The organism is Rhizobium sp. S163 (assembly GCF_030380805.1).
Classification (GTDB): domain Bacteria; phylum Pseudomonadota; class Alphaproteobacteria; order Rhizobiales; family Rhizobiaceae; genus Rhizobium.
Window position 1 is genome coordinate 1112431 of the sequence record NZ_JAUDSA010000018.1, and the last position, 96351, is coordinate 1208781.

The 96351-nt window shown below is 62.9% G+C and carries 98 protein-coding genes, 1 tRNA gene and 2 pseudogenes (1 of these 101 only partly in view); 63 read left to right on the forward strand and 38 right to left on the reverse strand.

All coding sequences use genetic code 11. From position 1 onward, the window contains the following. The 3 genes from QTL96_RS21150 to QTL96_RS21160 form a co-directional block, all read left to right on the forward strand. Positions 1 to 672 carry the 3' portion of a peptidoglycan-binding protein gene (locus tag QTL96_RS21150; protein ID WP_289729058.1) on the forward strand. The gene continues 411 nt to the left of window position 1, outside the view, so only the last 672 of its 1083 coding nucleotides appear in the window; the start codon falls outside the window, past its left edge; it ends in the stop codon at positions 670 to 672. A gap of 72 nt (positions 673 to 744) precedes the next feature. Then, entirely contained in the window at positions 745 to 1155 is a 411-nt protein-coding gene (locus QTL96_RS21155) for a hypothetical protein (protein ID WP_289729059.1), read from the forward strand. A 49-nt stretch (positions 1156 to 1204) separates the two neighbouring features. Then, positions 1205 to 1561: a DUF1491 family protein gene (locus tag QTL96_RS21160; protein WP_289729060.1), complete on the forward strand. Its 357-nt coding sequence runs from the start codon at positions 1205 to 1207 to the stop codon at positions 1559 to 1561. Positions 1562 to 1567: 6 nt separating this feature from the next. Here the strand turns inward: QTL96_RS21160 and QTL96_RS21165 are convergent, their stop codons facing one another. Next, positions 1568 to 2977, reverse strand: a complete 1410-nt coding sequence (locus QTL96_RS21165) for a DUF2336 domain-containing protein (protein ID WP_289729061.1) — start codon at positions 2975 to 2977, stop codon at positions 1568 to 1570. A gap of 287 nt (positions 2978 to 3264) precedes the next feature. Further along, positions 3265 to 3471 (reverse strand): hypothetical protein, encoded by a 207-nt coding sequence (locus QTL96_RS21170; RefSeq protein ID WP_112945428.1) that lies wholly within the window; start codon positions 3469 to 3471, stop codon positions 3265 to 3267. A 532-nt stretch (positions 3472 to 4003) separates the two neighbouring features. Here QTL96_RS21170 and QTL96_RS21175 point away from each other — a divergent pair. Further along, positions 4004 to 4192: a hypothetical protein gene (locus QTL96_RS21175; protein WP_289729062.1), complete on the forward strand. Its 189-nt coding sequence runs from the start codon at positions 4004 to 4006 to the stop codon at positions 4190 to 4192. A 4-nt stretch (positions 4193 to 4196) separates the two neighbouring features. Here QTL96_RS21175 and QTL96_RS21180 read toward each other — a convergent pair whose 3' ends face one another. Then, positions 4197 to 4748 carry a membrane protein gene (locus QTL96_RS21180; protein ID WP_018898956.1) on the reverse strand — a complete coding sequence of 184 codons (552 nt, stop codon included), beginning with the start codon at positions 4746 to 4748 and terminating at the stop codon, positions 4197 to 4199. Beyond that, a complete protein-coding gene (locus tag QTL96_RS21185) occupies positions 4741 to 5328 on the reverse strand; it encodes a DUF1214 domain-containing protein (protein ID WP_026283084.1) in 588 nt (195 codons plus the stop codon). Before QTL96_RS21185 ends, QTL96_RS21180 begins: the two co-directional genes overlap by 8 nt. A gap of 141 nt (positions 5329 to 5469) precedes the next feature. Here QTL96_RS21185 and QTL96_RS21190 point away from each other — a divergent pair, with 141 nt between their 5' ends. Both QTL96_RS21190 and QTL96_RS21195 read left to right on the forward strand, forming a co-directional pair. Then, positions 5470 to 5754, forward strand: a complete 285-nt coding sequence (locus tag QTL96_RS21190) for a type II toxin-antitoxin system RelE/ParE family toxin (RefSeq protein ID WP_289729063.1) — start codon at positions 5470 to 5472, stop codon at positions 5752 to 5754. Continuing rightward, positions 5726 to 6046 (forward strand): HigA family addiction module antitoxin, encoded by a 321-nt coding sequence (locus QTL96_RS21195; protein WP_289729064.1) that lies wholly within the window; start codon positions 5726 to 5728, stop codon positions 6044 to 6046. Before QTL96_RS21190 ends, QTL96_RS21195 begins: the two co-directional genes overlap by 29 nt. Positions 6047 to 6050: 4 nt before the next feature. Here the strand turns inward: QTL96_RS21195 and QTL96_RS21200 are convergent, their stop codons facing one another. Then, complete coding sequence (locus QTL96_RS21200) at positions 6051 to 8180, reverse strand: PBP1A family penicillin-binding protein (RefSeq protein WP_047507597.1); 2130 nt, start codon at positions 8178 to 8180, stop codon at positions 6051 to 6053. A gap of 195 nt (positions 8181 to 8375) precedes the next feature. Between QTL96_RS21200 and QTL96_RS21205 the strand changes: the two genes are divergently transcribed. Continuing rightward, entirely contained in the window at positions 8376 to 8882 is a 507-nt protein-coding gene (locus tag QTL96_RS21205) for a YcgN family cysteine cluster protein (RefSeq protein ID WP_289729065.1), read from the forward strand. A 6-nt stretch (positions 8883 to 8888) separates the two neighbouring features. Here the strand turns inward: QTL96_RS21205 and QTL96_RS21210 are convergent, their stop codons facing one another. Both QTL96_RS21210 and QTL96_RS21215 read right to left on the reverse strand, forming a co-directional pair. Further along, positions 8889 to 9233, reverse strand: coding sequence for an MmcQ/YjbR family DNA-binding protein (locus QTL96_RS21210; protein WP_018898950.1), 345 nt, complete (start codon positions 9231 to 9233; stop codon positions 8889 to 8891). A 48-nt stretch (positions 9234 to 9281) separates the two neighbouring features. Next, positions 9282 to 10664 (reverse strand): HD-GYP domain-containing protein, encoded by a 1383-nt coding sequence (locus tag QTL96_RS21215; RefSeq protein ID WP_289729066.1) that lies wholly within the window; start codon positions 10662 to 10664, stop codon positions 9282 to 9284. A 318-nt stretch (positions 10665 to 10982) separates the two neighbouring features. Here QTL96_RS21215 and QTL96_RS21220 point away from each other — a divergent pair, with 318 nt between their 5' ends. Together QTL96_RS21220 and QTL96_RS21225 are read left to right on the forward strand one after the other, a co-directional pair. Beyond that, positions 10983 to 11555, forward strand: a complete 573-nt coding sequence (locus tag QTL96_RS21220; RefSeq protein ID WP_289729067.1) for a hypothetical protein — start codon at positions 10983 to 10985, stop codon at positions 11553 to 11555. A gap of 310 nt (positions 11556 to 11865) precedes the next feature. Beyond that, positions 11866 to 13131 carry a terminase family protein gene (locus QTL96_RS21225; RefSeq protein WP_289729161.1) on the forward strand — a complete coding sequence of 422 codons (1266 nt, stop codon included), beginning with the start codon at positions 11866 to 11868 and terminating at the stop codon, positions 13129 to 13131. Positions 13132 to 13206: 75 nt separating this feature from the next. Here the strand turns inward: QTL96_RS21225 and QTL96_RS21230 are convergent, their stop codons facing one another. Then, a complete protein-coding gene (locus QTL96_RS21230; protein WP_018898946.1) occupies positions 13207 to 13338 on the reverse strand; it encodes a hypothetical protein in 132 nt (43 codons plus the stop codon). Positions 13339 to 13487: 149 nt separating this feature from the next. Between QTL96_RS21230 and QTL96_RS21235 the strand changes: the two genes are divergently transcribed. The 17 genes and pseudogenes from QTL96_RS21235 to QTL96_RS21315 all read left to right on the forward strand — a co-directional run bounded on the left by QTL96_RS21235 (position 13488) and on the right by QTL96_RS21315 (position 22497). After that, positions 13488 to 14174 (forward strand): hypothetical protein, encoded by a 687-nt coding sequence (locus QTL96_RS21235; RefSeq protein ID WP_289729068.1) that lies wholly within the window; start codon positions 13488 to 13490, stop codon positions 14172 to 14174. Between the two features lie 28 nt (positions 14175 to 14202). Beyond that, on the forward strand, positions 14203 to 14511 hold the full coding sequence (locus QTL96_RS21240; RefSeq protein ID WP_289729069.1) for a Dabb family protein: 309 nt from the start codon (positions 14203 to 14205) through the stop codon (positions 14509 to 14511). A gap of 35 nt (positions 14512 to 14546) precedes the next feature. After that, the gene (locus tag QTL96_RS21245) at positions 14547 to 14843 is read left to right on the forward strand and encodes a DUF6516 family protein (RefSeq protein ID WP_289729070.1); all 297 of its coding nucleotides are present in this window, start codon (positions 14547 to 14549) and stop codon (positions 14841 to 14843) included. Beyond that, positions 14830 to 15192, forward strand: a complete 363-nt coding sequence (locus QTL96_RS21250; protein WP_289729071.1) for a hypothetical protein — start codon at positions 14830 to 14832, stop codon at positions 15190 to 15192. Before QTL96_RS21245 ends, QTL96_RS21250 begins: the two co-directional genes overlap by 14 nt. A 131-nt stretch (positions 15193 to 15323) precedes the next feature. Next, positions 15324 to 15725: a hypothetical protein gene (locus tag QTL96_RS21255; protein WP_289729162.1), complete on the forward strand. Its 402-nt coding sequence runs from the start codon at positions 15324 to 15326 to the stop codon at positions 15723 to 15725. Between the two features lie 164 nt (positions 15726 to 15889). Next, positions 15890 to 16282, forward strand: a pseudogene (locus QTL96_RS21260) (phage portal protein); the annotation flags it as partial. Positions 16283 to 16407: 125 nt separating this feature from the next. Continuing rightward, entirely contained in the window at positions 16408 to 16998 is a 591-nt protein-coding gene (locus tag QTL96_RS21265) for an alpha-ketoglutarate-dependent dioxygenase AlkB (RefSeq protein WP_289729072.1), read from the forward strand. A 52-nt stretch (positions 16999 to 17050) separates the two neighbouring features. Further along, positions 17051 to 17329 (forward strand): ribbon-helix-helix domain-containing protein, encoded by a 279-nt coding sequence (locus QTL96_RS21270; RefSeq protein ID WP_018898939.1) that lies wholly within the window; start codon positions 17051 to 17053, stop codon positions 17327 to 17329. Beyond that, positions 17326 to 17637: a type II toxin-antitoxin system RelE/ParE family toxin gene (locus QTL96_RS21275; RefSeq protein WP_047507577.1), complete on the forward strand. Its 312-nt coding sequence runs from the start codon at positions 17326 to 17328 to the stop codon at positions 17635 to 17637. The genes QTL96_RS21270 and QTL96_RS21275 overlap by 4 nt, the downstream gene beginning before the upstream one ends. 151 nt (positions 17638 to 17788) lie before the next feature. Further along, on the forward strand, positions 17789 to 18106 hold the full coding sequence (locus tag QTL96_RS21280) for a DUF6107 family protein (protein WP_289729073.1): 318 nt from the start codon (positions 17789 to 17791) through the stop codon (positions 18104 to 18106). A 32-nt stretch (positions 18107 to 18138) separates the two neighbouring features. Then, positions 18139 to 18753, forward strand: coding sequence for an HK97 family phage prohead protease (locus QTL96_RS21285; protein ID WP_289729074.1), 615 nt, complete (start codon positions 18139 to 18141; stop codon positions 18751 to 18753). A gap of 25 nt (positions 18754 to 18778) precedes the next feature. Continuing rightward, positions 18779 to 20035, forward strand: coding sequence for a phage major capsid protein (locus tag QTL96_RS21290; protein ID WP_289729075.1), 1257 nt, complete (start codon positions 18779 to 18781; stop codon positions 20033 to 20035). A gap of 268 nt (positions 20036 to 20303) precedes the next feature. Then, positions 20304 to 20873 carry a head-tail connector protein gene (locus QTL96_RS21295; protein WP_289729076.1) on the forward strand — a complete coding sequence of 190 codons (570 nt, stop codon included), beginning with the start codon at positions 20304 to 20306 and terminating at the stop codon, positions 20871 to 20873. Then, a complete protein-coding gene (locus QTL96_RS21300) occupies positions 20873 to 21208 on the forward strand; it encodes a phage head closure protein (protein WP_289729077.1) in 336 nt (111 codons plus the stop codon). The genes QTL96_RS21295 and QTL96_RS21300 overlap by 1 nt, the downstream gene beginning before the upstream one ends. Further along, positions 21205 to 21627, forward strand: coding sequence for a DUF3168 domain-containing protein (locus QTL96_RS21305; RefSeq protein ID WP_289729078.1), 423 nt, complete (start codon positions 21205 to 21207; stop codon positions 21625 to 21627). Before QTL96_RS21300 ends, QTL96_RS21305 begins: the two co-directional genes overlap by 4 nt. 84 nt (positions 21628 to 21711) lie before the next feature. Continuing rightward, positions 21712 to 21987 carry a DUF1778 domain-containing protein gene (locus tag QTL96_RS21310; RefSeq protein WP_111561021.1) on the forward strand — a complete coding sequence of 92 codons (276 nt, stop codon included), beginning with the start codon at positions 21712 to 21714 and terminating at the stop codon, positions 21985 to 21987. A 3-nt stretch (positions 21988 to 21990) separates the two neighbouring features. Beyond that, positions 21991 to 22497: a GNAT family N-acetyltransferase gene (locus QTL96_RS21315; protein ID WP_289729079.1), complete on the forward strand. Its 507-nt coding sequence runs from the start codon at positions 21991 to 21993 to the stop codon at positions 22495 to 22497. Here the strand turns inward: QTL96_RS21315 and QTL96_RS21320 are convergent. Continuing rightward, complete coding sequence (locus tag QTL96_RS21320; protein WP_289729080.1) at positions 22485 to 23699, reverse strand: MFS transporter; 1215 nt, start codon at positions 23697 to 23699, stop codon at positions 22485 to 22487. The two genes, QTL96_RS21315 and QTL96_RS21320, sit on opposite strands and share 13 nt — an antisense overlap. Before the next feature lie 129 nt (positions 23700 to 23828). Between QTL96_RS21320 and QTL96_RS21325 the strand changes: the two genes are divergently transcribed. From QTL96_RS21325 to QTL96_RS21425, 21 genes are all read left to right on the forward strand, one after another. Then, on the forward strand, positions 23829 to 24236 hold the full coding sequence (locus QTL96_RS21325) for a phage major tail protein, TP901-1 family (protein WP_112980803.1): 408 nt from the start codon (positions 23829 to 23831) through the stop codon (positions 24234 to 24236). 2 nt (positions 24237 to 24238) lie between these two features. After that, positions 24239 to 24610, forward strand: a complete 372-nt coding sequence (locus QTL96_RS21330; RefSeq protein WP_289729081.1) for a gene transfer agent family protein — start codon at positions 24239 to 24241, stop codon at positions 24608 to 24610. A gap of 11 nt (positions 24611 to 24621) precedes the next feature. After that, complete coding sequence (locus QTL96_RS21335) at positions 24622 to 24867, forward strand: rcc01693 family protein (protein ID WP_289729082.1); 246 nt, start codon at positions 24622 to 24624, stop codon at positions 24865 to 24867. After that, a complete protein-coding gene (locus tag QTL96_RS21340) occupies positions 24857 to 25402 on the forward strand; it encodes a phage tail tape measure protein (protein ID WP_289729083.1) in 546 nt (181 codons plus the stop codon). Before QTL96_RS21335 ends, QTL96_RS21340 begins: the two co-directional genes overlap by 11 nt. Before the next feature lie 7 nt (positions 25403 to 25409). Continuing rightward, complete coding sequence (locus QTL96_RS21345) at positions 25410 to 26048, forward strand: DUF2460 domain-containing protein (protein WP_289729084.1); 639 nt, start codon at positions 25410 to 25412, stop codon at positions 26046 to 26048. Then, entirely contained in the window at positions 26045 to 26935 is an 891-nt protein-coding gene (locus QTL96_RS21350) for a DUF2163 domain-containing protein (protein WP_289729085.1), read from the forward strand. The genes QTL96_RS21345 and QTL96_RS21350 overlap by 4 nt, the downstream gene beginning before the upstream one ends. Further along, on the forward strand, positions 26932 to 27366 hold the full coding sequence (locus QTL96_RS21355) for an NlpC/P60 family protein (protein ID WP_289729086.1): 435 nt from the start codon (positions 26932 to 26934) through the stop codon (positions 27364 to 27366). The genes QTL96_RS21350 and QTL96_RS21355 overlap by 4 nt, the downstream gene beginning before the upstream one ends. Then, complete coding sequence (locus tag QTL96_RS21360; RefSeq protein ID WP_289729087.1) at positions 27367 to 31212, forward strand: glycoside hydrolase/phage tail family protein; 3846 nt, start codon at positions 27367 to 27369, stop codon at positions 31210 to 31212. A 24-nt stretch (positions 31213 to 31236) separates the two neighbouring features. Beyond that, positions 31237 to 31446 (forward strand): hypothetical protein, encoded by a 210-nt coding sequence (locus QTL96_RS21365; RefSeq protein WP_018898877.1) that lies wholly within the window; start codon positions 31237 to 31239, stop codon positions 31444 to 31446. A gap of 196 nt (positions 31447 to 31642) precedes the next feature. Beyond that, complete coding sequence (locus QTL96_RS21370; protein ID WP_289729088.1) at positions 31643 to 31891, forward strand: hypothetical protein; 249 nt, start codon at positions 31643 to 31645, stop codon at positions 31889 to 31891. 53 nt (positions 31892 to 31944) lie between these two features. Continuing rightward, positions 31945 to 32616, forward strand: coding sequence for a response regulator transcription factor (locus QTL96_RS21375; protein WP_018898875.1), 672 nt, complete (start codon positions 31945 to 31947; stop codon positions 32614 to 32616). Continuing rightward, entirely contained in the window at positions 32606 to 34009 is a 1404-nt protein-coding gene (locus QTL96_RS21380; RefSeq protein WP_289729089.1) for a HAMP domain-containing sensor histidine kinase, read from the forward strand. The genes QTL96_RS21375 and QTL96_RS21380 overlap by 11 nt, the downstream gene beginning before the upstream one ends. A 110-nt stretch (positions 34010 to 34119) precedes the next feature. Further along, the gene (locus QTL96_RS21385) at positions 34120 to 34548 is read left to right on the forward strand and encodes a hypothetical protein (RefSeq protein WP_112943716.1); all 429 of its coding nucleotides are present in this window, start codon (positions 34120 to 34122) and stop codon (positions 34546 to 34548) included. A 106-nt stretch (positions 34549 to 34654) separates the two neighbouring features. After that, positions 34655 to 35821 carry a c-type cytochrome biogenesis protein CcmI gene (ccmI, locus tag QTL96_RS21390; RefSeq protein ID WP_289729090.1) on the forward strand — a complete coding sequence of 389 codons (1167 nt, stop codon included), beginning with the start codon at positions 34655 to 34657 and terminating at the stop codon, positions 35819 to 35821. Further along, positions 35818 to 36270: a cytochrome c maturation protein CcmE gene (gene ccmE, locus QTL96_RS21395; RefSeq protein ID WP_018898871.1), complete on the forward strand. Its 453-nt coding sequence runs from the start codon at positions 35818 to 35820 to the stop codon at positions 36268 to 36270. The genes ccmI and ccmE overlap by 4 nt, the downstream gene beginning before the upstream one ends. Next, a complete protein-coding gene (locus QTL96_RS21400) occupies positions 36267 to 38255 on the forward strand; it encodes a heme lyase CcmF/NrfE family subunit (RefSeq protein WP_289729091.1) in 1989 nt (662 codons plus the stop codon). The genes ccmE and QTL96_RS21400 overlap by 4 nt, the downstream gene beginning before the upstream one ends. Then, entirely contained in the window at positions 38252 to 38707 is a 456-nt protein-coding gene (locus QTL96_RS21405; RefSeq protein WP_289729092.1) for a cytochrome c-type biogenesis protein, read from the forward strand. Before QTL96_RS21400 ends, QTL96_RS21405 begins: the two co-directional genes overlap by 4 nt. 141 nt (positions 38708 to 38848) lie before the next feature. Next, positions 38849 to 40411, forward strand: a complete 1563-nt coding sequence (locus tag QTL96_RS21410) for a Do family serine endopeptidase (RefSeq protein WP_113199226.1) — start codon at positions 38849 to 38851, stop codon at positions 40409 to 40411. Between the two features lie 149 nt (positions 40412 to 40560). Continuing rightward, positions 40561 to 41238, forward strand: coding sequence for a response regulator transcription factor (locus QTL96_RS21415; protein ID WP_156144896.1), 678 nt, complete (start codon positions 40561 to 40563; stop codon positions 41236 to 41238). Beyond that, entirely contained in the window at positions 41235 to 42638 is a 1404-nt protein-coding gene (locus tag QTL96_RS21420; RefSeq protein ID WP_289729093.1) for an ATP-binding protein, read from the forward strand. Before QTL96_RS21415 ends, QTL96_RS21420 begins: the two co-directional genes overlap by 4 nt. Positions 42639 to 42760: 122 nt before the next feature. After that, the gene (locus QTL96_RS21425; RefSeq protein ID WP_289729094.1) at positions 42761 to 45715 is read left to right on the forward strand and encodes a bifunctional [glutamine synthetase] adenylyltransferase/[glutamine synthetase]-adenylyl-L-tyrosine phosphorylase; all 2955 of its coding nucleotides are present in this window, start codon (positions 42761 to 42763) and stop codon (positions 45713 to 45715) included. A gap of 52 nt (positions 45716 to 45767) precedes the next feature. Here QTL96_RS21425 and QTL96_RS21430 read toward each other — a convergent pair whose 3' ends face one another. The 3 genes from QTL96_RS21430 to QTL96_RS21440 all read right to left on the reverse strand — a co-directional run bounded on the left by QTL96_RS21430 (position 45768) and on the right by QTL96_RS21440 (position 52186). Further along, positions 45768 to 48089, reverse strand: a complete 2322-nt coding sequence (locus QTL96_RS21430) for a PAS domain-containing sensor histidine kinase (RefSeq protein ID WP_113011108.1) — start codon at positions 48087 to 48089, stop codon at positions 45768 to 45770. Between the two features lie 180 nt (positions 48090 to 48269). Next, positions 48270 to 50918 (reverse strand): aminopeptidase N, encoded by a 2649-nt coding sequence (gene pepN / locus QTL96_RS21435; RefSeq protein WP_289729095.1) that lies wholly within the window; start codon positions 50916 to 50918, stop codon positions 48270 to 48272. 164 nt (positions 50919 to 51082) lie between these two features. Continuing rightward, positions 51083 to 52186, reverse strand: a complete 1104-nt coding sequence (locus QTL96_RS21440) for a methyl-accepting chemotaxis protein (RefSeq protein WP_289729096.1) — start codon at positions 52184 to 52186, stop codon at positions 51083 to 51085. Positions 52187 to 52493: 307 nt separating this feature from the next. On the opposite strand from QTL96_RS21440, the gene QTL96_RS21445 reads away from it, so the two are divergent. Both QTL96_RS21445 and QTL96_RS21450 read left to right on the forward strand, forming a co-directional pair. Continuing rightward, entirely contained in the window at positions 52494 to 53426 is a 933-nt protein-coding gene (locus tag QTL96_RS21445; protein ID WP_289729097.1) for a DMT family transporter, read from the forward strand. A 221-nt stretch (positions 53427 to 53647) separates the two neighbouring features. Then, positions 53648 to 54514, forward strand: coding sequence for a hypothetical protein (locus QTL96_RS21450; protein ID WP_289729098.1), 867 nt, complete (start codon positions 53648 to 53650; stop codon positions 54512 to 54514). Between the two features lie 185 nt (positions 54515 to 54699). On the opposite strand, the gene QTL96_RS21455 is transcribed toward QTL96_RS21450, so the two are convergent. The 6 genes from QTL96_RS21455 to QTL96_RS21480 form a co-directional block, all read right to left on the reverse strand. After that, positions 54700 to 54891 (reverse strand): hypothetical protein, encoded by a 192-nt coding sequence (locus QTL96_RS21455; protein ID WP_113199233.1) that lies wholly within the window; start codon positions 54889 to 54891, stop codon positions 54700 to 54702. 139 nt (positions 54892 to 55030) lie between these two features. After that, positions 55031 to 55912: a uracil-DNA glycosylase gene (locus QTL96_RS21460; protein WP_289729100.1), complete on the reverse strand. Its 882-nt coding sequence runs from the start codon at positions 55910 to 55912 to the stop codon at positions 55031 to 55033. A 59-nt stretch (positions 55913 to 55971) separates the two neighbouring features. Continuing rightward, positions 55972 to 57264: an Hsp70 family protein gene (locus QTL96_RS21465; RefSeq protein WP_289729101.1), complete on the reverse strand. Its 1293-nt coding sequence runs from the start codon at positions 57262 to 57264 to the stop codon at positions 55972 to 55974. Positions 57265 to 57429: 165 nt separating this feature from the next. Then, positions 57430 to 60546 (reverse strand): efflux RND transporter permease subunit, encoded by a 3117-nt coding sequence (locus tag QTL96_RS21470; RefSeq protein WP_112980824.1) that lies wholly within the window; start codon positions 60544 to 60546, stop codon positions 57430 to 57432. Beyond that, entirely contained in the window at positions 60543 to 61811 is a 1269-nt protein-coding gene (locus QTL96_RS21475; protein WP_289729102.1) for an efflux RND transporter periplasmic adaptor subunit, read from the reverse strand. Before QTL96_RS21475 ends, QTL96_RS21470 begins: the two co-directional genes overlap by 4 nt. A 210-nt stretch (positions 61812 to 62021) precedes the next feature. Then, entirely contained in the window at positions 62022 to 62810 is a 789-nt protein-coding gene (locus QTL96_RS21480) for an SDR family oxidoreductase (RefSeq protein ID WP_289729103.1), read from the reverse strand. 253 nt (positions 62811 to 63063) lie between these two features. Between QTL96_RS21480 and QTL96_RS21485 the strand changes: the two genes are divergently transcribed. Beyond that, positions 63064 to 64728: an electron transfer flavoprotein-ubiquinone oxidoreductase gene (locus tag QTL96_RS21485; RefSeq protein ID WP_289729104.1), complete on the forward strand. Its 1665-nt coding sequence runs from the start codon at positions 63064 to 63066 to the stop codon at positions 64726 to 64728. Between the two features lie 10 nt (positions 64729 to 64738). Next, positions 64739 to 65272, forward strand: coding sequence for a GNAT family N-acetyltransferase (locus QTL96_RS21490; protein ID WP_289729105.1), 534 nt, complete (start codon positions 64739 to 64741; stop codon positions 65270 to 65272). Here the strand turns inward: QTL96_RS21490 and QTL96_RS21495 are convergent. Continuing rightward, positions 65263 to 65628 (reverse strand): type II toxin-antitoxin system VapC family toxin, encoded by a 366-nt coding sequence (locus tag QTL96_RS21495; RefSeq protein WP_289729106.1) that lies wholly within the window; start codon positions 65626 to 65628, stop codon positions 65263 to 65265. The genes QTL96_RS21490 and QTL96_RS21495 overlap by 10 nt on opposite strands. After that, on the reverse strand, positions 65625 to 65861 hold the full coding sequence (locus tag QTL96_RS21500; RefSeq protein WP_289729107.1) for a type II toxin-antitoxin system VapB family antitoxin: 237 nt from the start codon (positions 65859 to 65861) through the stop codon (positions 65625 to 65627). The genes QTL96_RS21495 and QTL96_RS21500 overlap by 4 nt, the downstream gene beginning before the upstream one ends. 173 nt (positions 65862 to 66034) lie before the next feature. On the opposite strand from QTL96_RS21500, the gene QTL96_RS21505 reads away from it, so the two are divergent. Beyond that, positions 66035 to 66655 carry a L,D-transpeptidase gene (locus QTL96_RS21505; RefSeq protein ID WP_111561050.1) on the forward strand — a complete coding sequence of 207 codons (621 nt, stop codon included), beginning with the start codon at positions 66035 to 66037 and terminating at the stop codon, positions 66653 to 66655. A gap of 41 nt (positions 66656 to 66696) precedes the next feature. On the opposite strand, the gene mgtE is transcribed toward QTL96_RS21505, so the two are convergent. Together mgtE and QTL96_RS21515 are read right to left on the reverse strand one after the other, a co-directional pair. Further along, a complete protein-coding gene (gene mgtE / locus QTL96_RS21510; RefSeq protein ID WP_289729108.1) occupies positions 66697 to 68073 on the reverse strand; it encodes a magnesium transporter in 1377 nt (458 codons plus the stop codon). A 320-nt stretch (positions 68074 to 68393) separates the two neighbouring features. Beyond that, positions 68394 to 69407 carry a zinc-binding alcohol dehydrogenase family protein gene (locus QTL96_RS21515; RefSeq protein WP_289729109.1) on the reverse strand — a complete coding sequence of 338 codons (1014 nt, stop codon included), beginning with the start codon at positions 69405 to 69407 and terminating at the stop codon, positions 68394 to 68396. Between the two features lie 103 nt (positions 69408 to 69510). Here QTL96_RS21515 and QTL96_RS21520 point away from each other — a divergent pair, with 103 nt between their 5' ends. After that, positions 69511 to 69918: a helix-turn-helix domain-containing protein gene (locus tag QTL96_RS21520; RefSeq protein WP_289729110.1), complete on the forward strand. Its 408-nt coding sequence runs from the start codon at positions 69511 to 69513 to the stop codon at positions 69916 to 69918. On the opposite strand, the gene QTL96_RS21525 is transcribed toward QTL96_RS21520, so the two are convergent. Further along, positions 69889 to 71106 (reverse strand): MFS transporter, encoded by a 1218-nt coding sequence (locus tag QTL96_RS21525; RefSeq protein WP_289729111.1) that lies wholly within the window; start codon positions 71104 to 71106, stop codon positions 69889 to 69891. The two genes, QTL96_RS21520 and QTL96_RS21525, sit on opposite strands and share 30 nt — an antisense overlap. Before the next feature lie 299 nt (positions 71107 to 71405). On the opposite strand from QTL96_RS21525, the gene QTL96_RS21530 reads away from it, so the two are divergent. Beyond that, on the forward strand, positions 71406 to 72350 hold the full coding sequence (locus tag QTL96_RS21530) for a diacylglycerol kinase family protein (protein WP_289729112.1): 945 nt from the start codon (positions 71406 to 71408) through the stop codon (positions 72348 to 72350). Here the strand turns inward: QTL96_RS21530 and QTL96_RS21535 are convergent. After that, the gene (locus tag QTL96_RS21535) at positions 72347 to 73699 is read right to left on the reverse strand and encodes a glutamine synthetase family protein (RefSeq protein WP_289729113.1); all 1353 of its coding nucleotides are present in this window, start codon (positions 73697 to 73699) and stop codon (positions 72347 to 72349) included. The genes QTL96_RS21530 and QTL96_RS21535 overlap by 4 nt on opposite strands. An 83-nt stretch (positions 73700 to 73782) precedes the next feature. Between QTL96_RS21535 and QTL96_RS21540 the strand changes: the two genes are divergently transcribed. Beyond that, entirely contained in the window at positions 73783 to 75150 is a 1368-nt protein-coding gene (locus tag QTL96_RS21540; protein ID WP_289729114.1) for an aspartate aminotransferase family protein, read from the forward strand. Positions 75151 to 75157: 7 nt separating this feature from the next. Here QTL96_RS21540 and QTL96_RS21545 read toward each other — a convergent pair whose 3' ends face one another. Then, positions 75158 to 76654 carry a glycosyltransferase family 39 protein gene (locus QTL96_RS21545; RefSeq protein ID WP_289729115.1) on the reverse strand — a complete coding sequence of 499 codons (1497 nt, stop codon included), beginning with the start codon at positions 76652 to 76654 and terminating at the stop codon, positions 75158 to 75160. Beyond that, on the reverse strand, positions 76647 to 77663 hold the full coding sequence (locus QTL96_RS21550) for a glycosyltransferase family 2 protein (protein WP_289729163.1): 1017 nt from the start codon (positions 77661 to 77663) through the stop codon (positions 76647 to 76649). Before QTL96_RS21550 ends, QTL96_RS21545 begins: the two co-directional genes overlap by 8 nt. A gap of 69 nt (positions 77664 to 77732) precedes the next feature. Here QTL96_RS21550 and QTL96_RS21555 point away from each other — a divergent pair, with 69 nt between their 5' ends. Beyond that, positions 77733 to 78695: a lysylphosphatidylglycerol synthase transmembrane domain-containing protein gene (locus QTL96_RS21555; protein WP_289729116.1), complete on the forward strand. Its 963-nt coding sequence runs from the start codon at positions 77733 to 77735 to the stop codon at positions 78693 to 78695. A gap of 15 nt (positions 78696 to 78710) precedes the next feature. Here QTL96_RS21555 and amn read toward each other — a convergent pair whose 3' ends face one another. The 3 genes from amn to QTL96_RS21570 form a co-directional block, all read right to left on the reverse strand. Next, complete coding sequence (gene amn, locus QTL96_RS21560) at positions 78711 to 80213, reverse strand: AMP nucleosidase (RefSeq protein WP_289729117.1); 1503 nt, start codon at positions 80211 to 80213, stop codon at positions 78711 to 78713. 118 nt (positions 80214 to 80331) lie between these two features. Then, a complete protein-coding gene (locus QTL96_RS21565; protein ID WP_247750131.1) occupies positions 80332 to 80541 on the reverse strand; it encodes a hypothetical protein in 210 nt (69 codons plus the stop codon). Positions 80542 to 80711: 170 nt separating this feature from the next. Then, entirely contained in the window at positions 80712 to 81050 is a 339-nt protein-coding gene (locus QTL96_RS21570; protein WP_113200805.1) for a DUF2147 domain-containing protein, read from the reverse strand. 436 nt (positions 81051 to 81486) lie between these two features. Here QTL96_RS21570 and QTL96_RS21575 point away from each other — a divergent pair, with 436 nt between their 5' ends. Next, positions 81487 to 81753: a sel1 repeat family protein gene (locus QTL96_RS21575; protein ID WP_289729118.1), complete on the forward strand. Its 267-nt coding sequence runs from the start codon at positions 81487 to 81489 to the stop codon at positions 81751 to 81753. A 131-nt stretch (positions 81754 to 81884) separates the two neighbouring features. On the opposite strand, the gene QTL96_RS21580 is transcribed toward QTL96_RS21575, so the two are convergent. The 3 genes from QTL96_RS21580 to QTL96_RS21590 all read right to left on the reverse strand — a co-directional run bounded on the left by QTL96_RS21580 (position 81885) and on the right by QTL96_RS21590 (position 83995). Next, positions 81885 to 82997 (reverse strand): pyridoxal phosphate-dependent aminotransferase, encoded by a 1113-nt coding sequence (locus tag QTL96_RS21580; RefSeq protein ID WP_289729119.1) that lies wholly within the window; start codon positions 82995 to 82997, stop codon positions 81885 to 81887. Positions 82998 to 83088: 91 nt separating this feature from the next. Next, entirely contained in the window at positions 83089 to 83484 is a 396-nt protein-coding gene (locus tag QTL96_RS21585) for a hypothetical protein (protein WP_018898834.1), read from the reverse strand. A 109-nt stretch (positions 83485 to 83593) separates the two neighbouring features. Then, positions 83594 to 83995 (reverse strand): DUF2177 family protein, encoded by a 402-nt coding sequence (locus tag QTL96_RS21590; RefSeq protein ID WP_289729120.1) that lies wholly within the window; start codon positions 83993 to 83995, stop codon positions 83594 to 83596. Positions 83996 to 84176: 181 nt separating this feature from the next. Here QTL96_RS21590 and QTL96_RS21595 point away from each other — a divergent pair, with 181 nt between their 5' ends. Beyond that, positions 84177 to 84620 carry a host attachment family protein gene (locus tag QTL96_RS21595; protein WP_047513517.1) on the forward strand — a complete coding sequence of 148 codons (444 nt, stop codon included), beginning with the start codon at positions 84177 to 84179 and terminating at the stop codon, positions 84618 to 84620. A gap of 59 nt (positions 84621 to 84679) precedes the next feature. Here QTL96_RS21595 and QTL96_RS21600 read toward each other — a convergent pair whose 3' ends face one another. Beyond that, on the reverse strand, positions 84680 to 85012 hold the full coding sequence (locus tag QTL96_RS21600; RefSeq protein WP_026283067.1) for a hypothetical protein: 333 nt from the start codon (positions 85010 to 85012) through the stop codon (positions 84680 to 84682). A 347-nt stretch (positions 85013 to 85359) separates the two neighbouring features. Between QTL96_RS21600 and QTL96_RS21605 the strand changes: the two genes are divergently transcribed. Next, positions 85360 to 85791, forward strand: coding sequence for a glyoxalase superfamily protein (locus QTL96_RS21605; protein ID WP_289729121.1), 432 nt, complete (start codon positions 85360 to 85362; stop codon positions 85789 to 85791). Between the two features lie 65 nt (positions 85792 to 85856). On the opposite strand, the gene iolB is transcribed toward QTL96_RS21605, so the two are convergent. Beyond that, entirely contained in the window at positions 85857 to 86654 is a 798-nt protein-coding gene (gene iolB / locus QTL96_RS21610; protein ID WP_289729122.1) for a 5-deoxy-glucuronate isomerase, read from the reverse strand. On the opposite strand from iolB, the pseudogene QTL96_RS21615 reads away from it, so the two are divergent. Next, positions 86604 to 86810: pseudogene (locus tag QTL96_RS21615) on the forward strand (hypothetical protein); the annotation flags it as partial. The gene iolB and the pseudogene QTL96_RS21615 overlap by 51 nt on opposite strands. Positions 86811 to 86850: 40 nt before the next feature. On the opposite strand, the gene iolE reads toward QTL96_RS21615, so the two are convergent. The 4 genes from iolE to QTL96_RS21635 all read right to left on the reverse strand — a co-directional run bounded on the left by iolE (position 86851) and on the right by QTL96_RS21635 (position 92940). After that, on the reverse strand, positions 86851 to 87771 hold the full coding sequence (gene iolE, locus QTL96_RS21620) for a myo-inosose-2 dehydratase (RefSeq protein ID WP_289729123.1): 921 nt from the start codon (positions 87769 to 87771) through the stop codon (positions 86851 to 86853). A 210-nt stretch (positions 87772 to 87981) separates the two neighbouring features. Next, positions 87982 to 89832 (reverse strand): 3D-(3,5/4)-trihydroxycyclohexane-1,2-dione acylhydrolase (decyclizing), encoded by a 1851-nt coding sequence (gene iolD, locus QTL96_RS21625; protein WP_289729124.1) that lies wholly within the window; start codon positions 89830 to 89832, stop codon positions 87982 to 87984. 199 nt (positions 89833 to 90031) lie between these two features. Beyond that, positions 90032 to 91969, reverse strand: a complete 1938-nt coding sequence (gene iolC, locus QTL96_RS21630; protein ID WP_289729125.1) for a 5-dehydro-2-deoxygluconokinase — start codon at positions 91967 to 91969, stop codon at positions 90032 to 90034. A 95-nt stretch (positions 91970 to 92064) separates the two neighbouring features. After that, positions 92065 to 92940 carry a MurR/RpiR family transcriptional regulator gene (locus QTL96_RS21635; protein WP_289729126.1) on the reverse strand — a complete coding sequence of 292 codons (876 nt, stop codon included), beginning with the start codon at positions 92938 to 92940 and terminating at the stop codon, positions 92065 to 92067. Positions 92941 to 93139: 199 nt separating this feature from the next. Between QTL96_RS21635 and QTL96_RS21640 the strand changes: the two genes are divergently transcribed. From QTL96_RS21640 to QTL96_RS21650, 3 genes are all read left to right on the forward strand, one after another. Further along, positions 93140 to 94255 (forward strand): Gfo/Idh/MocA family oxidoreductase, encoded by a 1116-nt coding sequence (locus tag QTL96_RS21640; protein WP_289729127.1) that lies wholly within the window; start codon positions 93140 to 93142, stop codon positions 94253 to 94255. A 78-nt stretch (positions 94256 to 94333) separates the two neighbouring features. After that, positions 94334 to 95551 (forward strand): FAD-dependent oxidoreductase, encoded by a 1218-nt coding sequence (locus tag QTL96_RS21645; protein WP_289729128.1) that lies wholly within the window; start codon positions 94334 to 94336, stop codon positions 95549 to 95551. 81 nt (positions 95552 to 95632) lie between these two features. After that, a tRNA-Ser gene (locus QTL96_RS21650) sits at positions 95633 to 95722 on the forward strand. The last annotated feature ends 629 nt before the right edge of the window (positions 95723 to 96351 follow it).

Sequence of the window (96351 nt, forward strand, 5' to 3'; positions counted from 1 at the left end):
CAGCTGGTCATGGATATCCAGGCCGAACTCGTCCGCCGTGGCCTCTATAACGGCGCGCCCGACGGTGTCATCGGCCCGCGCACCAGCGCCGCCATCCTGTTCTTCGAGGAAACCGTCGGCATGCCGCAGAGCGGCGACGCCACGCCCGAAGTGCTGGCAGCACTCAGAACCGACGCCATCGGCCCGTCCGCCATCCCCACCGAGCGCCCGCGCGAGGATGTCTCGGCGCAAGCGCTCGCCGAGGACCCCGTGGCCGCCGCGATCCGCAGCGCCGAACACCAGGTGAAGACCGCGCCAACGCCGAAGGTGGCCCCCAAGCCCGCGCCGGTTTCGACCCCGGCAGCCCAGGTGCCGGTCAGGCAGGTCCCGGTCCAGAAGATATCGGCCCCGAAAAACGCGCTGGAGGCCGTTCCGGCCAGGCAAACCTCCGCCGCCCGCGCCGCCGCAACGCCCTCGACCTCGCCGTCATCGACCTTGAACAGCGTCGATCTGGTCCTGAAGATCCAGCAGGGCCTCGCCAACATGGCCTACACCAATGTCGGCGTCGACGGCGTCGTCGGCGAACAAACCCGCGTCGCTATCCGCCATTTCCAGAAGCACTACAACCTGCCTGAAAATGGCGAGCCCAGCGAGGCGGTGCTGAAGAAGCTCAAGGACATCGGCGCGCTCTGAGCGGGCGTTGCACAGCCACAATTATGACGTGAATTGGTACAAGAAAGACACCACTGTCAAAGTGGGGCGTCGATGCATCGTTTCGTCATGTTGGTGGCCGCAGCTATGACCTCCCTCGGTTACTCCACGGTCGTCGCGGCCGGGGCAGAGAGCAAGCCTTACGAGTTCCCGGTGCGCTATGCCGTCGTTATCGACAACGCCGAACCGATCTCGGGCGAGGTGACCTGCAAAAGCAACCAGGATTGCGAACTGCTTGATCACAAGAAGCCGGAGATCAGGCTTGTGCTTCGTGGGCAAAGCCCGGTGCAATATCTATCCGCCGCCTGCTCCCCCAATTGCCTGCTCTGGCCCGAAAACCCAACCATTACCCTGCAAGAGACGCCGCAGTTGATGAAGCTCGATTTGTCCGTAGGCGAGAACCCCAGCCCGAGCGCCGTGGTTTTGACGAGGCACCGGATCGGAACGATCTTCATCGCCTATTGAGCTTGGCCTCCGCGTTGCGGCCGCCCGTCCGCCGGTCTATACCGCCTGCATGAGACTTCGCACCGACATCTTCGTATCCGCGCTGTTGCGCCGTGTCTTCGCCAAGGGCGATTTCGCCGCCGTCGAGAAGAAGGGCGCCGACGAGGCTGGGGCGGTGTTCATCCGCCAGCATTTTCGCGATGGCTCCGAGACACTTTATGGCCCGGCGCCGCAAAGCTTCTTCGACGAGGAAGACAGCGGCGAACGGCTGTTCGAGATAAGGCTTGAGCGCAAGGACGCCGAGGAAATCAGAACGATGCTGGAGCGCGAGCGCAAGTTCGACAACGACCTCTGGATCGTCGAGCTCGAAGCCGATGATGTCGCCGATATCGTGCCGCTCGCCAGGGAGCGCGACGACCGCTTCTAACTCAGATCAGCGTGAGCGTCCGACGAGCCGCATGGCGCGCGCCGGCGGCTGGTGGACGGCGCGGGCATGCGCGGTTTGCTGTGTGACCGGATGGGGCGCTGCCGGCGCCTGTTCCGGCAGATAGGTATAGCTGTCTGCGCGGCGCCATGCCTCGACGCGGTCGCGGCATTCTTCCGGATCGAGCGCATCGAGCACCATCCAGGCGCGGGTGACGCTGTGCTGGGCCTCGGCGAGATGCGGGTAGAGTTTTTCGAGAACGAAGACGGCGTCGGAAAAATCCATGCCGATGCTCGTCAGCGTCGTCGCCATCTGCTGGCCGGACGTGTCAAGCATGATGCGCTCGGCAAGCCAGCGGCTGGCCGACAGCGTGTCGGCAAGGGCGGTCGCGAAGGCAACCGCCTCGCGGCTGCGGGCAAAGCGCACCAAAAGCGCCGACTGCAGCGTCGATAGCGTGCGAAGACCGAGCCGGTCGCTGTCGTCCCGACCGAGATGACGCGCCAGGCCACGCAACGTATCGCGAACCTCTTCCTCGCGCGCGCCGCCGGCGGCGGGCGTTTCGGCGGTTGTCGCCAGGGCAGGGGAATGTGTTGACTGAACGCTCTGCTTTTCCGCTGCCGCAGGCGGCACTTCGGTGGTCTGCTTCGGCTCGACGGGATGGACGGCGATCGTCTCGACCACCACGACCTCGGCGTCGGTTTCGATGGCTATGGTCTGTACTTCGACGGCAACAGGCGTAGCGGCAACAACGGATACTGTCTCGGTGACGACGGACGCCGCATCGGTGGCCACGGACGCCACTTCGGTGACCAAAGGCGCAGCCTCTGGGGCCTCGACCACCACCTTGTTGACCACCGGCGCAACCTCGACAACCACAGGCGCAACAGCCTCGACAGCCACAGCAACCGGTTCGCTGATCTCGACCTTTACGCTCGCGGTCTCCGCGATGGCCTTAACCTGTCCAGCCTCCGGCGCAACGAACGGCATCGCCGCACTGGCGAGGGCTTCCGCGACCTCGGCTCTGTCGATGGCAGGTGCCGGCTCGATCGTCTCCACTTGCCGCTTCGGCGCGGCATGGCGCAGCCCGACCAGGACGTCGATCACCCGCGGCGACAGCGCATCGCGGCTGACGATGGCGCGCATGTGCTCGACGCCCTGCGTGCGGGCAACGGTGATCAGCGTATCGTCGTCGATGGCGGGCGAGGAGATGAGGAAGGGGGCGGAAATGGCGATCGGCTGGCAGCCGATGAACAGCGCGACGGCCTGCGGAATGGCGGCGCATTGCGATAGCGCTGCCACGGCCTGGCGCTTGGCGTCATCGGAGGAGGCGACGAAGAGGGGGGTGAACAATTCGGCGAACTGGCGAAGCTCCGATCGGGTCGGCGGCTGCAATCCCTCGAAACTGCTCACTGTCGCCATGAGAACCACGTCCTTCTTCCGGCTCGCGGAGGGGGCCTCTAGGTCTCGAAACCGGTCACGCACAAAACACACCCTGAACACGCTAGAGGGATGCCGCTGGCCTGGACGCGAAGACGCCTCTACCACATACGGGATATGAACAAATCCTACAGGGACACGGTTAACCGTTGCTGAAGATTTGAGGGGAATCGTCCCGAAATGGTGCTGCGCAACATCACCGGGCGCGGCGTCGGCCGGCCCGGTCTGTGCCCGTTAAACGAGTGATGCGGATGGCTTGTGTGGACGGCTTAGAGCGCCCGGTGTCCGCGCAGGGCGGTGAGCAGCTTGTCGGGATCGTCATAGCCGGACTGGTAGAGATCGAGCGCCGTGGAGGCGGCGACCTGCGCCTTCGAGCTCTTGATGTCGATACGCTTTTCCGCGCACCAGGCATCCAGCGCGTGGCGCAATATATCGAGATCCTCAGGCGAAAATGTCGACCCAATCATCAGAGACATCTGTCTGCCCACCCTGGTTAACCGTCGGACCCAGTCCCCGGATCAAATCCAGGGTCGGCCGCGTTTTGCCCTGCAGCCGATAATGCGACCTTAGCGGCATCTCGGCGAACTGCAATTAATATTTTTGTGAGGCAAATTTGCAACATTGGTGAGGGCGGAGCCCTTGTCTGGCGCTGTATCGCTAACTATATGATTTAAAGCTAAAATTTGCGACCGATGCAAACGGCGGATCTTTGCGATCGGCATGCAACCAAAGGGCGGGCCCCTGCGTTTTAATGGAGACGTCGATCGACAGGGATTCTCCGGCCGAATTTTAATATTCTGTTAACCACCGTCTGTCTCAATCCGGGAAGCAGAACGCGCTCCTTGTAAGGGGCGCCATCATACGCATCACGGTATTGTTCACGATATGCCGTGAGAAAGGCGCGAATGACCCGATGCCGGCAAACCCGGCCAAGGGTGCGCCGGTCCGCGCAGGCGGGCAGGGTGAGATCTGAGCTTCATCCGTCTCGGGCAGTGCAGGGAGACGACAATGGCAATAGTCATCGCATTGGCTGATCGTCTATCTCGGACGCCAGGCCGCAAGGAAAGATCATCAAGCGTGGAAGGATCGACGCTCGAGGCGCAGATCCTGCTTTACACCGGCGTGCGCTACGAACGCCTGACAGACCCCGACAAGCCGGCATCGGTTCGCCGCGCCTCGCGTTCGAAGGGTAAGTAAGGCTCTAGTTGGAGGGCGCGAATTCCTCGCAACCGGCTTCCGACAGGAAGCTCTTGGCTGCCGCGTCGAAGCTCGTCTGCGGCGCCAGCGTTCTCAAAACCGCGTATCCGCCGGACCGCGTCGTTTCGACCAGGATCGTCCTCTGAAGCTCCTGCGGCAGCGACTTGCGCAGTTCGGTGAGCTGGATCGGGCTGCCGATCAATATGTCCACCGCGCCGCCGACCGAGGTCCGGTCGTTCATGCTGAAAATCTCGTTCGACGCATCGTCGAACAGCGCGATCGACCAGAAGGGCACGTTGCCCCTGGCGGTGAACCGCACCGGGTTCTCCTCGATATCGAAGGAACAGACGGCCGTCCGCACGAAGGGATCGTCGTTGGAAAGCCCCGCCGTGTCCTCGGTGCCTCCGAGCAGGTAGAACGTGTCGAGATCGCCTTCGGATGCGACGCGCGTGGCCGCATCCTTGCCGGTGAAATGCGGCAGCGACAGGATGATGACGAGGTGCAGCAGGGCGGCGCCGAAAAGGCCGGCCAGAAGCGCGAACAGGACCCTAAGCATTGCCGCACCCTGTCTTTTCAAGCTTCGGCATCGCCAGATCGATGACGCCGGAACTGCCTGCCGTCGGCGTGTCGAACAACGTCAGCACCAGCTGAAACGTGCCGGCGGCCGGAAGCGCCAGCCAGTTGTTTGGCCTTGCGCGGGTCGAGATGTCGATGGTGAAGCTGCTGTCCGGCTGGCGCAGCACCGTCCACGAGTTGAGCGCACCCGGCAGCCCTGGCTGCAGCGAGGCCGGATTGCCGGAATTATCAGATGTGAACAGCGTCCAGATCCGAGCCGGCGGCGTCTGCCCGGTGATCCGGTAGCTGCACCCCGCCTCCAGCCGATTGCCGGCGTCATCCACCTTGGCGGTAAACATCAGCCCCTCGGCCGACCCATAAAGCAGCCGCCCGGCGCGCGCCCGGTGCGACTTCGCATAAGGATCGGCATTCTCCGTCTGCAACTCCGGAAACGCCTCCCACGCGCCGAGCTTGATGGCGCCGAAGCCGGCGGTCGCATTCAGCGCATAGAGCGAAACGAGTATCCCGCCGCCGAAAGCGATTATCAGCGTCATCGCGATAAAGAGAGGAAATCGAAACACCGGTCGCCCTTGATAGCCAAATCAGTTGAAAGGGTTACCACTGATTCTGGCTGGGCGGAATGGTGGAGGGGGAAAAGGTGGGGTGGTTTGACAGCATGACGCGTGGCGTTATATAACGTATGGCGTCATGATGGATGGCCGATGATCACGAGCTTCGCGAATGCCGAAACCGAAAAGATCTGGAACGGCGTCCGCAGCCGCAAGCTGCCATCGGACATTCAGGCTGTTGCGCTCAGAAAGCTGCGTCTGCTCAATCAGGCGCGATCCGTGGACGACCTGCGCATCCCACCCGGCAACCGGCTGGAAGCCTTGAAAGGAAACCGCCGGGGGCAGCATTCGATCCGCATCAACGACCAGTGGCGCGTATGTTTCATCTGGCATGAGGGAAGGGCAAGCGATGTCGAAATCGTCGACTACCACGACTGAAAGCGATCTTCTCCCCAACCCCCATCCGGGAGAAATCCTGCTGGAGGAGTTCCTCAAGCCACTGGAATTGAGCCAGAACGCACTGGCCCGCGCGCTTCAGGTTCCGCCGCGTCGCATCAACGAGATCGTTCTCGGCAAACGCAGCGTGACCGCCGACACGGACCTGCGTCTGGCGCGCTATTTCGGCCTGTCGGAAGGCTTCTTCCTCGGCCTGCAGGCCGATCATGATCTGATGCAGCGGCGCCGGGAAATCGGCGAAGACCTTCAGGCGATCGCGCCAAGGGCAGCCTAGCCCCTCACTCCGCGCTAGCCACCTTCTGCGCCGCCAGCGGTGCGGCGGTCTTCAACTCCTCGCCGATATCCTTCAGCAACTTCGTCGATTCCACCGAGAGCATCCGTGGCCGGACAAGCGGAGGAGGCGCGCCGGCGGCGGGTTTGGTGGCGGCGATGGTTTTGGGGGGCGGGGGGGCGGTGACGCCGGGGATGGCGCGCAAGGTGATGCCCTGGTGGGCGTAGTCCATCAGGCGCTTGAAGGTCATGGCGGGCAGCGTGCCGCCGGTCATCTTGTTGGTCGAGGTATAGTCGTCGTTGCCGAACCAGACGGCGGTGGTGAAATTGCCGGTGAAACCGATGAACCAGGCGTCTCGATAGGCCTGCGTCGTGCCGGTCTTGCCTGCCGTGAGGATGCCGTTGTCGAGGGCTGCGCGCCTTGCGGTGCCGACATAGGGCACCCGCGACAGCATCTGGTTCATATAGGCGTCGGCCTGCTCGGAGAGCACCCGCTTGGCCGGCGGCTCGTCCTTGTCGAAATCGTAGAGAACGTCGCCGCCGTAGTCGAGGATCTGGGTGATGCCATGGCGCCGCGACTGGTAGCCGCCGGCCGGGAAGACCGCATAGGCGGTCGCCTGGTCCATGACGGTGACCTCGGAGGTACCGATCGGGATCGTCACGTCGTTTCGAACCGGCGATTCCACGCCGAGATTGGTCGCCATGGCCCGGATGGGGGCGATGCCGAACTTCTCCTTGGCGAGGCGGACGGGGATGGTGTTGATCGACTGCGCAACCGCGGTCGCGATGGTGATGCGGCCGGCATAGCGGTTTTCGTAATTGTGCGGGCTCCAGTTGCCCCAGGAGATCGGCGCGTCGACGACGATGCTGTCGGGCGTCATGCCGTTCTCCATGGCCACCGAATAGGTGTAGACCTTGAAGGACGAGCCCGGCTGGCGCAGCGCCTTGGTGGCGCGGTTGAACTGGCTCTCGCCGTAATCGCGCCCGCCCACCATGGCGCGCACGGCGCCGCCGTTTTCGATCATCACCATCGCGCCCTGCTTGGCGTGATAGCTCTCGCCATACTCACGCAGCGACGTTTCCATCGAATCCTCGGCCGCGTGCTGCAGGCCCATGTCGACGGTGGTGCGCACGATCAGCGAATGCTGGTGGAAGCGCGGCGAAAGCCGCATGGTTTCGTCAAAGGCCCAGTCGAGGAAGAAATCGGGCGATTCCACCTGGTTGCGGTCGACGACGGTGGCCGGGCTGCGGCGTGCCGCGATCACCTGGCCCTCGGTCATCATGCCGCTCTGCACGAGATTGGTGAGAACCTCGTTGGCGCGGCCGCGGGCAGCCGGCAGGTTGACGTGCGGGGCGTATTTCGCCGGCGCCTTGAAGAGACCGGCGAGCATGGCGGATTCGGCAAGGTTCACATCGGTGATGTTCTTGCCGAAATAGAATTGCGCCGCCGCCGCCGCCCCAAACGTGCCGCCGCCCATATAGGCGCGGTCGAGATAGGTGGAGAGGATTTCCTTCTTCGACAGATTGGCTTCAAGCCAGAGCGCCAGGAAGGCCTCGGTGATCTTGCGGTCGATCGAGCGCTCGTTGGAGAGGAACAGGTTCTTGGCAAGCTGCTGCGTGAGCGTCGAGCCGCCCTGAACCACGCCGCCGGCCTGCGCGTTGGTGACGATGGCACGGAAGAGGCCGATGACGTCGATGCCGAAGTGGCTGAAAAAGCGGCGGTCTTCGGTCGCCAGCACCGACTTGATCAGGCTGTCGGGCAGCTCGTCGATCGGCACGGAATTCTGGTGGATGACGCCGCGATGGCCGATGACGTTGCCATAGCGGTCGAGAAAGGTGACGGCATAATCGCCGCGATTGCGCCAATCTTCCTTGGTAGCCTCGAATGCAGGCTGGGCGAGGGCAAGCATCAAGACGGCGCCGACCGAACCCCATGTCAGGCCTTCGCCGGCGAGTTCGAACACGACGCGCTTCCAGCCGCGAACACGGAAGCGGCGGAAGAAGATGGTGATGTCTTCCCAGATTTCGGCGGAGCGGAAACCGGCGTTCCAGATGGTGGAATCGATCCAGGAATCGATCTTCAGCAGCAAGTGGCGTTTCTTGCGCGGCTGCTTTTCTGGATTGTCCGGATCCGTCACGTCTTATATTCCCGCCCGATCAGTCAGTTCAACACTGGCTAGCTTGGGCTATCCTGAGGTCGAACTATGGCAAATCTGCCGCTCGCATCCGGGGTAACCGGCGCAGGGTGAATCTTTGGTTGATTTGCCACCGAAGAACAAGAGAAATGGAAAGCACTCACGCGATTTTGCGGGTGCTGTTGCAAGAACGGAATGATGGAAGAGCAACCCTTCTGGAAGCAAAAGACGCTGAACGAGATGACCAATGCCGAGTGGGAAAGCATCTGCGACGGCTGCGGTCTCTGTTGTCTCAACAAGCTCGAGGAGTGGGATAGCGGCGATATCTACTTCACCTCGATCCGCTGCAAGCTGCTCGACAGCGAAAGCTGTCAGTGTTCCAGCTACCCCAACCGCTGGGATTTCGTGCCCGATTGCGTGCAACTGACCAAAGAGAATGTCGACGAGATCCCCTGGCTGCCGCCGACCTGCGGCTACCGTCTGCTGAACGAAGGGCGCGATCTCTACTGGTGGCATCCGCTGGTATCCGGCGACCCGGAGACCGTGCACATCGCCGGCATTTCGGCGCGCGGCCGCACCATCGACGAGACCGGCATCGATGTCGAGAATTACGAGGATTATGTCGTCGACTGGCCGCTGACGGTGGGCGACGATGCGCCGAAGACGCCGGATGAGGTGGGCAATCGCTCAGTGGATTCTGGCTGAATCGACTCATGGGGAAGGGATGACAACGAACTGTCTTTGCAGGGTTTTCGGCGCGGCGTTCTGCCAGGAGCGGCGCACCAGATCCTGCACCAGCGCGTCGCTCGCCAGCTGAAAGAACAGCCGCGTCGAGCCGCGCAATCCCCAGCCGCCGGGAACCGCGATCGTCTCCTTCGGCGAGACCGCCAGCGTCATGTGCTGCTGCTCCGGCGTCAGCCGGACGACGCAATAATCCTGCTCCGGCATGGTCAGGAAAATCCTCGTCCGCACGCGAAAATCGCGTGTGCCGTGATGCGCGCTCTCGACCGCCTCGGGCAGGCTGAGCGCGAAGGATGCAAGCTCTTCGCGGGTCATGATTTATATTTTAGCACAATAGAATATTACGAGGCCAATCAGAAAAACTCACGCAGCCGCGCGGTGGTCTTCGCTTGCGCCGTCAGGCCGCTCCAGATCGGTCCTCGCAAGCGCCCGCTGCAGCGCCTCGATGCAGATGGGATCATGCGCCTGGCCTGCCCCTTCCCACAGGATCGACAGCGCCTTGGAGATCGGCAGGGCGGCGCGATAGGGGCGGTCGGCGGTGAGCGCGTCGAACACGTCGGCGGTCGAGACGATCCTCACTTCCATCGGGATCTCATCGGCCATCAGCCCGCGCGGATAGCCCTTGCCGTCCAGCCGCTCGTGATGGGCACCGCCGATGCGCGCGAGGTCGGAGAAGGCGCCGATATGGGAGAGGATCATCTCCGAGAACTCGGCATGGCGCTTCATCTGGCCCCACTCCTCGTCGTCGAGCTTGCCCGGCTTGTCGAGCACGCTGTTGCTGACGCCGAGCTTGCCGATATCGTGCAGCAAGGCGGCGCGGCGCAACAGCCGGCGGCCCTTCTCGTCGATCCCCATCTCCTCGGCGATCAGATCGGTAAACAGCGCCACGCGGTCGCTATGGCCTGACGTATAGGGGCTCTTGGCGTCGATGACGCGGGCGAAAGCGGCAGCGATATCATCGAGATAATCGTCATCGGCCATGATCGCCTGCTGGCCGGGCTCGCTGTCGAGCACGATCGTCTCCAGCGCTTCTGACCGCAGCGTCCGCCAGAAATCGTCGCGGCCGGCGATGCGGATGAAGGCGGCGGCAAGCGAAGGATCGAACCAGCTGCCGGCACGCTTTTCAATCTCGGCAATGGCGGCCTGCGGCCCGGCGCTCATCTGGAAGATATCGGCCACTTGCGAGATGAGCGCGATGCGCGAATAGAGCGGGATCTCCTCGCCGGAGATGCCGAGCGGCTTGCCGCCGCCGTTCCAGTGTTCGTCGAGGCTGAGGACGCCATTCGCAACGCCTTCCGAGAAGCGCATCTGTCTGGCGATTTCGGCGCCGCGCTGGCAGCGGGTCTGGATCAGGTCGGTGGCGATGCGTCCGCCATTCTGCAGGATGTTGACGATCCCACGAAAGCGCTCGGCAAGGCCGGCCTGCATGCCGGTATGCGAAAGCACGAAGCGCAGCACTTGGCTGAGGCTGCCGTCGACCAGCTTGAAGTCACGCTTGAAGGAAAGATCGTCGGCCATGTAGAGCTCGCAGATCCGCGCCGCATTGCTGCTGCAGCCGAGATCCTTGAGGAGCAGCGTGTAGTAGAGCTCCTGCAGCGCCTCATCCGCCATGCCGATCTCGCGGCCGATATGGGTGCCGATATAGCAGGCGCGGATGCAATGGCCGGGCGGCTGGCCCTCGGTGAGGTCAAGCGCCTTGCTCAACGCCTCGATGATCTCCGCTAGTCGTATCTGGATGGCCTGCATGTCGATCGCCCTTTGCTGCGATCCGTTCTAGCCGTGGCTTTCTTGAGGATTCATTGAAATATCGGGAGAAACGCCAGAAAACCTATATTTATCAATAGATTAGACATAGATAAATTGCAATTCGACGCGGCGTTGCAGGAGAATTTTCCGGATATAGGAAAATAATCCTTGACGGCGTAACGGTGCTTTGATAGGGTTATGGCATAGTCGGAAAGTTGCGGGCGAAAAGCGGCGAGGGGCATGGTCTCCTGGCTGGTTGATCATTGCTGCCGGCACCGCCGCTTGTCCACGCAACGCCTGTTGCCACGGGATTTCCCCATGACCGATATCGACGATTTCGCGCCGGAGCTGTTTGGCCTCTGGCCGGCTCAGCATGCTTATGAAAACGATCCTGCGCAGGCGCTCGACGCGGACAGGGCAAAGGCGGTGGCCGAGGCCTGTATGCTCGAGACCAAGTCCGCAGCATCGCCGGCCGAAGAGCTGCGGGTGCTCTTGAACGAGATGACGGCCGAGATGCGCGATCAGTTTTCGGCCTTTCGTGATCTGCGAAGGGCCGCCGAGCAGGCGGCTTCCAGCGGTGGCGACGATGCCGCCGCCAAGCTTGCCCGCGCCGATTTGAAGGCCGCGACCGATGCCATGTCGCTGATCGTCCGCACGCTGGAGAAGATCGACCAGCTGCAGCGCCAGTTCGCCCGCGACCGCGAGCAGGCGGCCGAAGAAAGCGAAGCGGCGAGGGGGCTCGACCATGTCAAAGCGAAATTCCTCGCACGCATCGAAGAACGAGCCGAAGCCCGCGCCCGACAATTGCTGGCCGAATGGCAGCGCGACGGCGCTCCGCCAATCACGGACGATGGACCAGCGCTTGCCAGCCGCGAAGCCGAACCGGGTTGAGCGGCGCGTCGCGGACGCCAATGCGGGCAAGGTCGCTGGCGCCTTGCTGGACTACAGTCATAAAATGGATGCGATCGTGGCGAAACGGGCTGATGACCGCGCGGTGATCCTGGGTGCAGTTGCGCCTGCAGCCTCGCTGATCGGGGCGATGTCGCAGCGGGATAGCGGGGCGGTGGCAGCGGCTGTTTCCGGTGAGGCGCCGGTGGTTGGCGCTGTGACGAGCGGTGTGCCACGGTGCGCCAACGCCAACGCCGATGCCGAAGCTGGCGCCGGCGTCGATGTCGGCGAGCCCAATCTCTCGCCGGCCGACATGCTTGATCTTCCCGCCGAGGACCTCGCGGAACGGCTCGGGCTCTGGCCCTCGCTCTGCAATCTCTGGGCCTTCACCGGCCGCGACGAACAGCAGCCGCCGCCGGGAGACTGGCGCACATGGCTGATCATGGGCGGGCGCGGCTCGGGCAAGACACGGGCAGGGGCCGAATGGGTGCATGCGATTGCCAGCGCCGGACGCTCCTCCGACCTGCGCATTGCGCTGATCGCCGAAACGCTGGGCGATGCCCGCGAGGTGATGATTGACGGCATCTCGGGGATCATGCGGATCGCCCGCAGCCGCCGTCCTGAGTTCGAGATCTCCCGCCGCCGGCTGGTCTGGCCGAACGGCACGGTGGCGCAGATATTCTCTTCGGAAGATCCCGAAAGCCTGCGCGGTCCGCAGTTTCATTTTGCGTGGAGCGACGAGCTCGCCAAGTGGAAACACGGGCAGGAGACCTGGGACATGCTGCAGTTTGGCCTGCGGCTCGGCTCAGCGCCGCGCCAGCTGGTAACGACGACGCCGCGCCCGGTGCCGCTTTTGAAGGCGCTGATATCGGACCCGACGACGCTGACGACGCGCATCAGCACCCGCGCCAATGCTCAAAACCTGGCGCCCGGCTTCATCGACGCGCTGGCAAACCGCTATGGCGGCACGCGGCTGGGGCGGCAGGAGCTGGAGGGCGAGCTGATCGAGGATCGCGAGGATGCGCTCTGGCGCCGCGATATGTTCGATGCCGTCACGATACGCTTTTCCGGCGATCTCCGCCGCATCGTCGTGGCGGTCGATCCGCCGGCGGCGGCGGGGCCGAATTCTTGCTGCGGCATCGTTGTGGCCGGGCTGGATGCGAGCGGCCGTGCCGTGGTGTTGGCCGATTGCTCGGTGGAGGGCGCAAGCCCGGCGGGATGGGCGGGTGCGGTGGCGAAAGCCTATCGCCGCTTCGCTGCCGACCGCGTGGTGGCCGAGATCAACCAGGGCGGCGATATGGTGACCGCGATGCTGAAAAGCATCGACGAGACGCTGCCGGTAACGACGGTGCGCGCCACGCGCGGCAAATTTCTGCGCGCCGAACCGGTGGCCGCACTTTACGAGCAGGGGCGTGTTGCCCATGCCGGGCGCTTCATGGCGCTGGAAGATCAGATGTGCGATTTCGGCCCGGATGGATTATCCCAGGGCCGCTCGCCGGACCGACTGGATGCTCTGGTCTGGGCGCTGACGGCATTGATGCTTGAGGGTGGCGGGGAGCCGCGTGTGCGGGGTATTTGAAGCCTTGAGGGCGTATTGGCCACTGCCGGACGGGCAGGCCGTAAGGGGGTGTTTGACACCCCCGGGCACTTGCGCTTAACGCTGCTGTTGCTGCGTCGCCGGACGTTGCGCCTGCGGCACGGGGCGAACCTGACGCCACTCGCTTTCGAGTTGGTCCGTCACGTGCTGGGGAATGATCGGCTGATTGCTGTGAACGGGCTGCGTCATGCGGTCCTCCGAAGACGAATTGAATGATGGATCATCACTGCCATGCGCCAAACGGTCTGTAAATCAGGGCCTTAAACGCTTTAAACGATTAAAATAAATTTAATCGATTAAGGACATCGAGTCCTCATCAGCTTTTATGATTACACGCTATGGTTATCCACATCGACAGGCGGTTTTTCTTCGACACGGTGCGCGAGGCGCTGTTCAAGGGCACGCTTTCGGGCCCGCAGGTCGAGGGCATGACGGCTATACTGAATTTCTGGGAAGAGCGGATGGCCGACGCCGATCCTCGCTGGCTGGCCTACATCCTGGCGACCGCCTTTCACGAGACGGCCTACACCATGCAGCCGGTGCGCGAGACGCTGGCGACGACCGATGCGCGCGCCGTCGAGATCCTGGAAAATGCATTCGCCAGCGGCAAGCTCTCCTGGGTGAAGACGCCCTATTGGCGGCCCGACGAGGACGGCAAGAGCTGGCTCGGCCGAGGCCTGGTGCAGCTGACCCACAAGCGCAATTACGAGGCGATGAGCGTTCTCACCGGCATCGATCTCGTCGCCGAGCCAGACCGGGCGATGGAGATGGGGCCGGCAGTATCGATCCTGATCGAGGGCATGGTTCAGGGCAGCTTCTCCAACCACAAGCTCGCCGACCACCTGAACGCGACGAATGACGACTGGATCAACGCCCGCCGCATCGTCAACGGCACCGACCGCGCCGAGAAACTGGCGGGCTACGGCAAGACCTTCCTCGCCGCCATCAGGCCCGAGCGCTCGGCGGGCTGGTTCGCGCGGTTGAAGCAATGGGTCTGCCGTGGTATCGCCCGGCTTATGGGCTGAGCCCGCATCAGACAGACAGGAGTTCCGCGTGATCCGTCACATCGTCTTCTTCACGGCGCCGATCGAAAACCTGCAAAAGGTGCGCGCCGGCTTGTCGATCCTGACGGCCATCCCGCACGCAAGGCTGCTCGAGATCGGCACCAACGTGAAGACCGACCAGCTCGGCACCGAGGTTGATCTTATCGTCTACGGCGAGTTCGACGACGAGGCGGCGCTGGCCGCCTACAAGGCGCACCCGAACTACCAGCTCTCCATCGACCTCGTGCGTCCCATCCGCGAAATGCGGATCGCGGCGGATTACGAGACTGATTTGGCGGTGAAGCAGCCGCTGGGGTGATTGATGGCTTCTAGGGCATATGTTATATAGAGCATATGCCGCCTGCCACACTGTTTTACAGCCGGAAGGTTGTTCTAGAAGACGGAGCGATCTTGCAGATCAGGGTTTGGCGGCTGCAGTCGCCGAGCCTTGAGCGACCGCACGGCCTTAAATATTCGCTCTTCTACGGCAGGCCGGGAGAGCGGATTGTCGCTTATGACAATGAGGCGGGCAAAGGCGATCACAGGCACTACCGCGATCGGGAGGAGCCTTATGCGTTCAAGACGCTGGGGCAATTGCTTCGCGACTTCGACGAGGACGTCAGACGGGAAATTGCAAATGCGAGAAGTTAAGCTGCATGTCACCGATCTCGACGGGTTCTTCGCTGATGCGATGGAAGGCGCGCGCCGCATCGACAGCGGCGACTTCAGCGAGCAGCCGGGCGTAGTCGCCTTCGAGAACATGGAAACGCTGCTGAAGATCCTGACCGCCAGCCGCTGGCAACTGCTGCGAACGCTGAAGCATCAGGGTAAAACCTCCATTCGCCAATTGGCGAAGCTGCTTGAGCGCGACTATCGCGCCGTTCACAGCGACGTGCATGCGCTGATGGCAATCGACCTGATCGAGCGCGACGACCGCAACCAGATATTCGTGCCCTGGGACAGGATCACCGCGGAAATGGCGATCGATCTGGCCGCCTGATTGTCTCTGCGGCCTATTCGCAAACGCGCCGGTTGCCGCCGCGTGCATATTTCCGGTTTTAATTCAACCTGAAGTCGGATATTCCCATCGAGTTGGGAAAACACACGTTTCAGGAGATAAAATTGAAGATCATGGTAATCACGGCGGCGCTGCTGCTTTCGGGCGCGGGTTTGGCTCAGGCGGCTTCCTGCGAGGCGAATTTCAAGGTGTCGGGCGTGCCGATGATGACGGCGCTGAGCTACAAGACGTGGCAGGAGTTTCCGAAGGCGAAATCCGCCGCCGTCTTGAAGAACCTCGCCCAGGCGGTCGCCGCCGAGGGCTTCTCCGGCATCAAGGTGAACAAGGAACTCTCCTCGGTGGACGCCTACCAGGAAACAACAGGCAGCGGCCGCATCCAGACGCTGCGCGTCGTCGCCCGCCAGAAGGGATCAGGCGTACGCGTCGATGCCGTCTTCGATATCCAGGCCGGCCAGCTGACCACCAAGGAAGTCGTGCGCACCGGGCTTTGCAACATCATCGGCTCGGCGCTGTGATGCCGGCGGCCGGATGTGATCCGGCCACGCGTCATTCTTGAGCATCCAAGTCGCGGGGACATGCCCGCGACCGCCGCCCTTGAGACGGCTTGGGCTTAATCGCCCGATACAGACGATAGCATCGGCCAATTGAGCGCCGGTCGCAAACATCAGGAAACCGGATCATGAACCTTCGATCTCTCCTGCCGTGGGGCTCCGCGGCGGGCCGCACATCTGTGCCCGAACGAAAAGCCTCCAGCTTCATGTCGCTGACATCGGAGGGCAGGGCGAGCTGGACCGGCCGCTCCTACGCGGCATTGTCGCGCGAGGGTTTCATGCGCAATCCGGTGGCGCATCGCTGCGTCAGGATGGTGTCGGAGGCGGCCGCTTGCGTTCCGCTGCTGCTCTACGAGCAGGACCGCGAACGGCCGGATCACCCGCTGCTTCATCTCCTGCGCCAGCCGAATGCCCGCATGAGCGGCCCCGATTTCTTCGAGGCGCTCTACGGCCATCTGCTGCTGTCGGGCAACGCCTATATCGAGCCGGTCGAGATCGGCGGTGCGCTGCGAGAACTGCATCTGCGAGCGCGGCGAGCTCTGGAAGCGCGTGGGCGAGGCGGCGTTTCTGACGGATGAGGAGAAGCGGCAGGCGGTGGGGTATTGAGGGGGGGCGTCTGGCCAAATGCAGGCATAGAGTGTAAATGATGCTGATGCACTCAGCGCTTCCCGACGGTCTGACATACCAGCCGGATTTCATCTCCGAGGAGATGGCCCATGCGCTCGTCGCGGCACTGGATGGATCGCCTTGGGACGAAACTCTGAAGCGCCGCATCCAGCATTTTGGATACCGCTACGACTATCGCGCTAGGGCGGTGACCGGCGATGCCTATCTTGGGTCTCTACCGGATTGGCTTCACGATGTAGTCGCCCGCCTGGAATTGGCTCAGCACTTCTTACAGCCGCCCGATCAGGTCATCGCCAACGAATATGATCCGGGGCAGGGGATCAGCGCCCATGTCGATTGCGTCCCCTGTTTCGGCGACGATATCGCCTCGCTCAGCCTGCTGTCGCCCTGCGAGATGATCTTCCGTCATCCCGTCACCGGCGATAAGCGGATGTTGATGCTGGAGCCGCGCTCGCTGCTGAAAATGGATGGCCCGGCACGCTATGAATGGACCCACGAGATCCCAGCGCGGCTTGCCGATATCGTCGACGGCGAAAGGCGCCTGCGCGGAAGGCGGATATCGCTGACGTTTCGCAATGTGGTGAGGACGACGGGTGAGGGGCGAGATTGAGGCCAGCTCGGAAATTTGTTATACACCGTATTACAAATCGAGGAGCAAGCCGATGACCAAGCCCGTTCTCTCCGACCCGATTGCCCTGCGCATTCCAGAAGACATGCTGAAGGACATCGAGACCATCGCCAAGGCCACCGACCGCAGCCGCAGCTGGGTCATCGTCCGGGCGCTGAAGTATTACCTGATGGAAGAGGGGAATGATGTTCTGCAGACGCTCGCCGCTCAGGAAGAAGTAAGGCAGGGGAACGTCATGGATATGGACGATTTCCTGGCCGAGCTTGAGGCGGAAGACCGTATCGAAAACACCAAGCGGGATGACGCCGCATGAAAAAGGTGCGGATCGCAGCGCCAGCCATGCGTTTCGTCCGCCACGAAAAGGCCTATCTGAAGCGCGTCAATAACAAGGCTGCGGTTCATTTGGGCCAACGGCTCCGGCAGGTGACCAAGACGCTGTCCGAGTTTCCCGGCGCGGGCGCGCCAACACTCGCGCCCGGCGATGTCAGATGCTTCGTATCGCCGCCTTATCTCTTCGAATATGAAATCCACCCCGATGAGGTGGTCATCCTACTCATCTACCACGGACGACAGGAGCGACTGCTCCAGATCGATGAAGACGGCGATCTTTCAGACAGTTAACATCGAAATCTGAATCGTCCGCGTAGAACGGGCCACATCCGACGCCCGCGCGGAATCTACGCGTGAGCTGCGACCGCCAACCGATTCAAAAGACTCGGCGAAAGCCTGACTCGCACCCACACCCCACACCCCACCACAAAGGCCCAGACCAATGGCCGACTTCTCCAACGATACCAGCCTCTGGGCAACCAGGGCGCTGGGCGCGTCGGCGGGTGCCGCCGTGTCGCTGATCTATCTGTTGCCGAAGAGCCGGCGCGAGGCGGCGAGCCGGTTCTTTACCGGGCTGACCTGCGGCATCGTCTTTGGCGGCCCGACGGGGATCTGGATCGCCGAACGGATGGATCTGGTCGGTCAGCTTTCCGCTGTCGAAGTGATGCTGTCGGGCTCGGCCGCCTCCAGCCTCTGCGCGTGGTGGGGCCTCGGCATTCTACAGCGCATCGCCGGCCGATACGGCGCCCGTAACCGGTAAGGCGCCGGCCACAAAACCATGAAACGAGGAGCATGATCATGACCGCAAGCCGCGCGCTGGCGCGAACCCCCACGCGCTTGTCCACCCGGGCCATTCCCGGCGCGGAGACGCGCAAGTTCGCCAATCTGGAGCTACGTGGCCTCAGCCGCGATGGCACCTTTTCCGGCTATGCCAGCGTCTTCGGCGAGGTCGATCTCGGCAAGGATGCGATCGAGCGCGGCGCCTTTCTGCGCTCGCTGAAGACGCGCGGCGCCGGTGGCGTACGCATGCTCTTCCAGCATGATCCGGCCGAGCCGATCGGCGCCTGGAAGACGATCCGCGAGGATAGCCGCGGGCTCTACGTCGAGGGCGTGCTCGCCGATGGCGTCAGCCGCGCCCGCGAGGTGCACCAGCTTTTGAAGAACGGCGCGCTCGATGGCCTGTCGATCGGCTTTCGCACCGTCCGCGCCAAGACAGACGCCAAGTCGGGTGTGCGCCGGATTCTCGAGGCCGACCTCTGGGAGATCTCGGTGGTGACCTTCCCCATGCTGCCGTCCGCCCGCGTGCAGAACATCAAGAATGCGCGGTGGTTCCGCGACAAGGAGACCGAGCTTGTCCGCGCCATGCGCCGGGCCGCCCGGATGATGCTGCAAGACACATTCAAGTAGACCCTTCACAAAGGATGATCCCGCAATGACCAACACGCAGATTGCCGAGAAGACCGCCCCCGAAATCAAGGCCGCGCCGGAAATGACCGCCGCCTTCGACGAATTCATGGAAGCCTTCGAGGCCTTCAAGGAAACCAACGACGCCAGGCTCGGCGAGATCGAGCAGAAGCTGACGTCGGATGTCGTCACCCGCGACAAGATGGACCGCATCAGCCGCGCGATGGACGAGCAGAAGAAGGTACTCGACCAGCTGGCGCTGAAGAAGGCCCGCCCGCCGCTCGGCCGCAGCGCATCGGCGGGCGCCGAGACCACCGAGCACAAGGCCGCTTTCGAGCAGTATATCCGCCGCGGCGACGAGGCCGGCCTGCGCGAGATCGAGGCCAAGGCCATGTCTGCAGGCTCCGGCGCCGATGGCGGCTATCTCGTGCCCGACGAGACGGATAACGCCATCGGCCGCCGTCTCTCCGTCGTGTCGCCGATCCGCTCGATCGCGACGGTACGACAGGTCTCCGGCGCCGTGCTGAAGAAGCCCTTCGCGATCTCCGGCATGGCGTCGGGCTGGGTGGCCGAGACGGCGGCGCGCCCGCAGACCAATGGCGCCCAGCTTGCCGAGCTCTCTTTCCCGACCATGGAACTCTACGCCATGCCGGCCGCCACCCAGGCGCTGCTCGACGATGCCGCCGTCGATATCGAGGCCTGGATTTCGAGCGAGGTCGATACCGTCTTCGCCGAACAGGAAGGCGCGGCCTTCGTCGCCGGCGATGGTGTCAACAAGCCGAAGGGCCTGCTGGCCTACACCACGGTGGCCGACAGCGCCTGGAGCTGGGGCAATCTCGGCTACATCGCCACCGGTGCCGCCGGCGGCTTCAAGGCGACCGGCGCTTCCGACACGCTGATCGACACGATCTATTCGCTGAAGGCGGGTCACCGCCAGAACGCCAACTTCGTGATGAACCGAAAGACCCAGGCCGAGGTGCGCAAGCTGAAGGACGCCGAAGGCCGCTACCTCTGGCAGCCGCCGGCAACGGCAGGCGAAGCCGCCTCGCTGGTCGGCTTCCCCGTCGTCGAGGCCGAGGACATGCCCGATATCGCCGCCAACGCGATGGCCATCGCCTTCGGTGATTTTCGTGCGGGCTATCTGGTGGTCGACCGCACGGGGGTCCGCGTGCTGCGCGATCCCTATTCGGCCAAGCCGTATGTGCTGTTTTACACGACGAAACGAGTTGGCGGCGGGGTGCAGAACTTCGAGGCGATCAAGCTGGTGAAGTTTGCGGTGAGTTGAGTGGGTGAGGGGGGGGCGTGCAGCCTCGAAGGTGGCAACGCTCTGCCGTGCAACCCCCTCATCCGACCCTTCGGGCCACCTTCTCCCCGTTGGGGCGAAGGGGAGGTTGAGCGAGCGGCCAACCCAGAGTCTCTTCTCCCCAGCGGGGAGAAGGTGCCGGCAGGCGGATGAGGGGGCCACGCAGCACAACCTCTCACAAGAAGCCGGATGAGCGGCGCACCTTCTCATCCGCCGCCCACACCTCACCATATCACCAGGAACCCTACCCATGACCTACGCTCTCATCACCCCACCCGCATCCGAACCCATCACGCTCGCCGAGACCAAATCCCACCTCCGCCTCGACGACACCAACGAGGACACGCTGCTCGCCTCCCTCATCCGCACCGCCCGCGAGCACCTGGAGCGCACCACCGGCCTCAGCCTCATCGCCCAGACCTGGCGCCTCTATCTTGATTCAATTCCTGAAGACGGCGTGATTCAGATCGCGAGAGGCCCCGTCCAAGCCATTGAAAGCCTGACGCTTTACGACGCCGCAGGCGAAGAGCTCCAACTCCCGCTGACCGGCCACATCCTCGACGGCCACGCCCGCCCGGCGCGCCTCATGCTCGGCCGCGCCGTCAGTCCCGGCCAGCCGATCAACGGCATCGAGATCGACTTCACTGCCGGCTTCGGCGAGAGCGGCGCCGAGGTGCCGGATACGCTGAAGCGGGCGATGCTGATGCATGTGGCACAGATGTTCGCGTTCCGGGGCACGGTCGCGATCGAGGATCAGCCGGCGGATATTCCCGCAGGGTACGACCGCCTGATCGCGCCCTTCATGGTGAGGAGGCTCTGATGCGCTCGGTCTTCTTCGACCCTGGCCAGATGAAGGCGCGGCTGGCGCTGGAAGCGCCGGTGGAGACGCCAGACGGGCAGGGTGGCGCCACCGTCTCGTTTACCGAAATCGCCTCCTTCTGGGCCCGCATCGAACCGGTCAGCGAACTGCGCGAAGAACAGGCGGGTGCCGATGTCTTCACGCTGACCCACCGCATCTGGCTGCGCTTTCGCCACGATATCCAAGCCGGCATGCGGCTGCGCAAGGGCGCGCGCGTCTTCGCGATCCGCACTTGGCGCGACCCCGACGAGCGCGGCAACTATCTCGTCTGCCTGTGCGAGGAGGAAGCCCAATGAGCGCTGCCAATGAACTGCTGACGGCGATCCAGACGCGCCTCGCAAACGATGCGGAACTGTCCGCCATGATCGGCCCCGAAGGCCTGCGCGACCGCCTGGTCTCCGGCCGAAAACTCCCGGCCGTCATCGTCGCCGATCTCGCAAGCAACGACTATTCGACGGCGACCGAAACCGGCGCCGAGCACCTGCTGACGCTCGAAATCTGGACCGACGCCGGCGGTCGTAAAGAGGCCGCGACGATAGCCGAGCGCCTTAGCGCGCTGCTGCACGACGCGCCGCTCTCGCTGGAGACCCACCATCTCGTCAGCTTGCTGCATCTTTCGACACGCACCCGGCGTGAAATGAAGACGCGGCTGCATGTCGCCGAGATCCGGTTACGGGCGGCGACGGAAGTAGCGGTCGAGGTCTCGGGCGGCTGAAAGCCCAAATCTGGACTGCGTAGCCATATTGCTGTATAGACATTGTCCGTACGAATTCATGTGTCCGCATGCGGAGCGACTGAGATGCCTGGCGTCAAGAAAAGCGAAACCATCAACCTGCGCATCGATACTGAGACGCGCGAGATCATCGCGCGCGCCGCCGCCGTCAGCGGCAAGTCGCTCACAGCATTTATGACTGAGGCTGCGTTTTATTCGGCGCAAAAGGAGTTGCTCGATCAGCGTTTCATCGGCGTCGACGCGGCTGTCTTCGATGCCGTCGAGGGGCTTCTCGACGAACCGGCGAAGGCCAACGATAGGCTCGTCGCGCTGTTCAAATCCAACGCCGAATGGATCGACTGACGGATGTTTCGCAAGCCCGTTCCTCTTGGTGAACAGCATCTGGTCGATGATTTCGACAGCGGCAAACCGGCGCTGGATGGCTTCCTGAAGGACATGGCGCTCTATAATCAGCAGCAGGAATATACCCGGACCGTCGTCATCGCGACCGAGGATTACCGCGTCGTCGGCTATCACTCGCTGTGCGCGGGCATGATCAGCCGCAACAGCGCGCCGAGGCAGGTCAAGGGACATCGGGCGCCGGGCGAGATCCCGGTCGCGCTGCTGGCGCGTCTGGCGGTCGACCGCCGCCACCAGAATATGGGGCTGGGCAGGGCATTGTTGAAGCACGCGCTGATGTCCGTCGTCTCCTCGTCGCGCTCGGTCGCCTTTCGCGCCGTCATGGTTCATGCGCTGGACGATGAGGCGGAGGCCTTCTATCTGAAATTCGGCTTCCGCGCCGCCAAGGGCCTCGAGCGCACGCTGCTTTTGCCGACGAAGGACATCGTCGCTTCGCTGGCTCAGGCGACCTGAGCAACCGGCTTCGCGCGGCGGATGAGGCTTGCCAGCATCAGCACGAGGCCGAAGGCGACTGCGGCGAGCGTGCAGCATAGGGCCATCACCATGCCGGCGCCGGCGCGGTCGAGGATGGCGGTGAAGATGATGGGTGCGGCGGCGTTGGCGATGTTTTGCGGCAGCGAGAGGCGGGCGGCCTGCAGGCCGTATTCGCGCGGCGAAAACAGCGCCAGCGGCAGCAGCGCGCGGGCAACCGCCATGACGCCGGCGCCGAAGCTGTAGATCACGATGAAGCCGACGAGCAGCGATGTCGAGGGCGGGACGATCAGGATCAACCCGAAGCTCGCCACCATCAGGCCGATCCCGGCAATGGCGCTGACGATCGGGCTGCCGCGCTTGCCGAGCAGCATGTCCATGCCGCGCGCCGTTATGCCGATGACCCCACGCGCCGAGCCGAGCTGCAGCGCGAGCACCGGCGCGGCGCCGTATTGGCGCAGGACCTCCAGCAGCGATGGCGCCAGACCGAAGGTCACGAAGCTCGATAGCGTCGTTGCCGCCGCAAGCAGCAGGAAGGCCTTGCGCCGATCACCGGGCGAAAGATCGACCGGCGCCGCATGCATTTCGGCGGATCCCTCTTGCGCGGCGACCGGGCGCGGCAGGCCGAAGAGATAGAGCGGCAGGCAGACGCACAATTGCAGCGCCGCGCAGATGATGAAGGTGATCCGCCAGCCGAATTGGGCATCGAGCATGCTGAGGATCGGCCAGAACAGCGCGCTGGAGAGCCCGGTAAAGAGCATCAGGATGGCGATGACGCGTTTGCTGTTGAGGCCCTCGCGCTCGACGACGGCGGTATAGGTCGGCGTTGTCAGGCCGAGCGCGCCGCCGATGCCGATCACGATCCAGGAGATTGTGTAGAGCACGATGCCTTGCGCCGCCGCCAGCATGAGAAGCCCGGCGGAGAAGGTGACGGATGAGGCGGCAAGCACCGGCACGGCGCCGTGGCGCTGCAACAGCCGGCCGATCGTCGGGCCGAGAAGCGCAAGCACGACCATCATCACGGTCAGGCCGCCGAAGACGATCTCGTTCGCCAGCCCAAGATCGGGCGCGATCACCCGGCCCATGACGCCGAGCATGTCGAATGTCGTGCCCCAGCCGATGAGCTGCGTCACGGTGAGCACTGCAATCATCTGTGTCGAACGCAGGGGGAAAGGCCCGGGCATGGTGTGATTTCGGCGAATTGAGGGGATCGAAGCGGTCGTAGCATCTTCGCCATCAGGTTCAAAGTGACAAGTCGATGACATCACGGGCGTTCCTCACGGAGCGCCCTTTTTCGTGGAAGGGATGAGGCCATGGTGGCGCAGAAGGGCAAGGATCTGCTGTTGAGGGTTTTCAACGGCACGGATTATGAAACGGTGGCGGGGCTGCGCTCGAAGCGGCTGGCCTTCAATGCCGAGACGGTGGATGTGACCGATGCCGAAAGCGCCGGGCGCTGGCGCGAGCTCTTGGGCGGCGCCGGCGTGCAGCGAGCCTCGGTGTCGGGTTCAGGCATCTTCAAGGACGCGGCCTCCGACCAGCTGGTGCGCAACGCCTTCTTCAATGCCTCGATCCTGAGCTGGCAGATCGTCGTGCCGGATTTCGGCAGCGTCACCGGTCCGTTCCAGGCGAGCGCGCTTGAATATTCCGGCCAGTATAATGGCGAGGTGATGTTCGAGCTGGCGCTGGAATCGGCCGGTGCGATCACCTTCGAGGCGCTGTGATGGTGGGCGGGCGGCAAGGGGCCGCCATCGGGCGAAGGGCAAATCGCAGACGCGGCGAGATCGAGGCTGAGATCGACGGCGAGCGGCGGGTGTTGTGTCTGACGCTGGGCGCCTTGGCGGAGCTCGAGACGGCGTTTTCAGTCGATAGCCTGAACGGGCTGGCCGAGCGCTTCGCCGGCGGCCGGCTGAAGGCGGCGGATATGATCCGCATCATCGGCGCCGGCCTACGCGGCGGCGGCAATCTCTATTCCGACGAGGATGTGGCGGAGGCCGATGTCGAGGGCGGCATCAGTGGCTATGCCGCGATCGTCGGCGATTTGCTGATGGCGACGTTTTCGGGGGATGGCGCGGACGCCTCCGCGCGCCCCCTCTAGCCGCAGCGGGCATGGAGACGACGGACAGTGCGGGGCCTGCGCCTTTCCCCTGGGCGCGGGTTCTCCATGTCGGTCTCTGCCTGCTGCGGCTTCCCCCGCAATCCTTCTGGGCAATGACGCCGGTGGAGTTTCACGCCGCCGCCGGCGGGCTCTCGCCGCCGCATCCCGCCGTCTCCCGCGCCGATCTCGACGGGCTGATGGCCCGCTTTCCGGACAGCCGGGCACCATCCGAAACGAGGAACGACCATGACCGATGACCCGACGGACCTCTCCGCCATGACCGACGAAGCCGCGACGCTGCGGCGTGCGCTCGACGATCTGGAGGGCCGCTCGCGCTCCTTCGGCTCGGCGCTATCAGGGGCGCTGCGCAGTGCGGTCTCGGGCGGCAAGGGGCTGGATGATGTGCTGCGCGGGCTGGCCAATCGCATGACGGATATCGCGCTGCAGGCGGGATTGAAGCCGCTGGAGACGATGCTCTCGGGCGCCGCCTCCAGCCTCCTCGGTGGCGCTGGCAAGCTGCTGCCTTTCGCCGATGGCGGGGTGGTCTCGCAGCCCACCTATTTCCCTCTCGGCGGTGACATGGGGCTGATGGGCGAGGCGGGCAGCGAGGCGATCCTGCCCTTGCGGCGCGGTGCCGACGGTTCGCTCGGCGTCGCCGCATCGGGGGCGGGCTCGCAGCCGCAGATCGTCTTCAACGTCACCGCGACGGATGCCGAGAGCTTCCGAAAGAGCGAGGCGCAGATTTCCTCGATGCTGGCGCGCACCGCGATGCGCGGCCAGCGCAACCTGTGAGGTGATGATGTCTGGTTTCCACGAGGTGCGCTTTCCGCTGCGCCTGTCTTTGTCGACAAGCGGCGGGCCGGTCAGGCGCACCGATATCGTCAATCTCTCCAACGGCCTCGAAAGCCGCAACAGCCGCTGGCGCGATGCGCGGCGCAGCTATGACGCCGGCTCCGGCCTGCGCTCGGTGGCGGATCTCTACGAGGTGCTGGAGTTCTTCGAGGCCCGTAGCGGCGAGCTTTATGGCTTCCGCTTCCGCGATCCGATCGACTGGACCTCGACACGCCCGGGCGCCGAGATCGGACGCGGCGACCAGCCGATCGGCATCGGCGACGGGGTGACCGTCGCGTTCCCGCTCGCCAAGACCTACGGCGATGCCGGCGCCAGCAGTACGCGCCGGATTGAGAAGCCCGTCGAGGGCTCGGTCGTCGTCGCGGTGGATGGCGTGCCGCAGCCGTCGTCCGCCTTCGCCTGTGATGCCACGACCGGCATCGTCACCTTCGCGGCGGACGCCGTTCCACCGGAGGGCGCGTCGCTGACGGCCGGGTTCCTGTTCGACGTGCCGGTGCGCTTTGCGACCGGGCGCATCGACGTCAACCTCTCGGCCTTCAATGCCGGGCGCATTCCCACCATTCCGCTGATGGAGATCGTGCCATGAGGCATATTCCGGACGCGCTCGCCGCGCATCTTGCAGGCGACGCCACGACGCTCTGCCACGCTTGGCGGGTAACGCGCCGCGATGGCGTCGTGCTTGGGTTTACCGAACACGATCACGACCTGACCTTCGCGGGCACCACCTTCCTGGCGGCGAGCGGCTTTTCCGCCAGTGCCGCGGAAGAGGAGGCGGGATTGCCGGCCGCCACCAGCGATGTCGCCGGTGGTTTCTCCAGCGCGGCGATCACCGAGGAGGACCTGACGCGCGGCCGCTATGACGGCGCCCGCGTCGAGGTCCATCTCGTCAACTGGGCGGACCCCGAGCAGAATATGCTCTTGAAGGTGCAGGAAATCGGCGATGTCACGCGCGATGCCGGCCAGTTCCAGGCGGAGTTGCGCAGCTTCGCCAGCCGCCTCGGCGAGCCGCAGGGTCGCGTCTATGGCAGGCGCTGCGACGCGACACTCGGCGATACCAGATGCGGCGTCGATCTCTCGGCACCCGCGATGCGCGCCGAAGGCGTGGTGGTCGCGGTCGGGGATGCCAGCCGGCTTATGCTCTCGGGTATCAGTGTCGTGCCGGACGGCTTCTTCCGTTTCGGCGTGCTGAGCTTTCTCGATGGTGGCAATCAAGGCCAGCGGCTGGAGATCGAGACGCATGCGGTGAAGGACGATCTGCTGGAGCTGACGCTCTGGCTGCCGCTCGAGGCCACGCCACGGGCGGGCGACCGCGTCGTGCTCACGGCTGGCTGCGATAAGGCCTTTTCTACCTGTCGAGCGAAGTTCGCCAACCACCTGAATTTTCGCGGTTTCCCGCACATCCCCGGCACCGATTTCGCCTACACCTATGCCGATGGCGAGACCCTTCATGACGGGAGCGCGCTGTTCAAATGACCGACATTTCAACGCAAGTGCTGCGGCTGGCCGAAGGTTGGATCGGCACGCCCTACAGGCATCAGGCCTCGCTTAAGGGCGTCGGCTGCGATTGTCTCGGGCTGATCAGGGGCATCTGGCGCGAGCTTTACGGACAGGAGCCGGAGCGCCCGCCACCCTATGCGCCCGATTGGGCGGAGCGCGGCGGCGGGGATCGGCTAATGGAGGCCGCACTCCGGCATTTCGGCCCGCCGCTGCCGCTTGTCGAGGCGAGGCCCGGCGATGTGCTCCTGTTTCGCTGGCGCCCGCAGCTCGCCGCCAAGCATGCGGGTATCCTCTCGGGCGAGCGGCAGTTCATCCATGCATATGAGCAGGCGGCGGCGGTGACCTCGCCGCTGGTGCCGAGCTGGCGCCGGCGCATTTCGGGCGTCTTTCGTTTTCCGGAGAGATAGATGGCAACGCTCCTTTTTCAGGCCGCAGGCGCGGCGCTCGGCGGCGTCTTCGGCCCTGTCGGCGCCATTATCGGCCGCGCGGCCGGCGCTCTTGCCGGCAGCGTCGTCGATCACGCGCTGATCAACGGCCGCTCCACCGTGCGCGGCACACATCTGTCGAGCGCCCGCATTCCCGGCGCCGACGAGGGTACGGCGATCAACCGCGTTTATGGCAGCGTACGCGTCGGCGGCACGCTGATCTGGGCAACGCGCTTCGAGGAGGAGGTGACCACCGAGCGGCAGGGCGGCAAGGCCACCGGCGGCACCCGCGTCGAAAGCTTCCGCTACTTCGCCAATCTTGCGGTTGGCTTGGCGGAGGGGCCGATCGGGCATGTCAGGCGCGTCTGGGCCGATGGCAAGGAGCTGGATCTGACGAGGATCGAGATGCGCGTCTATCGCGGCGACGAGGCGCAGCTGCCCGATCCGCTGATCGAGGCCAAGCAGGGAGCGGGCAACGCGCCGGCCTATCGCGGGCTTGCCTATGTCGTCTTCGAGCGGCTGCCGCTCGATGCATACGGAAACCGCATTCCGCTGCTGCAGTTCGAGGTCGTGAGATCGGTCGGCGAGCTGGAAAATGAGATAAAAGCCGTCTGCATCATCCCCGGCGCCACCGAGCATGGCTATCAGCTGGCGCAGGTCTCGGAGAGTATAGCTGCCGGCAGCGCCCGCATTCTCAACCGCAACAGCCTGCGCGGCACGAGCGATTGGGATATCTCGATCGACGAGCTCATGGCGCTCTGCCCCAATCTCGAGCGTGTGGCGCTCGTCGTCGCGTGGTTCGGCACCGATCTGCGCGCAGGCCAATGCCGCGTGGTGCCCGGCGTCGAGGTGGCGAGCCGTGCCGAGGAAAGCACGCCGTGGTTGGTATCCGGCATCGCGCGCGGCGCGGCCCATCTCGTCAGCCGCAACAATGGCGGCCCGGCCTATGGCGGAACGCCCGACGATGCCAGCGTGCTGGCGGCAATCGCCGATCTCAGGAGCCGTGGCCTTGAGGTCTATCTCTATCCTTTCGTGATGATGGATATTCCCGCAGACAACGCGCTTGCCGACCCCTATGGCGGCGTGCATCAGGCGTCCTATCCCTGGCGCGGCCGCATCACCTGCGATCCAGCGCCGGGGCGGCCTGCTAGCGCCGATCGGACGGTTGCCGCGCGCGGGCAGGTCCAGGCCTTCGCCGGCAATGCGCAGGCCGGCGATTTCACGATTGCGGGCGGCCATGTGGCCTATCATGGTGGCGAGGAAAGTTACCGGCGGTTCATCCTGCACTATGCGCAACTGGCGCGCCTTGCGGGCGGGGTCGATGGCTTCCTGATCGGCTCCGAGCTTCGCGGCCTGACGCAACTGCGCGATGGCGGCAATGCCTTTCCATTCGTCGAGGCGCTGGTGCGGCTGGCGGGCGATGTCAGGACGCTCTTGCCGGCAGCAAAGATCACCTATGGCGCCGATTGGAGCGAGTATTTCGGCTATCATCCGGCCGACGGCAGCGGCGACGTCTATTTCCATCTCGATCCGTTCTGGGCCTCGCCCGACATCGATGCCGTCGGGATCGACAATTACATGCCGCTCGCCGACTGGCGTGACGACGATCTGGCCAGCGCCAATCCCGACGGCTTCCGCCTTGCCGATGATCGAAATGCGCTGACGGCGGCGATCACTAGCGGCGAGGGTTTCGAATGGTACTACGCGGATGACGATGCCCGCAAAACCCGGCAGCGCAGTCCGATCACCGATGGGCTCGCCGGCAAGCCCTGGGTCTTCCGCTACAAGGACATCGCCGCCTGGTGGGCCAATCCGCACTACGAGCGCATCGGCGGTGCCGAGCGTGCGGCGCCCACGGCGTGGATCCCGTCGGGCAAGCCGATCTGGTTCACCGAACTCGGCTGCGGCGCGGTCGACAAGGGCGCCAACCAGCCGAATGTCTTCGCCGACCCGAAGTCGGTGGAAAGCGGGGCGCCGTATTTCTCTACCGGCATGCGCTCGGACAGCATGCAGCGCAGGTTCCTTGAGGCGCACCATCTCTGGTGGGCCGGCGATGATGCGCCCGCTGGCATGGTCGATCCCTCGCATCTCTTCGTCTGGTGCTGGGATGCGCGGCCGTTCCCGGCCTTTCCGCTGGCAACGGATATATGGTCCGATGGCGGTAACTGGCGCACCGGGCACTGGCTGAACGGAAGGCTCGGCGCGGGCACCCTGGCCGATATCATGGCGGCGGTGCTGAGCGACCATGGCTTTTCGGATTTCGACGTCTCCGAGGTGAGCGGCGACCTGATCGGTTACGTCAAGGGCGAACTCGGCTCGGCTCGCGATCTGATCGAGCCGCTGCTGCAGGCGTTCCAGATCGATGCTTTCGAGGATGCCGGCCTGCTGCGCTTCCGCTCGCGCACACGCGCCAGCCTGCCGGCGCTACCGATCGAGACGCTCGTCGACAGCGAGAACGAACCGCTGTGGCAGGAGACCCGCGGCCACGACAGCGATTTCGCCGCCGAGGCGGTGATGACCTTCTACAATCCCGACCTCGACTACGAGCAGGCCAGCGCCCGCTCGCATCGCGCCGGGCAGGCGACGAGCCGGCTGATCAAGCAGGATCTGCCCGCCGTGCTTGCCGAAGAGACGGCGCTCGATGCGGCCGAGGCGTTGTTGCGCGACGTCAGAATTGCTCGCCGCTCGCTGCGCTTCTCGCTGGCGCCGGGCCGGCTCGATGTACAGCCGGGCGATGTCGTCTCGCTCGCGGATGGTCCCGATGGCCGCTTCCTGGTCTCGCGCATCGAGGATGGTGATGCCCGCCGCATCGAGGCGCGGGCCTTTGCGCCATCCTCGGGCGGTGCTCCGCCCACCGTGACCGACGGCCGCAATGGCGGCGGCACCGCGTCGAACCTGTTCAAACCGCTGGTCCATCTCATGGATCTGCCGCGCTTCGACGGCGAGGCGGCGATGAGCTTCGCCCGGGGCGCGGTCTTCGCCAAGCCGTGGCGCACCGTCGGCCTGTCGTCATCGGCGACGACGGAGGGATATCGGGGCAGGGTGGTGCTCGACCGTCCGGCAACGATGGGGACTCTTGTGTCCGCATTGGCACGCGGCGTCACCGGCCGTTTCGACTGGTCCGAGCCGCTGATCGTCGATCTCGCTTATGGCGAACTGTCCTCGGCGGCCGAGATAGCGGTGCTGAACGGCGCCAATCGGCTGGCGGTGCGCTCGGTGAGTGGCGTCTGGGAAATCCTGTCCTTCCTGCAGGCCGACGAGATCGCGGCAGGCCGCTGGCGGCTGACTGGCTTGCTGCGCGGGCTTGCCGGCACCGAGGATGCGATGGCGTCCGGCAGCCCCGAGGGTGCGGCGGTCGTGTTGCTCGACGAGGCGGTCGAGCCGCTTGGCCTCCGCAGCGACGAGGCCGGCCTGTCGCTCAACTGGATCGCCGAGGCGGCCGGTTCGCTTGCCATGGCGGGGCCGTTCGTGTTCGCGGGCGGCCTGCGCGCAGAGACGCCGCTCGCCCCGGTGCATCTGCGCTGCCGGCGCACGGATGCTGGCGATGCCGTGATCTCCTGGACCCGGCGCGGACGCGACAATGCCGACGGCTGGACCGGCGCCGACATTCCGCTCGACGAGCCCTTCGAACGTTACCGCGTCGAGATACTCGACAGCGCTGACACGGTGGTCCGCGCCGTCGAGGTCGGGACGCCGGAATGGACCTATCCGCTCGCCGGCGAGGTGCTCGATTTCGGCGAGCGACAGACGAGCCTTGCGGTGACGGTGCGCCAGCTTGGCGAGCGCGTGCCGTTGGGATTGCCCGCGCGGGCAAGCTTTCAGACGTGACATTTCAACCGAAGGAGAAGGACGATGCCTGATTTGAAAAACTGGTACAGCTCGAAGACCATCTGGGGCGCGGTCGTTGCGATCCTCGCTTCGGCTTTGCACTTTACGGGTGTGGATATCGCATCCGGCGACCGCTCTCAGATCGTCGATGCGATCGTCAACATCGCGGGCGCGCTGGGTGGTCTGCTCGCGGTCTATGGCCGGGTGACGGCGAAGTCCGCGATCAAGCCTTGAGTCTATAGGCGATAGCGGCACGGTGGCGCGAATGCCGCCGCCAACCGTGCCTTTCCGGCCACAGCAGCGCTGTCGGGTGCCTTGCGGCATGCTCCGAGACACCCCCAAGCACCCGACATTACCTTGCATTCATTTGCCATTCAGGTCTCCTGAGTACATAGTCAGGTCAAGTTGGTATCCATTGAAAGCATAGCACATGGCCTCTCCTCTGAGCGTCGCAGCGTTGGCCGTTTGGCTGACGGTACCGTCGCCCTCACCGGATAATGCGCACAACCTTTTGGTGCGTGTAGCAGGCGATTGCAGTGAAGCCGCCCAGCAGGTTGTCGAGAAGACCGGGGGGCAGCTGCTCTCCGTTCAGCCCTCCGGCGACAGCTGCATCATCACCGTGCTCGTCCAGGGCAACGGCCAGCGACCGCGTAAAGTAACCGTCAAGGTTCCGATGTAGGCAGAATCGCCCTATTTAGACATCGAAGACATAAAGCGGAGTAGAGCGGACCGATGCGCATCCTGGTAGTCGAAGACGACGTCAATCTGAATCGTCAGCTGAGCGAAACCCTGAAAGAGGCCGGCTACGTCGTCGATCAGGCGTTCGACGGCGAGGAGGGGCACTTCCTCGGCGATACCGAACCCTATGACGCGATCATCCTCGATATCGGCCTGCCCGAACTCGACGGCGTCAGCGTTCTGGAAAAGTGGCGCGGCGCCGGTCGCGGCATGCCGGTGCTGATCCTGACGGCTCGCGACCGCTGGAGCGACAAGGTCGCCGGCATCGACGCTGGCGCCGACGACTATGTCACCAAGCCGTTCCACGTCGAAGAGGTTCTGGCCCGCATCCGCGCGCTCATCCGCCGCGCCGCCGGCCACTCTTCGTCCGAGATCGTCTGCGGCCCCGTTCGCCTCGACACCAAGACCTCCAAGGCTGTGGTCAACGGCGTCGCGCTGAAGCTCACCTCGCACGAATACCGGCTCTTGGCTTATCTCATGCATCACATGGGCGAGGTGGTGTCGCGCACCGAGCTGGTCGAGCACATGTACGACCAGGATTTCGACCGCGACAGCAACACGATCGAAGTCTTCGTCGGTCGCCTGCGCAAGAAGATGGGCGTCGATCTGATCGAAACGGTGCGCGGTCTCGGCTACCGCATCCAAGCGCCGACCAATGCGAATTAAGTCTCTTACCGCACGCGTCCTGCTTCTGACCACGATCTGGTCGACCGTGGCGCTTGTCGTAATCGGCCTGTTGATCTCGACGCTCTACCGCAAGAGCGCCGAGCGCGGCTTTCAGGATCTTCTGCGCGCGCAGCTCTATAACGTCATCAACTCGGTGGCGATCGGCGATCAGGGCGCGCTGTCGGGCAGCCCGCAGCTCGGTGACCTGCGCTTCGCCCAGCCGAAGACCGGCTGGTACTGGATGGTCGAGCCGCTGGGGACCTACACGGCCCCGCCGCTGGTCTCGCCATCGCTCGGCGCCACGACCATCCCCGTTCCCTCCGTGCTGGAAGCGCCGTTCGACAAGAACTACGAGCGCTACTACCAGGTCACCGACACCTCGCAGAACCGTATCCAGGTCGCCGAGACCGAAGTGGTGCTCGACACCGATGGCCGCGCCGCGCGCTTTCGCGTCACCGGCAATGTGGATGTCGTCGAGGACGACGTCCGCAACTTCTCCCACAGCCTCTATCTCGCGCTTGCCGGCTTCGGCGTCGGCAGCCTGATCGTCAACGCGCTCGCCATTCTCTATGGCCTGAAGCCGCTCGACAAGGCGCGCGCCGCACTGGAGCGCATCCGCGCTGGCGAGAGCGAGCAGTTGAAGGGCGAGTTCCCGCGCGAAATCCTGCCGCTTGCCAACGAGGTCAACGCGCTGATCGACAGCAACCGCCGCATCGTCGAGCGCGCCCGCATGCAGGTCGGCAATCTCGCCCATTCGCTGAAGACGCCGATCGCCGTGCTGCTCAACGAAGCCCGCGTCTTGGAGCGCTCGCATGGCGAGCTCGTCAAGAGCCAGGCGGAATCGATGCAGGGCCAGGTGCAATCCTATCTCAACCGCGCCCGCATTGCCGCCCAGCGCGAATCCGTGCTCGCCCGTACCGACGCCGAGCCGGCGCTGGAACGGCTGGTGCGCGTCATGCGCCGCCTGAACGTCGACAAGGAATTCGACCTCGTCGTCAACCCGCCGCATCTGGCCGTGGCGCTGGAGCAGCAGGACTTGGAGGAAGTGGTCGGCAACCTGCTTGAAAACGCCTCGCGCTTTGCCGTCCACAAGGTCAGGCTTTCGGTCGCCGAAGCCCCCGATGACGTCAAAGGCGGGGAGGGCAGCGCCCGCCGCCACTGGGTCGAGGTGATCGTCGAGGATGATGGCCCGGGCCTGGAGCCCGACCAGATCCGCGAGGCGCTGAAGCGCGGCCGCCGTCTCGACGAGAGCAAGCCTGGCACTGGCCTTGGCCTGTCGATCGTCACCGAGATCGCCAACGAGTATCAAGGCCGGCTGGAACTGTCGCGCGGCGAGTGGGGCGGGCTGAAGGCGCGCCTTATTCTTCCCGGTGTCACAAAGGATGTTGCGTGACGGGCGGCTTGATGCCAGAAAGACATTTGCATAGCATGCTTTACCTCGGCCTAAGGCGGGGTGCGGCTTGCACCTGTGGCGCGTTTGACACTTGGTTCGGGTTCGACTGAATGATACCTAGCTCAAAAGGCATAATTGGTCTTTCTCTTGTGGCATGCATGGCTTTGACCGGCTGCCAGACGACGAAGAGCGGCGCCTCATCCGGCCTTTTCGGCGGCCGCAAGCCATCGGCCTCCGCCACCATCATCGAAGCCCTGCAGGGCGGTATCGTCGGCCGCACCGGCGTGACCTTGAGCGACAGCGACCGGCAGCGGGCGCTGGAAGCTGAGTATCGCGCGTTGGAAGGCGCCGCCGTTGGCCAACCGGTCGTGTGGAGCGGCCGCAATGTCAGCGGCAAGGTCGTGGCTGCGGCTCCTTATCAGGTCGGATCGCAGAATTGCCGCCAGTACACCCACACGCTCACCGTCGACGGCAAGGACACCCTGGCGCGCGGTTCGGCCTGCCGCAACGAGAACGGCAGCTGGTCGCCACTGGGTTAGTCGATCCCGGTCGCTTCTTGTCTGCGACAGCTGCAAAATGCTTCAAATCATCGTCATCGCGGCTTTGCATATTGGAATGATCCCGCGCTTCGAGTAATTGGCGATCATGACTTTCTGGATTCTCCTGGCCGTGATGACGGCATCCGTTGCCGCTCTTCTGCTTTATCCGCTTTTGCGGGGCTCGAAGGCGACCGGCGATAGCCGTGCCGGCGAAACCGCCGTCTACCGCGACCAGCTTGCCGAGCTCGACCGCGACCGCGCCGGTGGTTTGATCTCCGCCGAGGAAGCCGAATACGCCCGCGCTGAAATCGGCCGTCGGCTGCTTGCAGTATCGAGCGCAGAGACCTCTGCTGCTCCCAAGGCCGGGCGCGGATACCGTCGCGCTGCCGAAGTCTTCGTGCTGATGCTCCTGCCGCTCACGGGGCTCTGTCTTTACATCATAATGGGCAGACCCGATCTGCCCTCGCAGCCTCTCGAGGCGCGCCTGGAGAATCCCGGCAATGACATGGCGATCCTTGTCGCCAAGGCCGAGCGGCATCTCGCCGAGAACCCGGATGACGGCAAGGGCTGGGACATCCTGGCGCCGATCTACTTCAACACCATGCGCATCGCCGACGCCGAAACCGCATACCGCAACGCCATCCGCTTGCTCGGCGAAACGGCGGCCCGGCTCGATGGGCTGGCCGAAACGCTGATTGCCGCCTCGAGCGGCGTGATCACCGACGATGCGCGCGATGTGCTGACGCGGTCGCTGAAGCTGGAGCCGGAAAACCCACGCGCCCGCTTCTACATCGCGCTCGGCCTCGAACAGGCGGGCAAGGCCGACGAGGCTCGTGCCGGCTTCGAGGCGATCGCCAAGCAGTCTCCGCCCGACGCGCCATGGATGCCGCTGGTGAGCGAGCATATCGCCAAGAACGGCGGCACACCGGCGGCAGGCAATGCTCCCACGTCAGCCGCGCCGCTCGGCGGGCCGACGCAGGCTGATGTCGCGGCGGCCGATCAGATGAACAGCGGCGATCGTCAGCAGATGATCCGCGGCATGGTCGACAGTCTCGACGCGAAGCTGACCGAGAACCCCGACAATCTCGACGGATGGCTGCGGCTGGTCCGCTCCTATATGGTATTGAACGACAAGGACCGCGCGACGGCGGCGCTGAAGCGCGGGCTGACGGCTTTCCCCGCTGATGGCGAGAAGGGCAAGCAGCTTGTGGCACTCGCCCACGAACTCGGTCTTCCCGCGGACGCAGCGGCGACACAAGGAACGATGCAATGACGCGCAAGCAGAAACGCCTTGCGGTAATCGGCGGCGGAATGAGCTTCATTGTCGCGGCCGTTCTGCTTGTGATGTTCGCCTTCAGCAACTCGGTCGCCTATTTCTACATGCCGGCCGATCTCGCCAGCAATCCGGTCCCTCCTGGAACCCGTATCCGCCTCGGCGGCCTGGTCGGCGAGGGCAGTGTGGTGAGGGGGGCAGGCTCGACGGTGCGTTTTGCCGTGACCGATGCCTCGGGCGATCTGGTCCATGTCCGCTTCACCGGCATCCTTCCCGATCTTTTCCGCGAAGGGCAGGGCGTGGTGACCGAGGGCACCTTCGAGAGCGGCAGCGACGTCTTCACCGCCGATACCGTGCTTGCCAAGCACGACGAGAAATACATGCCCAAGGATGTCGCCGACAGGCTGAAACAGCAGGGGCTCTGGAAAGACGAACAGGCGGCGAAATGATCATCGAAATCGGCCACTACGCTCTCATTCTGGCGCTCGCCACCGCGATCATCGTGTCGCTCGTGCCGCTGATCGGCGCCCGGCGCGTGGACCAGGCGATGATGGATGTCGGGCCGATCGGCTCTGTCGTCCTCTTCGCGCTGGTCGCCTTCTCCTTCGGCGTCTTGACCTATGCGCATGTCGTCTCTGACTTCTCGGTGAAGAACGTCTGGGAAAACTCGCACTCGCTGATGCCGCTGATCTACAAATACTCCGGCGTCTGGGGCAATCACGAGGGATCGATGATGCTCTGGCTCTTGATCCTGGCTCTCTTCAGCGCGCTGGTCGCCATCTTTGGCCGCAATCTTCCCGAGACGCTGAAGGCCAATGTGCTTTCGGTTCAGGCCTGGATCTCGGTGGCCTTCCTGCTCTTCATTCTGCTTACCTCCAATCCCTTCGCGCGCCTCGATCCGGCGCCGGCGGAGGGCAAGGATCTGAACCCGATCCTGCAGGACATCGGCCTCGCCATCCATCCGCCGTTGCTCTATCTCGGCTATGTCGGCTTCTCCGTCTGCTTCTCCTTTGCTGTTGCCGCGCTGATCGAAGGCCGCATCGACGCCGCATGGGCGCGCTGGGTGCGCCCCTGGGCGCTGGCGGCCTGGACTTTCCTCACGCTCGGCATCGCCATGGGCTCCTACTGGGCCTATTACGAGCTCGGCTGGGGCGGCTGGTGGTTCTGGGATCCGGTCGAAAACGCCTCCTTCATGCCCTGGCTCGCCGGCACGGCGCTGCTGCACTCGGCGCTCGTCATGGAAAAGCGCGAGGCGCTGAAGATCTGGACCGTGCTGCTCGCCATTCTGACGTTCTCGCTGTCGCTGATGGGCACCTTCCTGGTGCGCTCGGGCGTGCTGACCTCGGTGCACGCCTTCGCCAGCGACCCCTCGCGCGGCGTCTTCATCCTCTGCATCCTGCTGCTCTTCATCGGCGGCGCGCTGTCGCTCTTCGCCTTCCGCGCGCCGAGACTGACGGCCGGCGGCCTGTTCGCGCCGATCTCGCGCGAAGGAGCGCTCGTCGTCAACAACCTGATCCTGACGGTTGCCTGCGGCACTGTGCTGACGGGCACGCTTTATCCGCTGGTTCTGGAAACCATGACCGGCGACAAGATCTCTGTCGGCCCGCCCTTCTTCAACATGACCTTCGGCCTGTTGATGGCGCCGCTTCTGGTCATCGTGCCCTTCGGCCCGTTGCTCGCCTGGAAGCGCGGTGATCTGCTGGGCGCCCTGCAGCGGCTCTATGTGGTTGCCGCACTCGCCTTCGTCGCCGCCGTCCTGTTCTTCTATCTCCAGCATGGCGGCCCGGTCATGTCGGTTCTCGGTCTCGCGGCCGGTCTGTTCCTGGTCCTCGGCGCCATCGCCGACCTGTGGTACCGCGCCGGCGTCGGCAAGCAGCCTCTTGGCATTGCCTGGCGCCGCCTCAAGGGCCTGCCGCGCTCCGCCTTCGGCACGGCGCTCGCCCATGCGGGCCTCGGCATCTCGGTGCTTGGCATCGTCGCCGTCTCCACCTTCCAGACCGAGCACGTGCTGCAGATGAAGCAGGGCGAGGTGACCGATGCCGGCGGCTACACGCTGCGCTTCGACGGGATGCGCGAGGCGACCGGTCCGAACTACACCGAGGATCGCGGTCATTTCACCATCGGCAGGGGTGGCGTCGAGGTGGCTGACGTCTGGTCGGCAAAGCGTATTTACACCGCCGGCCAGATGCCGACAACGGAAGCCGGCATCCTGACCTTCGGCGCAAGCCAGCTTTACGTCTCGCTCGGCGATCCGACCGATGACGGCGGCATCGTAGTGCGCATCTGGTGGAAGCCCTATATTCTCTGCATCTGGGGCGGTGCGCTCGTCATGGCGTTTGGCGGCTTCATTTCGCTCAGCGACCGACGCCTGCGCGTCGGCGCGCCACGTCGCAAGGCAAAGCCGCTGCAGCCTGTCATGGAGCCGGCCGAATGATGCGTAGCTTCCTTCTGGCCCTCTTCCTGATCGCATCCGCAGCGCCGGCCTTCGCCGTCAACCCGGACGAGATGCTGAAAGATCCCGCGCTCGAGAGCAGGGCGCGCGCGATCTCGGCGGAATTGCGCTGCATGGTATGCCAGAACCAGTCGATCGACGATTCCAACGCCGAACTGGCCAAGGACCTGCGTCTGCTGGTGCGAAAGCGCATTGCCGATGGCGACAGCGACCAGCAGGTCATGAGCTACATCGTCTCCCGTTACGGCGAGTTCGTGTTGCTGAAGCCGCGTTTCGAGACAAAGACGCTGCTTCTGTGGGGGGCTCCGATCCTGCTCGCGTTGCTGGGCGGCCTGTCGCTCGTCGTCTTCGCCCGCCGCTATGCCGGCCAGCCGACCGGATCGACGCTGACAAGCGAAGAGCAGGCGCGTTTGAGCGAGCTACTGAAAAAGTAGGCTCCAGGCGGAAGAATTCGGACATTACGAATTTTTCATGCCTCGGACAGTTCGCAGTAAGGTGTGCCGTCCTATATCTTCATCCATCGACCGATCCGGTAACCGCCGGTCCCGTGGATTTAAATATAAGAAGGTGCGTCTATGCTGAAGACTATCAAAGCTCCGTCACTGTCGACCGTGCTCAAGGCCTCGACCGTTGCCGGTCTTGCCGCTGCCGTCCTGGCGACCGGTGTCCCCCTCGAAATCACGCGTTCCTATGCCGAAGCGGTCAAGGTCGAGGCACCATCCGTTCCGAGCTTTGCCAATGTCGTTGATGCCGTTTCGCCCGCCGTCGTTTCGGTTCGCGTCGAAAGCCGCGTCAAGCCGGCATCGGATGAGGATGGCAATGGCTTCTCCTTCGATTTCAACGGTCGTGGCTTCGATGATCTCCCCGACGCCCTGAAGCCGTTCTTCCGCCAGTTCGGCGAGCAGCAGGGCCGCCGTGGCCCTCCCGGCGCGCATCCTCCAGGCCCCGGCCAGCATGAGGGTCGTCTGCGCCCCGTCGCCCAGGGCTCCGGCTTCTTCATCTCCGAAGATGGCTATATCGTCACCAACAATCACGTCGTCTCCGATGGCGCGGCCTTCGTCGCCGTCATGAAGGACGGTACCGAGCTCGACGCCAAGCTGATCGGCAAGGACCCGCGCACCGACCTCGCCGTGCTGAAGGTCGACGGCAAGGGCAAGAAGTTCACCTACGTCAACTGGGCCGACGACAACAACGTCCGCGTCGGCGACTGGGTGGTTGCCGTCGGTAACCCGTTCGGCCTCGGCGGCACGGTGACGGCAGGTATCGTTTCTGCCCGCGGACGCGATATCGGCTCCGGCCCGTATGACGACTATCTCCAGGTTGACGCAGCCGTGAACCGCGGCAACTCCGGTGGCCCGACCTTCAACCTCAGCGGCCAGGTGGTCGGCATCAACACCGCCATCTTCTCGCCGTCGGGCGGCAGCGTCGGCATCGCCTTCGCGATCCCCGCTTCGACCGCCAAGGACGTCGTGGCCGACCTGATGAAGGACGGCCAGGTCTCGCGCGGCTATCTCGGCGTGCAGATCCAGCCGGTCACCAAGGACATCGCCGACTCTCTTGGCCTGTCTGAGGCAAGCGGCGCGCTCGTCGTCAACGCCCAGGCCGGAACGCCGGGTGAAAAGGCCGGCCTCAAGGCTGGCGACGTCGTCACCGCCGTCAACGGCGAGACCGTCAAGGACGCCCGTGACCTCAGCCGTCGCATCGGCGCGATGACGCCGGGCAAGAAGGTCGAGCTGTCGGTATGGCGCTCGGGCAAGTCCCAGCCGGTGACGGTTGAGCTCGGCACCCTGCCGGCCGACCAGCAGCAGGCTTCGACAGATGATGGCGATCAGGCGCCGGAAGCACAGACCCCGGCATCCGAGAAGGCACTCGCCGATCTCGGCCTGACGGTCGGCCCTGCCGATGACGGCAAGGGCCTGCAGATCACCGGCATCGACCCGAACTCCGACGCTGCCGACAAGGGCATCAAGGAAGGCGAGAAGATCACCTCGGTCAACAACCAGGAAGTCTCCACCGCCGACGACGTCGTCAAGGTGCTGAACCAGGCGAAGAAGGATGGCCGCACCCGCGCGCTGTTCCAGATCCAGTCCAAGGAAGGCAGCCGCTTCGTCGCCCTTCCGGTCGAAAACCAGGGCTAAGCGCCCCGGGTTTCCGGATCAAAATTGAAGGGTCGCGCGCTCGCGCGGCTCTTCCGGTCAACCCATCGCAGGTGACGACAATGACCTTCCAGCAAGACGATCACGCTTTGAGCCTTGCCGAAACACAGCCGGCGGGTAATGTCGGCCGCATGAAGATTCTCATCATCGAAGACGATCTGGAAGCGGCGGCCTATCTCACGAAAGCCTTTCGTGAGGCGGGTATTGTCGCCGATCATGCAAGCGACGGCGAAAGCGGCCTCTTCATGGGGACCGAAAACACCTACGACGTGCTTGTGATCGACCGCATGCTGCCACGCCGCGATGGCCTTTCCGTCATCGCCGAGCTGCGCCGCAAGGGCATCCACACCCCCGTTCTCATTCTCTCCGCCCTTGGCCAGGTCGACGACCGCGTGACCGGCCTGCGCGCCGGCGGCGACGACTATCTCCCCAAGCCGTATGCTTTCAGCGAGCTTCTGGCCCGCGTCGAAGTTCTAGGCCGCCGCAAGGGCACGCCCGATCAGGACGTCGTCTACCGCGTCGGCGATCTGGAGCTCGACCGTCTCGCCCACGAAGTACGCCGCGGCGGCAAGGAAATCCCGCTGCAGCCGCGCGAATTCCGCCTGCTCGAATATCTGATGAAGAATGCCGGCCAGGTGGTCACCCGCACCATGCTGCTCGAAAACGTCTGGGATTATCACTTCGATCCGCAGACCAACGTCATCGACGTGCATGTGTCGCGGCTGCGCTCCAAGATCGAGAAGGATTTCAGCCTGCCGCTCTTGAAGACCATTCGCGGCGCCGGCTACATGATCAAGGATGACGGATGAACCGCTTCTGGGTTCTCTTCAAGTCCACGGCAGTCCGCCTTTCGGCTCTCTACATCCTGCTCTTCGCCATCTGCGCCGCAACGCTCGTCTTTTACGTGACGGCGATGTCCGAGCGGCTGTTGACCAGCCAGATCCGCGAGGCGGTGCAGCAGGAGGTCGACCAGGTTCAGCGCGCCTATGACAATGGCGGCATGAACCTGTTGCTGAGGACCATGGAGCGCCGCGCCCGCCAGCCGGGCGCCAATCTCTATATCATTGCCGGTCCCTCGGGCGACATCCTCGCCGGCAACGTCGCTTCCGTCCAGCCGGGCGTGCTCGACGAGCAGGGCTGGACCAGCCTGCCGTTTCGCTATCAACGCTACTCGGAGGGCGGGCAGGGCAAGCCGCATATGGCGGTCGCCAACATCAACGTGCTCGACAATGGCCTGCGCATCCTGATCGGCCGCGACCTCGGCGAGCCGGAAGCGTTCCGCGCGCTCGTCAGGCAGGCGCTGATGGTCGCGCTGGCGATCATGGGTCTCGGCGCCGTCATCATCTGGTTCGGCATCGGCCGCAACGCGCTGAAGCGCATCGACCGCATGTCGGCGGCGAGCAAGAAGATCATGGCCGGCGATCTCTCGCAGCGCCTGCCGGTCGGCGGCTCCGGTGACGAGTTCGATCGCCTCTCCGTGTCGCTGAACACCATGCTCGGCCGGATCGAGAAACTGAACGAGGGGTTGCGCCAGGTCTCCGACAACATCGCCCACGACCTGAAGACGCCGCTGACGCGCCTTCGCAACAAGGCGGCCGATGCGATCGATACGCCGGATGCCGATACCCGCCGCGTGGCGCTGGAAGGGATCATTTCAGAATCCGACCAGCTGATCCGCACCTTCAACGCGCTGTTGATGATCTCCCGCGTCGAGGCCGGTTCGGTGGCCGCCGAGATGTCGACCATCGACCTCTCGGCCATCGTCGCCGACAGCGCCGAACTCTACGAGCCGGTGGCCGACGAGGCGGGCCTTGCGATGACCACTGATATCGAGCCCGGCATCGAGGTGCAGGGCAACCGCGAACTGATCGGCCAGGCGATCTTCAACCTGATCGACAATGCCGTGAAGTATTCGGCGGGTGTGGAGGCGGGTGGCGAAGTCTCGCTGCGGCTGACACGCCGTCCCGATGCCATCTGCCTTCAGGTCGCCGATCATGGTCCCGGCATCCCTGCCGACAAGCGCGAGGACGTGCTCAAGCGCTTCGTGCGCCTGGACGAGAGCCGTTCGAAGCCCGGCACGGGCCTGGGGCTTTCGCTTGTGGAAGCGGTGATGGAATTGCACAGCGGCAAGCTGGAACTCAGCGATACCGACCCGGATGCGGCGGCCAATCGCGGTCTCGCCGTCACCCTCGTCTTTCCCCTGAAATAGGCGTTTCCCCGCTACCCCGAATTGTCTGTTGGCCATTTGCGTCTCAGACCCTAACTTAGCCTCAGGCGGCGAGCGGCTTTGATTCTGCTTCGACTTTCGCTGCCTGTTGCCAGGGAGGGCGCATGCTGACGAATTCGACGCACAGCCTGAGCGAGGTGGTCGACGGCTTGTTGAAGCCGTTGAGCAAGACCGAATTGAAGCTCGTGCTTGATGATCTGCAGAAGATCGGCGCCGACGAACCCGTCGTGGCCGATATGCTGAAGACCGAGGGCGCGCTTCGCGATTTCATCTCCGCCGCGCTGACGCTCTCGCCCTATCTGCGCGATATCGCCAACATCGATCCCGGCATCCTCACCATCGCCATCAGCGAGCCGCTCGAGCCGCGCCTGGAGGCGTTGATATCGGAAGCGCGTGACGCCTGGATGCCGCGCGACAGCGCTTCACCGAGCGAGAGTGAGATCATGGGCCGCATGCGCACTGTGAAGCGCCGTGTGGCCTTTCTCTTGGCGCTCGCCGATCTCGCCCGCGTCTTCGATGGCCGCACGACCACGGCATGGCTGAGCCGGCTTGCCGAGGCCACGGTTTCGGCCGCGATCGATCACCTGCTTCTCTCCTCGCACGAAGCCCGCAAGCTGCAGCTGAAGAACGTCGCGCGGCCGAGTGAAGGTTCGGGCCTCGTCGTGCTCGGCATGGGCAAGCTCGGCGCCTGCGAGCTCAACTATTCCTCCGACATCGATCTTGTGGTCTTCTTCGATGAGCAGGCAGGCATCCTGTCTGATCCCGACGATGCGATCGATATCTTCCCGCGCCTGATGCGGCGGCTCGTCCGCATCATGCAGGAGCGCACTGGCGACGGTTATGTCTTCCGCACCGATCTTAGGCTGCGCCCGGACCCCGGCGCGACGCCGCTTGCCGTCTCGATCGATGCCGCCATGGTCTATTACGAGGGCAGGGGGCAGAACTGGGAGCGCGCCGCCTTCATCAAGGCCCGCCCGGTTGCGGGCGATATCGCGGCCGGTGACCGCTTCCTGCGCGATCTCACCCCCTTCGTCTTCCGCAAATATCTCGACTACGCGGCGATCTCCGACATCCACTCGATCAAGCGGCAGATCCACGCCCACAAGGGGCACGGGGCGATCGCGGTCAAGGGCCACAATGTCAAGCTCGGCCGTGGCGGTATTCGCGAGATCGAGTTCTTCGCCCAGACGCAGCAGCTGATCGCCGGCGGGCGCATGCCGGCGCTGCGCTCGCGCGCCACCGAGGAAACGCTCAACGAGCTCACCAAGGCCAAGTGGATCGACGAGGAGACCTGCGAGGAACTGACGGACGCCTATTGGTTCCTGCGCGATGTCGAGCACCGCATCCAGATGGTGCGCGACGAGCAGACCCACCTGCTGCCCGAGACCGAGGGCGAGTTGAAGCGCATCGCCTACATGATGGGCTTCAGCGATACGCCGAGCTTCTCGGAGCGCCTTGTCGAGGTGTTCAGGACCGTCGAGCGTCGCTATGCCCGGCTGTTCGAGCAGGAGACCAAGCTGTCGACGGAGACGGGCAACCTCGTCTTCACCGGCCAGAACGACGATCCCGACACGCTGGTCACCCTGCGCAAGCTCGGCTTCGAACGCCCCTCCGACATCTCACGCGTCATCCGCACCTGGCACTACGGGCGCTACAAGGCGACGCAATCGGTCGAGGCGCGCGAACGGCTGACCGAGCTGACGCCGGAGTTGTTGCGCGTGTTCGGCGAAAGCAAGCGCGCAGACGAGGCGATCCTCAGGTTCGACAGTTTCATCTCGGGGCTTCCGGCCGGCATCCAGCTGTTTTCGCTGCTCGGCAGCAATCCGGCGCTGCTCTCGCTGATCGTCTACATCATGTCGGCGGCGCCGAAGCTCGCCGAGGTCATCGCCGCAAGGCCGCATGTCTTTGACGGCATGCTCGATCCGGGCCTGATGGCAGAGCTTCCGACGCGGGATTATCTGGCGGGACGTCTCAAGGGCTCGCTGCAGCAGGCGCGCTACTACGAAGAAGTGCTGGATCGGTTGCGTATCTTCGCCGCCGAGCAACGCTTCCTGATCGGCATTCGCCTGCTGACGGGCTCCATCAATGGCGCGATGGCCGGCCGCGCTTTTACGCATCTTGCCGATCTGATCGTCGAGGCGGCGCTGAATGCGGTGCTTTCGGAGATCGAGGCGGCGCACGGCAAGTACCCCGGCGGCCGCGTCGCCGTCGCCGGAATGGGCAAGCTCGGAAGCTTCGAGCTGACCGCGGGCTCCGATATCGACCTCATCCTGCTTTACGACTACGACGATGCGGCCGAGGAATCCGACGGCGCCAAGCCGCTGGATGCGGTGCGCTATTTCACCCGCATCACCCAGCGGTTGATCGCCGCCTTGTCGGCGCCGACGGCCGAGGGCGTGCTCTACGAGGTCGACATGCGCCTGCGCCCATCGGGCAACAAGGGCCCCGTCGCCACCCGCGTCAGCTCCTTTGCGAAATACCAGCGCGAGGAAGCCTGGACCTGGGAGCACATGGCGCTCAGCCGCGCGCGGCTGATCTGTGGCGATGCCAGCCTGATCGGTGACGTCGAGCGCGTGATCGAGGAGGTGCTGTCGACACGGCGGGATGTGCGCAAGGTGGCCAAGGATGTGGCGGAGATGCGCGCGCTGATCGAGCAGGAGAAGCCCCCCGCCAACATGTGGGACCTAAAGCTCATCCCCGGCGGTGTCGTCGATATCGAGTTCATCGCGCAGTATCTGGCGCTGATCGCCCCCGCGAAGGATGTCGCCGTCAAGGTCAATGGCATCAGCACCGGCGAAGCGTTGAAGCAGCTGGGCGCGCCGCTGATGGCATCGGCCGATGTCGATAGCTGCAGCGAGGCCTTCGGACTCTACACCGAGCTGTCTCAGCTCATCCGGCTCTGCATCGATGGCCCCTTCGATCCCAAGGATGCGCCGGCGGGTCTCGTCGATCTCGTCTGCCGTGCCGGCGATTGCCCTGACATCAAGACGCTTGAGGGGGAGATGAAGCAGCTCTCGAAGACGGTGCGGAAAGTCTTTCAGGCGGTGGTGAAAGCGTAGCGCATGTCGCGCGAAAGTGTGTAGCGGTTCTGCGGTGCCGACATGCGGAGCTTCAAGCAGCGCTGTCGGGGATCAGCAGCGAAATCACCGTGCCGATCGCCTCGCGTGAGCGGATCTTCATGCGCCCGCCGTGCAGGGTCGTCAGCGAGCGGGAGATGGCGAGGCCGAGTCCGGAGCCGCCCTTGCTCTTGGCATACTGGTTCTGGACCTGTTCGAAGGGCTGGCCGATCTTGCTGAGCGCGGTCGTTGGAATGCCGATGCCGGTATCGGCGATGGTCAGCATCACGCCGACCGACGTACGACGGGTGCGCACCGCGATCCGGCCGCCTTCGTCGGTGAACTTCACGGCATTGGAAAGCAGGTTCAGCAGGATCTGCTTCATTGCCCGGCGATCGGCGTTGAGCGTCATGCCATCGCAGATGCGCTGCTGGATCTCGATGCGCTTTTCGCTGGCCGGGATCGCGGTAAAGCGCAGGCTTTCCTCGATCAGCGGGGCGAGATCGATCGTCTCGCATTGAAGCTTCATATGGCCGGCTTCGATCTTCGACATGTCGAGAATGTCGTTGATGACGTTGAGCAGGTGACGGCCGCTGTGATGGATGTCGCGGGCATATTCGTCGTACTTCGCCGAGCCAAGCGGTCCGAACATCTCGTCCTGCAGGATCTCGGAGAAGCCGAGGATAGCGTTGAGCGGCGTGCGCAGCTCGTGGGACATGTTGGCGAGGAACTCCGACTTCGCCTTGTTGGCGGCTTCGGCGCGTTCCTTTTCCGAGAGATAATTGGCGTTCGCCAGCGATAGCGCCGATTTCTGCCGCTCCAGCGTCTGGCGGGAGGAGGAGAGGTCGCCGATCGTCGCCATCAGGCGGCGTTCGGAGTCGCGTAGGCGCTCCTGGTTGCGCTTCAGAAGCGTGATGTCGGTGCCGACGGAAACCATGCCGCCGTCGCGGGTGCGCCGCTCGTTGATCTGCAGCCAGCGTTCGTCGGCGAGCTGCACTTCGCTGGTGCGCGAATAGCCGTTGCCATGGGCGTCGGCGATCCGGCGCTCGATGACGGGACGGGCAGCGGCGGCGTTGACGGCGGCGCGCTCGGTGCCCGGCACCAGCACGCTGTCGGGAAGGCCGTAGGCCTGCTGGAAGTGCGTGTTGCACATCACCAGCCGGTCGTTCTTGTCCCACAGCACGAAGGCTTCCGACGTGCTCTCGATCGCATCCGCCAGCCGCTGGTCGGCTTCGGCGTAGCGTTGTGCGAGACGGTGCTGCTCGGTCACGTCCATGGCGATGCCGATCATGTGGACCTGGCCCGCATTGGTGCGGATGACCTGGGCGCGGGCGCGCATCCAGACGTAATGGCCGGCGGCGTGGCGCATGCGGAAGATCTGGTCGATCTGCTCGGCATCGCCGCGCGCAACCGAGCGGGCGATCTCGTAGATGCCGCTGTCGTCGGGGTGCATCAGACGGGCGGCGTCGCCGAAGCACATGTTGCCGTCGCCGCCTGGGAGGCCGAGCATCTGGTACATCGAGCGCGACCAGAAGAATTCGCGACGGTCAAAATCGAAATCCCAGAGGCCGCAACGGCCGCGTGACAGCGCCGTCTCGACCCGCTGGTTGGACTCGACGAAGATCTCGTCGGCATGGCGGGCGCGGCGCACCTGCATGTAATAGGCGTAGAGGATGACTAGGAGGATCGACGATATACCGGCGAATAGCGTGACGTTGAGCGTCAGCTCCTCGCGCCACAGCTGGCTGATGCGGTCGAGCGATGTTGCAGCGACCACATAGCCGCCGCTGTCGCCGATGAGCGTGATCTGGGCGTAGTGCGGCCGGCCGGCGATGGTGGTCTCAATCACGCCCGCGCGGTCGCCGAAGCGGCGGATCGCGGACACCTCGGAGAAGAAATCGCCGATACCGGCGCCGACATAGGCCGCACCGGCGGCGGATGCCGCGAAGACCTTGCCGCTCGACTGCACGAGGAGAACGAATGCGTCGTCGTCGAGCCGGTCCTGAGGCAAGAAGCGAGCGAGGCGGGCCTGGCCTTCGGTCGCGTTACCGCTGTCGAAGATTGCGGCGGAATCAGCGAAGGCTGCAGCGGCGGTGGCGGCGGCGAGTGCCGTGGAGTGGCGGGCGGCGGCCTGCATGCGGTCGTGCTCGGATAGCATGCCGAAGAAATGCGAGGCTGCGACGACGGTCAAAAATGCAACGATAAGGATAGGAATGGCGCGCTTCAACACGGCCTCGGCATGCGTGTAATTTCGGGAAGATGATGGTCGCGAGGTCGCGGAGGACTTGCCGGTGAAGCTTTCACGCCAGGCGCGGAAGCTCTCGAAATCGACACGCAGCCGTCCTTCGGCCACGGTTGCCCGCCGCACGTTCATCATTTTCTGAGCCTTGTCCCTCGTGATTCGCTGCGCCGCTCGCCCGAACCTGACTCAATGAATCATTGGTGATTCGCCTTGTCCAGAGGAAAAGGTAAAAATCTGTTAACCGATTCTAAGTGCTGATTTTTCCAGCATGCGTGGGAGGCGGCCTCAATAGGCTCGGCCGCCTCGTGTCGCAAATCACCCCTTGAGGGTGCGCTCGACGATGTCGCGAACGTCGGTGGAGAGAGCCGGTGCTTCGGCGATCTCGGTCAGCGCCTTGCGTGCATGTTCAGCTCTTGCGGGTTCCAGCGAACGCCAGGACCGCATCGAAGTGAGGATGCGCGCCGCCAACTGTGGGTTGCGTGCGTCGATATCGAGGATCTCGCGGGCGAGGAAGCGGTAGCCCTCGCCATCCGCACGTCCGAAGCCGGTTGGGTTGCCGAATGCAAACGTGCCGACCAGCGCGCGTACGCGGTTGGGGTTGGTGCGCTTGAACTGCGGATTGTCCATCAGCTTCAGCACCCGATCGAGCGCCTTTGCGCCCGGAATGGTCGCCTGGACGGAGAACCACTTGTCGATGACAAGCGCGTTTCCGGCAAAGCGGTCATGGAACGTGGACAGCGCTGCGGCCGCCTCGCTGCTGTCGGGGAAGCGGTGCGCGAGGATCGTCAGCGCCTGCATCAGATCTGTCATGTTGTTGGCGGCGTCAAACGCGGCCTTGGCGCGATCAGGCGTGTTCTCGGCGTAGGACAGATAGGTGAGCGCGCTGTTGCGAAGCGCACGGCGACCGGCGCTCTTGGCATCGGGGCTGAAATCGCCTGGCGTGGTCATGCTGTCGTAGAGTGCGGCGAAGACGCTCTTTCCGGCATCCGCGACCTGCTGCAGCACGGCGGAGCGGCCGGCGTGGATGGCGTCAGGATCGTTGTTGCCGCCAAGTTCGCGGGCGATGTCGGATTCGCTCGGGAGCGCCAGCGCCTGGGCGCGGAAGGCGGGCTCCAGCGTCTCGTCGGCGGCTGCCGCAAGCAGGGCTTCGACGAAGTCCTTGGACGCTACGACCGGCTTGCCGTCACGCGCATCACGGGCGGCTGCAAGCAGTGTCGGCAGTGCGAGGTCCGTCAGCGCCTGCCAGCGCGCGAAGTGATCGGTCTCGAAGCGGGCAAGAAGCGCCAGATCCGTGGGGGACTGATCGAAATGCAGGTTGATCGGGGCCGAAAAGCTGCGGTTGATCGATACGATCGGACGCGAGCCTATGCCCTTGAAGATGGCTTTCTGGTTGCGCTCGGTCAGATGCAGCACGTTGTCGCCATACTCCGCGCCATCGACCGACGAAGGCTCAAGCGGCGTGCCATCTTCGGCGAAGAGCGCGATGCTGAGCGGAATGTGCATCGGCTTCTTGTCGCTCTGGCCGGGCGTTGCCGGAACCATCTGCTCGAGCGACAGCGTGAAGCTCTTGGCGCCAGCATCATAGCTGCCGGATGCGGTGACGAGCGGCGTGCCGGCCTGGTGGTACCAGAGCGAGAACTGTGTCAGGTCGCGCCCGCTGGCATCCTCGAAGCACTTGACGAAATCCTCGATCGTGACGGCCTGGCCGTCATGGCGATCGAAATAGAGATCCATGCCCTTCTTGAACAGGTCCTTGCCGAGCAGCGTCGCGATCATGCGCGTGACTTCGCTGCCCTTCTCATACACCGTCGTCGTGTAGAAGTTGTTGATTTCGCGATAGGTGGTCGGGCGCACCGGATGCGCCAGCGGGCCACCATCCTCGGGGAACTGCTCGGATTTCAGATGGCGCACTTCGGCGATGCGCTTGACCGGGCGTGAACGCATGTCGGCCGAGAATTCGTGGTCGCGATAGACCGTCAGGCCTTCCTTGAGGCAGAGCTGGAACCAGTCGCGGCAGGTGATGCGGTTGCCGGTCCAGTTGTGGAAGTATTCGTGAGCGATGATCGCTTCGATGTTTGCGTAGTCCTGGTCGGTAGCGGTCTCCGGATCGGCCAGCACGTATTTGTCGTTGAAGACGTTGAGGCCCTTGTTCTCCATGGCGCCCATGTTGAAGTCGGACACGGCGACGATCATGAAGATATCGAGATCGTATTCGCGGCCGAACCGCTCCTCATCCCACTTCATCGAGCGCTTCAGCGCATCCATGGCGTAGGCAGCGCGCGCTTCCTTGCCATGCTCGACGTAGATCTTCAGCGTGACCTCGCGCTCAGACATGGTGACGAAAGTGTCTTCGACGACACCGAGATCGCCGGCGACCAGCGCGAAGAGATAGCTCGGCTTCGGATGCGGATCGAACCAGGCGGCGAAGGCGCGGCCCTCGTCATAACCGGCGCCGCCGAGGAAGTTGCCGTTGGAGAGCATGACCGGGTTGGCGGCCTTGTCTCCGATGATGGTGATCGTGTAGGGCGCGAGCACATCCGGGCGATCGGGGAAGTAGGTGATGCGGCGGAAGCCTTCGGCCTCGCACTGGGTGCAATAGACGCCGTTGGTGCGGTAAAGGCCCATCAGCTGGGTGTTGGCCTCGGGATTGATGATCGTGGTGATCGTCAGCTCGAAAGGCTTGGATTTCGGCAGGTTGCGGATCGTCAGGCTGTCAGGCGTTGCCGTATACTGGCTGGGCTTCATTTCCGCCTGATCGAAGAGCAGGCCGGAGAGGGCGAGTTCGTCACCGTCGAGGATGAGCGGCGCCTTCGGATCGGCGCCCTTGCGGCGGTGGAAGATCAGGCGGGCATCTACCTTGGTCGCGGTCGGGTCCAGTTCAAACGTCAGATCCACACGCTCGAGTTCGAAATCGGTGGGGCGGTAATCTGCCAGATTTATGACCTGGCCGGTATCTGTGCGCATGATATTCCCTGAGACCTTTTAGACAATGCTTCGCAAACAGAGTGGGCGCTCTGCCATAAAATTTGATTGGTACAATTACACTAAAGTCTGAATTAAAGCTAAAGCCGAAGGTGGGATGGCACATCGGCTATTTCTGGGGGGAGATACTATAGTCTCTCGCCTGGCTATCTCCGATTGAGGATCGATTTTATCGCTGTTTCATCTTCGGTCTTTTGCACAACGACACCGTACCAGCCCAATCCATCATAGTCCTCGTAACCGAGCGTCTTCGCATAGGCGACGATGGATCCGCTATTGTCGTAATAGCTGCCGCGCTCCTGTCCATGCTGGACTTGCAGCACAAAACGGCTGAACATCAAGGACGGATTGCTGCAGGCGATGATCCTACCTGCGCCGTCGAGGATCATGACCGTCGTCCGCTCCGCCACCTGAGGCGGCAGGTTGGCTTCCTTGTCGACGATCGCCTGTCCCTGGTTTTGCCAGTCGAAATAGACGCCGAGCGTGCCGATCAGCTTTCCATCGAGCTTTCCGCCTTCGCGTACGCCCGTCGCATAGACAAGCGCCGTGCGCCCGCCATGCAGCTCGCTTTTGCAGACTTCGTCCACCACGTAATCGTTGCCGGATTTACATTGCGTCGCGGCCTTGTGCCATGCCTCTCTGGCGAGCGAAACATTGAGCAGCCGCCGTTGGAACTCGGGATTTGCCGACGCGACGATCCGTCCGCTGAGGTCAGTCAGCACGAGGTCAAGATAGACGGTATAGAAGCGGTTAATCACGCCGAGACGCTCGGCCGCGAAGCTGGCGCTTGCGGTGCTCGGCTCCTGCAAGGTCTGCCAGAGTGCCGCGTCCGTCGCCCACCAGCGCACATCCGCCGTCCGCTCGAAAAGATTGCGCACGATCAGTTGCACGAGCGTCTGCGCCAGATCCGTCAGCCGCACACCTTCGAGTTCGTTGACCAGCCCATCCGCCATTCGGCGCGAAAGACCGATGCGGCCGAGAACGTTGCTTTCGAATGTGTCGGCGATCTCGCTGGCGATCTGGGCGAGACGCTGCACCTCGTTGGCCACCACAGCAAACCCCTTGCCGGTTTCGCCGGCGCGCGCGGCCTCGATAAGCGCGTTGATCGCAAGCAGACGGATCTGCTTGACCACGTGTGTATTGTCGGCGCTGAAGCGTTCGAGATCGGAACCGATCCCTTCTGTCACGACCCGCATGGAGCGCGGCGTTGCCGCTGGCTGCTGGCGTTCGGGTAGCGTAGACGGCATCATGAGCATGCCTCCTGAAACAGGTTAAAGTTGTGAATGTATGAAAAGCTATGTCTGCAATAGGAGAATCAATGCGAGTTTATGGTTCTCAAAGTGTTAACGGCGGAGACTGGCGCCGATGAATATTGGCTGTTTTCGCCGATTTCCGCGGTTTTCGATGGTCGATCGGCATGTCGGCGCTGAAACCGCGACCCGAACTTGCTTTTCCGGCGTTTTAGCCTGTTCTTTCGAGCGAACCGCTGGCACATTGATCGCGCATTGAGTCCGATGCGCTCTCCCAACGCTAAGTGGTTAATTCGAAAGTTCTGACATGCGGCCGGTCTTCGAGAATCCGATGCGAGGTATCGCGTGCAAGCTCGCCTCCGTCGTCTTCTTTCTGGCGATGCAGACCTTCATCAAGCTTGCGGGCGCCGGCATCCAGCCCGGCCAGGTCACCTTCTACAGATCGTTCTTCGCTCTGTTCCCGATCATGGCGTTTCTTGCCTATCGCGGACAGTTGAAGGCGTCCTTCTATACCGCCAATCCCATCGGCCATCTCAAGCGCGGCACGCTCGGCATCATTTCGATGGGCCTGGGCTTTTATGGCCTGCTGCACCTGCCGCTGCCCGAGGCGATCGCGCTTGGCTATGCCATGCCTCTGATCGCGGTTGTCTTCGCAGCGCTGCTTCTGGGCGAAACCGTGCGCATCTATCGCTGGAGTGCGGTCTTCGTCGGCCTGATCGGTGTGGCGATCGTGTCCTGGCCGAAGCTCACCCTGTTTCGCGACGGTGGCGTGGAGACGGAGCAGGCAATCGGCGCGGTCACGGTATTGCTGGCCTCCGTCCTTGGCGGCCTGGCGATGATCCAGGTGAGAAAGCTGGTCGAGGAAGAAAAGACCTCGACGATCGTGCTTTACTTCTCGATCACAGCCTCGGTCTTTTCGCTGTTCACGGTGCCCTTCGGCTGGGATCTGCTCGATCTCGCGCCGCAGCTCTATCTGATCGCCGCCGGCTTCTGCGGCGGTGTCGCGCAGATTTTCCTGACCGAAAGCTATCGGCACGCGGACGTCTCGACGATCGCGCCGTTCGAATATACCTCAATCGTCCTGGGAAGCGTGCTCGCCTACTTCGTGTTCGATGATATCCCGACGACGAGCATGTTGATCGGAACCGCCGTCATCGTCGCTGCGGGCATCTTCATCATCTACCGCGAGCATCAGTTGGAACTCGAGCGGGCGGCCGCGCGAAAAGCCAGCTCTCCGTAGCTCCAGCTCACGAAATCGTGGGGCTAAGTGTTGCAAAATTCATGCATTTTTCCCGCCGAGCAAGCCACCCTACAAATTTTGAGGGTGGCGTGTGACAGTTGCCTATGCTTTGTAAAAATGAACAACTTTCATTTATTTATACATCATGATGTTGAGAATAAGTGGCGGCTTCACCTTGTTGAACTTGAGCACAGGCAAGTCGAGCGCCGTCCGGGAGACAAATGCCGTTTAGTGCCGCAGACCTGATAGCCGACGCCAAGTTCATCTTGGGTATCCGATTTCACGCAAGCCGCATGCGCAACATGTTCGATGCCGGCCCAAGGCTCGCGCGGTTGCTCGCATCGCATCAGCGGTGGCTGCTCACACAGGTCGCCTATGCGCTCAGCATGGAGCGCGTCGATGGCGATCCGACGTCGGGGCTGACGGCCACGAAGCTGACAACCGAGATCACCGCCTTCAAGGCTGCAAGCCGCAACACCATCCGCAGCTATATCGATGAACTTGCGACCTACAGGTTCATCACCTGCATTCCCGGCGAGGAGCGCAAGCGGCCACGCCGCTACGAGGTAGCCGAGATCGCGCAGCAGGCGATGTTCAGCTGGGTCTGGTCCAACTTGCTGGCGCTCGACGTGCTCGACGATGGCGACAGAGCCGAGCGGTTCCAGGCGAATCCTGATTGGATACGGCTGATGCAGCCACGCATCGCGCGCGATTGCCTGCGCGATGCTGCCTGGCGCGAGCCGTCGGAGCGGGTTGGCGTGTTTATGTGGAACGATGCCGGCGGACTTATCGTCGACTATCTCATGTCGCGGATAGATCCGGAAGAAGAGCATCCCGATCGCTTCTTCGTCGGTCCACTCGACAGCAGGGCGTTGGCGGCTGACTTCATGATATCGCGCACACATATGCAACGCCTCTTCGCCAAGGCGGCGCAGGATGGTTGCATGGGGTGGGACGTCGATATGAAGAAGCCGTCGCTATGGATATCGCGCGCGTTCGTCGAGGAATACTGCCAGTGGCAGGCGATCAAGTTCGCCTACATCGATCAGGCGTTTCACGCGGCAAGCGAAATGGCGGGAGAGCTTTAGGCCGCCGTGGCGGCCTGGCGTGCTGCCTGAACGCGACGCGTCAGGATTCGCGATCGTAGGCTTCCGCCGCGCATACGGCTGCGCGGATATGCTCGATGGCGTCGATCTTGCAAAGAAGTGAGATGATGCGTGTCGTCATGAGAATAAGCCGATAAACGGCAGGGGCGGATGGCCGCGCCCTGCGATCAATACTGCTGGAAATCCGCGAAGATGGCAGCGGGGCGCACGATGCGACCGCTCGCGCCAGTGCCACGAGCGATCATCTGCTCGTTGGTGGCGAAGCCGTTGCGGCAGTAGCTCTGCGTGGTACGGCCGTTGCTGTTTACGGTTCTCAATGTTTCAAATCTGCAGTGTATAGGACGACGAGTGTTGCTCATGGCCTTGGTTCCTTAGTGATTCCTCCCAAGACACAATGCTAATATTGCAGCGCACAATAGATTTCACAAGGCATAGGAATAAGCGGCAGGCATGCGTACTGCGCATGGGTCTCGTCGCAAATCTGTCAATCTTGGCTATTTAGGAGGCAGAATTGATTTCTGTCAGTTTCGCCTGAAAAGCCAATAAATCGTTCCAGGCCAAGCGCTTATTGACCGGCGCGGTCAACAGGTCCTGTGGATGCAGCGTGGCAATGGCCGGCACCACGCGGTCGCCTGCGGCAATTTCACGCCACTGGCCACGCAAGCCGTGAATCGTATCGCCTTCGCCAAAAAACACCCGAGCGGCGAAATTCCCGAGCAGGAGAATCACTTTCGGCTCGGCAAGCGCGATCTGCCGCTCGATGAAGGGACGGCAGATGTCCATCTCGGCGGGCGAGGCGACGCGGTTGCCCGGCGGGCGCCAAGGAATCACCTGGGTCAACAGGATACCGGCGCGGTCGAGCCCGATCGCGGCCAGCATCTTGTCCAGCAACTGGCCGGGACGCCCCGCGAAAGGCTGCCCCTCGCGGTCGTCCTCCGCGCCGGGCGCCGAGCCGATCAGCATGATGCCGCTCGCAGCATCTCCGCTGGCAAAGATCGTCGAGCGCGCGCTGTGCTTGAGATTGCAGCCGTTGAAGGCCTCGAGCGCGGTCTTCAGCTCCGCGAGCGACCGCGCGCTTTCGGCGGCAAAACGCGCCTGCTGGATCGCCTCGCCGTCGGGGATCGCCGGCTGCGGCCGTTGCGCCGAGCGCTCAGGCTGGGGCGCAGCGCGCTGTGCGGAAGCCGCTGGTGCGCGGGAAGCCGTCTCGCGCGCCTCCGCCTGCGGGGCAGGGGCGGCGCTGCGGCGCGCCGCCTTCATCGCCTCGAACTCGGCGAAGCGATCGACGGCCTCGTCCTCCAGCAGCCACTCGACGCCGGCATCCGCATGGAAATGCAGAAGGGCTGCGAGTTCGCCTGGAGAGAGGTCGTTGACGGAGATCATGGGCGCGACATTACCGAAGCTGAGGCTTCAATGAAAGTGCGCAGCCGCCACATCCCGGCCTATTGCACCGTCCATTGCGCGATATCGTCGCGTTCGCCGATCAGCGCCAGACCGTGCGCGATCGAGAGCATCTCGCCGCCCGTCTCGATGCGATCGGTGTCGAAGCGCTCGGTGAAGATGCGGCGCACCGCCGGAACGAAGGAGGTGCCGCCTGTCAGGAACACCTTGTCGATCGCGCCCGCTTCCGTATTGGTCTTTTCCAGCACATCGTCGAGCGCTCCTTCGATGCGGGCGAGATCGTCCGAAATCCAGCTCTCGAAGTCTGCACGAGCTACCATCCGCTTTCCGGCGCGGCCGAGCGGCGAGAAGTTGAACTCGGCTTCCTCGGAGGCCGACAGCGCCATCTTCGTCGCCGAAACCGCCTGGTAGAGCGGATAGCCTTCGTCGTGGTCGACGAGATCGATGAAGAGCTCCAGCTTCTCCGGCTCAAGCGCCGTGCGGACCAGCTTCTTCAGGTCCTCGTATTCGCGCGAGGTCTTGAAGATCGACAGCTGGTTCCAGCGACTGAAGCTGGAGTAATAGTTGGTCGGCACTTCAAGGATCTTGTCGAAGCTCTTGAAATGACTCCCCTTGCCGATCTCAGGCGCGACGACGTTATCGATGATGCGGGCGTCGAAGTGATCGCCGGCGATGCCTACACCGGAATGGCCGATCGGCGTCGCCTTCAGCTGGCCGGCGACGGTCTCGAAGCGGATCAGCGAATAGTCGGTCGTGCCGCCGCCGAAGTCGGCGACCAGCACCGTCGCGTCGCTTTTCAGGTTCTGCGCGAAGTAGAAGGCAGCCGCCACCGGCTCATAGACATAGTGCACCTCGGGGAAGCCAAAGCGCGAAAGCGCCTCGTTGTAGCGCTGTGTCGCCAGCACCGGATCGGGGCTCGCGCCGGCGAAATGCACCGGCCGCCCGGTGACGATGCGCGCGACGTCCGACGGCCAGTTGCTGCCCGCATAGTTGCTGAGGCGGCGGATGAAGACCTCCATCAGGTCTTCGAAGCTGTGGCGCTTGGCGTAGATCAGCGTGCCCTGGAAGAGGGCGCTGGCGGCGAATGTCTTGATCGACTGCAGGAAGCGACAATCGCCGGGATTGTCGATGAACTGGCGGATCGCCGCATGGCCTGCCTCGACCTTCAGCGCCGAAGCGCCGAGCTTGCCATCCTTCATGAAGGACAGCGCGGTGCGCATGCTGTCGCTTTCGCCCGCCGAGCTGGTGAAGCCCATGGAGTGCGTGGTCTTGCCATCCGCTGTGGCCAGTACGGTGTTGGTCGTGCCAAAGTCCAAACCTAGCGCTTGAGCCATGCTCGCACCTCTCAATGTCGATCGTTGCTGGAGACTGGAGCAATTGCTCCGCCGGGGCGCCAAGGGACGCCCGAATTCAAGAGGGCGCGTGATGCCACAGCGGTCTGTCTTATTCAAGACGCGGAAGCGCAAAATGAAACGGGCGCCGATGGGCGCCCGTCTCGATCATTCCGCTGCGATGGCCCGAGTGGGCTCCTCGTGTTGTTCTTCAGTCTTCTTTCGCCCAAGGCTGAGCAGCCAGTCGCTGAGCCGTCCCATCTCGACGAAGATGACCGGCGTGATGAACAGCGTCAGCGCCTGGCTGACGATGAGGCCGCCGACGACGGCGATGCCGAGCGGCTGGCGAAGCTCCGAGCTTGCGCCCGAGCCGAGCGCGATCGGGAGCGCGCCGAGCAGCGCGCAGAAGGTCGTCATCATGATCGGCCGGAAACGCCGCACGCACGCTTCGTGGATGGCCTCGGACGAGGTCATGCCGGTGCCGGAGCGCAGGTTCTCCAGCGCCACGTCGATCATCATGATCGCGTTCTTCTTGACGATGCCGATCAGCATCAGGAGCCCGATCAGCGCGATGATCGACAGATCGAAGTTCATCACCCTCAGTGCCAGAAGAGCGCCGAGAGCTGCCGCCGGCAGACCGGAGAGGATCGTCAGCGGGTGGATGAAGCTCTCGTAGAGAACGCCGAGAACGACATAGATCGTCAGTACCGCCGCCAGGATCAGGAGAGGCGTATTGCCCTGCGATTGCTCGAAGATCTGCGCCGTGCCGCCATAGGACGTGAAGACGTCCGAGGGCATGTCGATGTCCTTCTTGATCTGGTCGATCGCCGCCGTCGCGTCGCCGAGTGCTTCGCCGGCGGGCAGGTTGAACGACACCGTGGTCGAGACCAGCTGGCCCGTCTGGTTGATCGTCACCGGACCGGTGGTGCGCTCGACCGTGGCGAAGTTCGACAGCGGAACGAGCGCGCCGCTCGACGACGCCACGCGGATGTCCTGCAGCTTCTGGTCATCCCAGGGCGCGTTTGTGTCGTACTCGACGAGCACGTCGTAGCTGTCGCCGGTCGACTGGATCTGCGCCGCCGCGTAACCACCGAAGGATTCCTGCAGCGTCGTGCGCAGCTGGTCGTCGGTGATCCCGAAGGCGGCAGCCTTTTCCGTATCGACCTTGATCTCCGCCTGCAGCGCGTTGTTCTGCGCGTCCGATGTCACGTCGGTGAAGCGCGGATCGCCGTGCATGGCCTGCTGGATCTTGTTGGCCCAGAGGTTGGTCTGGTCGGCGCTCAGCGCCTGAACCACCAGCTGATACTGGCTGGCCGTCTGCCGTCCGCCGAAGCGCAGGCTCTGCTGCGGCGTTATGAAGGCCTGTAAGCCGGGGATCTTGCTGATGCTGGCGCGCAGTTCGCGCAGCGTCTGGTCGAGCGGCGGCCGGTCCTTCTTGTCCTTCAGTTCGACGAACATCGTGCCGTTGTTGAGCGGGCTGCGGGCATTGCCGCCGACGATCGACATGACGTGGTTGACCGCGGGGTTCTGCTTGACGAGTGCCGCCGCCTGGTTCTGCAGATCCTTCATCGCCGGGTAGGAGATATCCTGGCGGGCGCGGGTCGAGATGTTGAGGCGGCCGATATCTTCCGTCGGGAAGAAGCTCGTCGGCAGCGTCATGAACAGGTAGATGGTCAAGCCGACCGAGGCGAGGAACAGCCCGAGAATGGCCGGACGGTGCGCCAGGCACCAGGCAACGGAACGATCGTAGCCACGCAGCGTTCGCTCGAAGCCGGCATCGAACCAGCGGATGAAGAAGGGCGGCTGGCTATGGCCGCTGCCGAGCCGCGAGGCAAGCATCGGCGTGACTGTCAGCGACACGATGGCGGATGCGACGATGGCGATCGCCACCACCATGCCGAACTCGTTGAAGATACGCCCGACCACACCGCCCATCAAAAGGATCGGAATGAAGACCGCGATCAGCGAGACGGACATGGAGATGATCGTATAGCTGACCTCGCCCGATCCCTTGATGGCGGCCTCGAGAACCGGCATCCCGTCCTCGACGTGCCTCAGGATGTTTTCGAGCATGACGATGGCGTCATCGACCACGAGGCCGACGGCGAGCGTCAGCCCGAGCAGCGAGATGTTGTCGACGCTGTAGCCCAGCACATACATCATGCCGAATGTGGTGATCAGCGACAGCGGCACGGCAAGGCCCGGTATGATCGTCGCCGTCAGGTGGCCGGTGAAGAGATAGATGACCAGAACGACGAGGCCGATCGTCAGGAACAGCGTGAACTTCACGTCCGAGATCGCGTCGCGGATCGGCTTGGCCGAATCGTTCATCACCTGCGTCGTAACCGATCCCGGTATCTCGGCATGGAGCGCCGGCAGCTTCGCATTGATGGCATCGACCACGGCGACCGTGTTGGCATCCGGCTGGCGCTGGATCGCCAGGATGATGCTCTGCTTGCCGTCGTACCAGCTGCCGGTGTTCTGGTTCTCGACGCTATCCTCAACGTCGGCGACATCGCCGAGATGGATCGGCGCGCCACCGGGATTGGCAATGACGAGGGTGCGGAACTGCTCGGCATTGGTCCGCTGCGTGTCGGCGGTGATCGTCATGCTCTGGCTGTCGTTCTGCAGCGTGCCGACGGGCACCTGGCTATTGGCAGCCTGGATCGCCTTGTTGACGGTATCGATCCCGAGGCCACGGTTGAGCAGCTTGTTCGGATCGACCTCGACGCGCACGGCATAGGTCTGTGCGCCGAACACCGAGACCTCGGCAACGCCGGGCAGGGTGGAGAGCGAGGGCGAGATGATGTTCTCCGCGACATCGTCGAGCTTGCTGCGCGGCATCGTATCGCTCTGCACCGCAAGTAGCATGACGGGAGCGTCGGCCGGGTTGGTCTTGCGGTAGCTCGGCGGCGTCGTCATGTTGTCTGGCAGCTGCCGCGTCGCATGCGAGATCGCCGCCTGAACGTCGGCGGCGGCCGCATCGATGCTGCGGTTGAGATCGAACTGCAGCACGATGCTGGTATTGCCGAGCGAGTTGGTGGCGCTGATCTCGCTGATCCCGGGGATCGTCTCGAACTGCTTGATCAGCGGGGTCGCGACCGATGTCGCCATGGTCTTCGGCGAGGCGCCGGTCAGCGCCGCCGAGACGTTGATCGTCGGGAAATCGACCTGCGGCAGGGCTGCTACCGGCACGAGCTGGTAGCCGGCGATGCCGGCAAGCACGGCGCCGATGGCGAGAAGCGTGGTGGCGACGGGGCGCCGGATACAGAAATTTGGTATCATTCTTCCGTGCCCGCCACGATGGTTTCCGTTGACTTCGGCTGATCCGCCGAGGCGACGTTGATCGCCTTGCTATCGAATTCTTCCTTCACGGCCTGCTTGTCGACGAGCTGCGCCTGTCCCTCGATGACCACATGGTCGCCTTCCGAAAGGCCGGCCGAGATCGCCGTATAGCCGCCATTCGCGCGGGCGGCGGTGACGGGCGCCAGCCGCACCTTTCCGTCGTTAACGACGAAGGAGTAGAAGCCATCGGCGCCGGGGCTGACTGCCACCGTCGGCACGACGACCTGCTGTTCGTTGTTGTTGAAGTGCACGACGATGTTGACGGACTGGCCCGGCCAAAGCGCGCCCGACGCATTCTCGAATTTCGCCTTGGCGAGGATGGTGCCGGATGCTGTATCGACGGTGTTGTCGTAAAAGCTGATGTGCCCGGTGCGCGGTTTGCCCTTGCCAGATGGCGGCACGGTGGTCACGTCGACGGGGCCGGCGGCAAGCGCCAGCTTGAGCTGCCGGAGATCACGCTCCTGCAAGTGGAACTTCACGTAGATTGGGTCGTATTTCGCGATCGTCACGATCGTCGCACCCGCCGTCACGAAGGCGCCGGGGCTGACGGCGATGTCGCCAAGGCGGCCGTCGAATGGCGCTCGGATGTCGGTATGCTCAAGCAGTACCTGATCGGAAGCGAGCGTCGCCTTGTCCGCCTGCACGGTGGCGACGGCGGTGTCGCGCGCGGCCTTGGCCTGGTCGTAGGTCTGCTGCGTGCCGGCTTTCGATGTCAAAAGGTCCGAGGCGCGCGTGAGCGCCGTTTCGGCCTCGGCGACCGTCGCGGTATCGCGCACGATCATCGCATTGTCCTTGTCGACCGCGGCCTGTGCCGTGCGGTTGTCGAGTTTGGCGATGAGGTCGCCTTGCTTGACGGAGGAGCCATCGCTGGCGATGATCTCGGTGACCAGCCCCTGTTCCTGCGCGGCGATCGTCGTGTTGTCGTCGGCGTCGGCCCAGCCGGATGCCGTTACGTCGCGCGGCAGCACGGTCTTCACCGCGGCCACTGTCTTCACCAGCGTAGGGCCGCCGCCTTTGCGCCCCTTGCCCTTCTGGTCGCCGCCCTGCTGTGCTCCATCGCCCGCCACCTGCTTGCCGCCGGAGGCGTCGGCCTGCGCGGTCGGTTTCGGTCCGAATTGCGAGAGATAGGGAATACGATCCTTGTAGTGCCATGCGCCGAAGCCGGCTGCGACAACAAGGCAGGTGGTGATCCAGAGTTTCTTCATGTTGATACCGGTCGGGGGCTGTTGAGTATGACTTATTCAACCACTTTTATTGCGGCACGAAAAAGACACAATCCCGACAAGGGCATCACTAAGTGGTTAGAATAGCTTAAATTTTCGTAATGTTCGCATATTCTAAACAACCGGCGATCGCGTGAATGTGACGCAACCGCGGTCGGGCGCCATTGGCTGGCGCCCGATTGTCGTTTGCGATCAGAGGGATCGCGCCGCGCCGCCATCGCAGCGCACCAGGCTGCCGGTGATATAGCTCGCCTGCTGGCTGCAGAGGAAGGCCGCGGTCGCCGCGAACTCCTCCACCTTGCCATATCGGCCGACCGGGATGGCCGCTTCCTTGACGACGCGAACGTCTTCGATGCTTTTGCCAGTGCGCTTGGCGGCGGCGCCGTCGAGATCGTCGAGGCGGCTCGTCAGGATGCTGCCTGGGAGCAGCAGGTTGGTGGTGATGCCGAAGCGGCCGATTTCGGTGGCCAGCGTCTTGCTCCAGCCGGCGAGCGCTGGGCGCAGCGTGTTGGAAAGCGCGAGGTTGCCGATCGGCTCGATCACGCCCGAGGACGCCACCGTCAGGATGCGGCCCCATCCCTGTTCCTTCATGCCGAGGAGCAGCGCATTGGTGAGCGTGATGACCCGGAGCACCATCGAGAAGAAATAGGTCTCCAGCCGCTCGGCCGTCATGTCCTCGGTGGTGCCGGGCGTCGGGCCGCCGGTATTGTTGATCAGGATATCCACGCCACCGAGCTTGCTCTTGACGGCGGTCGTTACCGTCTCGACGAAGTTTTCTTCCGAAAGATCGGCCCAGATCCAGTCGGCCCTGCCTTTGCCCTCGGCATTGATCGCCTTGCAGTTCGCCTCCAGCGTTTCGCCGCTGCGTCCGCACAAAAGCACATTGGCGCCTTCGCGCGCCAGAGCCACCGCGATGCCGTGGCCAAGTCCGCGCGACGATGCCAGCACGAGTGCGCGCTTGCCCTTGATGCCCAGATCCATTTTGAAATCTCCTGTTGTTCGCTCCGTTTATACGGCGCGCGACGATCAAAAGGAAAGGCCGGCCATGGCCTGATCAGCTTCATTATTGACGTTGACGTAAGCGTAATGTAGTTCTTTTGTGAAGAGGAATATCATTGCGCGAAATGGGGTATTGGCTGTCGTTTCCCGGCTCGACAATCCAGCCATGTTTTGCCAAGAGATACCTCACACACGGGGAATATGGCCGCAAAACCGGCCGAGCGGAGAATGACGGATGACCGAAGCGACTGAACTGCCTGAACGCGAGAGCATGGAATTCGACGTCGTGATTGTCGGCGGCGGTCCTGCCGGCCTTTCGGCTGCGATCAGGCTGAAGCAGGTCAATCCCGAACTCTCCGTCGTCGTGCTGGAGAAGGGCGCTGAAGTCGGCGCGCATATTCTCTCGGGCGCTGTCGTCGATCCTGTTGGTATCGACCGCCTGCTGCCGGATTGGCGTGAAGAGGCCGATCACCCGTTCAAGACCGAGGTCAAGGACGACCACTTCCTGCTGCTTGGCCCGGCCGGCTCGATCCGCCTGCCGAACTTCGCCATGCCACCGCTGATGAGCAATCACGGCAACTACATCGTCTCGCTCGGCAACGTCTGTCGCTGGCTGGCGGGCCACGCGGAAGCCTTGGGCGTCGAGATCTATCCGGGCTTCGCCGCCACCGAAGTGCTCTACAATAGTAAGGGCGCCGTCATCGGTGTCGCCACCGGCGACATGGGCATCGAGAAGAACGGCGAACCCGGCCCGAATTTTACCCGCGGTATGGAATTGCTGGGCAAATATACGCTGATCGGCGAAGGCGTGCGCGGCTCGCTCGCGAAACAGCTGATCGCCAAGTTCGATCTCCAGAAGGACCGCGAACCCCAAAAATTCGGCATCGGCATCAAGGAGCTCTGGCAGGTGAAGCCGGAGAACCATAAGCAGGGCCTCGTGCAGCACTCCTTCGGCTGGCCGCTCGGCATGAAGACTGGCGGCGGTTCGTTCCTGTATCATCTGGAAGACAACCTCGTGGCCGTCGGCTTCGTGGTGCACCTGAACTACAAGAACCCCTATCTCTATCCCTTCGAGGAATTCCAGCGCTTCAAGACGCATCCGGCAATCCGCACCACCTTCGACGGCGGCAAGCGTCTGTCCTATGGCGCGCGCGCCATCACCGAAGGCGGCTACCAGTCGGTGCCGAAGCTGACTTTCCCGGGCGGCGCCCTGATCGGCTGCTCCGCCGGCTTCGTCAACGTTCCCCGTATCAAGGGCAGCCACAATGCCGTGCTCTCGGGCATGCTGGCGGCCGACAGGATCGCCGACGCCATCGCAGCAGGCCGCGCCAATGACGAGGTCATCGAGATCGAGAACGAATGGCGCGCAAGCGACATCGGCAAGGACCTGAAGAAGGTCCGCAACGTCAAGCCGCTTTGGTCGAAGTTTGGAACCGCCATCGGCGTCGCACTCGGCGGTCTCGACATGTGGACCAACCAGCTCCTCGGCTTCTCCTTCTTCGGCACGCTCGGTCACGGCAAGACCGACGCCCAATCGCTGGAACCGGCCTCAAAGCACAAGCCGATCGACTACCCCAAGCCCGACGGCGTGCTGACCTTCGACCGCCTCTCCTCGGTGTTCCTGTCGAACACCAATCACGAGGAAAACGAGCCGGTGCATCTGAAGGTCAAGGACATGGCGCTGCAGAAGTCGTCGGAGCACGACATCTTCGCTGGTCCCTCGACGCGCTACTGTCCTGCAGGCGTCTACGAGTGGGTCGAGAAGGACGGGCAAGAGACCTACGTCATCAACGCCCAGAACTGCGTCCACTGCAAGACCTGCGATATCAAGGACCCCAACCAGAACATCAACTGGGTGCCGCCGCAGGGCGGTGAGGGGCCGGTTTATCCGAATATGTAAGGGATGAGCCGTGAGCGCTACCCTTGCGATCAGGCAGGCGCGCTTGGAAGAATTGCCGCGCCTGACCGAGATCGAACTCGACGCCTTCGCGACATTGGCGGAGGCGTTGGGCATCTCCGACGCAGCGCAAGCCTTGCCGCACGACGTCCTGCGAAAAGCGCTTGAAGCCGGCCTGCTGATCGTGGCCGCAGACAGCGATGACCGCCCGGTCGGCTTCCTCGCGGCGGAAGAAATCCGCGACACGCTCTATGTGATCGAGCTCGATGTCAGCAGAGACTGGCAACGAAAGGGCGTCGGCCGGCGTCTGATGGCCCACGCGGTCAACATGGCAAGGACACGCCGGCTTTCCGCGCTGACGTTGACGACGGACCGCCATGTCTCGTTCAACGCACCTTTCTACCAATCCATGGGCTTTCAAACCGTAGACGGCCAGGACATGCCGCCATTTCTGCGGGCGAAGATCGATGATGAGATCAGCAACGGCATGGACCCGCAACGGCGCGTGGCCATGCTGCTAAAACTAGGGCAACTGGCTCACGGTTGAAAGCCGACGCTTAGTGCGGTCGCGATTCGAGCAAGACGTTTGTCGCGGGTAAAGAGACGCGAGCCTGCAGATAACATCACGGATGCCAGAAGATGCGCATCGACATAGCCAATCCCGCTTCCCATCAAGGCGTGCCGACTAATGAGCGCTAGCACTTCATCATTGTCGGCCACGCTGGCTTGAGGCAACTCGCTTAGCGCTTTTATCGTCGCGTCGTAACGCGGCATGAACCCAAGTGCGATTTCTCCGATAACAAACGGATGAACGAGTATCTGATTGCGTTTGAGCAGGAATTCGACCTGCCCGTCGTTCTTTCGCAGGTGATCGATCCAGAGCGATGTGTCGAGCAGGATCACTCCGACAAATCCATGTCGACGTTCCCACCCCAAGTGCCGTCTTCATTCCACCGACGGCGCGGGGGTGCTTTCAAATCTGGAGCGCTGCCACCGAGCATAATCAAGCGACGTGCTGCCTCTTGCTGGATCAGGCGAGTCAAAGCCTCTTTCAACAAGGCGGAACGTTCGGTGATCCCAGTCACCTCCTGCGCACGCTTGATCAAATCGTCGTCCAGCGTCACCGTCGTTCGCATTTAAGCCTCCGCATCAAATCGTGCATCTAATGATGCGCCCTCGCGCAACGGATGTCGAGACGCACTTCACAACCTCTTAACGAGTACGTTACCGCAGGCACCCGCTTAGCAGTTCATTAACCATAATCTCCGTAACCTCGGTCTCATCAACCGAACGTTAAGGAACTGCTTCGATGTCGCTTTCCCGCCGTGGTTTCGTTCTGGGCGTCTCCGCGCTTCTCGCCGGCTGCGCTTCGAGCGGTCCCGATCATCGCGCCAACTACGCGGCCATTCCGGCCGAGAAGTTTCCGCTGCCGGCCATGCCGATCGACAAGATCGATCCGGAGCTTCGTCGCCAGCAGGTCAGCTATGCCTCGAGCTATAGTCCGGGCACCATCGTCGTCGACACGCCCGCCCGCCGCCTCTACTACATCCTCGGCGACAATCAGGCGATGCGCTATGGCGTCGGTGTCGGCCGGGAAGGCCTGGCCTTTGCAGGTGGCGCCTATGTCGGGCGCAAGGCCGAATGGCCGAGCTGGACACCGACCGAAAACATGCAGCGCCGCGAAGAGCGCTACCGCAAGCTCGCCGGCGGCATGCCGGGTGGCCCGAACAACCCGCTCGGCGCCCGCGCCATCTATCTCTATCGCGGCGGTAACGACACGCATTTCCGCATTCACGGCACCAATCAGCCGCAGTCGATCGGCCTTGCCATGTCGAGCGGCTGCATTCGCATGCTCAACCACGACGTCATCGATCTCTACGAGCGCGTAGAGCCAGGCGCGCAGGTCGTCGTCATCCAGGCAACGGCCTGAACGACAATGAGAAACGGGGCCGAGCGGCCCCGTTTTCCTATTTACAGCAACGTGCCACTGAGGATCAGCAGCGCTACCGAGAAGTAGATCACCAACCCGGTCACGTCGACCAGCGTGGCGACGAACGGTGCCGAGGCGCTCGCCGGATCGAGCCGCAGCTTCTGCAGCACGAAGGGCAGCATTGAGCCCGCGACCGAGCCGAACGTCACGATCCCGATCAGCGCCGCAAAGATCGTGAAGCCGACGAGAATCCAGTGCTCGCCATAGTCATAGAGCCCGATATTCTGCCACAGGATGATGCGGGCAAAACCGACGGCGCCGAGGATCGAGCCGAGCACGATGCCGGTCGGCAGTTCGCGCAGCAGCACCCGCCACCAATCCGACAGCTTCAGTTCGCCGAGCGCCAGCGCCCGGATGATGAGCGACGTCGCCTGCGAACCGGAATTGCCGCCGGAGCTCATGATCAGCGGCACGAACAGCGTCAGCACGATCGCCTTTTCCAGCTCGCCCTCGAAATGCTGCATGGCGCTTGCCGTCAGCATTTCGCCGAGGAAGAGGGCGCAGAGCCAGCCGGCGCGCTTCTTCAGCATGCCGGCGAAGCTGATCGCCATGTAGGGCTTTCCAAGCGCCTCCATGCCGCCGAACTTCTGCGCGTCTTCCGTCTGGTCCGCGATCATCGTGTCGATCACATCATCGACGGTGACGATGCCCAGCATATGGCCGTTCTCGCCGATAACAGGCAGCGCCAGCAGATTATGCTTGCGGATCAGCCGCGCCACGTCTTCCTGCGTCATCAGCGGATCGGCCCGGACGATGCCGCCCTGTTGCGCAACGCTCAGCACCGAGGCCTGCGGCTCGCCATTGATGAGACGGCGCAGCGTGACGACGCTGGTCAGTGCCTGTGTTTCGACGTCGAGAACATAGATCGCATAGACGGTCTCGCGCGAACGCTCGACCTTGCGGACATGCTCCAATGTCTTCTCGACCGTCCAGGTCGCCGGCACGCTGACGAATTCCGTCGTCATGATGCTGCCTGCCGTGCGCGGCGGATAGCCCATGAGGTGCTGCACGGCGAGACAGGTCGCGCGGTCGAGCTTGGAAAACAGGTGCGCGCGCGCGGCCTCGTCCATTTCCTGGAACAGGTCGGCGACGCGGTCGTTGGCGGTGGCGTTCAATAGCCGTGCCGCTTGCTCGACCGGCATTTCGGTCAGCATCGCGGCCGCATGGTGCAGCTCCGGGCGTCCCAATATGCGGACGGACTTCTGCTGCGGCAGCGTGGCGAGGATCGCCGCTGCTTCTGGAATTTCGAGCGCGTTCAGACGCTCTACGCGTTCAGCCGTGGTGATGGCACCGAGGCTGTCGCTGGCAAAGAAACGGGCGGCATGGCCTGCCCGCAGAGGGAAGCGATTGATGTTCATATAGCTCGCCTTTCCGTCGATCCGCCGCAGCGTCCGACGGGCGAGCCCGATGGATATCGGTCAGCGCACGAAGGCCGCGTACGGCAAAGGCAATCGACTACTACTGTCGCTTGGCATCGTGAGATGGCTCCGTTGATATCCGCGCGGAACGGGCGTTCCGTGCGTGATGCTGTAGGTGGTCCCAAACGCTGAAAAAGTCAAGCGGGGTAGGTGGTTGCGGCGAAAAAGCCGCGCAGGACGCGCGGCTTTCTTCGTGGGCGTGATGAATGAGTCGCTTCTTTATGCCGAAATGCTCATCCATCGGGTCGAGCCGGCTGCTATCAGAAGCCGGCGAGCACCAGCTTTCCCTTGGTCTTCCCGCTCTCGATCATCGCATGCGCCGCCTTCAGGTTTGCCGCATTGATCACGCCGAGCGTTTCGTTCAGCGTCGTGCGGATGGTGCCAGCATCGACCAGGTCCGCGATCTTGTTCAGAAGCTTGTGCTGCTCGATCATGTCGGCGGTGTTAAAGAGCGGGCGCGTGAACATCAGCTCCCAATGGATCGAGATGGCCTTGCGCTTGAAGGGCATGACGTCGAGCGTCTTCGGGTCGTCGATGAGCGCAAAGCGGCCCTGCGGCGCGATGGCCTCGACGATATCCTGCAGGTGGTCGCTGGTGTTCGTGGTCGAGAAGACGAAGCCCGGCGCACCGATGCCAAGCGCGGCCATCTGCGCAGCGATCGGCTTCGAATGGTCGATCACATGGTGGGCGCCGAGTTCCTTCACCCAGGCCTGCGTTTCCGGCCGCGAGGCGGTCGCGATCACAGTGAGGTCGGTCAAGGCGCGGGCGATCTGGATGGCGATCGAGCCGACACCGCCGGCGCCGCCGATGATGAGGATGGCGTTGGCGGCACCCGGAACCGCGTCCTGCACCTTCAGGCGATCGAAGAGCGCTTCATAGGCGGTGATCGAGGTCAGTGGCAGGGCAGCGGCGGCCGCGAAATCGAGGCTTGCGGGCTTGCGGCCGACGATGCGCTCATCGACCAGATGGAACTCTGCGTTGGAACCGGGGCGATTGATCGCGCCCGCATATGCCACCTCGTCGCCGACCTTGAACAGCGTCACATCTGGGCCGACCGCCTTGACGATACCGGCCGCGTCCCAACCGAGCACCTTGAACTCGCCCTCGGCGGGCGCCACGCCGGCGCGGACCTTGGTGTCGACGGGGTTGACCGAGACGGCCTTGATCTCGACCAGGAGATCGTGGCCGGTGGCCTCGGGCATCGGCAGGTCGACATCGATCAGCGATGTCTTGGCGGATATGGGCTGAGGGGCGGTATAGGCGACGGCGCGCATGAAAGACTCCTGTGTTTGTTGCACGGGTGCTAGATGCGTCTTACGTTGGGAGTGCGCAAGAATGCACAAATTCTGTACGTAGTACCCAAAAGGATACCGTCAAATGTCGTTGCCGAGAGACAAGCTGACCGAGAACTTCCCCGGATGCCCCGTCGAGGCGACGTTGAGTTTCCTGGATGGCAAGTGGAAGGGCGTGATCCTCTTCCACCTGATGGAGGGCACGCTGCGCTTCAACGAACTGCGCCGCAAGCTACCATCGGTAACGCAGCGGATGCTGACAAAGCAGCTTCGGGAACTGGAGGAATGCGGTCTGGTGTCGCGCACGGTATTTCCCGTCGTGCCGCCACGGGTGGACTACGCGCTGACGCCGCTCGGCAGGACATTGAAGCCCGTCATCGCGGCCTTGGCCGCGTGGGGCGAGGAAAACATATCCTGCCGCCCCAGTGGCCGCCACCTCAGGGATGTGGCGGCCTGTGATCGCTCAGACGCGGCTGCGGCGGTCGAGGCGTAGCGAGGCCGCGAAGACGACGATGCCGAGCGCCGACAGGATCGCGCCGACATAACCCGTCGAAGCCGAGCCATAGCCCCAGGCGATAACGAGGCCGCCGAGCCAGGCGCCGAGCGCGTTGGCGATGTTGAATGCGGAGTGGTTGGAGGCGGCGGCCAACGTCTGCGCATCGGCGGCGACATCCATCAGGCGGGTCTGCAGCGCCGGGCCGGCGGCGAAGCCGCAGCCGATCAGGAAGACGCAGAGGCCAAGCATGAATGGGTTGCTCGCGGTCAGCGAAAACAGTGTGAGCACGATGATGTTGAAGACCAGCGAGCCGCCGATCGTGCCCATGATCGACTTGTCGGCGAGCCAGGAGCCGACGACGTTGCCGGCATTCATGCCGACGCCGAACAGCACCATCATGACAGCCACCATGCCGGGCTGCAGCATGGCGACATCGGTGGTCGTGTCGGCGATGTAGCTGAACATGGCGAACATGCCGCCGTAGCCGACGGCCGCAATCGCAAGCGTCAGAAGTACCTGCGGACGCTTGAAGGCGCCGAGTTCGCGCATGAAGCTCGCACCCTCGGAGACTTCATCGCGCGGCACGTAGTACCAGATGAGCGCCATGGTCACGAGGCCGATCACGCCGACGGCAGTGAACGCGACGCGCCAGTCGAGCGACTGGCCGAAGAAGGTGGCAACAGGCGTGCCGAGCAGCGTCGCGATCGTCAGGCCCAGCATGACGCGGCCAACCGCGCGGGCGCGCTTGTGCACCGGCACCATCGATGCGGCGACGATAGCCGCGACGCCGAAATAGGCGCCATGCGGCAAGCCGGTGATGAAGCGCAGGATGGTGAAGCTCTCAAACGACGGAGCCATGGCGCTGGTGATATTACCGATGGCGAAAATCCCCATCAGCAGCAACAGCAGCGAACGCCGCGCCATCTTCGCAGCCAGCACGGCAATCACGGGAGCGCCGATGACGACGCCGAGCGCATAGGCGCTGATGACATAACCGGCCTGCGGGATGGTCACGGAAAACGTGCCGGCGACATTGGGAAGCAGGCCCATGATCGCGAACTCGCCGGTGCCGATCCCGAAGCCGCCACAGGCCAGCGCCAGCTGCACGAGCGCGACCGCCATGGGCGAGGGGGCCTCGGAGACGGGGATATCGGCGATGGAATCGTTTACGGCGACCTGGCTCAAGCGCGAGCTCCTTCGGCATGCAATGGCTTGGAACAGTCGCGCAATGAAGGGTCACTGCCGGACGGACAAGCGGAAAATGAGGGAGATGGAGCGCCTGCTCCAACGATGTATTAATTTACGATTTGTCGAAAGGCGTCATGTGCGTTTTATGCAGCGCAGCATCCCACCAGGTGCATACGTGAGCGATCTACTGATCCGGATCGCGCATTCTGGCGTCATTTAGCTTGCCATCTGCTTGAAATCGCACGCGAACGAACCATTTCTAGGCGGCGCGTCAGCCGATCAGCAACGGGAACTCGATGAAGCTTATAGGTTTTTTCAACCGCGATGGCGGCACTTTTCGCACGACCGACATGGAGGCGTACGAGAAGCATGCGGAACGGGTTTTCCGCGAAGCCGGCCATGATTTCGAGGCGATGGTCTTTCCCGGCAAGGAGATCGTTCCGGCCATGGAACGTGCCGCGCGCCGAGACGACATCGACGGCATCGTCGCCGGCGGCGGCGACGGCACCATCTCGGCCGCATCCTCCATCGCCTGGAAGAATGGCGTGGCGCTCGGCGTGATCCCAGCCGGGACGATGAACCTGTTTGCGCGATCGCTGCGCATTCCGCTCGATATCTGGCAGGCGCTCGATGTTCTGGCCGCGGGCGAGGTCGATCATGTCGATATCGCCAGCGCCAACGACCGTCCCTTCATCCACCAGTTCTCCGCCGGCCTGCATGCGCGCATGGTGCGTTATCGCAACTCCTACAGCTATCGGTCCCGGCTCGGAAAAATGCGCGCCAGCACCCGCGCGGCCTTCGGCGTCGTGCTCAATCCGCCGGAATTCGAGGTCGAGTTCGAGGCGATCGGCATCAAGGAACGCCGCAAGGTGTCAGCCGTGTCGGTATCGAACAATCCCTTCGGCGAGAACGCGCTGCTTTATGCGGATACGCTGACATCGGGCGAACTCGGCTTCTACACCGCCAAGCCCTTGAAGCCATGGGGCGTGGCGCGGCTTGCCATCGATCTCCTGCGCGGAAAGGTGCGGGAGAACGCCGACGTGATGATCATGCATCCGGCCGAAGTGCATCTGCACTTCCCGAAAGTGCACTCGAAAGCCAATTGCGTGATGGACGGCGAACTCCTGCCGCTCGCCCGCGACGTCGCGCTGAAGCTGCATCCCGGCGAACTCAAGGTTCTCGTCAGGCAGGGCCTCGCCGCCCAGGTCGACGAAACAGAACGGCGCGAACCGACGTCCTAAAGACGCGGCAGATAGGTGCGGTAATCGAAGTCGGACACGGTGCGGAGGTTGGTGATTGCCTCCTTCCGCTTCGTGTCGCCATAGAGCCTCTGGTAGGCCTCGCCGAAGACATCCGCGATGAACGGCGACGCCCGGAACGTCTCAACCGCCGTCAGGAAGTCATGCGTCAGCTTGGTGGCATTGTCAGGCATATGCGACGGCGTCGTCTCCTCGCCGGGGTCGAGTTCGTTGTCGAGCCCAAGCAGCATGCCGCCCAGGATGGCCGCGAGCAGCAGATAGGGATTGGCATCGGCACCGGCGACGCGGTGTTCGATGCGGGCCGCCGGGCCATTCTTGTCGGGAATGCGGATGGCGGTGCCGCGATGCCCGTAGCCCCAGGTGAGATCGACGGGTGCGAAGGACCCTGGCTGGAAGCGACGGTAGGAGTTGGCGAAGGGCGCGAACACCAGCTGCGCATCGCGCATGCTCTGCAGCATCCCGGCGCAGACCGATTTCAGCTTGGTTGCCTCGCCACCCTTGGCGTCGAGGATGTTGCGGCCCTCGCTGTCGATGATGCTCGCATGCACATGCAGGCCGGAGCCGGCGTGATCCGAATAGGGCTTGGCCATGCAGGTGGACTTCAGCCCGTGCTTACGCGCCGCCTGTTCCACGATCCGCTTCAGGTAGATGCAGTCGTCGGCGGCGGCCAGTGCATCCGCGCGGTGCAGCAGGTTGATCTCGAACTGGCCGGGACCGAACTCCGCCGTCGTCGCATCCGCCGGCAGTCCTTGCGCCCTGGCGTATGCGCGCACCGTCTGGAGATAGTCGTCGAGCGCATCGACGGCATTCATGTCGTAGAGCTGGAAGCCGTTCGGATCGCCCTGATAGGTCAGGCTTGCCGGCGGCATCGGCCGGCCGGTCTCGCGCCAGTCCGGCGCCACCACGTAGAACTCGAGTTCCGTGGCGACAACAGGCGTCAGCCCGCGCTCGGCATAGCGGTTCAGCACCGATTGCAGGATGGCGCGCGGGTCCATGAAGCTCGGCGTGCCGTCGAACTCATGCATGGTGGCGAGCACCTGGACGGAGCCCTCGGGCGCCCAAGGCATCGCCGTCAGGCTGCGCTTATCGGGAATGCACTGGCCATCGGGATCGCCGACGGAAAGCGACAGCCCGGTGATATCGTCATTGTCGTCGCCCCAGATATCCAGCGACTGGGTGGAGGAGGGAAGGCGGACTTCGCCGGCCCATACCTTTTTCTGCGCCTCGAGCGGGATCTGCTTGCCGCGCAGGTCGCCATTCATGCCGACCAGCAGGATTTCGATGCGCGGATCGCCACCCGCAGCTTTGCCGTGCATGTTGTCACTCGCCATGATCTTGAAAATCCCCTCGGACAAGGCCAAGGTCGTAGCTCATTGGGAAGAGGCTTTCAATATCCGAGGGTGTTTAGCAAATCATGTCTGATACTTACGCGCGCTCCAATCTCGCCGCCATCGATGCCGCTCATCATCTGCATCCGTTCTCCGATATGAAGAAGCTGAATGCGGATGGCACCCGCATCATTCAGCGCGGCGAAGGCGTGCACGTATGGGACAATCACGGCCGCAAATATCTCGATGGTTTTGCAGGCCTCTGGTGCGTCAATGTCGGCTATGGTCGCAACGAGATCACCGAGGCGGTGGCTTGGCAGATGAACGAGCTGCCCTATTACAACACCTTCTTCGGCACCACGACGACGCCGACGACCTTGCTTGCCGAAAAGGTCACGGCCCATGCCGGCCCGCGCTTCAATCACGTCTTCTTCACCGGTTCCGGTTCCGAGGCCAACGACACGTGGTTCCGCATGGCCCGCGTCTACTGGAGTGCCATCGGCCAGCCGTCGAAGAAGATCGTCATCTCCCGCAAGAATGGCTATCACGGCTCGACCGTCGCCGGTGCCAGCCTCGGCGGCATGAAATACATGCACGAGCAGGGCCACCTGCCGATCGAGGGCATCGTCCATATCGGCCAGCCCTATTGGTATGGCGAGGGCGGCGATCTCTCGCCTGCCGAATTCGGCCTCAAGGTCGCGCGCGAGCTCGAAGCGAAGATCGATGAGCTCGGCGAGGATAACGTCGCCGCCTTCGTGGCCGAGCCGGTGCAGGGCGCGGGTGGCGTGATCATCCCGCCGGAAACCTACTGGCCGGAGATCGCCCGCATCTGCAAGGCGCGCAACATTCTGCTGGTTGCCGACGAGGTGATCTGCGGCTTCGGCCGCCTCGGCGAATGGTTCGGTCACCAATATTTCGGCGTCGAGCCTGATCTGGCGCCGATCGCCAAGGGCCTGTCATCGGGCTACCTGCCGATCGGCGGCGTGCTGGTCAGCGACCGCGTCGCCGATGTCCTGATCAACGAGGTCGGCGATTTCAACCACGGCTTCACTTACTCCGGCCACCCCGTCTGCGCCGCCGCTGCTTTGGAGAACCTCAGGATCATCGAGGATGAAAAGCTGGTGGAGCGCGTTCGCGAGGATATCGGTCCTTACTTCGCCAAGGTCTGGGGCGCACTTGGCGATCATGATCTCCTCGGTCAGGTCCAGAGCATCGGCCTGATGGCAGCGCTGCAACTTGCCGCCGACAAGAAAACCCGCACCCGCTACGAAAAGCCCGATGCCGTCGGCACGCTCGTGCGAAATCACGCGTTCGCCCACGGCCTCATCCTGCGCGCCACCGGCGACCGCATGCTCGCATCCCCGCCGCTCGTCATCAGCCACGAGGAGGTGGACGAGATGGGGCGCATCGCCAAGCTTGCTTTGGATGCGGCATGGAAAGAGCTGAAGGCTTGAGGCTTGCTTACTTCGGATAGATCCAGACGTAGCTGAACCCGACCTGATCCTCCGGCCGCCCCCGGTGATAGGGGACGGAGGTGCTCTTCACGTCGACGGCGCTATACTGTTCGCCGAGGTTCTGCGTGATCCATTCGGCCAGCAGCGGCGGCAAAGCCTCTCCGCTGTCCTTGGTGATCCACACAAGCAGGATCGGCCGCTCGGCCGTCCACTCGTAGGCGATCTTCATATTGTCGAAGAATCGCGACATCAGCGGCACATTCGGCCACTGCAGGTGAAGATTGCCAGCCGGCAGCCAGCTGTCTGTCACGATAAGGCCCGGCGTCTTGCTCTCTTCAGCAGCAATGTGTTTGGCAAAGCCGCTATAGGGCACGTTGTAGGCCTCGTATCGACCAAACAAGGTGGGCAGGTTCGGCCTGGCGAGCAACGCCGCCGGGATGACGATCATCAGAACCAGCGGCACGACGACGAAGCGACGGAAGTGACTATCCGAGCGATGCCCGGCGGCCTGCATCTTCAAACAGAAATAGATCGGCATGAGGAACAGGAACGGCAACAGCCATCGGTCGCGCAGCGAGGTCATGCCGATCGTGACGACCAGAACCATCACCAGAAGCGCGATCGTGACGAACAGCGCTCCGAAGAACCGCGTCCATTCGGAGGATGCGCGAAGGCTATTCCAGAAGGAACGGCCGAAGACAAGCGTGTAGACGAGGACCGTCGGCGCCATGATAACCAAGACAAGCCGCAGGAACTTGAACGGGCCTTGCACCAGCTTCGCGAACGCGGTGTCTGGCGCTTCCTGCTTCATGATCCCAAGCGTACGTCCCGACGCGATGTCGAGATTGTGGAGCAGCCAGAGCCCGTGCGGCAGGAAGATCAGCACGGCAAGCGCGATCGACAGCAGGAAGCGTCGGTCCATGATCCGCGCGCGTCCTTGCGGGTGCAGCCATACGGCTGGCATCGCGGCCACGACGACGAGCGTGAAATTGTATTTCGACAGCATCCCCAATCCGAGCGCCAGCCCCATGAAGGCATAGGAGCCGATCGACGGCGCCTTCAGCGTCTTGATCACGCCGTAGAGAAAGAGGTTGATCGTCAGAAGCTGAATGACCGTGTGGGTGAGGTCGCGCTGCGCTTCCCAGAAGAGCTGAGGGATGGTCAGCAGCGAAAGCGTCGCGATCAGTGCGTAAAGCTTGTCCTCGAGTGCCTCGCGAGCAAGCTTGTAATAGGTCAGGTAGACGAGAAAGAGCACCAGGTTCTTGGTCGCGGAGACAGTCGCCAGCGACAGGCCGAAGAACCAGACGACGATCGACTGCAGCCAATTGTAAAGCGGCGGCTGCGAATCATAGCCGAGCGTCAGCCACTGCGAGACGAACGCCTGTTGCGACTCGTCAAATCTCAGGCCGTGCGGCTGCAGGAGACGAACAATAAACTGGATGCAGAAATACCCGGCGATCAGCCAGACGACGGCATCCGGCTTGCGCGCCAGAAGATTACGCATTCTCATTCCCGTCGAAGATACGCTGGACGATATAGTTGGGCGAGACGTCGTCGCGGTAATAGGTGCGCGCGATCATTTCGGCCAGAATACCGGTCGTGATCATCTGCACGGACGACAGAAGAAGGACGACGCCGACCATGAGCATCGGTCGGGCTCCGATATCGTTGCCCATGATGAACTTGTCGAAGAACAGATAAATCAGGATCAGAGCCGACAAGGCGCCGAGCCCGAGACCCAGCGAGCCAAAGAAATGGCCCGGGCGCGCCTTGTAGCGCATGAAGAACATGACCGAGAGCAGATCGAGGATAACCCGGAACGTGCGCGAGATGCCGTATTTCGATTGGCCGTGCGCGCGGGCATGGTGCGTGACGACCATTTCGCCGATACGCGAGCTCGGCACGACGCCGGCGACCCAGGCCGGAATGAAGCGGTGCATCTCGCCCATCAGCTTCACCTGCTTGATGACCGAGGTGCGGTAGATCTTCAGGCTGCAGCCATAGTCGTGCAGCTTGACGCCGGTGATGCGGCCGATGAGGTAATTCGCGCACCAGGAAGGGATCTTGCGCAGCAAAAGCCCGTCCTGGCGGTTCTTGCGCCAGCCGACGAGCAGGTCGAGTTCGCGGCGCTCGAGTTCTGCGACCATGTGCGGGATGTCGTTCGGATCGTTCTGGAGGTCGCCGTCCATAGTGGCGATCAGGCGGCCGGTAGCCGCGTCGATGCCGGCCTGCATGGCGGCGGTCTGGCCGAAATTGCGCTGCAGCGCCACGATGCGAAGCGACAGGCCGTCGCGGCCGATATGCTTGCGAGCATTGACGAGCGTGGCGTCCGTGCTGCCATCGTCGACCAGGATGAGCTCCCAGCGGTTGGGGTAGCGGGTCATCGCCGAGCAGATGCGATCGACCAGCGGGCCAACGCTCTCTTCTTCGTTGAAGACGGGGACGACCAGCGATAGTTCGACGGGAGCAGCGGCGTCGATCGCGCCTGAAAGTGTTTCTGCCGTTGTCTGCAACACGTATTTCTCCTAAAACGCCGCCCAGTGGTGCCGCTCTTCTGTCGGCCGAAGGCAGGAAGCTAGTACATGAAGTCTCCGGTGGTTGCCAGCCGACAATCCTGGTTCGCACGCAATCGAATGCTGCTGTTCACAGTCATAATTGTCATAGTCTACGCCGCCTTCATCGAGTGGTTCTGGGGCTGGTCGACCATTCTGCGGCAGTGGGCCGAGGTAGGTGCTCCGACGATCATCGCGGCCCTCGCTCTTCTTACCAGCACCTATTTCCTGCGAACCTGGCGCATATACGATTACTTCCCACGCGAAACGCGCGGCCGCTTCCCGGCGCTCTTCCGCGTCACGCAAGTCCATAATCTCTTGAACATCATGCTGCCATTTCGAACCGGCGAAACCAGCTTTCCATTGCTGATGCGCACCGAATTCGGAATCCCGCTGGCGCGCGGAACGGCGGCGCTGCTCGTCATGCGGCTTCTCGATCTTCATGCGCTCTTCGCGGCCGCAGGCATCGGCTTCGCCATCGCGTCGTCGCACAAACTGATTGCGTGGCTTCTATGGGCCGCATTCCTGCTGCTACCTGTCGCAGCGTTCGCGGCGCGCAAACCGCTCGTGCGCCTTGCCGCGAAACTCCTGCCGAGGAAATTGCAGCACTTCGTCGCCGAGATCGAAAATGGCCTGCCCGCAAATGCTTCGGCCTTCGCACGCGCTTGGGCGATGACTGTCATCAACTGGCTGGTGAAGGTGCTGGTGCTTGCCTGGGCGTTGCGGCTGATGGGCGTCGTACCGGCGGCTGCAAGCTTCGGCGGCGCGCTTGGCGGCGAGCTGTCGTCGGTGCTGCCGATGCATGCCCCTGGCGGTGTCGGCACCTATCCGGCGGGTATCACGGCTGGCGCCGTTGCCTTCGGCGCATCCAGCGATGCCGCGGATATTGCGGCTCTCGCCCGGGCAAGCATCAATGCCCACCTGCTGATCATTGTTTCCGCACTCACGGGAACGGCAATCTCCTTGCCGTTCGGTCGTCGTCGCGCCTCTTGAAGCAGGCGAGGTGGCCTATTGGAAGGCCGTCTCGAAGAAGCTTCTGAGCTTGCGTGAATGCAGCGTCTCGGGCGGCATGGCCGCAAGCTTCTGCACGGCGCGGATGCCGATCTGCAGATGCTGGTTGACCTGCGTGCGGTAGAAGGCCGTGGCCATGCCCGGAAGCTTCAGTTCGCCATGCAGCGGCTTGTCGGAGACGCAAAGCAGCGTTCCGTAAGGCACTCTGAAGCGGAAGCCGTTGGCGGCGATGGTCGCTGATTCCATGTCGAGCGCGATAGCGCGTGCCTGAGACAGCCGCTTCACCGGTCCGCGTTGATCGCGCAGTTCCCAGTTGCGGTTGTCGATGGTGCCGACGGTCCCCGTTCGCATGATGCGCTTGAGCTCGAAGCCCTCGTAGCCGGTGATCTCGGCCACGGCCGCCTCCAGCGCCACCTGCACTTCGGCGAGCGCCGGGATAGGCACCCAGACCGGCAGGTCGTCGTCGAGAACGTGGTCTTCGCGCATATAGGCATGCGCCAGCACGTAGTCGCCCAATCGCTGGCTGTTGCGCAGGCCGGCGCAATGGCCGAGCATCAGCCAGGCATGCGGGCGCAGCACCGCCACGTGGTCGGTGATCGTCTTGGCGTTGGACGGGCCGACGCCGATATTGATCATGGTGATCCCGGCATGGCCCTTCTTCTTCAGGTGATAGGCCGGCATCTGCGGCAGGCGCGATAGTGTCGCGTCCGTTTCCGGCCTGCTCGATCCGGCATGGGTGACGATATTGCCGGGCTCGACGAAGCATGTGTAGCCATCGCCGCCCTCGGCCATCAGCTTGCGCGCCCAGGTGCAGAATTCGTCGATGTAGAACTGGTAGTTCGTGAACAGCACGAAGTTCTGGAAATGCTGCGCGCCGGTGGCCGTATAGTGCGAGAGGCGGGCCAGCGAATAGTCGATACGCTGCGCCGTGAAGGCCGCAAGCGGCGAGGGCTCGCCCGGCGGCGGAATATATTCGCCGTTGGCGATCTCGTCGTCGGTGGTGTTGAGGTCGGGCGTGTCGAAGAGATCGCGCATCGGCACGTCGACGAAGGCTGACGCGGATGCCTCGACATGCGCCCCCTCACCAAAGGCGAAATGCAGCGGGATTGGCGTGCTCGACTCGGAAACGACGACGGGCACATTGTGATTGCGCATCAGGTGCCCGAGCTGTTCCTTCAGATAATGCCGGAAGAGCGAGGGACGGGTGATCGTCGTCGTGTAGATGCCCGGCGCCGTGACGTGACCGTAGGAGAGGCGCGTGTCGATATGGCCGAAGCTTGTCGTCTCGATGCTCACCTGCGGATAAAACGCCCGGTAGCGCGAGGTGATCGGCGCGCCCTGCGCCAGTTCCTTGAAGTGCTCGATCAGGAAGCTCGTGTTGCGCTCGTAAAGCTCTGTCAGCGCTTCGACGGCCTTGATTGGATCGTCGAAACTTTGCGGCTTGAAGGGGCTCGGAGACGAGACGTCGAGGGGGGCAGAAGGAGAGATTCGGTTGCTCATGAGGCATTATAGTACGTCGTTCTTAACAAGCAAACGACGCGTGCATGACCAGCATGACAAGACCTGAATGATCAGGATGACCGGCAGCCGGGGGCGGCGCTTGCCGGTCGCGATGGCGTCAGTTGACGCTGGTGCAGATCGGGTTGGTTCTGTCGACGCAGGTATAGTTCGCGCCGAAATGCGACTGCGCGCCGCCGCCGGCATTGCGGTTGACGGCCGCCGAGAACGAGACGGCGAATATCGCTGCGAACAGCGTGATGATGGTGAAGCGTCTTGCCATGATAAGCACTTCCGTATCCTTGCCCATGTGCCATGTTCCGAATGTCATGTGTGCGCCGGGTGCTGCTTGCGACGCAGTGCACTTTAGAATGACATCGTTTTGCCATGGTCAGGCTGAACCGATGCTGAGATCGGAATTCATCCGCCGTTCATGAAGCAAGCATCGGCGGGAAGGACGGAGGAGATGCGCCCGATGGGCCGGACGCATCGGATATTCGGTTACAGGCGCGTCCAGGTCTGCGACTTGCAGAGAACGGCGAGCACGCAGCCCTTCATCTTCAGCGAGTTGCCGGAAACCGTGCCAGAGCCGCTATAGGTCTTGTCGTTGCTGGGGTCGGTGATCTCGCCATCATAGGTGCCGTCCTTGCCAGTCAGCGTTCCGATCTTCCGCCCCGCATATTTGCCCGTCTTCAGCGTGATGCAGTAGCTGCCGCCGCACGAAGCGATCACGGCGGTGTCGCCGGCCACCGTCTTCCAATTGCCTGCGATCGGCTCCTCGGCATGCGCAAGCGTTGCGGAAAGCGCTAGCGCGCTCGCCAGAATGAGACTGCGGATCATCTTATTCCTCCCTGATGTCCTGAGGTTGCGGACGATAGCTTACGCGAACGTAAAGATAAACATTCGCGGTTCCGGCATGCCTGAAAGTGCCTGTTCGCGAAGACGAATTTCCGTGTGTTTTCATTTGGGCGCTGATTTTGTGGTGAACGAAGGGTTGATTTTCAAATCTGAATTTTTCCTTAAACAAATGCCGGAACCCTTAATGAGCAGGCGATCCGATGTTTAACAAAAACCCAATTTTACCAAGCGTTTGCACTTTGTTTGTCTCAAATTAATCATGCATTTTAGGCGTTTTTTGAAGGGCTTGCTGCATATTGAACCCATCAAACGAGCGGGGCAAACCCGCCGAACCGAAGAGACCGAACGCCGCGTTAGACGGCAAGGCTCCGAGGTAAAACAGGGTAAGTCGATAACAGGCTAAACAGGGATAAAACCGATGGCACGCTTTGAAATGCACAATGCTGAAACGGCCACCATGGGTGGCGAAAACAACGCCGACGTCTTCTGCGAAATGGGTCTGATGTACGCGACAGGTCGCGGATGCTCCGTTGACCTCGTTGCGGCCCACAAATGGCTGAACATCGCCGCCATCAAGGGCCACGATCGCGCCGCCGAACTGCGCGCCGATCTCGCGGCCACGATGGAAAAGATGCAGCTTGTCGAGGCGCTGCGCGCGGCTCGCGAATGGATGACGGTGCACTAAGCGACTGTCAGTGCCGACAATTCAATAAAAACAATAACCTCGAAGAGGGGATGGCGAGGCGCCTTGCGCCTGCGCCGACATATCGAACCGCGACCGGCAGGAACAAGGCCGGCGCGGTTCTTGTCGTTTGATCAGCCGATCGACTTCAGAACCTGAGGCAGTGCCGCCTCGAACAGGTCCATATCGGCGGCCGGGCCGACGCTGACGCGAATGCAGCGGTTGAGCGGAGCGACCCCCGGCATGCGGATGAACACGCCATGCTGCATCAGCCCGTCGACGATCGCCCGCGCATAGGTGCCGTCGCGGCCTGCGTCGATGGCGACGAAGTTGGTGGCCGAAGGCAGTGCCTGCAGGCCGTTGGCATCGGCTATACGGGCAATCCGCTCGCGCGCGGCGTGAATCTTGGCGACTACCTCCGAGAGATAGGCCTGATCCTTGAGCGCGGCGATTGCGCCGGCGACAGCCATCCGGTTCATGCCGAAATGGTTGCGGATCTTGTCGAAGGCGAGGGCAGTGCCCGGTGTCGAGATCGCGTAACCCACGCGCGCGCCGGCAAGGCCGTAGGCCTTCGAGAAGGTGCGCGTCCTGATCACGTTTGGCAAATCGATCAGCGACGCGATCGAGGGCAGGGCGCTGGCCGGACCCGTTTCGCTATAGGCCTCGTCGAGGATCAGCAGCGTGGTCTCGGGAATCGCGCGGGCAAAAGCCACCACGCGGTCGGCATCCCACCAGCTACCCATCGGATTGTCGGGGTTGGCGAAGTAGATGAGCGGCGGATTTTCGCGCTTCACCGCATCCAGCAACCCATCGAGATCTTCGCGATCATTCACATAGGGAACGGTTACCAGTCGGCCGCCGAAGCCCGCCACATGAAAGTTGAAGGTCGGATAGCCGCCGAGCGAAGTGACAACGGGCGCACCGGGTTCGATCACCATGCGAACGATCTGCCCGAGCAACTCGTCGATACCGCCGCCGATGGCGATATTGGCCGGCGTCGTGCCAAGATGGGCGGCAAGTGATTCCTTCAGATCGTGGTTCTCGGGATCGCTGTATTTCCAGATATCACCGCCCGCCTCGCGCATCGCCGTCAGAACCGAAGGGGCGGGGCCGAAGCCGTTTTCGTTGGCGCCGATGCGCGCCTTGACGGCGAGGCCGCGCTGGCGCTCGATGGCCTCAGGGCCGACAAAGGGAACGGTGGAGGGCAGGGCGCTGACAAGCGGTGTGAAGCGAGAGAAGGCAGACATTGAAGGGCATTTCCCAAGGCTATGAAAATCGCGCCAACAATAGGCGCTGATGGTGCCATGGCAAGGACGATTATTCCCCTGGGGAGCCTATTTACATGCTGATCGTGCGGCTCGCGCTGATCGCTTCCATGTTGCCGATCATGAAGTCGGCACGCACGACGCGGCGCAATACCTCGGGCTCGATCGTGTTGATGAAGCGCACATGCAGGCGCTCATTGCGTCGTGACACCTCGGCGCAGCCGATGCGGTAGGCTAGCCCGAGAATGTTGAGATAGTAGTGCTTGGGAAGACCGGTCGCCGAAGCGACGAGAAGCGTGGCGCCGCCGCGGGAGATGTCGATGATCTCGGCGCTGCGCATCGAGACACCCGTCAGACAGGGCCGCACGGCCACGATGCGGGCCGGGCGCCGCACGTTGAATTGCTCCCACCGGGTCTCGTAAATCTCCGATTTCACCGTCGTGAGGTGCGTGTTGTTGAGCATCGACATCGCAGGCACACTCCTAAAATCAGAAAAATCCTAGTCTTTCCAATGGAGCGTCACATGAATGCTTTGCGCAATCATCAACGAAGTCACTACAATTCTAGTGAATGAGAATTTAACTGAAGGCTCGGACCGCAAAAAATCCGCCGGCGGCCGTCATGGCGGTGATAAAGCCGCCCCAGGCGAGATCGACTATGCTCATCAGCGGCGGCCAGTTCTTCAGCGTGGCGAGGTTGGTGACGTCGTAGGTTCCGTAAGCGGCAAGCCCCAGGATCAGGCCGTAAATGACGGCGGTCCATAGCGACCCAGACGCGATTGCCGGAAGCACGGCAAGCACCACAACGGCGACGGCGAAGAAAAGATAGAAGATCGCCGCGATTCCGAAATTCGGCGACTGTAGCATCAGATCGCCCAGTTGATCGCGATAGAATGTCCGGGCGACGAGGCCGAGCCAGATGGCATCCAAGACGAGCAGCGTACCAAATGAACCGGCATAGGCGACGAGAGCTGTTTTCATGATCCTGTCCTGACGTTTGCCTCTCTGTACGTCCTCTACACGGATTGGATTGCCCATCGCGCGAATTCCACAAATCGTTGAACTCTTTACGACCCCGGGCGTTTGCCTCCTGTTAACGAGCACAGATTTGTGCTCCCGAGTGCGAACTTCGCGCTCAAGATAGAAGATCAAGGAGACTGATATGGCTGACATCAGAGTGCCGCGAAATTCCTGGGTTGTGGTGTGCGACGGAGGCAAGGCTCTGATTATGCAGAATGACGGCGACGTTAGCGGCGTCGATCTCAAGGTCAGGGAAACCCTGGCGCAACCAAACGAGCCCGATCGCGAAATCGGCACCGATAAGCCCGGTCGCGCGCACAATGCGGATGGCCGTGGCAGCGCGGTCGAGGAACTCGATTGGCACGATCAGGCCGAGGCCGAATTCCTGAAGCAGATCGCGTTCAAGCTGGATGACCTGATCATCGAGAAGGATGCGACCAACATCGTGCTGGTGGCGCCGCCGCGCGCGCTCGGAACGCTTCGTTCCAACCTCAGCGTCGAGGCGCAGGCCATTATCTCGGCCGAAATTCCCAAGGATTACACGAACCTGCCGATCGATCAGATCGAGCGGCGTTTGGCGGCCTGACGATATCAGGCGAAGCCGGAGCGGGCGCAAGCCCGCTCTTTTTCTATGGGTTACTGGTTCTAGTTTTCGAAGCTCAGGCGCAGAACGTGGTGCAGGAATTCCGGATTGATCAGCATATTGAAGCTGATCGTCGCAAGGTCGCCCTCGCGCTTCACCAGCGTCGCACCGATCTCATCCTGAATGCCGAGAATTTCCAGGAAGAAATGGTTCGGCATCTCAATTGACGCATTCACTTCGAGCGTTGCGCCGGCGAGCGTGATGCTGCGGATCAGGCAACGGAGTTGGGTAGCGGTGCTGAGGTGATGGCCGACGAAAATGATCTTGCCGGGGCGATCGAGCGCGAATTCCCGGTAAGCCTGCTCCGGTTCGGGATGTGCAGTATCGAGGTGCATCTGAAAGGCCATGGTCGCCTCCGCTGGTTGTCTGGTTTCAATCTAGGGCAAGTGTGCTGAATAGTTCTGAAAAAGATCTTTAAAACTAGATGCTTATGTAGATTGCGGCGTTCAAAAGTCCCATTTTTAGGCAGCATTCGTCAGTTTTGCCGGAAATTTGCGCAGGTTGACAGATGCGCGTCCCTGCCTCATACCGAAAACCGGTTAGAGACGCCTGCCGCTCGCGGATGAAAATCCATGGTGAAGATCTCCTGCAATGAACGGTCACAGCCCCTTGTGCATGCTGACTGGTGGCAATGCGAGCTCCCAACTGCTTCGAACAGCATGCCTTTTTGAAAGGCTGAACCATGAACTATCCTTCGATCGACGATCTGAAGGCCCAGGCAAAGCGATTACGTGGCGCCATGGAATCCAGCGGCACGCCGATAACGCATAGCGCGGCTCTGGAGTTGATCGCCAGCCAGCACGGCGTCCGCGACTGGAACACGCTGTCGGCGCTGGCAAACCGACCCAACACGACGCCGCTTGCCGCACTCACCGTTGGCGCGCGCGTCAGCGGCCGCTATCTCAACCAGCCGTTCACGGGCAAGATCCTGGCGCTTGCCGAACAATCCGGCGGCCTGCACAAGCTGACGCTTCATTTCGACGAGCCCGTCGATGTCGTCACCTTCGAGAGCTTCTCGGCCTTTCGCCAGCGGGTCAACGCGCAGGTCGACGAGAACGGCGTATCCCCGCGCAAGACCTCGAACGGCCTGCCGCAGCTGGTGCTCGATATCTGATGTCGGGTGGCTGAAACGAAAAGCCGCGCTGTCGAGGCGCGGCTTTTGTTGTCATGCTTGCGGTCTCAGGCCTTGAGCAGCCATTCATGCTCCGGCGCGTTGTAGAACTTCCAGACACGCTTCGGCCCGGCCATCACGTTGAGATAGTAGAGATCGTAGCCGTGCGTGGCAGCGCAGGGGTGATACCCCTTCGGCACCAGCGTCACGTCGCCATCCTCAAGCACCATCGCCTCGTCCAGCGATCGGTCGTCGGTATAGACGCGCTGGAAGCCGAAACCCTGTGGTGGGTTCAGGCGGTGGTAATAGGTTTCCTCGAGGAAGCTCTCGTTCGGCAGGTTGTCCTGGTCGTGCTTGTGCGGCGGGTAGGAGGAGGTATGCCCGCCCGGCGTGATCACCTCGACGACGAGCAGCGAATAGGCCGATGCGTCATCCTCGGGCATGATGTTGTTGACGTAGCGCACATTGGTACCCTTGCCGCGCGTCAGCGCCGGATGCGTGCCCGGCGGGATCGCCTTCGCCTCATAGGCACCGCCGCCCGGCGCCGAGCAGACCGCCAGCTCCAGATCGGTCTCTGCCGTCACCGACCATGCCGATTCCATCGGGATATAAAGCGCATGCGGTGCCCCATCGAACGGGCTCATCCGCTCGCCGAGCGTGCCGAAATCCCTGGTGCCGGCGCTGGCCTTGCCCTTGCCGCTCACCCAGACGAGGCACACTTCTCGTTCGCCGGTTTCGCCGGACACGGTCTCGCCGGGCGTCAGCCGGTGCATGTCGAAGCCGACATAGGTCCAGCCGGCGCTCTCGGGCGTCACATGGGTGACGCGGCCGTGCGTGCCTGTTGGTTTGACTTTGAGCTTTGGCATTCGTTTCTCCTCGATATCTTTGTGGGTGCGGCCCCCTCATCCGACCCTTCGGGCCACCTTCTCCCCGTTGGGGAGAAGGGGAGGTTGAGCGAGCTGCCCGCTACGAGTCTCTTCTCCCCAGCGGGGAGAAGGTGGCGGCAGCCGGATGAGGGGGCCAATTGCTCCAGCGTTCTCAAGTGTTTTCGCCCTGAGGCCCTTAAGCCCCCTTCGGAAACCCTTCCGTCTCCACCGTATACCCGGCAGCCGTCATCACCCGCATCAGCTCGGCGTGACCGATCTCCGCCATTTTCTGCGGCGGCGCCTTGCGTGGGTCCTGCTCGGCCTCGACGACGAACCAGCCCTCATAGCCGTAATCCGCGAAACGCTTCACGATCGCGCCGAAATCGAGAGACCCGTCCCCCGGAACCGTGAAGGCGCCGAGCGCCACCGCATCGAGGAAGGACTGCTTACTGCGGTCGAGCCCGTCGACCACCGCCTTGCGGATGTCCTTGACGTGGACGTGGTTGATGCGGGCGTGGTGATTGTCGATCGCGCGCAGCACGTCGCCGCCGGCAAAGGCGAGGTGGCCGGCGTCGAGCAGCAGCGGAATGCCGGCGCCCGAGTTGCGCATGAAGGCGTCGAGCTCCGGCTCGGTCTCGACCACCGCCGCCATGTGATGGTGATAGGAGAGCGGCATGCCCTGTTCGGCACACCATTCGCCAAACTGCGTGACCTTGCGGGCATAGGCCTTCATCTCGTCGTCGGAGAGTTTCGGCTTGGTGGCAAGCGGCTTGGAACGGTCGCCCTGGATCGAGCGGCCGACCTCGCCATAGACGATGCAGGGCGCATTGACCGCCTTGAAGAGCTCGATCATTGGCTGGATGCGATCCTTGTTGGCCGCAAGCTCCTCGTCGACGAGCGTGCCGGAAAACCATCCCCCGCACAGCGTCACGTCGGCGGCCTTCAGGATCGGCAGCATTTCCCGCGGATTATTCGGGAACCGGCGTCCCTGTTCCATGCCGGTAAAGCCGGCGCCGCGCGATTGGCGCAGGCATTCCTCAAGCGATACGTCGTCGCTGAGCTCAGGAAGATCGTCGTTCCACCACGCGATGGGCGACATGCCAAGTTTGGCTTTCATTGTTGTTTCTCCTCGTCATTCTCTAAAATCGGCGAGCGCGGCGCCCTCATCCCAGGTGCAACTTGTTGCACCTGAACCCTACGGGCACCTTCTCCCCGCTGGGGAGAAGGGAAGATGAAGCGAGCGCCCACCACGAATCTCTTCTCCCCAACGGGGAGAAGGTGGCGGCAGCCGGATGAGGGGGCGCCGCACTCTAATGTCTGTTAAGCGTCACCCAATCCGCTGCGCCTCTCGCGCCTTCACGTAATTGGCGCGCGCCTTGTTGACCTCCTCGCGCGAACTGACCTCCGGCACAGCCACATCCCACCAGTGCCCGCCGGCCTCAGTCGTGATCAACGGATCCGTATCGATGACGAACACCGAGGTCCGGTCGTTCTTCTTCGAATCGATGATCGCCTGCTCAAGCTCGGCGATCGAAGACACCTTGACCGCGATCGCCCCCATGCTTTCGGCATGCGCGCGGAAGTCGATGTCAGGCATCACCTCGTGATAGGAGTCCTTCAAGAGGTTGTTGAAGTTCGCGCCGCCGGTGCCCATCTGCAGCCGGTTGATGCAGCCGTAGCCGCGGTTATCTAGGAGCACGATGTTGAGCTTGAGGCCCAGCATCACCGAGGTCGCGAGCTCGGAGTTCAGCATCATGTAGGAGCCGTCGCCGACCATGACGACGACATCCTTGTCGGGATGCGCCATCTTGGCGCCGAGGCCGCCCGCGATCTCGTAGCCCATGCAGGAGAAGCCATATTCCATGTGGTAGCTGCCGGGCACGGTGGCCGGCCACAGCTTGTGCAGTTCGCCAGGCAGGCCGCCCGCCGCGCAAAGCGCGATCGCATTCTCGCCGCCGATGGTGCGTGTGACCGCGCCGATCACCTGGGCGTCGGAGGGCAGCGCAGCGTTTGTGGTCGCCATCGCCTTGGCGGCGGCTTCCATCCAGATCTTCTTTTCCTTCTCGGCCTTCGCCGCCAGAGCAGCCGGAGCCTTCCAGCCCGAGAGACCCGCGGAGATCGCCTTCAACCCTTCGCGCGCATCCGCCACCAGGGGAAGCCCGTCATGCTTGACGGCGTCGTAGGCAGCGATGTTGAGGCCGAGGATGGAGAGCTTCTCATTCTTGAAAAGCGCCCACGAACCGGTGGTGAAGTCCTGGCAGCGCGTGCCGACGGCAATCAACAGGTCTGTCTCCTCGGCGATCGCGTTGGCCGCCGATGTGCCGGTGACCCCGACCGAGCCGAGCGCCAGCGGATGCCGCTCGTCGATCGCCGACTTGCCGGCCTGCGTGACGACAACGGGAATGCCATGCGCATCCGCGAAATCCGTGAGTTCCTTCGTCGCCTGCGAATAGAGCACACCGCCGCCGGCGATAATCACGGGCTTTTCGGATTTCTTGATCAGCGCGATGGCGTTCGCCAGTTCGTCCGCATCGGGGCGAGGGCGCCGCGTGGTCCAGATGCGCTCCTCGAAGAAGCTCTCCGGATAGTCGAAGGCTTCCGCCTGAACATCCTGGCAAAGCGACAGTGTCACCGGGCCGCAATCATAAGGATCGGTCAGCACCTGCATGGCGCGCTTCAGCGCCGAAATGATCTGTTCCGGCCGGGTGATACGGTCGAAATAGCGCGAGACCGGACGGAAGGCGTCGTTGGCCGAAACCGTGCCGTCGCCAAAATCCTCGATCTGCTGCAGCACCGGATCCGGCGCGCGGTTGGCGAAGACGTCGCCGGGCAGGAAGAGCACGGGAATGCGGTTGACATGCGCCACGCCCGCCGCCGTCACCATGTTGAGCGCGCCGGGGCCGATCGATGTCGTGCAGGCCATGAAGCGCTGGCGGAAGCTCGCCTTGGCATAGGCAATCGCCGCATGCGCCATGCCTTGCTCGTTATGCGCTCGATACGTCGGCAGCTCGCCGCGCACCTGATAGAGCGCTTCGCCGATGCCGGCGACATTGCCATGGCCGAAGATCGCCCAGACGCCGCCGAAGATCGGCACCGTCTTGCCGTCGATGACGGTCATCTGTTTCTTCAGAAAGTGGGTGATGGCCTGCGCCATCGTCAATCGTACAGTCTTGCCCATAGGGCTCCTCCCGCAATTCTCGTATCCGTTTTTCCCCTCCCCAACCCCTCCCCACAAGGGGGAGGGGCTAACCTGTGGCTCTCGCCTCATGACCTTTCAACGTCTCGTCCTCGGAGACGATGAGAGTTGAAGCAGGCGGTGCCCCAAGTTAAAGCCCCGCCCCCTTGTGGGGAGGGGTTGGGGAGGGGTCTATTCGTAATTAAGAACCGAGCCCGCGTGTTTTCAACCACGCCTTGGTCAGTTCACGGAAGCGTCCGGCCATATCCGATATCGCCTGCTCGTCATTGATCGTGCCCGACAGCCAGGCCCGCGCCGCCTCCGAAAAAATCGTGCGTCCCACGGCAAAGCCCTTGACCGAAGGTGCTGCCAGCGTCGCCTCGAAGCCCTTCACCAGCTCGTCCGCCGGCGCCTCCAGCCCGAGCAGCACGATGCCGCGGCACCATGGGTCGTTCTTTGCGATGACGGCGTCGATCTTCTTCCACGCCGCGCTCGATGCCTGCGGTTCCAGCTTCCACCAATCCGGCTTGATGCCGAGCGCATAGAGCTCTTCCATCGCCGTCGAGATGGTGTCGTCGGTGAGCGGCCCGTTCTTGCTGGCGATGATCTCGACCAAAAGCTCGCGGCCCACCTTGCGTGCAGCCTCGAATAGCGTCCGCAGCTTCTCCTGCTGTTCGCTCTTCAGCTCCGCCGGATCGTCGGGATGATAGAAGCACAGGCACTTGATGCAATGATCGAGCGGCCATTCGACAAGCTGCGAGCCGATATCCTGGCTGAACTCGAAGCGCAGCGGCTTAGAGCCGGGCAGCTCGACCGGCCGCCCGATCCAGGCGAAACTCTTGGTCGCCGCGTCGAAGAAGGCATCGCGCCCGAAGCGCTCGTCGATCAGCATCCCATAGCCGCTGCGGCCATCGGCGACACGCGCGGCAGCTTCCACCGCCAGCCGCTTGAAAGCGACGATCTGCTTGTAGTCGACACCGAGTTCGTCGCAGACGCTTGTAAGCTGCGAGCGATGATCGATGGCGAGCGCCATGAGCAGGGGGATGTCGCCCTTGCGGTTCGAGGCCCAGTGAATGTGGTTGATCGCCTCGTCCTTGCGCAGCGCCCGATGCTTGCTGCCGTTCTTCAGGAAGAAATCGAGTTCCGCCCATGTCGGATATTCCGGCGAGCAGAGCAGGCGGGACACCGCGAAGGCACCGCAGGCATTCGCCCAGGTGGCGCAGGTCTTCAGCGGCTCGTCCTTCAGCCATCCCCGCAGGAAGCCGGACATGAAGGCATCGCCGGCGCCGAGCACGTTGAACACCTCGATCGGGAAACCTTCGCCGACGATGCCGGCTTCGAGATCGTCCGAGATCGGCCCGTCATAGACGATGCAGCCCATCGCGCCACGCTTCAAGACGATGGTCGCAGGCGACAGGCGACGAATCTCCTTCAGTGCGCCAAGCACGTCGTCGGCACCGGATGCGATCAGGATTTCCTCCTCCGTACCGATGATGAGATCGCAATCCGGCAGCGTCTCCTTCATCTTCGAAGATACGCGGTCCGACTTCACATAGCGCTCAAACCCTTCCGCATGGCCGGCAAGACCCCATAGGTTCGGGCGATAATCAATGTCGAAGATCACCTTGCGGCCGTTGGCCTTGGCGATACGGATCGCCTTGCGCTGCGCAGCTTCCGTGTTCGGCCGCGAGAAATGCGTTCCCGATACCAGCACCGCGCGCGAGGACTTTATATAGGTCTCGTCGATATCGCCTTCCTCAAGCGCCATGTCGGCGCAGTCGGAGCGATAAAAGATCATCGGCGACACGCCTTCGGCCTCCACTGCCAGAAGCACCAGCGCCGTCAGGCGCTCCTTGTCGGTGACGATGCCGTCTGTCGAAACGCCCTCACGTGCCGATTGCTCGCGAATGAAACGGCCCATCTGCTCATCGCCGACGCGGGTGATCAAGCCCGACTTCAGGCCGAGGCGCGCCGTGCCGATTGCGATATTCGCCGGGCAGCCGCCGACAGACTTGGCGAAGGATGCGATGTTTTCGAGTTTGGAACCGATCTGCTGGCCATAGAGATCGACCGACGAGCGGCCGATGGTGATCACATCAAGCGACAGCCCCGGCTGTGTGCCCGGATTTGGTTCTGCCATCATGTCCTCCCGATCATTTTCAATCCGGCGTGGATGTCCGCCGGTGATATCAATCGATGAAACATCGGTTCCGATTTAATGTCAATTCAGAATGTTTATTCCATTTTTGCTTTTTTGGATTTTGGCTGCCCCAGCTTTCGCCGCCGCTCGGCGATCGCCACCGGCAGCGCCATGGTCAGCGCCATCGAGGCCGAAAGCGAACGGAAGCCGGCAAAGTCGGCCTCCGCCACTTCGAACCAGCAGGCGGCGCTGGTGGCGAGTGGCGAGAACGCCGAATCGGTGATGACGACAACCGGCACGCCGCGCTCCTTCAACATCTCCGCCTGGCCGAGGCTCTCTGCGGCATAGGGCGAAAAACTCGCCGCGATCGCCGCATCCTTCGGCGTTGCGAACTGGACGGTCTCGGCATCGACCCCATTGGGGGACGCGACGATCTGGTGGCGGATATTGAGCTTCGAGAAGGCGTAACTCATATGCGCTGTCAGCGGATAGGAGCGGCGCTTGGCGATCAGATAAATGGTATCGGCCGCCGCCAGAATATCGACGGCCTTGCTGAAAGTCTCCGACTGAACGGTCGCCGCCAGCCGGTTGATGGATTGACCGGCGGCCGAAATGAAGCCGGAAAGCAGATTGGCGTCCTCGTCCTCGCCACCCGATTGCTCCAGCGTCACCAGCCGCTCTTCGTAAGTCAGCGTCCGGTCGCGAAGCCGCTCGCGAAAAATGCTCTGCAGGTCCGAAAAGCCCTCATATCCCAGGTGATGTGCAAGCCGCACCAGCGTCGATGGCTGAACCTCGGAAGCAGACGCGATGCTTGCCGTCGTGCCGAAGGCGATCTCGTCGGGATTGGCCAGCGCAAAGGCCGCGACCTGCGCCAGCCGCTTCGGCATGGTCGCCTTGCGCTCGATGATCGTGCTGCGCAGGCTCTCGAAATCCCTGGGAACGCGGGAGGGGGCCTTGGGGTCGTTGTCCATGTGCTGATCCGAAAATGAAACGTATATTCCAGTTTCCCGACCATAGATGATTTCCATTCCCCGGCATATTTGTTTTTTATTCTGGGAATATCGAGCCATTTCCGCTGTTTGATGGCTTTCACCCGCTTCTTGGCTCGCCAGCCCGTCTTGTCAAAATGGTCCAAGCATTCCAAAATCATGATCGGAGCGGGAGGATATCATGAAGTCACTGGGCGTCGGCTTGATCGGCACGGGCTATATGGGCAAGTGCCATGCGCTTGCATGGAATGCGGTCAAGACCGTCTTCGGCGATGTCGAGCGTCCCCGCCTCGTGCATCTCGCCGAGGCGAACAAGGACCTTGCCGATGCGCGCGCCTCGGAATTCGGCTTTGAAAAGGCGACCGCAGACTGGCGCCAGTTGATCGCCGACCCCGATGTCGATGTCGTCTCGGTCACCACACCGAACCAATTCCATCCCGAAATGGCGATTGCGGCGCTTGAAGCGGGCAAGCACGTCTGGTGTGAAAAGCCGATGGCGCCGACCTTTGCTGATGCCGAGCGCATGCTGGATGCCGCAAGGCGCGCCGGCAAGGTGGCCGTGCTCGGCTACAACTATATCCAGAACCCTATTATCCGCCACATCAAGGCGCTGATCGGCGAGGGCGCCATCGGCCAGGTCAATCATATCCGCGTCGAGATGGACGAGGACTTCATGGCCGATCCGGATGCACTCTTCTATTGGAAGAGCGAATTGTCCGCCGGCTACGGCGCGCTCGACGATTTCGCGGTGCACCCCCTGTCCTTGCTTTGGTATCTCTTCGGTCATGTCGAGGCCGTGGTGACCGACATGGTCAAGCCCTATGCCGATCGCCCCATGAAGGACGGTGGTCGGCGACCGGTCGAGAATCACGACGCGGCCAACGTGCTGATGCGTCTTGGCGGCGGCATCTCCGCCGTGTTGATGGCCAACCGCGCCGCCTGGGGTCGAAAGGGGCGCATAGTCCTGCAGATATTCGGCTCGAAAGGTGCGATCACCTTCGATCAGGAGCGCATGAATGAATTCGAGCTCTACCAGGCCGATGGTCGCGGCAGCGAGCAGGGCTTCCGCAAGATCCTGGCCGCCCCCGCCCACCATCCCTATGACCGGTTCATCCCCGCGCCGGGCCACGGCCTCGGCTTCAACGATCTGAAGATCATCGAATGCCGCGAACTCATTCGTGCGATTTCCGGTGAGCCGTCGGTGATCGTCACATTCGAAGACGGTCTTAGGATAGAAAAGTCTGTTCACGCCATGGCAGAGTCCTATCACCAGCGCCGCTGGATCGAGATCGCCTGACGGCGCTCCGCTCCGGTTGACGACGCAAGGGGCAGGGGATAGGCCTTTGCTCGATACAGTGAATGCGGGAGTGATATCGTGACGGACAGATTGGTGATTATCGGCGCAGGTCAGGCAGGCTTTGCAATGGCGGCCAAGCTGCGCGCGCTCAAGGATACCAGGCCCATCACCATTCTTGGCGCCGAGGATGTGCTGCCTTACCAGCGCCCGCCGCTCACCAAGAAGTACCTGCTCGGCCAAATGAGCTTCGACCGCCTGCTGTTTCGCCCCGAGCAGTGGTTCACCGACAACGATGTCGAGATTCGCCTCTCCACATGGGTCGAGCAGATCAAGCGCGACAAGAAGCAGGTCGTCCTCCAGGATGGCTCCACCATCGACTACGGCACACTGGCGCTGACGACGGGCTCGACGCCGCGTGGCCTGCCGGCCGCGATCGGTGGCGATCTCGAGGGTGTTTATGTCGCCCGCGACAAGCGCGATGCCGATCTTCTGGCCGCCGAAATGCGCCCCGGCCGCCGCGTCCTTATTATAGGCGGCGGTTATATCGGCCTCGAGGCTGCCGCCGTTGCGCGGCATTTGGGCCTTGAAGTCACGGTCATCGAAATGGCCGACCGCATTCTCCAGCGCGTCGCCGCCAAGGAGACGGCGGATATCATGCGCGTCATCCACGAAGAGCATGACGTGCAGATTCGCGAAAAGACCGGCCTCAAGCATCTGATCGGCCGCGACGGCAAGCTCGTCGGCGCCGAACTCTCCGACGGCTCGATCATCGACATCGATTTTGCCATCGTCGGCATCGGCGTTACGCCGAACGACCAGCTCGCCAAGGAATCGGGCCTCGAAGTCGCGAATGGCATCGTCGTCGATGAATTCGCGCGCACCTCCGACCCGTCGATCTTTGCGGCCGGCGATTGCGCGGCTCTTCCCTGGCAGGGTGGGCGCATCCGTCTCGAATCGGTGCAGAACGCCGTCGACCAGGCCGACGCGGCCGCCGCCGTCATCGCCGGCGGCAGCGCACCCTATGAGCCGAAGCCCTGGTTCTGGTCCGATCAATATGATGTGAAACTCCAGATCGCCGGTTTCAATCTCGGCTACGACGAAACGCTTCTGCGCCCCGGCGCTCGCGAAGGCGCGCATTCGATCTGGTACTTCAAATCCGGCAAGTTCATCGCCGTCGATGCGATCAATGATGCCAAGGCCTATGTCAGCGGCAAGAAGATGCTGGAACTTGGCATAAACCCCGACAAGTCCATCCTCGCCGATGGGTCTGCGGATCTGAAGCAATTGCTGGCTTAGAAATAAGCCGGCTTTTCTTCAGGGGCAAAGCCGAAAAAGCGCTTGCGTCCCCCAGCGAATGACTCTATCAGGCTTTCGACCGGAGAGGTGGCCGAGTGGTCGAAGGCGCTCCCCTGCTAAGGGAGTATACCCGAGAGGGTATCGTGGGTTCGAATCCCATCTTCTCCGCCATCATCCCAATGTCCGATCCGGACACACTGTTGCCGCTCCCTAGCCCAGCGATTTTCCAAGCAGACATTTCAGTGATTTTTGCATCGAACATATGTGTTCATGCGAGCGCGTCTTTGCGCGCGGCGGACCTTGTCATCATCGACATGACACGACGATGACAGCACCGCGTAGAATCGCTTTGAGAATCATCCGACGCTTCACAAGCGATTCCACCAGCCGTATTCGCCGATCTGTCACGCGGCTTATTTGTTCGCCTGCTAAAATCCTTGGCTATCCCACCGAATCCGGCCGGAAAACGGTACCAATGTGGCACATCGCCGGGTTCCGCCGTGCTGTCGCTTGGCACTAAACCCCCGCAAAACCAGGGCTTTCTTAACGAAGTATAAAGAAACGGAATGGCCGCATGTCGTATTTGTGACCTTTCAGCAACAGCGCATACGGAAGGCTGTCGTAAATCCCCCAATCGCACAAGTTGGTGATTGCGTGACAGGCCGGGTCTTGTATTTTCAACTTCGGAAGCGAGGGCGGTTGATCGTCCGACTTCTTGAAACACGGTGACGGGGCAGGGAACGCTGCCAAAACGGCGAAAACCCGGATCCGATCGAAACTTTGAATTGGAGGTCAATATG

Excerpts from the sequence above, each read along its gene's own strand:
- QTL96_RS21225 (WP_289729161.1), top strand. The coding sequence starts at position 11,866 with ATGCTTGATCTTCCCGCCGAGGACCTCGCGGAACGGCTCGGGCTCTGG.
- QTL96_RS21545 (WP_289729115.1), bottom strand. The coding sequence starts at position 76,654 with ATGCGTAATCTTCTGGCGCGCAAGCCGGATGCCGTCGTCTGGCTGATC.
- QTL96_RS21530 (WP_289729112.1), top strand. The coding sequence starts at position 71,406 with ATGAAGCTTATAGGTTTTTTCAACCGCGATGGCGGCACTTTTCGCACG.
- QTL96_RS21465 (WP_289729101.1), bottom strand. The coding sequence starts at position 57,264 with ATGGCTCAAGCGCTAGGTTTGGACTTTGGCACGACCAACACCGTACTG.
- QTL96_RS21595 (WP_047513517.1), top strand. The coding sequence starts at position 84,177 with ATGGCTGACATCAGAGTGCCGCGAAATTCCTGGGTTGTGGTGTGCGAC.
- QTL96_RS21305 (WP_289729078.1), top strand. The coding sequence starts at position 21,205 with ATGAGCGCTGCCAATGAACTGCTGACGGCGATCCAGACGCGCCTCGCA.
- QTL96_RS21450 (WP_289729098.1), top strand. The coding sequence starts at position 53,648 with ATGCCGTTTAGTGCCGCAGACCTGATAGCCGACGCCAAGTTCATCTTG.
- QTL96_RS21640 (WP_289729127.1), top strand. The coding sequence starts at position 93,140 with ATGAAGTCACTGGGCGTCGGCTTGATCGGCACGGGCTATATGGGCAAG.
- QTL96_RS21170 (WP_112945428.1), bottom strand. The coding sequence starts at position 3,471 with ATGTCTCTGATGATTGGGTCGACATTTTCGCCTGAGGATCTCGATATA.
- QTL96_RS21475 (WP_289729102.1), bottom strand. The coding sequence starts at position 61,811 with ATGAAGAAACTCTGGATCACCACCTGCCTTGTTGTCGCAGCCGGCTTC.
- QTL96_RS21430 (WP_113011108.1), bottom strand. The coding sequence starts at position 48,089 with ATGATGAACGTGCGGCGGGCAACCGTGGCCGAAGGACGGCTGCGTGTC.
- QTL96_RS21165 (WP_289729061.1), bottom strand. The coding sequence starts at position 2,977 with ATGGCGACAGTGAGCAGTTTCGAGGGATTGCAGCCGCCGACCCGATCG.
- QTL96_RS21180 (WP_018898956.1), bottom strand. The coding sequence starts at position 4,748 with ATGCTTAGGGTCCTGTTCGCGCTTCTGGCCGGCCTTTTCGGCGCCGCC.
- QTL96_RS21265 (WP_289729072.1), top strand. The coding sequence starts at position 16,408 with ATGCTGATGCACTCAGCGCTTCCCGACGGTCTGACATACCAGCCGGAT.
- QTL96_RS21310 (WP_111561021.1), top strand. The coding sequence starts at position 21,712 with ATGCCTGGCGTCAAGAAAAGCGAAACCATCAACCTGCGCATCGATACT.
- iolB (WP_289729122.1), bottom strand. The coding sequence starts at position 86,654 with ATGCCAAAGCTCAAAGTCAAACCAACAGGCACGCACGGCCGCGTCACC.
- QTL96_RS21440 (WP_289729096.1), bottom strand. The coding sequence starts at position 52,186 with ATGATGCCGTCTACGCTACCCGAACGCCAGCAGCCAGCGGCAACGCCG.
- QTL96_RS21445 (WP_289729097.1), top strand. The coding sequence starts at position 52,494 with ATGCGGCCGGTCTTCGAGAATCCGATGCGAGGTATCGCGTGCAAGCTC.
- pepN (WP_289729095.1), bottom strand. The coding sequence starts at position 50,918 with ATGCGCACAGATACCGGCCAGGTCATAAATCTGGCAGATTACCGCCCC.
- QTL96_RS21340 (WP_289729083.1), top strand. The coding sequence starts at position 24,857 with ATGACCGATGACCCGACGGACCTCTCCGCCATGACCGACGAAGCCGCG.
- QTL96_RS21385 (WP_112943716.1), top strand. The coding sequence starts at position 34,120 with ATGATACCTAGCTCAAAAGGCATAATTGGTCTTTCTCTTGTGGCATGC.
- QTL96_RS21220 (WP_289729067.1), top strand. The coding sequence starts at position 10,983 with ATGACCGATATCGACGATTTCGCGCCGGAGCTGTTTGGCCTCTGGCCG.
- QTL96_RS21590 (WP_289729120.1), bottom strand. The coding sequence starts at position 83,995 with ATGAAAACAGCTCTCGTCGCCTATGCCGGTTCATTTGGTACGCTGCTC.
- QTL96_RS21275 (WP_047507577.1), top strand. The coding sequence starts at position 17,326 with ATGAAAAAGGTGCGGATCGCAGCGCCAGCCATGCGTTTCGTCCGCCAC.
- QTL96_RS21635 (WP_289729126.1), bottom strand. The coding sequence starts at position 92,940 with ATGGACAACGACCCCAAGGCCCCCTCCCGCGTTCCCAGGGATTTCGAG.
- QTL96_RS21255 (WP_289729162.1), top strand. The coding sequence starts at position 15,324 with ATGGTAATCACGGCGGCGCTGCTGCTTTCGGGCGCGGGTTTGGCTCAG.
- QTL96_RS21540 (WP_289729114.1), top strand. The coding sequence starts at position 73,783 with ATGTCTGATACTTACGCGCGCTCCAATCTCGCCGCCATCGATGCCGCT.
- QTL96_RS21320 (WP_289729080.1), bottom strand. The coding sequence starts at position 23,699 with ATGCCCGGGCCTTTCCCCCTGCGTTCGACACAGATGATTGCAGTGCTC.
- QTL96_RS21380 (WP_289729089.1), top strand. The coding sequence starts at position 32,606 with ATGCGAATTAAGTCTCTTACCGCACGCGTCCTGCTTCTGACCACGATC.
- QTL96_RS21570 (WP_113200805.1), bottom strand. The coding sequence starts at position 81,050 with ATGATCCGCAGTCTCATTCTGGCGAGCGCGCTAGCGCTTTCCGCAACG.
- QTL96_RS21580 (WP_289729119.1), bottom strand. The coding sequence starts at position 82,997 with ATGTCTGCCTTCTCTCGCTTCACACCGCTTGTCAGCGCCCTGCCCTCC.
- QTL96_RS21155 (WP_289729059.1), top strand. The coding sequence starts at position 745 with ATGCATCGTTTCGTCATGTTGGTGGCCGCAGCTATGACCTCCCTCGGT.
- QTL96_RS21600 (WP_026283067.1), bottom strand. The coding sequence starts at position 85,012 with ATGCACCTCGATACTGCACATCCCGAACCGGAGCAGGCTTACCGGGAA.
- QTL96_RS21270 (WP_018898939.1), top strand. The coding sequence starts at position 17,051 with ATGACCAAGCCCGTTCTCTCCGACCCGATTGCCCTGCGCATTCCAGAA.
- QTL96_RS21365 (WP_018898877.1), top strand. The coding sequence starts at position 31,237 with ATGCCTGATTTGAAAAACTGGTACAGCTCGAAGACCATCTGGGGCGCG.
- ccmE (WP_018898871.1), top strand. The coding sequence starts at position 35,818 with ATGACGCGCAAGCAGAAACGCCTTGCGGTAATCGGCGGCGGAATGAGC.
- iolE (WP_289729123.1), bottom strand. The coding sequence starts at position 87,771 with ATGAAAGCCAAACTTGGCATGTCGCCCATCGCGTGGTGGAACGACGAT.
- QTL96_RS21460 (WP_289729100.1), bottom strand. The coding sequence starts at position 55,912 with ATGATCTCCGTCAACGACCTCTCTCCAGGCGAACTCGCAGCCCTTCTG.
- QTL96_RS21585 (WP_018898834.1), bottom strand. The coding sequence starts at position 83,484 with ATGTCGATGCTCAACAACACGCACCTCACGACGGTGAAATCGGAGATT.
- QTL96_RS21355 (WP_289729086.1), top strand. The coding sequence starts at position 26,932 with ATGACCGACATTTCAACGCAAGTGCTGCGGCTGGCCGAAGGTTGGATC.
- QTL96_RS21535 (WP_289729113.1), bottom strand. The coding sequence starts at position 73,699 with ATGGCGAGTGACAACATGCACGGCAAAGCTGCGGGTGGCGATCCGCGC.
- QTL96_RS21415 (WP_156144896.1), top strand. The coding sequence starts at position 40,561 with ATGAAGATTCTCATCATCGAAGACGATCTGGAAGCGGCGGCCTATCTC.
- QTL96_RS21210 (WP_018898950.1), bottom strand. The coding sequence starts at position 9,233 with ATGACCCGCGAAGAGCTTGCATCCTTCGCGCTCAGCCTGCCCGAGGCG.
- QTL96_RS21470 (WP_112980824.1), bottom strand. The coding sequence starts at position 60,546 with ATGATACCAAATTTCTGTATCCGGCGCCCCGTCGCCACCACGCTTCTC.
- QTL96_RS21280 (WP_289729073.1), top strand. The coding sequence starts at position 17,789 with ATGGCCGACTTCTCCAACGATACCAGCCTCTGGGCAACCAGGGCGCTG.
- QTL96_RS21325 (WP_112980803.1), top strand. The coding sequence starts at position 23,829 with ATGGTGGCGCAGAAGGGCAAGGATCTGCTGTTGAGGGTTTTCAACGGC.
- QTL96_RS21350 (WP_289729085.1), top strand. The coding sequence starts at position 26,045 with ATGAGGCATATTCCGGACGCGCTCGCCGCGCATCTTGCAGGCGACGCC.
- QTL96_RS21565 (WP_247750131.1), bottom strand. The coding sequence starts at position 80,541 with ATGACATTCGGAACATGGCACATGGGCAAGGATACGGAAGTGCTTATC.
- QTL96_RS21500 (WP_289729107.1), bottom strand. The coding sequence starts at position 65,861 with ATGCGAACGACGGTGACGCTGGACGACGATTTGATCAAGCGTGCGCAG.
- QTL96_RS21285 (WP_289729074.1), top strand. The coding sequence starts at position 18,139 with ATGATCATGACCGCAAGCCGCGCGCTGGCGCGAACCCCCACGCGCTTG.
- QTL96_RS21485 (WP_289729104.1), top strand. The coding sequence starts at position 63,064 with ATGACCGAAGCGACTGAACTGCCTGAACGCGAGAGCATGGAATTCGAC.
- QTL96_RS21400 (WP_289729091.1), top strand. The coding sequence starts at position 36,267 with ATGATCATCGAAATCGGCCACTACGCTCTCATTCTGGCGCTCGCCACC.
- QTL96_RS21605 (WP_289729121.1), top strand. The coding sequence starts at position 85,360 with ATGAACTATCCTTCGATCGACGATCTGAAGGCCCAGGCAAAGCGATTA.
- QTL96_RS21480 (WP_289729103.1), bottom strand. The coding sequence starts at position 62,810 with ATGGATCTGGGCATCAAGGGCAAGCGCGCACTCGTGCTGGCATCGTCG.
- QTL96_RS21190 (WP_289729063.1), top strand. The coding sequence starts at position 5,470 with ATGATCACGAGCTTCGCGAATGCCGAAACCGAAAAGATCTGGAACGGC.
- QTL96_RS21215 (WP_289729066.1), bottom strand. The coding sequence starts at position 10,664 with ATGCAGGCCATCCAGATACGACTAGCGGAGATCATCGAGGCGTTGAGC.
- QTL96_RS21160 (WP_289729060.1), top strand. The coding sequence starts at position 1,205 with ATGAGACTTCGCACCGACATCTTCGTATCCGCGCTGTTGCGCCGTGTC.
- QTL96_RS21420 (WP_289729093.1), top strand. The coding sequence starts at position 41,235 with ATGAACCGCTTCTGGGTTCTCTTCAAGTCCACGGCAGTCCGCCTTTCG.
- QTL96_RS21335 (WP_289729082.1), top strand. The coding sequence starts at position 24,622 with ATGGAGACGACGGACAGTGCGGGGCCTGCGCCTTTCCCCTGGGCGCGG.
- QTL96_RS21515 (WP_289729109.1), bottom strand. The coding sequence starts at position 69,407 with ATGCGCGCCGTCGCCTATACCGCCCCTCAGCCCATATCCGCCAAGACA.
- amn (WP_289729117.1), bottom strand. The coding sequence starts at position 80,213 with ATGAGCAACCGAATCTCTCCTTCTGCCCCCCTCGACGTCTCGTCTCCG.
- QTL96_RS21250 (WP_289729071.1), top strand. The coding sequence starts at position 14,830 with ATGCGAGAAGTTAAGCTGCATGTCACCGATCTCGACGGGTTCTTCGCT.
- QTL96_RS21455 (WP_113199233.1), bottom strand. The coding sequence starts at position 54,891 with ATGAGCAACACTCGTCGTCCTATACACTGCAGATTTGAAACATTGAGA.
- QTL96_RS21405 (WP_289729092.1), top strand. The coding sequence starts at position 38,252 with ATGATGCGTAGCTTCCTTCTGGCCCTCTTCCTGATCGCATCCGCAGCG.
- QTL96_RS21370 (WP_289729088.1), top strand. The coding sequence starts at position 31,643 with ATGGCCTCTCCTCTGAGCGTCGCAGCGTTGGCCGTTTGGCTGACGGTA.
- QTL96_RS21425 (WP_289729094.1), top strand. The coding sequence starts at position 42,761 with ATGCTGACGAATTCGACGCACAGCCTGAGCGAGGTGGTCGACGGCTTG.
- QTL96_RS21555 (WP_289729116.1), top strand. The coding sequence starts at position 77,733 with ATGAAGTCTCCGGTGGTTGCCAGCCGACAATCCTGGTTCGCACGCAAT.
- QTL96_RS21410 (WP_113199226.1), top strand. The coding sequence starts at position 38,849 with ATGCTGAAGACTATCAAAGCTCCGTCACTGTCGACCGTGCTCAAGGCC.
- QTL96_RS21575 (WP_289729118.1), top strand. The coding sequence starts at position 81,487 with ATGGCACGCTTTGAAATGCACAATGCTGAAACGGCCACCATGGGTGGC.
- QTL96_RS21235 (WP_289729068.1), top strand. The coding sequence starts at position 13,488 with ATGGTTATCCACATCGACAGGCGGTTTTTCTTCGACACGGTGCGCGAG.
- ccmI (WP_289729090.1), top strand. The coding sequence starts at position 34,655 with ATGACTTTCTGGATTCTCCTGGCCGTGATGACGGCATCCGTTGCCGCT.
- QTL96_RS21345 (WP_289729084.1), top strand. The coding sequence starts at position 25,410 with ATGTCTGGTTTCCACGAGGTGCGCTTTCCGCTGCGCCTGTCTTTGTCG.
- iolD (WP_289729124.1), bottom strand. The coding sequence starts at position 89,832 with ATGGGCAAGACTGTACGATTGACGATGGCGCAGGCCATCACCCACTTT.
- QTL96_RS21175 (WP_289729062.1), top strand. The coding sequence starts at position 4,004 with ATGGCAATAGTCATCGCATTGGCTGATCGTCTATCTCGGACGCCAGGC.
- QTL96_RS21505 (WP_111561050.1), top strand. The coding sequence starts at position 66,035 with ATGTCGCTTTCCCGCCGTGGTTTCGTTCTGGGCGTCTCCGCGCTTCTC.
- QTL96_RS21300 (WP_289729077.1), top strand. The coding sequence starts at position 20,873 with ATGCGCTCGGTCTTCTTCGACCCTGGCCAGATGAAGGCGCGGCTGGCG.
- QTL96_RS21360 (WP_289729087.1), top strand. The coding sequence starts at position 27,367 with ATGGCAACGCTCCTTTTTCAGGCCGCAGGCGCGGCGCTCGGCGGCGTC.
- QTL96_RS21295 (WP_289729076.1), top strand. The coding sequence starts at position 20,304 with ATGACCTACGCTCTCATCACCCCACCCGCATCCGAACCCATCACGCTC.
- QTL96_RS21315 (WP_289729079.1), top strand. The coding sequence starts at position 21,991 with ATGTTTCGCAAGCCCGTTCCTCTTGGTGAACAGCATCTGGTCGATGAT.
- QTL96_RS21290 (WP_289729075.1), top strand. The coding sequence starts at position 18,779 with ATGACCAACACGCAGATTGCCGAGAAGACCGCCCCCGAAATCAAGGCC.
- QTL96_RS21230 (WP_018898946.1), bottom strand. The coding sequence starts at position 13,338 with ATGACGCAGCCCGTTCACAGCAATCAGCCGATCATTCCCCAGCACGTG.
- iolC (WP_289729125.1), bottom strand. The coding sequence starts at position 91,969 with ATGGCAGAACCAAATCCGGGCACACAGCCGGGGCTGTCGCTTGATGTG.
- QTL96_RS21205 (WP_289729065.1), top strand. The coding sequence starts at position 8,376 with ATGGAAGAGCAACCCTTCTGGAAGCAAAAGACGCTGAACGAGATGACC.
- mgtE (WP_289729108.1), bottom strand. The coding sequence starts at position 68,073 with ATGAACATCAATCGCTTCCCTCTGCGGGCAGGCCATGCCGCCCGTTTC.
- QTL96_RS21375 (WP_018898875.1), top strand. The coding sequence starts at position 31,945 with ATGCGCATCCTGGTAGTCGAAGACGACGTCAATCTGAATCGTCAGCTG.
- QTL96_RS21520 (WP_289729110.1), top strand. The coding sequence starts at position 69,511 with ATGTCGTTGCCGAGAGACAAGCTGACCGAGAACTTCCCCGGATGCCCC.
- QTL96_RS21245 (WP_289729070.1), top strand. The coding sequence starts at position 14,547 with ATGCCGCCTGCCACACTGTTTTACAGCCGGAAGGTTGTTCTAGAAGAC.
- QTL96_RS21195 (WP_289729064.1), top strand. The coding sequence starts at position 5,726 with ATGTCGAAATCGTCGACTACCACGACTGAAAGCGATCTTCTCCCCAAC.